The sequence below is a fragment of the Vibrio sp. 1874 genome (assembly GCF_033344395.1).
GTDB classification, from domain to species: domain Bacteria; phylum Pseudomonadota; class Gammaproteobacteria; order Enterobacterales; family Vibrionaceae; genus Vibrio; species Vibrio alginolyticus.
The window spans coordinates 57,672-150,652 of sequence record NZ_JAWPOR010000011.1; the positions used below are offsets into that span (position 1 = coordinate 57,672).

Genomic DNA, 92,981 nt, shown 5'->3' on the forward strand with positions numbered 1-92,981 from the left:
TTGGGTAAAATTAAAGAAAAATCGGCAACGGTAGTGGTGTTAAACCAATTGCAAGACTCCGCTGTTGTTAAGGCATTTGCCAAATCACAGTCTGATGTTGTCTACCTAAACAAAGCTGAAGAAATATCCACCCTATTTGGTGAATACCGAATCAAAATCATGGAGCTATTGGCAGCCGCCAGTGCTGTGATCTTTCTGGTATTAATCAAGCGGTACGGTCTGCAACACAGTTGCCGAGTTTTACTGCCATCATTGATTGCTTGCGCCTGCGGTCTTGCAACTGCTGTCGCGATGGGAACAACATTAAACCTGTTCAACTTGCTTGGCTTGGTGCTCATTCTTGGTATAGGGATCGATTACACTCTGTTCTTTGCCGAGAAAGCCCGCAGTGTGAGCACACTATTGGCGATCACCCTTTCGGCAATGACCACTGTGTTGTCATTTGGATTGCTGTCACTCAGCCAAACTCACGCGATTCACAGTTTTGGCATTACGGTGTTAAGTGGTATTTTTGTCGCTTGGCTGCTCTCTCCGATTGCAATTAAAACAGAGGAAACGACGTCATGATTTTCAATCACGCCTTTCGCTGCGCGACGTTATTCGCACTGAGCCTGTTTTTAAGTGCATGCAGCTTGGTCCCTCACCAATCGACGCCTCAGGTCGACATTGACGAGCACACCCAAGTTAGCTTACCCACTCCCGCAAGCTTGGGCTATCAGTTGTCTGCCAGTCAGTTAATTACGGCTTCTTGGGCAATAGATGGTAAAACCACATCTGAGCAACTTCCGGTACAACTGCAAGTGACCAACAACGAAGTGGTGCTGGCAGGCTTCTCACCCTGGGGGACAAGAGTACTCTCACTGTCTTACGATGGAGAACAAATTCAAACCGAAGTGCTCAACGGTTTACAAGGTTCGCTACCGCAGCCAGAACAGGTATTATTTAACCTGATGATCACGCTCTGGCCGAGTTCCGCTTGGGAAGGATCGTTAAATGAGGTAAGGTGGCGAATTATTGATAAAAATAATTCTCGCGCCATCTTTGATAGCGACGGTGAAAAGATCATTGAGATTCAATACAGCTCTTCTAACAAGTTAGAGGGTAAGATTGATTTTCATCACCTCAAACATCAGTTTTCAATTTCTATTCAAACACTGCAACATCAGATTAATTAAGAACAATTTAGAATAACAATATGCCTATTCGCTCTTCTCAACCTTTGTATATTCAGGCCTGTGGCTTTCACTCTGCCATGGGACAAGATGATGCGCTCATCCACCAGTGTTTATCGGGAGCGAAGCCATCCAACATGGTGGTTGACCGAGATATTTTAAATTCAGGCCGCCAAACAGTAATCGGTAGAATCGCACAGACGTTACCGCAATTACCACCCGCACTCAGCCAGTTTGATACGAGAAACAACCGCCTCGCACTTTCGGCTTTGCAGCAAATCGAAGGCGACGTGCGTGACGCCATTGCTAAATATGGTCGTGACCGTATCGCGGTCGTGATCGGCACCAGCACATCTGGCATTTCAGATGGCGAAATCGCATTTGGTGAAAAGCTGGCAAACGGTAATTTTCCTGTCGACTACCATTACACCAAACAAGAGCTTGGCAACTGCAGCGATTTTATTGCCGCCTACTTTGATTTGAGCGGCCCACATTACTCAGTTTCAACCGCCTGTTCTTCTAGTGGTCGTGTCTTTTTAACCGCGCAACGCCTGATTCGCTCTGGCATTGTTGATGCGGTCATTGTGGGTGGTGTGGATAGCATTTGTCGCCTCACACTAAACGGCTTTAACGGTTTAGAAGCTCTATCCGATACTCTTTGCAAACCGTTTGACCAACATCGTAACGGCATCAATATCGGCGAAGCCGCAGCATTAATGTTGCTAAGCAAAACACCTGCGCCCGTTGCTCTTCTCGGTGCTGGCGACAGCTCAGACGCACACCATATTTCCGCACCACATCCAGAAGGGTTGGGCGCAGAAGAAGCGATGAAAAAAGCGTTGGCCAATGCAGGACTTACAGCGCAAGACATTGGTTACATCAACGCGCATGGCACAGCAACGCCGTTAAACGATGCGATGGAAAGCAAAGCCATTCATCGCTGCTTTGGTGACTCCGTTCCCGTCAGCTCGACAAAGCCACTTACCGGACACACATTAGGCGCAGCAAGTGCAACGGAAGCCGCGATCGCTTGGCATATTCTCAAGTACAACCTTGATTTGCCAATACAGCACTGCGAAACCAAAGCAGACGATATCCATATATCGTTAGTTGAGACGCCAACCAAACTCGGTAACAAAGCGATTCTCAGCAACTCTTTTGCTTTTGGTGGCAATAATATTAGTCTTATTTTTGGTTACGCTCATGACTAAACTTCCTCCCATCGAACAACTTTTGCCACACGACAAACCAATGATCTTGGTCGATCGTGCTTTGGATGTTCAACAAGATACGATTCACTGCCAGGTTGATATCGCAGAACACAACCCGTTCTTCGACTCGGCCTCTCAAACTGTGCCAGCTTACGTTGGCATTGAGTTTATGGCGCAATCTGTCGCGGCGTGGTCTGGTTACCACGCATTAATGAAAGAACAAGCGCCACCGATTGGCTTTTTACTTGGTAGCCGTCGATACACGTCTGAATGCGATACGTTTTCTCGCGGACAGGTGCTCGATGTGTATGCTGAAAAAGTTATGGAAGATAACGGTATGGCGGTTTTTTCAGCCCGTATTGAGCTACAAGGAACTGTTGTAGCGACTTGCCAATTGAACGTTTACGTTCCATCAGAAGAAAAATTACAAGAAATGAAAATCAGGAGTCAACAATGACCCGACAAGTCCTCGTTACAGGTGCCAGCAAAGGCATCGGTAAAGCCATTGCCGTTCAATTAGCCAAAGATGGTTTCCAAGTCATTGTCCATTACATGGGCGATCAGCAAGGCGCGCAAGACACCCTAAACACCATCGAACAGCATGGTGGTAGCGGTCGTCTTATCCAATTCGACATCAGTGACCGTGCAGATTGTCGTGAGAAGCTCGAAGCCGATATCGCCGAACACGGCGCTTACTATGGCGTCGTAAACAACGCTGGCATCACAAAAGATACCGCTTTCCCTGCGATGACCGAAGAAGAATGGGATGGTGTGATTCATACCAACTTAGATAGCTTCTACAACGTTCTTCACCCTTGTGTTATGCCAATGGTGCAAAAGCGCAAAGGCGGCCGAATTGTTACGCTTGCATCAGTCTCTGGCCTAATGGGGAATCGTGGTCAAACTAACTACAGCGCAGCGAAAGCGGGCGTAATTGGTGCAACAAAATCACTCGCGCTTGAACTGGCAAAACGCAAAATCACCGTCAACTGCGTTGCTCCAGGGCTTATCGACACAGGCATGGTAGACGAACACGTGAAAGAACACGCGATGCCGCAAATTCCTTTGCGCCGCATGGGAGAGCCAGAAGAAGTTGCTGGTTTAGTCAGTTACCTTATGTCTGACATCGCAGGCTATGTAACTCGCCAAGTCATTTCGGTAAACGGAGGCCTAGTATGAGCCGTCGAGTTGTTGTAACCGGAATGTCAGGCGTGACTGCGTTTGGTAACGATTGGCAATCTGTCGAACCAAAACTGCGTGATTGCCAGAACGCGACGCAATACATGCCTTCTTACGAACAGTATGATGGTTTGAACACCAAGCTCGCGGCACCAATTTTAGATTTTGAACTGCCAAAGCACTACAAGCGCAAGCAAGTACGCGGCATGGGGCGTGTTTCCAAATTGGCGACCGTCGCAACAGAAAACGCACTAAGCCAAGCAGGTTTGATTGGTAACGACGTACTCACCAATGGTCAAACGGGTATCGCATACGGCTCATCAACAGGCAGTACTGACGCAATCGGCGCATTTGGTGTCATGCTGAATGAGAAAACCACTAAAGCGATCACCGCAACGACTTACGTGCAAATGATGCCGCATACTACGGCAGTGAACGTTGGTCTATTTTTCGGTTTGAAAGGCCGAGTGATCCCAACCAGCAGTGCATGTACTTCTGGCAGCCAAGCAATCGGCTATGCCTACGAAGCGATCAAACACGGCTACCAAACGGTGATGGTTGCTGGTGGCGCTGAAGAATTGTGCCCAACGGAATCTGCTGTCTTCGATACCCTTTTTGCCACCAGTCTGAAGAATGAAGACCCGAAAAGCACACCAAGACCTTATGACTCCGATCGCGATGGTTTGGTGATTGGTGAAGGTGCGGGAACGCTAGTTCTGGAAGAGTACGAACACGCCGTCGCTCGTGGCGCGAAAATCTATGCAGAAATCATCGGTTTTGCCAGCAACTGTGATGCCGCACACGTCACTCAACCACAGATGGAAACCATGCAAATCTGTATGGAAATGGCTTTGCAAAACGCGGGGATTCCTGCTGAGAAGATCGACTATGTATCTGCTCACGGCACTGCCACCGACCGCGGCGATATTGCGGAAAGCAACGCAACAGCGAATGCTCTGGGCAAAGTGCCAATCAGTTCACTCAAGAGCTACTTTGGCCACACACTAGGCGCCTGTGGCGCGATTGAAGCGTGGCTAGGTTTAGAAATGATGCACACAGGTTGGTTTAACCCAACGCTCAACCTAGAAAACCTCGACGAGCAATGTGGCGATTTAGACTACATCGCCGGACAAGGCCGAGAGCTGGACGTGAAATATTTGATGAGTAACAACTTCGCCTTTGGCGGCATCAACACCTCCATCATCTTTAAAAAGATGTAATGCCCTTAATAAATGCAAAAGCGCTGGTTAACCAGCGCTTTTTTGTTGGTGGCTATCCAGATTGCTAGAAATTGCAATGGCTAGAATGCCATTCAAAAGTTGTAGATAGAGTGGCAATTACAGCCAAAAACCTAAAAACGACAAAGCCCCGACAACTCAAAGAGTTATCGAGGCTTTTGAATAAATGGCACGCCCTATTGGATTCGAACCAATGACCACATCCTTAGAAGGGACGTGCTCTATCCAGCTGAGCTAAGGGCGCGCTACAGGGACAGGATTATACGAGTTCAAACGGGTAAATCAACGGGTTTTCATAACATTCTGATCTGAATGCCTAAAAAAAGTCCATTAAAACGCTTAATGTTCAAAAACACCACAAAGCAAACGTTTGCGTATGGATGTTAATAAGAAATTCTGCGACAATGCGCCGCAGATAATCTGCCTTCTTAATTTATAAGGAAAGTCATGACTGCTCAAAATATAGACGGAACTCTCATTTCCCAAACTGTTCGATCCGAAGTGGCTGCACGTGTTAAAGCACGTGTTGAAGCTGGGCTACGTGCTCCTGGTTTAGCAGTGGTTCTAGTTGGTGAAGATCCTGCTTCTCAGGTTTATGTCGGTAGCAAACGCCGCGCATGTGAAGAAGTTGGGTTTGTTTCTAAGTCTTTTGACCTTCCTGCGTCTAGCTCAGAAGAAGAGTTACTAGCTCTGATTGATGAATTAAACAACGATGATGAAATTGACGGCATTCTAGTGCAATTACCCCTTCCTGCGGGCATAGACACAACACATGTTTTAGAGCGCATTCACCCAGAGAAGGACGTGGATGGCTTCCATCCTTACAACGTTGGTCGTCTTGCGCAGCGTATTCCAAAGCTTCGCTCTTGCACGCCAAAGGGCATAATTACCCTACTCGACCGTTACAACATTGAGCTACGTGGTAAACATGCGGTTGTGGTTGGTGCATCAAACATTGTTGGTCGTCCAATGACACTTGAGCTGCTGCTTGCGGGCTGCACAACAACAACATGTCACCGTTTTACCAAAGACCTAGAGAGTCATGTGCGTCAAGCTGACGTTGTCGTGGTTGCGGTTGGTAAGCCTAACTTTATCCCTGGTGAGTGGATTAAAAAAGGCGCAGTGGTGGTCGATGTCGGTATTAACCGTCTTGATTCAGGCAAACTAGTTGGCGACGTGGAGTACGACAAAGCACGTGAAAGTGCGAGCTTTATTACTCCTGTTCCTGGTGGCGTTGGCCCAATGACCGTCGCAAGTTTAATTGAGAACACGATGCTCGCTTGCGAACAGTTCCACACAGACAAATAACGTAAAACTTCAGATACGAAAAAGGCTCCGCAAGGAGCCTTTTTGCTAATTGTTGATATCTATTTCAATTACAGACTTAAAATCACGCCCGCAATCGAAGCGCTCATTAAGTTCGCCATGACACCAGCGATAATCGCACGGAAACCATGCTTAGAAACAAATGCACGCTTTTCTGGTACCAATGAGCCCAACCCACCAATCAGCATCGCCATGCTTGAGATGTTTGCAAAGCCACACAAAGCAAACGTCACGATTGCTTGTGAGTGTTCACTAAGTTGAGACTTCACTTCTGCAAGCTGGATGAAAGCGACGAACTCATTCACCACAATCTTGTTACCAATTAGCGAGCCTGCTGTGGTTGCTTCTTGCCATGGTATACCCAACAACCAAGCGACTGGCGCAAACACAAAACCTAGGATGAGCTCAAAACTTAAGGGGGTCCCAATAAGATCACCTATCCAGCCTAACATGCCGTTTAGCATTGCAATGACACTAATAAACGCCAGTAACGTACCACCGACCGATACAGCAATGCGTACACCCGCCATGGCACCATCGGCTAATGCTTCTACTACGTTGGTTGCACGTGGAATTTCAACTTGGCTAATGTCGATATCTGCTGCTTTATCCGTATCTTCTGGCATTAAAATTTTTGCCATCAACAAGCCGGCAGGTGCTGACATAAATGCAGCAGCAATAAGATAGTTGAGGTCGACACCCAGTGATGCGTAACCAACCAACGTTCCGCCAGCAACTGACGCTAAACCACCTGTCATAACTGCAAAGAACTGCGAGTCAGTCATGTGTTTTAGGTAAGGCTTTACCATTAATGGTGCTTCAATGGTGCCAACAAAGATATTCGCCGTAGCAGACAAAGACTCAGCACGACCGATACCCAGCAGCTTTTGAATACCACCACCGATAAAGTTAATGATTTTTGGCATCACACCAATGTGATAAAGACCTGAGATAAGAGAGGAGAAGAAAACGATGATACCCAGAACATTGATCGCAAAGGTGAAGCCCCCTGTCGCCAAATTACCGAATAAAAACGCAATGCCCTCTTGACCATAGTTGATCAAATTCGACACAACACTGCTCACTGAATTCAGCGCATCTCGTCCTGCTGGTACATATAAAACCAACAACGCAAACAGTACCTGCAAAGCAAACGCAAACGACACCGTTCTCAGCTTTATATTTTTTCTATTTGTAGAAAGTAGCCATGCTAGGAATAGTATGGCTACGATACCAATAATTGAGTTCATAAAATGAATCCGACAGAAGGGGGATATGGAAGGCACCGGATTGTATAGCGGACTCAAAATGCTGCAAGTTGAGGATGTTAACAGTGTGAAAAGTTTAAGCGACCAATAACTGACCAACAAAATAACCAATTGAATTTATTAAAGATAAACGTTTGCTTATTTTAATTATTTCCATATGGAAAATATGTTTCTGGTTCAGGAAAAATTTTTGTGAAGTGAATCACCTTATGTGTCGTTCTACAACGTCATTGATCCTGTTATTTAGGAATAGAGATGTAAGGCGCCAAACGTTGGTCCCAATGACAAGGGTTGCCGATCTTCTGTTTGATAAAGTTAATCACTGCGGATATTTTTTTTGGCATATGCTGGCGGCTTGGGTATACCGCATAAAACGGCATCGACTGGCTGGCTTTCCAGTCAGGTAACAGCTGTATTAACTTACCCGTTCTAAACTCATCCCCCAGCAAGTAAGTGGCAAGGTAGGCAATACCCCAACCTGCAATAGCCGCATCCCGAACGGCTTCTGCCAGATCCACTGAATAGTTACCCGAGACTTTTACATTCAATTCTTGCTGATCTTTGGTAAACGCCCACCCCGTATAGTCACGCTCCCAGCTTCTGTATATGAGGCAGTTGTGAGCAGATAGGTCATCCGGTTCTGCTGGCGTGTCATGTTTCAATAAGTAATCTGGCGATGCCGCAACAACAAACTGGCAATCCGTCAAACGCTGCGCAATGTAACCTTCAGGCAAATGCTCGTTGTTGGTTACCCATAAATCGAGCCCTTCGGCTAACATATCGACCTTATAGTCAAACAGATGTACTTCCACTTGAAGTTGAGGATACAGTTCGCGTAACTCTTGAATCGCTGGAATAATGTGTAAGGTACCAAATGATTGCGACAACCCAAGACGTACCAAACCTGCTACTTCATCCCGCTGGGTTTCCATCTCTAATGTGGCGCTGCTCACCGCTTGTACCACTTGCTCACAGTGATGAAAAAAGGTTTTCCCTGCCTCAGTCGGCGTAAAGCTTCGCGTAGTGCGTTGAACAAGCTTGATACCAAGAGACGCTTCTAACTGACTCAACTGTTTGCTCACATGAGACACCGACACGCCTAAGCTCTTTGCAGCAGCTGTGAAGCTTTTGTGTTTAAGAAGAGCGGAGAAAATCACCATTTGTGCGGCACGTTCAGATAACACGCTTTACCTCGATTTGGTTATAGAAAAAACAAAGGGCTCCGAAGAGCCCTTGTATTGAAGACTGAATGCCAAATTGTTTGATGGCAGATCAGTATTTAATGCGGTCAGCCAAGTGACTCACAGCAAGTGCGAAGTAGTAAGAGCGGTTCCACTTCATCAATACGTTGTAGTTATTGTAAACCAGATACGTACGACCATTCTCGTCGTCCGGCATGATCAACCATGCTTTGATGTCTTCATCCAGTTTTGGCAAAGGGCTACCGTCATATTTTGTGATACCTAATTGGCTCCACTCTTGAAGGTATTTGCCTTTTTCAGCCGTGCGCCCTTCTAGGCTGCGATCAATATTTTTAGGAACCTTAACTTGGCGACCCCAAGTATATTTATCATCCCAACCAGACTTGCTCAAATAGTTAGCGGTTGATGCAAACACGTCCGCTTCAGATTGCCATATGTCTTTTTTACCATCACCGTTGCCGTCAGCAGCAAAACGAAGGAAAGAGCTTGGCATAAACTGGCATTGACCCATCGCACCAGCCCATGAGCCTTTAAAGTTCTCTAGCTCAATATGGCCTTGATCGAGGATCTGAAGTGCCGACATGGTCTCTTTACGGAAAAACTCTTCACGACGGCCTTCAAATGCCATTGTGGATAGTGCATCAATCACTTTAAAGTTGCCGGTAAACTTACCAAAGTTACTTTCAACTCCCCAAAGTGCCACAATAAAGCGCGGGTGGACACCGTACTCATCGCCTATACGCTTTAGCTCAGTGTAATGCTCTTTGTAGAGTTGTCTGGCTTGCTTCACCTTCCATTCAGGCACCGCGCGAGGAATGTACTCATCCAATGTCAGTTTCTTTTCTGGTTGGTTTCGGTCCGCTTTTACTGCTCGGGGCTTGTACTCAACATTAGCAAAAGCAGCACTAATGACCTGCTCTGAGATACCTTTATCACGAGCTTCAGCACGCAGCTTATTCAAGTATTCATCAAAACCCTCGCTACTTGCAAAAGCCGAGGTACACATACCAACGCTAAGCATGGTAGCCAGTATTTTTTTCATATTGCCCTCCTTGAGCAAGGCAGAAATCCCAGATGAAAAACGATGACGTTATTCGCCTTTCTGCTGGGCTTTTTGTTCTTTGTACTTTTCTAATAGGTTCTCCGGCGGCGGTGGAACCTGAAGAAAGAAGCCATCATTTTGTAATGAAGCCTTCACTTTTTCGATATCAACTTGTGCCAATTTACGGCCATCAAGTTTAATCGTCATGACAGCGATAGGCTTACCGAACATCTGCATTAAGGTGTCAGGAACCTGTGAAAAATCATCCTTTTTCGGAATATAGAGATAAGTACCTTCTTTTTTCGAGCTTTTATAAATAGAACAAAGCATGACACGCCTTTTATGCTGATTTAGCCGCGTTGAGTGCGGATTAGGTTGTAAACGTCAAATTCTCGCAAACTTAATAGCAAATTTGAGATTAATTCACCTATTTGCCCCCGAGAGAACTTGCTGCGTCAAAGGATGAAATATAACATGACATACCTAGTTTAAGGCAACGCTCTTTCAATAAAGGCAAGAAGTCCACGATGACCCATTCACCAGACCTTAAAGGTAGCAGTTTTACATTGTCAGTTTTACACCTTTCTGACAATGAGATCGCAAAAACTGTCGAATTTTTGCAAGAAAAAGTTTCTCAAGCACCTTCTTTTTTTGCATCCGCGCCTTTGGTAATCAATATAGCAAAAGTACAAGGCGACATTGATTTCCCTAAGCTTAAACAAGGCATCTCAGATGCTGGTTTTATTCCGGTCGGTGTAACGGGCTGTAAAGACAAGCGTGTACAAAACCTTGCTTCCGAAGCTGGCTTCGCCATTATGTCGGCGAGCAAATCGCCAAGCCAAGCACCTGCCAAAATGGCACCAACGAAAGTAGTTCGTACGCCTGTCCGCTCAGGACAACAGATCTACGCAAAAGATGGTGATTTGGTGGTGCTAGCGCACGTAAGTGCAGGTGCTGAAGTCATTGCTGACGGCTCTATTCATATCCATGGCACACTTCGAGGTCGTGCGATTGCAGGAGCAAGTGGTCAGCAGGAAGCGCGTATTATTTGCCACGATTTACAAGCAGAACTGGTATCCATTGCGGGTGACTACTGGTTAAGCGATCAAATTGAAAGCGAGTACTGGCAAAAGAAAGTAATGATCAGTAAAGCCGATGAATCATTACATTTAGAAGTTCTCGCGATTTAATCTAAAAAGGAAAAAAAATGGCACGCATTATTGTAGTAACGTCTGGTAAAGGTGGCGTTGGTAAAACCACTTCAAGCGCAGCCATCGCCTCTGGTCTAGCTCTTAAGGGAAAAAAGACCGCGGTGATCGATTTTGACATCGGTTTGCGTAACCTCGATCTAATCATGGGCTGTGAGCGCCGCGTCGTGTATGACTTTGTGAACGTCATTAACGGCGAAGCGACATTAAACCAAGCTCTGATCAAAGATAAGCGCACGGACAACCTATTTATTCTTCCTGCTTCTCAAACTCGTGATAAAGACGCACTGACAAAAGATGGTGTTCAGCGCGTATTCGGCGAACTTGATGAAATGGGCTTTGATTTCATTATTTGTGATTCACCAGCAGGTATCGAGCAAGGCGCGTTAATGGCCTTGTACTATGCCGATGAAGCCATTGTCACAACGAACCCAGAAGTCTCTTCTGTGCGTGACTCTGACCGCATTCTCGGTATTTTAGATTCCAAGTCACTGCGTGCAGAACAAGGGCTAGAGCCAGTAAAACAGCACCTTCTACTGACTCGCTACAACCCATCTCGCGTCACTCAAGGCGAAATGCTAAGCGTTGAAGACGTAGAGGAGATCTTACATATTCCACTACTGGGCGTGATTCCAGAAAGCCAAGCCGTGCTTAACGCGTCAAACAAAGGTGTGCCAGTCACTTTTGACGATAACACCGATGCGGGTATGGCTTATTCTGACACCGTTGATCGCTTATTAGGCAATCAGGTTGAATTTCGTTTCCTTACTGAGGAGAAGAAAGGACTCTTTAAACGACTCTTTGGAGGCTAGACATGTCATTATTAGAATTTTTCCGTCCACAGAAGAAAACTTCTGCGAATCTAGCTAAAGAGCGTTTGCAAATCATTGTCGCAGAGCGCCGCAGCCAAAATGATCCTGCGCCGTCTTACTTGCCTCAATTAAAAGAAGACATCTTGAAGGTGATCAGCAAGTACGTGGCAATTGATCCAAATATGGTTGACTTAACATTTGAGCACAAAGACGACGATATCTCAGTTCTTGAGCTGAATGTGAAGCTACCAGACGAAGAAAAGTAATCAGTTTCTCTCGCAAGACGAATGCTCTAATTAGAACGAAAAAGGTTGGCATCGAGGCCAACCTTTTTCATCTTTCATTACTTTAATGCTTTGTTCATCTTGTCGCCGAGTAAATCCAAACGCCACCCTTGCATCAAATCAGGCAATACTTCTGGGTCACGATCTTTTTTCCAAACCCAACTGATCAACTGATTGATCTGCTTTTTAGAGGCAAGGAACTCCGTGGCTAAACCTGACTTCTGCGAAGCCGATTTCACCAAGTCTTTCATATTTTTGAAGACCTGCTTGTAACCCGGATAGTCCATTAAACGCTCAATTTTCGCAGGATACTCTTCAGAAGGTGTTTGCTTCGCTTGTTTAACAATCGCGGCAATCTTCGCGCCATGGCGGTTAATCGCTCGGATATCAATATCTTCTGCTTCCATCTTCTTAAAGTTCGTTAAACCAAGACGAGCGACCGTTAATAGATCACCTTCTTTGAAGATAAAGTTCAGCGCTAAATCTCGTTTGATTGCTTCACGATAACGCCACGTCGCCAATGGCTTTAAAATCGCCAGCTCAGAAGGTTTTAATTGCCAAGCGCCCTTAATATCAAGGTAGGCATTCTCTTCATTGGTTACGCGAATACGTTTCGAAACGAGTAAATCACTTTCTTGCTGTACAGCTTCCCACCAACCTGCTTGCGTCACCTTATCGAACAGCTTTTCGTATAACGGTAACAAGTAATGAACATCTGCGGCAGCATAATCTAATTGCTTTTGTGTCAGTGGACGAGCCATCCAGTCGGTACGTGATTCACTTTTGTCGAGCTCTACGCCTAAATATTCTTCCACCAGCGATGCGAAGCCTGTCGATAGACCGTGACCGAGGAAAGCCGCCATCAGCTGCGTATCTACCATAGGGAATGGTGTACAACCAAAAGCGTTTTGGAAAACTTCTAAATCTTCACCACATGCGTGCAGCACTTTTAGCACAGAAGTATCTTTTAATAGCGCTACAAACGGCGTCATATCCGTTAATTCAGTCGGATCAATCAGCGAGAGGCGATTACCATCGAAAAGCTGAATCAGACCTAACTGCGGGTAGAAAGTGCGAATACGAACGAATTCAGTATCCAGCATCACTACGTCTGCCTCTCGGGCATGAGTGCAAACCTCTTCTAGGTCTTTGTTTTTAGTAATAATTTGATAGTTCACATACTTCTCGCTATAAAAAATGCCAGCAAAACGCTGGCATTCTATCATTTTTTAAATCTCTCGACTCGACGAAATCGGCTTATGCGCTTTTCTTCGCAAGTTCAGCGTCATTCTCTTCGCGTAAAACACGACGCAAGATCTTACCGACATTGGTTTTAGGTAAGTCTTCGCGGAATTCAACCAACTTCGGAACTTTGTAGCCAGTTAGGTGTTCTCGACAATGCGCGATCACTTCGTCTTTGGTCAAGCTCGGATCGCGTTTCACGACATAAATCTTCACTAATTCACCAGACACTTCATGTGGCTGACCAATAGCAGCAACTTCAAGTACTTTGCCGTGTAGTGCTACAACGTCTTCAATTTCGTTCGGGTAAACATTAAAGCCTGATACTAAGATCATGTCTTTCTTACGGTCAACGATATGCAGGAAGCCTTCGTCATCGAACTTAACGATGTCGCCAGTTGATAGCCAGCCGTCTTCGTTAATCGTATCTTTCGTTGCTTCAGGTCGTTGCCAGTAACCTTGCATAACCTGAGGACCACGAACTTGAAGTTCACCAGTTTCAGTATTCGCAAGAGCGTTGCCTTCTTCGTCCACGATACGAACTTCTGTTGATGGTACCGGCAGACCAATAGAGCCATTGTATTCAACAAGATCATGCGGATATGCCGCAACCAACGGAGAACACTCTGTTAGACCGTAACCTTCGAGCAAATAGCAACCCGTGGTCTTTTGCCATCTTTCTGCCACTGAGCGCTGCACTGCCATGCCGCCGCCAACGGCTAAACGTAGATTACTGAAATCCAACTCGTGGAAATCTTCATTATTGACCAATGCATTAAATAAGGTATTCACGCCCGTAATCGCAGTAAACGGATGCTTTTGTAGCTCTTTCACGAACCCTGGAATATCTCTAGGGTTGGTAATAAGTAAGTTACGACCACCCATTTCGACAAACAGCAGACAGTTTACGGTAAGAGCAAATACGTGATACAGCGGTAACGCTGTTACGACTAATTCACGCCCCGGAGATAAAACCGGTCCGTACGCGCCTTTTGCCTGTAGAACGTTCGCAATCATGTTGCGGTGAGTCAGAATCGCACCTTTCGCGACACCTGTCGTCCCCCCCGTATATTGCAGGAATGCAATGTCATCCCCAGACATAAACGGTTTAACGTATTGTAGACGACGACCTTTACGTAGAGCCTGACGCATTGAGATAGCACCAGGTAAATCGTACTTAGGCACCATGCCCTTAACGTACTTCACGACAAAATCGACAATCGTACCTTTCGCTCGTGGCAGCATTTGACCAAGACTGGTTAACACTACGTGTTTGACTGGTGTTTTATCGACGATTTGTTCTAGCGTATTCGCAAAGTTAGACACAATCACAATCGTCGTCGCACCTGAGTCATTCAATTGGTGTTCAAGTTCACGAGGAGTGTAAAGTGGGTTAACGTTTACGGCGATACAACCTGCACGCAAAATACCAAATAATGCTACTGGGTATTGCAGTAAGTTTGGCATCATCAGAGCAACGCGGTCACCCTTTTGCAGTTTTAACTCGTTTTGCAGATACGCTGCGAATGCGCGACTACGCTCTTCCAATTTACGGAAGGTCATAACCGAGCCCATGTTCATGAATGCTGGTTGGTCTGCATATTTTTGTACAGACTGTTCAAACATTTCTACCAAAGACTCATATTGCTCTGGATTAATGGTTTCAGGTACGTCACTTGGATAACGTGAAAGCCATGGTTTATCCACGATGTTACTCCTCGTTTATAACTGGCTAAAAAATAGCGTCCTTTTTATTTTGAAAGCTATTACAGCACAGCGAACGTGCTTGAGCACGCAACTCTCAAACACTTGTTTAAATTTTGTTAACTACACCAAGAATTCGCGTTGCGACCTCGAGTATTTGCTCTAAATGACAGTGATGACCACCCTTGACAGAAACCACTTGCGGTGGGTTCTCTCCCCAATCAGCTTGGTTAGATGGTAAATTCTGAAATCCTTGATCGCCTAATACAATCAAATGAGGACAACGTATTTGGCTGGTAATCGAGTTAGCATGCGCTTGCGCCATTCGGTAAAGCGACGCACATTTTAACTTGGCGTCATGCCGCCAATACCATTTATCTCCTCGCTGCTCTGTTCCACGCTCGACTATCGGTAGAAGCTGCTCAGCGGTTAATTGATTGGCTTGCATGCGTAATTTTAACGCCAGATCGAAGGAGGCAATGGCTCGCTCTGGCTTGTTTTGCTGTCTTATTCGACTTAAAACGCCATCGCGAAGACGAGGCAAACTGTTAATAGGCTCTTCAGTAAGAGGTCCTGCTCCCTCAATTTGCACAAGAGCTTCGACCTGCTCTGGAAACGCAGCACTATAGCAACTTGCGATTAAAGCACCAAGTGAATGCCCTACTAATATCAGTCTGTTTGGTGATAATTCGTCCAAAAACTGATACAAATCGGCAATATAGTCGTGAAAGGGGTAATAATTATCGTGAGATTTATGACTCGATAAACCGTGACCAAAATGATCGATGGCTAGGAGGTGTAAGTGAGGATTAAGTTGGTTCAACTGCTCCATGAGCGCTTTAAAGCTGCCCGCATTATCTAACCACCCATGAAGAAAAACGACTGACAAGTCAGCCGTTTTCTCGTTCCCTATCTCAAGGGCTGCCATTTTGCCGGCAGGAAGCTCGAATTGACGCTCATGCATCGCAGATTATTTGACCTGTTTTATCACTTTACCGTCTTGTGGGAAATCATTACGCCACATGCGGCAGTTAATCGAGTAACATGGGTAAAAGTAGGTTGGCGAGTCATACATGCGTACACGTTCTTCAATTTTCCATAAACGGTACCCTTCCCCCTTAATTACCGGGAAGATGTAACCGCGCTCACCGATCTTTCCTTCTTCTTCCCCTGCTCCTTTGCCTACAACCGTCACCAAACGGCCTTCACTAAAGGCGACAGGCTCTAAATAGCCATCAAAATAGGCGACAAAACGCCCCGTAGGCTCTTCATCAATATCAGGTTTACCAGACTTACTGATAGGAAGGTTTACAATCTCTAGACGCGTTTTATCTTTAAAGTTATCCACTTTAGCGATGATTCCACCAAGGCGAACATCTTCACTCACTTGCCCCTGAGACTCAGCAAAAGCTTTATAGTCTGTAACGACCAATTCTGTGCTTGCATTTAGCTCCTCTGGCAACGAGCTACACGCAGACAAACCAACCGTAGCAAATAATGCGAGAAAAAACCGTCCAAAAACCTTCATAAACCACCTTTCAATATTAGTAACCCCAAGCTGGGGAGATCTCACACGTAAATATCGACACCAAGTAATTGAGCCAGTTCCTCTTTTTTAGCTCGATTCATGACATCCATGTACTGCTCCATTGCTTTACGTGCGCCCCCTTCAGGAAGGTCATATTGCACTTGAGCTCGGTGAATTTGGGACTCATCCACGTGTTTTATGGAGTGCGCCACGGCGTTAGCAACCTTTGAAGGCTGACCTACAGGCTGCTTTGTTTGTGATTTATTTACCTGCTTCTTTTGACTGGCTTTATTAGTGCGATTTGCACCGGGAATCAAAGAAGGAGGCAAGCCATTAATCGACGCCATAGCACTCCATAAAAATACAGGGCAAACGCCCTGCTTTTTGTCAGGTTAATGAAAAACGGACTATTCGCGACCAGGAAGTTTTTTCCATGTCACATTATCACGTAAATAAACAGGGCTCGAATCTTCGACCGGCACGGTATTACCCTTTTTAAATTCTTGTTCAGCAAGAATCACAATGTCTTGTGAATCAGGGTACAGAACGTCACCATGCGTCAAATTAAACGGTAGGTCTGCTAATACTTCTTGGTAAGCATCCCAACCAGTACCTGCTGTCGTCCACGTTTTGTCGTCTGCTTGTGCTTCTTCAACTAGACGTGCTGGTGGAATTACGCACTCTGCATCCATCTCTGCCCACTCACCGTTTGCTTGGCGAGTGTAACGTGCCCAGTAAACTTCACCCATACGTGCATCAATGGCCACAGCGACATCGGTCACACTATGTAAGCGATAGCTACCTTGAGCCATTGCAGCCAGCGTTGAAACGCCGATCATAGGTAAGTCAGCACCGAACGCCAAACCTTGTGCGATACCAATACCGATACGAACGCCAGTAAAGCTACCTGGACCACGTCCAAACGCTAACGCATCCAGCTCTTGTAGAGTCAGGCCAGCTTCTTTGAGTACTTCATCAACCATTGGCAGTACTTTTTTGGTGTGATCGCGTGGTGCAACCGCGCTACGTGAAATCACTTGATCATTAGCCAACAACGCAACTGAACAGTTTTCAGTCGCTGTATCGATAGCAAGAATTTTTGCGCTCATTTAACTCTCTACAACTCTCATTTATTGGGTTATGCCTCAGCACTTGCGTCTGTGACAGATTGTTCTGCTTTCAGGAATGCTTTGATTCCATCTAAGTCTCGCGTCCTTGGGATAGGTGGTAGACTTCCGAGGAAAATACCACCATAGTCTCGCGTGACGAGGCGATTATCACAAATGATCAACGCACCGTGATCCTTCTGATCTCGAATTAATCGCCCGACTCCCTGCTTTAACGTAATCACTGCATCCGGGATTTGTACTTCAGCAAATGGTTCACCGCCACGTAATCGACAATCCTCGATACGGGCTTTGAGTAACGGATCGTCAGGGGCGGTAAACGGTAATTTGTCGATAATAACACAGCTCAGCGCATCACCTCTAACATCAATCCCTTCCCAGAAAGCGCCCGTCGCCACGAGTAAAGCGTTACCCAGTTCCATAAACTCCGCCAAGGTTTTCTGCTTACTCATCTCCCCTTGCATTAACACAGGCAGCTCAAGTACTTCTCGGAACTTCTCACCTAGTTCACGCATCATGCTGTGCGAGGTACATAAAAAGAAGCAGCGACCATCATTTTCTTCAATCACCGGAGCAAGCATTCGGACTAACTTATCCGCTAAGCCGTTACTGTTTGGCTCTGGCAAATACCTTGGCACACAAAGGCGCGCTTGCTTTTGATAATCAAAGGGGGACGGCAGAGAAAATTGCTTTGTAGGCTTGAGGCCAAGGCGCTCAGTAAAGTGCTTGAAATCGCCCGATACGGCTAGGGTTGCTGACGTGAAAATCCAAGCGCCTTGTTTAATCTCTATTTGCTCATGGAACTTGTCCGCGACAGAAAGAGGCGTAATGTGCAGAGCGAAATGACGAGGCGAGGTATCGTACCAGTATGAGTAACCGGTAATATCGACATCACATACCCGGTCGATACGGCCTTTGATCAAATTTGCTCGTTCAAAGGCGGTATCCAGTAATTGACTGCGCCCTAAGGCTATTTTGAGTACATCAATCGCCAATTCGAGGCTGTCAGTTAAGCGCAATAATTCTCGCTTAATAGAACCTGATTGCAACGCCTCACGCCAGTTGCCACGAAAGCCTGGCTCACCCAATACAATCCGCATGTCCATTGCGCTTTGCATGAGTTTGTCGCCCACTTTTTGCAATTGACGCATATCTTTGGCTTCGGTGCGATAGGCTATTTCAATGTCTTTGGCAAGATCGTGAATTTGGCGGCTTGAAACTGACTGGCCGAAATATTCGCTCGCAATATCTGGCAACTGATGAGCTTCATCAAAAATAAACACATCGGCTTCTGGAATCAGTTCACCGAATCCTGTTTCTTTGATCGCTAAATCAGCAAGAAACAAGTGATGGTTCACTACAACAATGTCGGAATCCATGGCTCGCTTACGCGCTTTCAATACAAAGCAATCAGTGTAGCTCGGACATTCTTTACCTAAACAGTTATCATTGGTTGAGGTGATAGTCGGAATGATCATGCTGTCTTCTGGCAGATCATCACAATCACCAAGGTCACCTGTTTTGGTTTCTGATGACCAAGCACGCACTTTAACCAGTTGAGTTAATAACGTCGGGTCAGATTCATTAGTGTGGCTTTCGACCATTTGGCGGCTCAAACGATCCAAACACAGATAATTAGAACGCCCTTTTAATAACGCCACTTGGCCATAAAAACCAAGCGCATTGACCATGAGCGGTAAGTCACGATGGTACAACTGCTCTTGCAAGTTTTTCGAGCCTGTACTGATGATCACTTTTTTACCGCTTAACAGCGCAGGGACTAAGTAGGCGAAGGTCTTACCGGTTCCGGTTCCTGCCTCCACCACCAACTGGGTTTGATCTTTGATCGCACTGCTGACGGCTTCCGCCATATCGATTTGTGGCTGACGAGCTTGAAAGCCAGGAATGGCCTTACCTAACGCGCCATCAGAGGAAAAAGTTTTTGCGATCATGCTTGGTATTGAGTTTGAAAAATTATCGAGAGTATATCAGAGGAATAGGAGTGACATCAGCCCACAATCTGACCAGCTTGCGGCGACACGCGGATATTTTGTTGAAACCAACGTAAGAATAGATTATTTATGGTGAAACATGGCAGTACAGTTACACCCGCCAGGGAATAATAACAAATTCGTACGCTAAAATATTAATGCATGGAAGTACCTGATTTATGGAAAAGAAAACACTGTTGACCCACTGTTCTGACGCCCCGGGTCTCATCTCGAAAATTACTAATATCTGTTACAAGCACCAACTCAACATCGTTCACAATAACGAATTTGTTGATAATACCAGTGGCCACTTTTTCATGAGAACGGAGTTGGAGGGGTACTTCAACGATCAAACGTTTCTTGCCGACTTGGACCAAGCTCTCCCGCAAGGTGCTAAGCGTAAATTGGTTGGCTCTCGCCGTAAGCGCATCGTCATTCTCGTCACAAAAGAAGCGCATTGTTTAGGCGATATTCTGATGAAAACCTACGATGGAAGCCTAGATGTTGAGATCGCCGCTGTGGTGGGGAATTACGACAAACTGCAAACTCTCACTGAGCGCTTCGACATTCCTTACCACCATGTGACCCATGAAAACCTTAGCCGTGAAGAACACGAGCAGAAGATGCTAGAAGTGATCGATCAATACGATGCTGACTTTTTGGTGCTAGCTAAATACATGCGCGTATTAACGCCGACGTTTGTTGAGAAATATCACCACAAAATCATTAATATTCATCACAGCTTCTTACCTGCTTTTATTGGCGCGAAGCCATATCAACAAGCTTACGATCGCGGTGTGAAAATCATCGGTGCAACAGCACACTTCGTGACTAATGATTTAGATGAAGGGCCGATCATCAAGCAAGACGTAATTCCTGTCGACCATACATTCAATGCCCAAGATATGGCGCAAGCGGGACGCGATGTAGAGAAGAACGTATTGAGTAAGGCTTTGAATAAAGTGATCAATGACCACGTCTTTGTTTACGGCAATAAGACGGTTATTCTTTAAATTCGCAGCTGATTGCTAGCTGCTAAAAACGCGTAATTTGAGAAGGCATTGTCTTTTCGTTACGCGTTTTTTATCTGTCGGTGGATGTTTTATTGAAGTGCTTGTAAGAGATTCCCGACTACGCTCCTTCGTCGCTTTCGGGAATGACGTAAATGAGGCATGAGCATGAAAGCTAATTAGTACGCATCACTTAACCAAACGCAAACAACTCAAGCGCGTCATTCCGACGAGCTTAAGCGAGATCAGGAATCTCATATCCGCACACTGTGAGTTTAAGTGACCCCTCTGACTAACAGCGCACGACGTAAAGCAAGTTACGCCTGCTCAGACTCCACAATACGCTTAAGTGAATGCGGGTGCAGCTTGATACAAATGCCTTGGTACTTAAACGCCACCGTTGGGTTATTCAAGCGTTCGCCATCCCCTTTCGGGCTCGACAGTTTGATCTTCACACCCAGCTCTTCCAACTCATTAAAACGCGCCCCAAACGCTGGGTAAGTGTGTTTCAAATCAGCAAGAAACTCATCTGCGGTTTCGGCATGAGACGGAATCACAAACTCCACATGTTCCCAGCTTTCAATTGGGTAGATTTTGCCTTCCGCAGGGTATGGCAGTTCCAGACACTCAATCTTCCAGCCACGACTTTCCAACGCTTTATCGAATTCGATAACGATGATTGGGCGACCGTTGATTTTCGCTTGTGAAATCACCTTACCGTATTGATTCCATGCTTCATGCGCGGCTTTTGCTGTTTCAGTATCATTAATTCGCAGCGCAATATGGTCAGCTTGAGCAAAGCTCAGATCCAGTTTTAACAGGGATGCAAGCTCTTCAATCTTCGCCATAAATGCATCCAGATCTTGGATCATCAATTTAGGCGCTAGGCGTTTTTCAACTAGTTGAGTCGTCATTGTGGCTCTCTTTTGGGGCGATTTATCTCATTACTCTGAGCGCAATAGTAAACTCAAACCAAACCACATTTCCATTCAATCGAAAAAGTATAAATTTCCCCAATTCCTCTCTGTATGAAAAGCAATAAAGTTGTTATCATTAGCCCCATTTTTGTGAACTCCAACAGAACTCGGCACTTACTTCGCCGAGTTCTTCGTCCTTGAATTGAAGGAAACGCGTGTGAATATCCAAGCACTTATTAATGACAAAGTATCTCAGGCTCTAGAAGCCGCTGGCGCACCTGCAGGCAGTCCTGCGGCAGTACGCCAATCAGCAAAGCCACAATTTGGTGACTACCAAGCAAACGGCGTAATGGGCGTTGCTAAAAAACTGGGTACTAACCCACGAGAATTTGCACAGAAAGTACTGGATGTTCTAGACCTAGATGGTATTGCAAGCAAGACAGAAATCGCTGGTCCTGGTTTCATCAACATTTTCCTAAGCGAAGAGTTCCTAGCAAAACAAGCGGAAGCAGCACTGGCTGACTCACGTCTTGGCGTTGCAGCAGACGAAGCTCAAACTATCGTTGCCGACTACTCTGCACCAAACGTTGCTAAAGAAATGCACGTTGGTCACCTACGTTCAACCATCATCGGTGATGCGGTAGTACGTACTCTTGAGTTCCTAGGTCACAAAGTGATCCGTGCGAACCACATCGGCGACTGGGGTACTCAGTTCGGTATGCTTATCGCAAACCTTGAGCGTGTACAACAAGAGTCTGGCGAAGTTTCTATGGAACTTGCGGACCTTGAAGGCTTCTACCGCGAATCGAAAAAGCTGTACGATGAAGATGAAGAGTTCGCAGTAAAGGCGCGAAACTACGTGGTAAAACTGCAAAGCGGTGACGAGTACTGTGCAGAAATGTGGAAAAAACTCGTTGATGTAACCATGATCCAAAACCAGCGCAACTACGACCGTCTAAACGTGTCACTGACTCGTGACGACGTGATGGGCGAGAGCATGTACAACGACATGCTTCCTAAGATCGTTGCAGACCTAAAAGAACAAGGTCTTGCCGTTGAAGATGATGGCGCGCAAGTTGTATTCCTAGATGAATACAAGAACAAAGATGGCGAACCAATGGGCGTTATCGTTCAAAAACGCGATGGCGGTTTCCTATACACAACAACAGACATCGCATGTGCAAAATATCGTTATGAAGAGCTAAGCGCAGACCGTGTGCTTTACTTCATCGACTCACGTCAACACCAGCACCTAATGCAAGCTTGGACAATTGTTCGTAAAGCAGGCTACGTACCTGAGTCAGTATCTCTTGAGCACCACGCGTTCGGCATGATGCTTGGTAAAGATGGTAAGCCATTCAAGACTCGTGCGGGTGGTACCGTTCGCCTTGCCGACCTTCTAGATGAAGCAGAAGTTCGTGCAGCACAACTGATCGAATCTAAAAACCCTGAACTAGATGCGGAAGAAAAAGAGAAGATATCTAAAACAGTTGCAATGGCAGCGGTTAAATACTCTGACTTATCTAAACACCGTACGACTGACTACGTGTTCGATTGGGACAACATGTTAGCGTTTGAAGGTAACACAGCACCATACATGCAATATGCATACACTCGCGTAGCTTCTATTTTCGCTAAAGCTGGTGTTGCTATGGACGCTCTCCAAGGTGACATCAAAATCACTGATGAGAAAGAGAAAGCACTTATTGCTAAACTTATGCAGTTCGAAGAAGCGGTTCAATCTGTCGCTCGCGAAGGCCAACCGCACATCATGTGTAGCTACCTATTCGAACTAGCAGGTCAGTTCTCTAGCTTCTACGAAGCATGCCCTATCCTAGTTGCTGAAGACGAAGCTGTGAAACAAAGCCGTCTGAAACTAGCAGCGCTAACAGCGAAGACCATCAAGCAAGGTCTGTCTCTACTAGGTATTGATACTCTAGAGCGTATGTAATCCGCTTTTACGTAGGTAGCTTAAGTAGCACAAGCTAAATGATGACAAAGGTTGACGTGAAAGCGTCAACCTTTTGTTTTATCTGGCGTATACTGATGTCATTCAATTCAAATCGGACAACATAATGAGTTTTGAACTGCACCCTCAACTGGCAAAAGACACTACCGTTATCGGTCACTTCCCTCTGTGTGTGGCGCTTCTGCATAAAGACAATGCTGTGCCATGGGTTATCTTGGTACCAAAACGTGCAAACCTAAAAGAGCTTCACCACTTGCCAATGAAAGAACAGCAACAGTTTTTGCTAGAGTCTCAAGCGGTAAGCCAAGCACTGGAAGCAACATTCCGTCCAGACAAGTTAAACCTCGGTGCACTAGGTAACATGGTGCCGCAACTGCACATTCACCATATCGCTCGCTTCAAAGATGACATAGCATGGCCGGGACCGGTTTGGGGTAACACCAAAGGTGAATTCCGTACAGAAGAAGAGCAAAACGAATTGCTTGGTCGCATTAAAAATGTGCTGTCACTGAGTTCTATTTTCCAAAAAGCATAAGCACTGCTAGCGAAAATAATTCGCCTTTGAATACGGCTGAAATAGACAGAGAAAGATTAATACGTATTTGTAACAATCTTTCTCATTTTTCTGGGATTATCACTAAAATAAAACTTGTTTAGACTACCAGCTCAGTTAGAGAGGGTCATCATGAAACAAGTCTTCAACACATTCCGATACGTCAGCTGGATCGCCATTATCTGTTCTATGGCTGCTTCATTCTTGCTTTTTCTTATGGGTGCAGCAAAAACCTATTCGGCATTTGCGGTCTTCATTCTCAATCAAACACCTCCAGAAGCACTCGCACATTTAGATAAAGCAGACATCGCGATCGCTTATTTGATCAAGTCACTGGATACGTTTCTTGTCGCACTAGTTTTGTTCATCTTTGCTCACGGCATCTACACACTATTTATTTCCAACAAAGCTAAAGCGAAAACACAAGAGCAGTCGGTTTTGCATTGGATCAGAACCCCAAACATCGGCCATCTAAAAAACATTTTGGCTGAAGTCATCATCGTGATCTTGTTTGTGAAGTTCTTAGAGCTCGTGCTGATTAACTTCGACAGCTTAGATTGGACGATCTTAACATTACCTATTTCGATTTTAGTTTTAAGTCTTGGTTTAAAGTTCCTAGAGTTAGGCGCGACTAAACACTCTGAAGAACATTAATTTCGCTGTATTCACAAACAATAACCAGCAAAATAAAAGCCGCATCATTGCTGATGCGGCTTTGTCGTTTTTACGTGATAATTTTTAGGTGACTAATTTTGATAGTCGCTACATGGTGACTGTCAGAGACAAACCATCTTGTTTAGTCACTGAGTAGCGAACACGAGTCACGTCATGAGCTTTATTAGTGTCGACTAGGCGGCTAATTTTGCCCTTCTTAATCCACACGTTTAACATCGCGTCGGCGCCATCTTCACTCATCCCAAACTGTTTAGCCAGATCTGACTGGGAGACGGTTCCTTTGTCTGCAATGTATTGATAAAGCTCTTTTAAAATCATGCTACTTGCGCCTCTAATGCACCGTTTTGTTTTTTACCAACTTGTTTGAACACACGGTATGTGCCAAAGAAGATAGCTACGATCACAGCCATCCAAATACCACTTGTCACTGGGCTATCTGCGAAATGCGTCAATTGGTTGTAGAACGTCGCACATAGGTAAGCCAAGCCCATTGTCCAAACCGCGATAAAGCGTGCGAACTTATGACCAAACTCACGTACGTAAGCCCCCATCGCCGCCACACAAGGTGTGTACAGTAGGATAAAGATTAGGTAAGCAAATGCGGCATTGCCAGAAGCAAACTGCGATTTAATGTTACCGAAGATAGAAGCATCGACTTCTTGTTCTTCGGCAACGGCATTTGAGTCAGTTAAGTCACCCACTTCAATGCCTAGTGGATCTGAGTAGCTCAAACCGGCTAGGTTTTCAGGGATACTCATTACTGCCTCTTCTAGGCTGCCCATTAGATCAAATTCTGCGTCTTCACCGTCGCTTGGCGTGGTGTATAGGCTGTTAAGCGTACCAACTACCGCCTCTTTTGCGAAGATACCGGTAATGATACCAACCGTCGCTGGCCAGTTATCTTCTTGAACACCGATTGGCGCGAATACTGGAGTAACAACTTGCGCAGCTTTAGAAAGCACCGAGTTTTCGCTGTCTTCGTTACCAAAACTGCCATCAGTACCCAATGAGTTGAAGAAACTCAGAATAGCAACAACGATAACGATGGTTTTACCTGCACCAAGTACAAAGCGCTTTAGCTTTTGCCAAGTTTTGATCACCACGTTTTGTAGCGTCGGAAGCTCATAGTCTGGCATTTCCATTACTAGGCTATCACTGCTACCTGGGTAAAGCGTATGCTTAAGGAAGAGACCCGTAAAGATCGCTGCCACAATACCAAGTAGGTAAAGTGCGAATACAATGTTTTGACCTGAGCCTGGGAAAAATGCCGCAGCGAATAGTGCGTATACTGGTAGACGAGCACCACATGACATAAACGGCGCCATAGATGCAGCCAGCTTACGCTCACGCTCTTGGTCTAGAGTACGAGTCGCCATGATTGATGGTACGTTACAGCCAAAACCAAGAACCAACGGTACAAATGCTTTGCCCGGTAGGCCGATTTTCTGCATGACTTTATCGAGCACGAACGCAGCACGTGCCATGTAGCCCGAGCTCTCAAGTACCGCTAGGAAGAGGTACAAACACGCGATAACCGGAATGAAGGTTGCAACCGTCTGGATACCACCACCGATACCATCAGCAAGAACCGTCACTAACCACACAGGCAAATGACCGTCTAACAAGTGATGCCCACCATCAACCAATAATGCGCCCACACCAATGTCAAAAAAGTCGATAAATGCACTACCGATGTTAATCGAGAACATAAACATCAGGTACATAACAACAAAGAAGAAAGGAATTCCAATCCACTTGTTCAAAATAAACTGGTCGAGTCTTTCAGTCACACTACGACTTAACTTGCCTTCGCTTCGGCGAACTTTTTTACACTGTTCATGCAGATGCGTGTACTTAGTATCCGCGACATGCAAATCGATATCCAAATCTAACGTCGTAATGACTTCCAAGACTTTGCTTCTATCAATATCAGAAAGACTATTGAGCACCATTGTGTCTTTTTCAAGCGCACGAATCGCTAGTGCACGATGAGCGACGTTTTGGTCGTTAAAAAGTGCGGAAACCGTTTGAATTGCCGACTCCATCTTCTCACCGTAATGCAAAGACAATTCTTTAAGTGGCACTCCTTGAACGATGGATTTATGGAGCTTTTCTTTAAACTCTGCCACTTGAGTTTTATTGGTTGCAGATAAACTGACAACCGGACAACCTAACGTTTTCTCAAGCTCTGCAACGTTAATCATCTGACGTTCACGCTTTAGCGCATCCATCTTGTTGAGGACAACAATCATAGGGCGACCAAGTTCGCGAAGTTGCAGCGTCATGTATAAGCTGCGCTCTAAACTTGTAGCATCCACCACGTTAATAATGAGATCAGCAGGATGAGTTAGAACCGCACGCGATGCGATGGATTCATCAATACTATTACTATCATTACCACTGTCTAATGAGTAAATACCCGGAAGGTCAGTGAGCAAAAACTCATCCCCAGCATGCTTGAATTGTCCCGTTTTCTTTTCAACCGTGACGCCTGCCCAGTTACCAACTTGCTGTTTTGCGCCAGTTAAACCATTAAATAGCGTCGTTTTACCACTATTAGGGTTACCTACGGTTAGCACTTGATATTGCATTACACTCGCTCCACTTCAATTTTCTGAGCAATTGTTTCTCGCAATGCGACAGACACACCACGGACTTCGACTTGTAAAGGATCGCCCATTGGCGCACGTCGAATCACTTTGACTTCTGTATTGGGAAGCAGCCCCATTACCATGAGTTTCTTTCTGATATCTGATGAAAGACCATCTAACAACCGAATCGTCACCGTATCGCCAGGATTAATCTCTGATAACTTCATAGTGGCCCTTAAGAGTATTGCTAATGAGAAATATTATTATTTAATAAGTTTAGGTTGCCAATATTACTCCCCTATACCCCTTCAATCCTTGTGTGAAATCAAAGATTCCGTAAATGTTTTCACGCTTTCAAACGTTAACTTCGTAAATTTCCTCTCGTTATTTACGTCAAAATTAACAATTACAAATGACACCTAACGAAACAAAAATGTCACAAACCAAGACAGAAAACAAAAAATTAAAATTAAAACAATGGCTTAAGTAAAAAACCAAACGTTGTCGCTTTTCTCATATAAACATGGCGTTATTTTTATAAGAAAAATAAGTAACCTCTCGTATAGTTACTCCATCGAGAGGGCAACCTCTCTAATAAATTCCAGAGGTGGCATGGCAACATGTCACTCCGGCAGCAAGCGAAGGTGTCCTTGACACCCGTGGTATAGTCCCCCCGGCTATACCACGATATTTTTTTTCACCTCTTTCAAAACTTCTTTACCTTATTCATCTTTTCAACACAGTTTTCGTTTTCACGAATGTCGCATGCCATCACTCCCCCAAATGAACCACGCTCTTTTGATACAGCAATACAACTGTCATTTATTTGTTGCAACTATCAGTAAATCATTCTCTTGAAGCCATTTATGCTTATTGCTATGAACATCGCGACTAACAGATAGAACGTGATCGTGCTTACGTGTTGAGAATGGATTTGTAGGCTAGATGTGATGAAGAAACAATGAAACTTACTTCGTTAGCAACTGCAGCAATAATAGAGCACTGTATGCAGCTCCCCAGCATCTTAACTATTAACTAGGGAGCGTATAATGAAGGTTTTCTAGTAAATTTCTTGGCTTTCTTGAGTCAAAGCAAACTTGGAAGGGGGCAAACCAAAATGCAGCTTAAACTTTTGGCTAAAGTAAGATGGATCATTAAAGCCACAGTTAAAGGCGACTTCACTGATTTTCTCACCCGCCAATAACTGTTCACACGCCGTTTCTAAACGAACCTCTGTGACATAGTCTTTTAACGTTCTTGACGAGGCAGATTTAAAACGTCTCTGCAAAGAGCGTTCAGACATATACAGCATTTTAGCGGCTGACGCAGTGCCAAATTCAGGATCATGGTAATGCTCTGCCACTAATTGATAGACTTTTTGCAACCACTCTTTCTCTGGTGTGACTTGATCTTCTGCAATAGTTACAGGATTGAGTTCTTGCTGCGGTTCATCCAGATAACTACTTTCCTTCGCAGATGGCCATGTAATCTCGACTTTGTTTTGAGCATCAGAAGAGAAGACAGCCAAATAACCACCACTCGTTGTCACTAGTTGGGCAAGGTGGTCAATACTCAACTCAGAGTGATTTAAGTTAGATGGAAGCCCAGTCGCGACTTTATTAGGTAATTGCGTCCCGTAATCAAGAAAGCTCAATGACACAATATCATGCCCCTTTTCTAGCATAATTCTAACCGTTTGACCCCGGAAAGAGCGCTTGATGATATTGGCAAAAATGCTATTGAAAATAACATCAAGATTAAAGCTTTCCAGAGCAACCCGGCTCTGCTTACTCTCATCTTCTAGCTCTACCAAAATACCCGCTTTTGCAAAGTCATCTTGCCATACATCAACCACTGACTGAGTTATCTGACTCAAGTTGTAGTTCTGACTCCCACCACTTACATCACTTGGAACGCTTTTGAGTTCATTTAACTGCCAATTCGTTTTAGCCAAATGATCCTCCGTCGCAGTATCGAGAGGCATAGGTAGTTTCGCCACAATAAAGTCGACGCTTGATTTTATGGATAGAGCTACATGGTCTACGAGTAGGTTTCTAACTTGAATCTGTTTACGTAATTGCTGGTTGCTCGTAAGCAACACTCTACTTTGATGTCTTAACTGATTCGTTTTGAGAGTCACTTGAGCTGCTAGATCACGGTTAGCCTGTACAACGTAGCGAGAGCGCCAGAAAACAAGTAATGCGACGACCGCAATACTAGCTACGACAAAGCCTAAAATAGCAAATCGCGATAGATACCAAGGATGAAGGACGATAAAGTGAGATTCTAAACCAACGACTCCAGTGGCAACTTGAGACTCATTACTGACCTGCAAGTGATATTCACCGGAACTAAGGTGCTCGAGTGTCAGTTGGCCCCCCTCTAACGTTTGCCATGGGTCATCGTTGTTCAATCGATAGTACAAATTTTGACTGTCTGGTTTTGGCATCACACCGAATAAAAAACTCAGCGAAGATCCATATGGCAGTGTGATCCCATTCAGATCGGCACTACCAACTTGCAGAACTTCATTTTCAAGCACAACTTGGCTAACAATAAACTTAGACTCTGGGGGATTAGATACAAGCAGCTTGGATGCTTCTGCTTTTACGAGTCCGTACTTCGACCCCAGAACAAGCTCTCGCTCACCAATTTCTGTCTGCTGTATAACGCTACAAATACCAGGGAGGAACTCATTGTTCATTAAGCCTGATGACGATGAGTAATGTTTCACTAACTCACCCGAAAGGTGGTAATAGCTTAAACCAACAGAGGAAGCTAACCATACACCTTGCCTGTCTCTGATCAAGCAAGCAGGTCTGGCGTTGGGCTCACTCATTTCAACAACACGTTTTTCATCGCTTCGTGTATCTGTTTTAAACACACCATAAGATGAAGCAAACCACTGGCTGCCATCAACCGCCGTGGTCATGTCTAATGATTCACCAAACTTTTCTGAAAAACGGATAAACTGGATGTTGTCATTACTGTATTGGTATACGCCATGATCGGTGCCTATTAATAGGGCATCTTCAGTATCATATAGGCGCGTAACCTTAGCAGGCAAATACTGACTTACTAGCCACTCACTTCCAAAGTTTCGTACGCTTTGTGCAGCAGTATCAACATTGTAAAGATGGTATCCGCTTGATACCCAAAGACGGTCATCACCATCAACGGTCACATGCTCTACTGCATGTCCAGCCATAACCTGTAAATAAGGAAATGTAATCTTGTTGAGACCATTTAGCTCAAATATTTCCAGCCCTTTTGAGGTTGCAAGCCACAGCATGCCGTTTTGAAACGCAAATTCATTGATCTGCGACTCCAACTCTAAGACTTGGTTAATCCCACTCTTTCCTGAACGATAAATCTTTCGGTCATCAGCAAACCAAAGCGCACCATCAGGACCTTCAATAGTTTGCCGAATTCGTCCTGACAGGGTGTGTGAGTCATAACTACTAAAGGTCACTCGTTCAAATTTTTTACTAAATAGCGAGTAATAACGAATACCTTGGTTAGTCGCAATCCACATCCCTCCCATATTGTCGCTCAACAACGAATAAATCTTCGTGTTATCTAACTCTAACTCAAGAAAACTTGCAGGCGCGACTTCGGTGACCTCACCTGAAAAAAATGAGTACAAATAAAGGCCATGCTCTGTCCCCACCCAATACTCTTGATTTGTCTCTGCGAATGTCAAAACATGTGAGCCGCCAATTCTAATCACTTCTTTATCAGGCTGGTAAATGTTGAAAATTAAAGCGCCACGCAATGTACCTATCAAAATTTCTCTTCGCGTGTGTGAATAATAGACTTTCTCAATGTAGTTTTGACCTGAGGCAGCGACATGGTCAAACTTATCACCTTCAGAAAGATAGAAGCCGGAAGTCGTTGCTAGTGCCCACTTCGTTTCAACTAGCACCGCATCATTAATGTAAACGTAGCTATTATTACTATGTTGATAGAGCTGCAATAGAGAGAAAGAGTTTAACTCGCTAGTGTCGATATTGTAGGTATAGAAATGCGCGCCATCACTCACCCAAATATAGTTCTTTGAAGACCCTATTTTTCTTATTTGTGAGCCTGGATTTAAACTAAAGACTAAACGTCGCTCCTGATTTGGATAAGTTCGATAGACCTCATTTTCAATAAAGGTCCAAAAAGCACCTTTATGATAGGCCAACTGCTTGGCCGACGTTTGTAGGAAGCTACCTGATTTAGGCAATATAGTTTGACCATCGTAAAACAGGACTCTCCCGTGTACGTCATGAATCCACAAACCGCCCTTTTCACCCAAGAACAACTTTTTAGCCGCGATAAAAGTACCCTTTGCCTGAGTTGGCAAAGGGTAAAAGATTGCATTTGCATTATGAAGCGCAAATGCTTGGTAGGATAAGACAAAGCCCAACAGAGCAAGGGCTAATTGGCGTAGCAAGACGAAAACCTTTTGTATCAATTTGTGCTCTGAAAGTGACCGTTCATCGTTTGTAAAACATGGATTGATACGGTTATTTTGAGCTGATAATTATTGGTAATGATATCTCAATTACTTTCTGAGAAAAGGCTCGCCTTACCAAAGGTTGTAATTCTTACTACTGGATCACGTTAAAAAGACTACTCCTACATTACGACAGCACTTAATCTGACTTTTTGTTCAAGCATTGCTCAAAACTATTCGCCATATTGTTGAGAAAAGTAAAGTAACTGCCAGGTTTTGCTTCAATTGTACTCCCTAACGGGTCAAGCTCGCCTTTAGCGACATCACTGCCTCTCATTACGCTCTGAACGACAGCCGGGGTAAACTGAGGTTCAGAAAATACACAAGCCACATCTCCACCACTTAGCTTTTGACGAATTTGAATTAAGGTCTTCGCTCCTGGCTTGCGTTCTGGGCTCACAGTAAAATGCCCCATTTGATTTAGTTCATAACGATCTTCGAAATAACCGTAAGCATCATGGAATACAAAGTAACCTTTGTTTTTTACTGGTGCCAGCTTCTGCTTTATCTGTTGGTCAGTGTCTTTTAGCTCGAGTTCAAACTTTTTGAGGTTCGCTTGATATTGAGCTGCATTTTCCGGATCAAGTGATACAAGTTGATTCACAACAGCCTTGGCCACTTGTTGTGCTTGGCTTACACCTAGCCAAAAGTGCGGATCATGTGAGCCATGATCGTGCCCATCATGGTCATGGTTGTGCTCACTATCAAATTCACGCAATTCTAGATTTGGAATTTGACTAATAGTCAAAGTATTCGATCTATCCGAAACAACTTTCTCTAGAAACGGTTCAAGATCATGTCCGTACCAGATAACCAAATCAGCCGAAGCGACCTTTTTAACATCCGATGGACGCAAAGCATAGTCATGGGGTGATGTGTTAGACTGCAATAGCACGTCTGGTGAAGTTACTCCTTGAGTAAGCTCTGTTACTAACAGCTGAATAGGTTTGATACTCGTCAGTACCGTTACCGCCTGTGCTGGCAGTGTTAACATTGCTGAGGCAGCAAGAATTAATGCTCTTTTCATAGTTTTACTTGGGATATGGCGTGGAAAGTGAGATAATGTTACATTATAACATTATTGATTTGCAAATGAGTTTCATTCATGTCTTCCTTAGTCCATCTTGAGCAGTTATGCGTCGAGTTCGATGGCCGCAGAGTTCTCGATAACATTAGTATGGAATTAGAAAAGGGCAAAATAACTACCCTAATTGGTCCCAATGGAGCGGGAAAATCAACGTTAGTCAAAGTTATCTTAGGTCTTCAAAAGCCGACTAGCGGCAAGTTGAACCGACAAAGAAAACTGAAAATTGGTTACGTTCCTCAAAAGTTGAAGCTCAATGACTCCCTTCCATTGAATGTAACCCGCTTCCTAAATTTAGCAGGAAAATACAGTAAGCAGGAGTGCATTGATGCATTAAGGCTTGTTGGCGCTGAACATTTACTTAATAGTAATATGCATCGCTTATCCGGTGGTGAAAACCAACGAGTGTTACTGGCGCGCGCTCTGCTTCAGCGTCCTCAGCTATTAGTATTAGACGAACCAGCTCAGGGGGTGGATATCCAAGGTCAAATCGATCTCTATGACTTAATTGAGAGCATTCGTCACCGCTTTGATTGTGGCGTATTTATGGTATCGCATGACTTACATTTAGTGATGGCGAAAACGGACGATGTTATTTGTCTGCATCACCATGTTTGCTGCTCAGGTTCACCTGCCACTATTACTCAGCACCCTTCTTACATCGCGCTATTTGGCAATGCAGCGAGAGAATCTCTCGCGTTTTATCATCACGACCATGAGCACCATCATCACGATTTATCCGGAACGCCAGTAAGCGGTGATGCGACATCATGCTCCCACCATAAACACGGACATCACCATCATGATTGAGTTTCTCCTACCTTCTATTCTTGCTGGTATTGGTATCGCGATCATTGCCGGTCCACTTGGGTCATTTGTCGTTTGGCGTAAAATGGCTTACTTCGGAGATACCCTAGCTCATGCATCGTTAATGGGCCTAGCGCTGGGCTTCTTGCTCAACGTAAATCTCTACCTTGCGCTACTCGTCTGCTGTTTAGCTCTGGCCGTTTTGCTTGTCACTCTGCAAAAGCAACAACTTGTGGCTACAGACACGTTGTTAGGTATCTTGGCACACAGTGCACTCTCTATCGGTTTAGTATCGGTTAGCTTTTTGGAAAACGTGCGCGTCGATTTAATGAGCTACCTATTTGGGGACTTACTTGCCGTCTCTCCACAAGATCTGATGTTTATTTACGCAGGTGTTGTTGCGGTAAGTGCGTGTTTGTACGTCTTCTGGCGCCCACTGCTTTCTAGCACTGTTAGTGAAGAACTTGCCGCTGTTGAGGGCGTGAATACAGACTTAGTTAGATTGGTGTTAATGCTAATGGTGGGTGTAGTAATCGCAGTAGGTATGAAGTTCGTTGGCGCGTTGATCATGACTTCGCTCCTAATTATCCCAGCAGCAACAGCACGTAAAGTCTCTTCATCACCAGAGCAAATGGCATTGTTCGCATCCATTATTGGCTCAGTGGCAGTACTGATGGGGCTTAGCCTATCATGGCACTTCGATACACCGGCCGGCCCTTCCGTAGTGATCAGCGCAACATCCTTATTTATGCTGAGCCAGCTGATTAAAAGCAAAGCATAATCGCATTGAGTATTAAACGCGAAAGACCTTGCTAACAACAAACATAAACCCACGGAAACGGAAAAAGAAAAGCCTGCGAAATCGCAGGCTTTTTAATACTTATTAAGTAGTGTGGTCGATTACCAACCCGTCACTTCACGTAGACCTTGGCCAATCTCTGCTAGAGATTTCACAGTTTTAACGCCAGCCGCTTCTAGTGCAGCAAATTTGTCTTCAGCAGTACCTTTACCACCAGAGATAATCGCACCAGCATGGCCCATACGCTTACCAGGAGGTGCAGTTACACCAGCAATGTAAGAAACCACTGGCTTCGTTACATTTTCTTTAATGTATGCTGCTGCTTCTTCTTCTGCAGTACCACCGATCTCACCGATCATAACAATCGCTTCTGTCTCAGGGTCTTCTTGGAACAGTTTTAGGATATCAATGAAGTTTGAACCCGGGATTGGGTCACCACCGATACCAACACAAGTAGACTGGCCGAAACCTTCGTCAGTGGTTTGTTTAACTGCTTCGTAAGTTAGAGTACCGCTACGAGATACGATACCTACTTTGCCTTTCTTGTGAATGTGACCAGGCATGATACCGATCTTACACTCATCAGGAGTGATAACACCCGGACAGTTAGGACCGATCATGCGAACGCCAGTTTCTTCTAGCTTCACTTTCACGTCGATCATATCTGTTGTAGGGATACCTTCAGTAATCGTTACGATTAGCTCGATACCCGCGTCAATCGCTTCTAGGATTGCATCTTTACAGAAAGGTGCTGGTACGTAGATGACTGTCGCTGTTGCACCAGTCGCTTCTACTGCTTCACGAACTGTGTTGAATACAGGAAGACCTAGGTGAGTTTGGCCACCTTTACCTGGAGACACACCGCCAACCATTTGCGTACCGTATGCGATAGCTTGCTCTGAGTGGAAAGTACCTTGACCACCAGTGAACCCCTGACAGATTACTTTAGTGTCTTTGTTAATTAATACAGACATTATTTAGCCTCCGCAGCAGCAACAACTTTCTGAGCAGCATCAGTTAGCGACTCAGCAGCAATGATATCAACATCAGAATTAGCAAGAACTTCGCGACCTAGGTCAGCGTTAGTACCTTCAAGACGAACAACAACAGGTACGCTTACGCCTACCTCTTTAACCGCACCGATAATACCTTCTGCGATCATGTCACAACGTACAATACCACCGAAGATGTTAACAAGTACCGCTTTCACATTGTCATCAGATAGGATGATCTTGAATGCTTCAGCAACACGCTCTTTCGTCGCGCCGCCACCTACATCTAAGAAGTTAGCTGGTTTGCCGCCGTGTAGGTTTACGATATCCATCGTACCCATTGCTAGGCCTGCACCGTTAACCATACAGCCAACGTTACCGTCTAGTGCTACGTAGTTCAGCTCCCACTGAGCTGCGTGTGCTTCACGCTCATCTTCTTGTGAAGGATCGTGCATTTCACGAAGCTTAGGCTGACGGTACAGTGCGTTTGAGTCGATGTTGATCTTACCGTCAAGACATAGCAAGTTGCCTTCACCAGTAATCACAAGTGGGTTGATCTCTAGCAGAGCAAGATCGTACTGAGAAAACATAGTGCCAAGACCCATAAAGATCTTAACGAATTGTTTGATTTGGTCGCCTTCAAGACCAAGTTTGAACGCTAGCTCACGACCTTGGTAAGCTTGTGGACCTACTAGTGGGTCAATTGCTGCTTTGTGGATGAGTTCCGGCGTTTCTTCCGCAACTTTTTCAATTTCCACACCACCTTCGGTAGAAGCCATGAAAACGATCTTACGGCTAGCACGGTCAACTACCGCACCTAGGTATAGTTCGTTCGCAATATTTGAAGCTTCTTCAACAAGGATTTTTGTTACTGGCTGACCATTTGCGTCTGTTTGGTAAGTTACTAGGTTTTTACCTAACCACTTCTGTGCAAACTCTTTAACGCCTTCTTTTGTATCGTGTAGCTCTACGCCACCCGCTTTACCACGGCCACCAGCGTGAACCTGACATTTAACTACTTTCTTGGCTGTACTAATACGGCCTGCGGCTTCAAAAGCTTCTTGTGGTGTATCACACGCGTAGCCTTCTGGCACAGGCAAACCGAATTCTGCAAACAGCTGTTTGGCTTGGTATTCATGCAAATTCATTTCGATATTCCGTTTGTTTTTCCCTTAAGGGATTTATTATTTCCATAACGCTGCAGTCTTGGCTGCTTGTACGTCTGTAGGGTCTTCTCAAATCAATCCTTCATCATGAGTTCTCATACTGAAGGATTCAAATGAAGGCCAAACGTTGAGCTAGTCTAGCCATTGAAATTTTTAACGTCTAGCTACCTACGATAACTAGACGTTTTAGCGATATTAAACGTCTAATAGGAGACGTGCTGGGTCCTCTAGTAACTCTTTAATCGTTACTAGGAAGCCAACTGATTCACGACCATCAATTAGGCGGTGATCGTAAGATAACGCTAGGTACATCATCGGCAAGATTTCAACTTTGCCATCCACTGCCATCGGACGCTCTTGGATCTTATGCATACCAAGAATCGCTGATTGAGGTGGGTTGATGATTGGTGTAGACATTAGTGAACCGAACACACCACCGTTTGTGATAGTGAAGTTACCGCCCATTAGCTCGTCTACCGTTAGCTTGCCATCACGACCTTTAATAGCCAGCTCTTTGATGCCTTTTTCAACATCAGCGAAACCAAGCTTGTCACAGTCTTTTAGGACAGGTGTAACTAGACCACGTGGAGTTGATACCGCCATGCTAATGTCGAAGTAGTTGTGGTAAACAATGTCATCGCCATCAATCGAAGCATTTACTTCTGGGTAACGCTTAAGCGCTTCTGTTACTGCTTTCACGTAGAAAGACATGAAGCCCAAACGAATACCGTGACGCTCTTCGAACTGATCTTTGTACTGCTTACGAAGGTCCATGATTGGTTTCATGTTCACTTCGTTAAACGTCGTTAGCATTGCCGTGTTGTTCTTCGCTTCTAGCAGACGGTTAGCGACTGTCTTACGAAGGCGAGTCATTGGAACACGCTTCTGACTGCGAGCCGCTGCCGGCACGTCAACCACTGCTGGCGAGTCTTCTTTTGACGCAGATTTAGCGTTCGCAAGATGCGCTTCAATATCTTCACGCGTAATACGACCACCAACACCAGTGCCTTTCACTTGGCTTGCTTCTAAGCCATGTTCAGCCAACAAACGGCGCACTGCTGGGCTTAATGCGTCATTACTTTCTTCGCTAAGCGCAGCTTTGTGACGCTTATCAGGAGATGCTTCAGTACCTTCTGTTTTGTCTGCAGTTGGTTCACCTGCAACTGCGCCTGGCTTCAATTTAGCAATGATTTGTTTAGAAAGTACTGTCGCACCTTCTGCTTCAACAATAGCTTCTAAAACGCCAGCTTCCGGAGCTGGAACTTCTAGCACAACTTTGTCTGTTTCGATGTCAACCAAAACCTCGTCACGCTCTACTGCGTCGCCTGGTTGTTTGTGCCATGTCGCTACGGTTGCATCAGCAACTGATTCAGGTAAATCTGGAACCAGAATTTCAATTGTCATATCTGTTTCTTCCTTTAACTTCTAATTCTTAATTCGAAGTTTTTGAGTTCACGTTCAGAGCGTCTTCAACCAACGCTTTTTGTTGTTTCAAGTGCACCGACATGTAGCCAACTGCTGGCGAAGCAGAAGCTGGGCGACCTGCGTATTTAAGATTTGCACCTGCAGGAATAGCGGCACGGAAGTTATGTTGGCTACAGTACCAAGCACCTTGGTTCTGAGGTTCTTCCTGACACCACACGAAGTCTTCAACGTTAGTGTATTGAGCAATTGCTGCTTGTACTTCTTCCATTGGGAATGGGTAAAGCTGTTCAATACGCACGATAGCAACATCGTCTTGCTCGTTGTTACGGCGCTGCTCTAGTAGGTCAAAGTAAACCTTACCAGCACAGAACACGACACGTTTCACTTTGCTTGGTTCTAAATCATCTACTTCTGGAATTGCAGATTGGAATGTACCATCCGCCAAGTCTTCAATCGTTGAAGTACATAGAGGGTGGCGCAGCAAAGATTTCGGCGACATAACAATGAGAGGTCGACGCATTGGGCGTACAACCTGACGACGAATCATGTGGTACACCTGAGCCGGTGTTGAAGGAACCACAACCTGCATATTTTGCTCAGCACAAAGCTGAAGGTAACGCTCTAAACGTGCAGATGAGTGCTCAGGGCCTTGACCTTCATAACCATGAGGTAGAAGCATAGTAAGACCGCACAAACGCGCCCACTTTTGCTCGCCTGACGAGATAAACTGGTCGATAACAACTTGTGCACCGTTGGCAAAATCACCAAACTGTGCTTCCCAGATAGTTAAACCACCTGGTTCGGCTGTTGCGTAACCGTATTCAAACGCCAACACAGCTTCTTCTGACAATACTGAGTCAAAGACTTGGAATGGCCCTTGGTTGTCATGAATATTCGCTAATGGAATGTAAGTGCTTGCATCGGTTTGGTTATGAAGAACCGAGTGACGGTGGAAGAAAGTACCACGACCCGAGTCCTGACCAGAAAGACGAATACGCTTGCCATCGTCAACCAATGTAGCATACGCCAATGTTTCAGCCATACCCCAGTCAATGGCTTTTTCACCGGTCATCATTGCTAGACGATCGTTGTATAGCTTATTAACACGGCTTTGCAGTTTATGGCTTTCTGGGTACTGACACAGACGATTGCCTAGCTCAATAAGGCGTGTCTTGTCGTATTTTGAATCCCACTCCATATCCCATTCGTGCCCTAAGTAAGGGGACCAGTCTACAGAGTGCAACGCCATTGGACGCCATTCTTTAACAACCACTTCACCGCGATCTAATGCATCGCGATACTCATTGACTAACTGAGTCGCTGTCTCGATATCTGATTCATTTTTATCGATCAGAACATCTGCATACAATTTGCGTGGTGTAGGATGCTTTTTGATTTTCTGGTACATCAAAGGCTGAGTCGCATTTGGCTCATCCGCCTCATTGTGGCCGTGGCGACGGTAACATACAAGATCGATCACGACATCGCGCTTGAACTCGTTACGGTAATCCAATGCAATGCGAGTAACAAAAGCAACTGCTTCTGGGTCATCTGCATTTACATGGAAAATTGGCGCCTGCACCATCTTCGCGATATCGGTACAGTACATCGTAGAACGCGTGTCACGAGGATTAGACGTCGTAAAGCCTACTTGGTTGTTGATGACGATACGTACCGTACCACCAACTTGGAACCCACGAGCAAGAGACATGTTGAACGTTTCGGCAACCACACCCTGACCAGCGATTGCAGAATCACCGTGGATGGTGATAGGAAGCACTTTGCTACCTTGATTATCACCCAAGCGATCTTGACGTGCTCGAACTGAGCCCATGACTACTGGGTTTACGATTTCTAGGTGCGACGGGTTAAATGCAAGTGCTAAGTGAACATCACCGCCAGGAGTCGCAAAATCAGCAGAGAAACCTTGGTGATATTTCACATCACCCGTACCCCAAGTTTCGTCGTGTTTACCGGCGAACTCATCAAACAGGTCTTGAGGTTTCTTACCAAGTACGTTCACCAGCATGTTCAAACGACCGCGGTGAGCCATACCGATAACCACTTCACGCATTCCACTTGTACCCGCATGACGGATCAACTCTTTCGTCATCGGAATCAGCGCATCACCACCTTCTAAAGAGAAACGTTTTGCACCTGGGAATTTCGCCCCGAGGTAACGCTCCAAACCTTCAGCGGCTGTTAGCTCTTCTAGGAATGTGCGCTTCTCATCTTTGTTGAATGATGGCTGGCCTACGACAGACTCAAGGCGTTGCTGAATCCAACGCTTTTGCTCTGTGTCAGTCATGTGCATGTATTCAGCACCGATGGAACCGCAATAAGTTTTGTTGAGGGCTTCATAGATATCTTTCAACTTCATGGTTTCTTGCCCAACAGCAAAAGAACCTACGTTGAAAGTTTCTTCGAAGTCATCTTCGGTAAGATTATGAAAAGCAGGGTCTAACTCCGCCACTGTTGGGCGTTGCCATAGACCTAGTGGGTCTAATTCTGCAGCTTCATGCCCGCGGAAACGGTATGCGTTGATTAGCTGTAGAACTTTTACTTGTTTTGCATCGACATCTGGGTCACTAACTTGGACATTGTAATGCTTTGTTTCTCTAGCGAGTCGTCGGAAGTAGTCACGGACACGTGAATGTGGTTGTTCTGCCACTTCTTCTGATGGCTTAGGCAAGCCTTCAAAAACACGTTTCCACTCCTCACTTACCAGATCGGGATCACTTAGATACAGTTCGTAGAGGTCCTCTACATACGTTGCATTGGCGCCAGCCAAGTGTGAAGACTCGAGCCATGCCTTCATCACGCCGTTGTGCATATTTTCCCTTAACCAGTAGTTTTCACGTTTGCTTCGGTCTTTGCCGAGCTATAAGAGCCGACTAAAAATACGGTCGGCAATTTTTGTATTCTTTACTCGAATATTACTGAAGCAGTGAAGCGGTCATATCGGGTGATCCGCAACACTGCGACATTCCTAAGAGCGAGTAAATTAAACCGAACGATTAACCAACATCGACTTAATGTGACCGATGGCTTTCGTCGGATTTAATCCCTTAGGACAAACACTTACACAATTCATGATGCCATGGCAACGAAAAACACTAAATGCATCATCAAGATCAGACAAACGTTCATCTGTTGCCGTATCGCGGCTATCAATTAGCCAACGGTACGCTGCGAGAAGACCAGCTGGGCCGATGAATTTATCAGGGTTCCACCAGAATGATGGGCAAGACGTTGTACAACATGCACACATGATACATTCGTACAATCCATCTAAATGCGCACGATCATCAGGCGATTGTAGGTTCTCACGTGATGGTGGTAATGCACCATCATCAATCAAGAATGGTTTAACTTTCGCATAGTTATCATAGAACTGCGTCATGTCAACGATAAGATCGCGCACGACAGGTAACCCTGGTAGTGGACGAATAACTATCTTATCGCCTTGTAGAGCAGATAACGGTGTGATACACGCTAGGCCGTTTTTACCATTCATATTCAAACCATCAGAACCACATACCCCTTCACGGCATGAGCGACGGAACGCGATGCTTGGATCTTGCTCTTTTAGCAGAATCAATGCATCAAGCACCATCATGTCTGAGCCTTCGTCTACCTCAAGGGTATACTCTTTCATGTAAGGCTTGGTATCCACATCCGGATTGTAACGGTATAAAGAGAAGTTTAATTTCATAGTCGTATCCTCCCTTTAGTATGTACGTACTTTCGGCGGGAAAGCTTCACGATGCGTTGGCGTCATGTTCACATCACGCTTAGTCATCGCTTCTGTTTCCGGATTGTAGATAGAGTGGCATAGCCAGTTCTCATCATCACGCTCAGGGAAATCGAAACGAGCATGTGCGCCACGACTCTCTGTACGGTAGTTTGCTGCAACGGCAGTTGAAAACGCGGTTTCCATCAGGTTATCAAGTTCTAGACACTCAATACGCTGCGTGTTGAACTCTGAAGACTTGTCCGCTAGATGCGCATCTTTCAAACGTTCGCGAATCACTTTCAACTCTTCTAGACCGGTTGCCATCGCATCGCCTTCACGGAATACCGAGAAGCTGTTTTGCATGCATGCTTGTAGGTCTTTACGAATCTGAACTGGATCTTCACCACCAGTGCTGTTTTCCCAACGCATAGTACGCGCTAGAGACGCTTCAATATCAGATTCTGTTGCAGGACGAGCTTCTGCTTGCGCTGCTAGCGTTTCGCCAAGGTGCAAGCCAGTAGCACGACCAAATACGACCAAGTCTAGTAATGAGTTGCCGCCCAGACGGTTAGCACCGTGTACCGATACAGAAGCAATCTCACCACATGCGTAAAGGCCTTGTACTTCCATCTCGCTACCGTCGGCCTTCTGCTTAATTGCTTGGCCAGAGACTTGAGTAGGTACACCACCCATCATGTAGTGACAAGTTGGAATTACTGGAATTGGCTCTTTCACTGGGTCAACGTGTGCAAATGTACGAGACAGTTCACAGATACCTGGTAGACGTGATTCAAGTACTTCTTTACCAAGGTGATCAAGTTTCAACTTGATATGTGGACCCCAAGGACCATCACAGCCGCGGCCTTCACGAATTTCAATCATCATTGAACGAGCAACCACGTCACGACCAGCAAGGTCTTTCGCGTTTGGTGCGTAGCGCTCCATGAAGCGTTCACCATCTTTATTTAGAAGGTAACCACCTTCACCACGACAACCTTCCGTCACTAGAACACCCGCGCCAGCAATACCTGTTGGGTGGAACTGCCACATTTCCATGTCTTGCATTGGAACGCCTGCGCGAAGTGCCATACCAACGCCATCACCCGTGTTGATGTGCGCGTTAGTGGTCGATGCGTAAATACGACCTGCACCACCTGTAGCTAGAATGGTTGCTTTCGATTTGAAGTAACAGATTTCACCCGTTTCCATACAAATCGCAGTACAACCCATGATTGCGCCGTCTTGGTTTTTCACAAGATCCAAAGCGTACCACTCCGAGAAGATGGTTGTTTTGTGTTTTACGTTTTGCTGGTAAAGCGTGTGAAGAAGTGCGTGACCAGTACGGTCTGCAGCAGCGGCTGTACGAGCAGCCTGCTCACCACCAAACTCTTTAGATTGGCCACCGAATGGACGTTGGTATATGGTACCGTTATCAAAACGAGAGAATGGAAGACCCATTTTTTCAAGCTCGATAACTGACTCAGGACCATTTTTACACATGTATTCAATCGCGTTCTGGTCACCGATGTAGTCGGAACCTTTAACGGTATCGTACATGTGCCATTGCCAATCGTCTTTGTGCGAGTTACCCAGAGCAACGGTAATGCCGCCCTGTGCAGACACAGTATGAGAACGTGTTGGAAATACTTTTGACAACAAAGCACATGATAGGCCTTGCTCTGAAATTTGTAGTGCAGCGCGCATACCTGCACCACCAGCGCCGATTACTACGGCATCAAACTCACGAACTGGAATAGACACTTACGCACCCCACAGAATAAATAGACCAGAGAAGACATAGCCGAATAGCACGGCAATAACACCAAGTTGTAGTGCGCCACGTAGTTTCGCGCACTTAATGTAATCAGTTAATACTTGCCACAAACCAACCCAAGCGTGAATCAGGATCGAGACAAGTGCCAACATGGTGAATACTTTAGTGAAGGTACCACCAAAGAATTGGGTCCAAGATGCGTAAGAGATATCTGAAAATGCACAGAAGCTAATCAGATAAATCGTGTATAGCGTCATAATGATTGCAGTTGCACGAATTAGTAGGAAATCGTGTACACCATTACGACCAAATGAAGATACGTGTTTTACCATACCAAGATCCCCGCCAATAATGATAATACTGCTGTTGCACCAAACGCGACTTTAGCGCTCATCGTGCCTGAATCTAGTTCTTCAAAGTGACCTAGATCCATCAATAAGTGACGGATACCACCTGCGATGTGGTAGGCAAGTGCAGTAAGAATTCCCCACAGGATGAATTTTACGAAGAAGCTATCGACGATGTCAGCGGCTTCCATAAAACCCATTGGGGATGACAGAGAAATGGATAGTAACCACAGTAATATACCCACCGCAACAAACGTAATTACCCCAGACACACGGTGTAGGATGGATGCGATTGCTGTGATAGGAAAGTGGATGGTCTGTAAATCTAAATTAACAGGTCTTGACTTTCTTTCTTTCACGGGCTTGCTCACTCAGCTCCATTGAGCATTTATTGTTATAACCAATTTCAGCTTCCAAACGTACAAAAGTTAACATCTATTTAACAAATATCGCGAGTAACCACTCAGATAATTGTAAACAAGTTGTTAACAAACGGAATCCAGCAACAAACCTCACTCTTTGTTTCTAGCCCCGAATTTATAAGGATTTAACTAAAATTTTCTTTGCCAATATACGGCGAGCAACATTCTAATACAATTGGTGTAACAAATTATGCTACATAGAACAGATTTTTAACGATTTTCATGAGAAAAATCATAACAAGTGCACACAAAGATGGAGAAAAATTGACTTTAAGCTTTAACAACAGTACAAAAATGGCACATAAACATCCTGGACGGATTAAATAATAAACAAAGGAGATTGTTATGGCGGATAAGAAAGCGACCCTTCATGTTGAAGGTCAAGCGCCAATCGAACTGCCAATTATGGACGGTACGCTAGGTACACCTGTAATTGACGTTCGTAAGCTGGGAGCCAATGGTTACTTTACTTTTGACCCAGGTTTTCTTGCCACTGCATCTTGTGAATCATCAATCACGTACATCGATGGCGGCAAAGGTATTCTTTTGCACCGCGGTTTCCCGATTGATCAATTAGCCAATAACGCAGATTACTTAGAAGTATGTTACATCCTTCTTTATGGTGAAGCCCCTACCCGAGAACAATACGAGCAATTCAAAACGACCGTTACTCGTCACACAATGGTACACGAGCAAATCGCAAGCTTTTTCCATGGCTTCCGACGCGATGCTCATCCAATGGCGGTAATGTGTGGTGTAGTTGGAGCACTTGCAGCCTTCTATCACGACTCTCTTGACATTAACAACGACGAACACCGCGAAATTGCAGCGTACCGTCTGCTGTCAAAAATGCCAACACTGGCGGCGATGTGTTACAAATACTCTATCGGTCAGCCATTTATTTACCCTCGTAACGACCTTAGCTACGCAGAGAACTTCTTGCATATGATGTTCGCAAACCCTTGCGAAGAGTATGAAGTAAATCCTGTGGTTGCCCGTGCGATGGATAAGATTTTCACTCTACACGCGGATCACGAACAGAATGCGTCGACATCAACTGTTCGCCTAGCTGGCTCTTCTGGTGCGAACCCATTTGCATGTATTGCCGCTGGTATTGCATCCCTTTGGGGGCCTGCTCACGGTGGCGCAAACGAAGCCTGCTTGAGAATGCTAGAAGAGATTGGCAGCGTCGATAACATCCCTGAATATGTAGACCGCGCGAAAGACAAAGATGACCCATTCCGCTTAATGGGCTTTGGTCACCGCGTTTACAAGAACTACGACCCACGTGCGACAGTAATGCGCGAAACGTGTCATGAAGTTCTCAAAGAGCTAAACATTCAAGACCCTCTGCTAGACGTTGCAATGGAACTTGAGCGCATTGCACTTTCTGATGAGTACTTCGTGTCTAAGAAGCTGTACCCGAACGTAGACTTCTACTCAGGTATCATTCTTAAAGCGATTGGTATTCCAGTTTCTATGTTTACGGTTATCTTCGCGATTTCTCGTACCATCGGCTGGATTGCTCACTGGAACGAAATGCACAGCGATCCACTGAACCGCATCGGTCGTCCTCGTCAGCTATACACTGGCGAAACACAACGTGAGTTTTCTCCACTTCACGAACGTGAATGATCTTTTAGTACGAAGATAGACAAACAAAAGGGTTGAGATTTTCGTCTCAACCCTTTTTTCTTTTTTGCGTTTAACGTTATTAATGGAGAACGCTAAACCGGATTATCAATATCGATAAACTCCACATGTAGGCCATATTCATCCGCTAGCCATTTGCCTAAGGCCTGAACACCATAACGCTCAGTAGCATGATGACCTGCAGCAAAGTAATGAATGTCCATTTCACGAGCAGTATAAGTGGTGCGCTCTGAAATTTCTCCAGAGATAAATGCATCCAGCCCGTGCTGTACAGCAAGTTCAATGAAATCCTGCCCTCCACCAGTACACCAGCCGACTGTCTCAATCATCTTATCAGTATTCTCTGGAGCGATATGCAGAGGCTCTCTTTCAAGAACTTGGTTGATCTTACTCGCAAATTCAACACCAGACATCGGCTTTTTCAAGCGCCCAAACATAGCAACTGACTGAGGGTGCCCTTCAAGCCCACCTTCTACTTCGATTTCAAGTAAGCGAGCTAATTCAGCGTTGTTGCCTAGCTCTGGATGAATATCTAGAGGAAGGTGATAACCATATAAGTTGATATCATTTTTGATCAGGCTACGAATTCGTTTACCTTTCATGCCACGAATTGGCTCAGGCTCACCTTTCCAAAAATAGCCATGATGAACAAGCAATGCGTCTGCATTAAGCTCAATCGCTTTATCGATTAAGGCTTGAGAGGCGGTTACGCCAGTGATAATACGCTTTACGGCTGGCGTCCCTTCTACCTGTAACCCGTTTGGTGCGTAATCTTTAATTAACTGCGGTGACAGTTTGTCATTAAGAATCTGTTCTAGCTTTAAGTTATTCATTATTACTTCCAATTTCTAGCGCATGTAAACCTAAATAACCTCTCGATGAAATCAGACCGAGAGTGTGCAACCTAGTTGATACAACAACGTTTTGACATCTGGCACCTTGATATCATTTAGGTATTTAAAGTGTATCTCGAACCCTAATATCGATGCTAGCCACCCTACCCTCAAAAGCAAATTTAGTTACAATAACAAAGCTTGTCGCCTCACCATACATTTAGGGATACGGATGAACCAACTGCAACGCTTTTACCAATGGATCGCCACTTCACCTCCTCTTTTCAAGTTACGCCCTCCGTTTGCAACCTTAGAGGATCTTACGGTAACGCCTTTAAAGAACACTGAGCAATACAATGGTAATCCAAGATTGGGCTTTTTATATCAGCACTTATGCACTGCAGTTCTCTCTAGTTCAGAACGATATCAGGTTATCGCGGAAGAGGTTCAGTTAAACGACATCGAAGGTAAGACCATTGGTGCTATAGATTTGGTGTTGCGGAATACAGAATCAAATCAAATAGAACACTGGGAAGTGGCGATTAAGTTTTATCTTCTTTATAACGGCGTTTGGTATGGTCCGAATGCTCACGACCAGCTGCATACAAAACTGAATAGAATGCTTACTCATCAATTGAAAATGAGCGATCGCCCGGAATTTCAAAAAATAATTCCGTTAAACGACGCCCCACAAGAGCATCTATTGATGCAAGGACGACTCTATATTAATCCGTTTACTCCAGAGCCAACTCCTAGCGAGTGCTTGGGTTATGAACTAAATCCAAGTCAGATTAGTGGTTACTGGTGCTACCAGAGCCAATGGGAGTTAATCGGTAAGCCACTTTATCATTTACACAAACCATGCTGGGCGATTGGTATGGACGATTTATCTCGACCCATTGAAAAGCCTTCAGACCGATTTGTACATGCACAAACGGAGGACGGTCAATTCTGGTTTGTGGTACCAGATTCATGGCCCGGAGATAAAGCGGTTCGGGGCACTTAAACATGAAAGGGTTGATGTTTTCACATCAACCCTTTGCTAGATACATTGACCATTGGATGTTTTACAAACCAGCGGCTGCAAACACTTGATTAACGATCTCTTGTGCTTCAGCTTCGATTTGTTTCAGATGTTCTTCACCTTTGAAGCTTTCACAGTAAATCTTGTAGATGTCCTCTGTGCCTGATGGACGAGCAGCGAACCAACCGTTAGCTGTCGTTACTTTAAGGCCGCCAATCGCAGCACCATTGCCTGGTGCATGCGTTAGACGAGCAGTGATAGCATCACCTGCTAGAGTTTCAGCCGCAACCATTTCTGGTGACAACTTCTTCAATACGTCTTTTTGTGGGCCATTTGCTACAGCTTGAATACGGTTGTACTTCGACTCACCGTGCTTCGCCGCTAGCTCTTCATAGTAATCTTGAGGGTTCTTACCCGTTACCGCAGTGATCTCTGCTGCTAGAAGGCATAGCAAGATGCCATCTTTGTCTGTTGACCAAGGCGTGCCATCTTTACGAAGGAAAGACGCACCAGCACTTTCTTCGCCGCCGAAACCAAACTTACCAGTGTACAGACCGTCTACAAACCATTTGAAACCAACAGGCACTTCACATAGCTCACGACCTAGATCCGCAACAACACGGTCAATCAGCGCACTTGAAACTAGTGTTTTACCAACAGCGACGTCTTTACCCCACGCGTCACGATGACGGTACAAGTAGTCAATACAAACGGCTAAGAAGTGGTTCGGGTTCATCAAACCTTTTGGCGTAACGATACCGTGACGGTCGTAGTCAGGATCGTTACCAAATGCTAAATCGTATTCGTCTTTCAGTGCCAATAGACCCGCCATTGCGTAAGGAGAAGAACAGTCCATACGCACAACGCCGTCTTTATCTAGCGACATGAATTGGAAAGAAGGATCGATCGATTCACTTACTAGCGTTAGGTCTAGGTTGTATGCCTGACCAATTTGACGCCAGTAATCGATACCGCTGCCACCCAATGGATCTACACCAATCTTCAGGTTCGCTTTTTGGATTGCTTCCATATCGATAACGTTCACCAGGTCATCAATGTATGGCTTCACCAAGTCCATCTCTACAAACAGATCCGATGCTTTTGCTTCTGCTAGTGGTAGGCGTTTAACACCTTGTAAACCTTCAGCAATCAATTCGTTCGCACGATCTTCGATAGCTTGAGTCAACTCAGCTTCTGCAGGACCACCATGTGTCGGATTGTATTTGATACCGCCGTCTTGTGGTGGGTTATGTGATGGAGTAATAACGATACCGTCTGCTTTTTCATCGTGTTTGATGTTGTAAGTCAGAATCGCGTGTGAAATACCCGGTGTTGGCGTGTAACCGTTGTCTTGCTGGACAATCACTTTCACACCATTTGCAATCAATACTTCAATCACACTTGAAAAAGCAGGCTCAGATAGCGCATGCGTGTCTTTACCCACAAACAACGGGCCAGTTGTGCCTTGCTCAGCACGAACTTCTGCTACCGCTTGAGCGATCGCTAAAATGTGGTTTTCGTTAAAAGTGTGCTTGTCTGCAGTACCGCGGTGGCCAGAAGTACCAAATTGAACTTTGTGTTCTGCGTTTGCCGCGTCTGGTTGAAGTAAGAAGTAGTTAGCAACGAGTGCTGGGATATTGTGAAGATCTTCCTGCTGCGCTTTTTGCCCAGCACGAGGGTGCATAGCCATGTTTGACATCCTTTCTTTCAATACAAATAAAATTAAAAAAGCCTCATAATATCCGCTCACTGCGACGCATTATGAGGCTTCTATCAGGTTTCTTAGATTGAACCTGTTACTTTTTCTATTAAGTCAGGTTGGAACCCCATGTGTGCCATCACTTGTTCAACCATCTGTCTTTTACGACTTGTATTGTTATTCGTGATAACCCAAAACGGTGTGCCAGGAATGGCTTTTGGCTTGGTCGTATTACCGTTTGCTAGCAAGGTTTCTTCATTATCTGCAAAGTACACGCGTTTGCGTCCTTTTACATTCGTAGCCTGGGCGAAACCTTCTGGATTCAATTTATGTAAGGTCGATAATACCAACATAAAGCGATCAATCGCTTTTTTTAGACCGGCAAACTCATCAGAAATAAGCAGCGAACGCATTTCTTTCACTACATCAACAGATTCCGTTTTACCCGCATCTTTACTTACTACAATCCCTTGTGGCTTCTCTACTACAGGCGCGGCTTTAGCTTCCTGCAACTGACCATCAAGGTTTAAAAGGCGTCGCAAAATATCCGAGGCGCTTTCACCGATATGCTTAGTTTGACTAGCTATATAACGGTATAGATCCTCATCAACCTCAATTGTTTTCATTCGCTTTTCACATTCTCAATGTTTAAACTCTGGGGGATTATAACGAGATCCACGCGGATACTCCACGTTAAACCCATCACGAATAAGATAAAATGTCAGCATTACTCAACTATAAGCAGGAAGGCCAAGGCCAAACAGTTGTTTTGATTCACGGATTGTTTGGTAGTTTAAGTAATCTGGGTCTACTCGCCCGCGATCTTATTAAAGATCACACGGTGATCAGTATTGATCTGAGAAATCACGGCCTCTCTTTCCACTCCGAAGTCCATAACTATACCGATATGGCAAAAGATGTGGCTCAGCTCCTTCAGCACTTAAACGTTGAGCCATCTATTGTTATTGGTCACTCCATGGGCGGAAAAGTCGCGATGGCTCTTGTGGACATTGCTCCAAATGTAGTCAAGCAGTTAGTCGTTCTCGACATGGCGCCTGTAGCCTACACTACGAACCGTCACGATAATGTTTTTAACGGCTTACATGCTGTTATTAATGAAAAACCAGCAAATCGACAGCAAGCCATGGATATCCTAGCTCAACATATTGAACTCGATGGTGTAAGACAATTTCTCTCTAAATCACTGTACAAAAATGGCGATAAGATGGATTGGCGGTTTAACGTACCGAGCCTTTTTGAGAATTATGACCAAATTATTGGCTGGCAAGAAATCACACCAACAGATATCCCAACTTTATTTATCAAAGGCGGCGACTCTGACTACTTAATGCCAGAACATCAGCCGGCAGTGAAGCGACAATTTAACCATGCTAAAGCACACATTATCGCTGGCACTGGTCACTGGTTACACGCCGAGAAACCGACAGAAGTAATGAGAGTCATTCGAAAATACATTTCGAGTTAACAAATTCGAAAAGCAACACTAGATTATTGAAATAACCCTTCTTGTAGTGCATTAACTTTACCGTTTAACAGTGGTATAGTGCGCCCAAGATTTTTCGGCATGAAGGGCTAAAATGCTTTACGACTATATGGATATGCTCGAGTCTATTGGGCTCGATCTTCTTTTTGCTGCTATCTTTTTTTTCATCGGGATGGCGATAAAAGATGTGCTAAAGCAAGGCAATGTACCTGTTTTTGGTCGTCGTATTGTGTGGTTAGTCCTTTTCCTAGGCTGTGCTGGCTTTATTGCAAAAGGTGTAATTCAGCTAACTTGGGAAGGCTCAGGGTTAGGTTAAACCCTTAGTAGCATCGCCAATAACAAACAATGTAAAGGTATAGACTCTATGGCAAGTGTAGGTATCTTCTTCGGTAGCGACACAGGTAATACTGAAGCCGTTGCAAAGATGATTCAAAAGCAACTAGGTAAACATCTAGTTCACGTTCAAGACATCGCGAAAAGCAGCAAAGAAGACATTGATAACTTCGATCTTCTTCTTCTAGGTATCCCAACTTGGTACTACGGCGAAGCACAATGTGATTGGGATGACTTCTTCCCTGAACTTGAGCAAATCGACTTCTCTACTAAGCTAGTGGCTATCTTTGGCTGTGGCGACCAAGAAGACTACGCAGAATACTTCTGTGACGCGATGGGCACAGTCCGTGATATCGTTGAATCTAAAGGCGGCACAATTCTTGGCCATACCTCGACAGAAGGCTACGAATTTGAAGCGTCTAAAGCACTTGTTGAAGGTGACGAAAGCCAATTCGTAGGTCTATGTATTGATGAAGACCGCCAACCAGAATTGACTGACGAGCGTGTTGAAAGCTGGGTTAAACAGATCTATGAAGAGATGTGTTTAGCTGAGCTAGAAGGCTAATCAAATTGAATGATGCAAAGACCTCCACTTGGAGGTCTTTTTGTATGTATTGTCACACAGCATCGGTAAGTACTTCCTCTTCGCGATACTGAGGTTTCTTTCTTACATAAAGCTTGCGTTGAACCTCTGAAACCACATTCCCCTGTTTATCTTTTACATGAGTAATAAACTCAGGAAAGCACTTTTCTCCATTCCGTGTCATTTGATAAATGTTTTCCAGCATCCCTTCAGTGACCTCAAATTCTGCAAACAAATCACTTTGCCCCGGCTTAATAAAGTTAATGCTTGCCTCTTTATCCCACACATAATATTCCTCTCGTAGAATCCCCATCAGCATCAACGAGTAAATAGGATCAGTTAAAGAGAAAATACTGCCGCCATATTGGGTGCGATTGGCATTTTTATTCCACCAGCGAAGCTTTAAACGTACCTTTACAGTACGGAAGTCTTGAGAAATATGTAAGATTTTAATACCCGCCCCCCAAAAAGGAGGCCAAATATTGAGTGCGAACTTTACAATTCCTGGTTTGTATATCTTCGCTAGTCGCCTATTCATCGCTATCCCTGCCCTCTCCAAGCTTAATGTTACACAATTGTAACTGGTCAGAGCTGTAATATAATGGACCTGTTTCTAATTTACAAAAAGATTCTATTAACCCTTTGAAGTTCGTGGTTTAATGTTCCGAACGCTTATCCTATAATGGTAGGAAGATTGAATTCTGTTAAATCGCTGCAGATGATCCAACGGGAAAGTATATGTCAGATAATAATCAGGCGCTGAAGGATGCGGGTTTAAAAGTAACCCTTCCGAGGCTAAAAATTCTAGAAGTACTTCAGCAGCCAGACTGCCAGCACATCAGTGCTGAAGATTTGTACAAAAAGTTGATTGATCTAGGTGAAGAAATTGGCCTAGCAACTGTTTACCGAGTTCTAAACCAGTTCGACGATGCTGGTATTGTAACTCGTCACCACTTTGAAGGTGGAAAGTCAGTCTTCGAATTATCGACTCAACATCACCACGACCACCTAGTGTGCCTAGACTGTGGTGAGGTAATTGAATTTTCTGACGATCTTATTGAAGAACGTCAAAAAGAGATTGCAGCTAAGTACAATGTCACACTAACAAACCACAGCTTATACTTGTACGGCAAGTGTAGCGATGGTGGTTGTAAAGACAATCCAGATGCACACAAACCGAAAAAATAAGGGTTTGTTAATTTAAAAAGTAAACGTCAGCACATGCTGGCGTTTTTTGTTTCTAGAAGTCAGTACCTTAGACGTCAGTACTTTGGTTACAGAACAAAAGCTACTAAACACCCATCTTTTTTCTCCACAGTTTTGCACATCTATATAGCACTCTGTGGGATTAGGTATAAAAAATGCCAGCGTTTGCTGGCATTTTTTCATCGTTCTCAGCATTAATTGAGATTATTGATTCTCAATTTTTGCCCAGGTATCACGTAGACCAACCGTGCGATTGAATACTAGATTATCTGCTGAAGAGTCTTTCGAGTCTGCACAGAAGTAACCCATACGTTCAAACTGGTAACCTTTTTCTGCTTCTGCAGAAGCTAGGCTAGGCTCGACGAAGCCATTGATCACAACTAATGATTCAGGGTTGATAGTAGAAGCAAAATCTTCCGCTGCGCCTGGGTTTGGCACCGTAAATAAACGATCGTACAGACGAATTTCCGCTGGAAGAGCTTTATCAGCTGACACCCAATGAATAACGCCTTTCACTTTACGACCATCTGCTGGGTTTTTACCTAGCGTATCTGCATCGTAAGAACAGAAGATCGTTGTGATGTTGCCTTCGGCATCTTTTTCAACGCGCTCAGCTTTGATCACGTAAGCACCACGTAAACGAACTTCTTTACCTAGCACTAAACGCTTGTACTTTTTGTTCGCTTCTTCACGGAAGTCTTCACGCTCAATCCACAATTCACGCGTGAATGGCACTTCACGCACGCCCATTTCAGGTTTATTTGGGTGGTTGGCAACTGTCAAGTTTTCTACTGCGCCTGCTTCAAAGTTTTCGATAACAACTTTAACAGGATCCAGTACAGCCATTGCACGCGGAGCGTTCTCGTTTAGGTCATCACGAATACAAGATTCTAATGAACTAAACTCGATCATATTTTCTTGCTTCGTTACACCAATACGCTTACAAAACTCACGAATAGATGCAGGTGTGAAGCCACGACGACGCAGACCTGAGACAGTCGGCATACGTGGATCATCCCAACCATTAACCAGTTTTTCAGTAACTAGCTGGTTAAGCTTACGCTTAGACATCACTGTGTATTCAAGGTTTAAACGACTGAACTCGTATTGATGTGGACGGCTTTCGATCGTGATGTTGTCTAGAACCCAATCGTACAGACGACGGTTATCCATGAATTCAAGCGTACAAATAGAGTGCGTAATGCCTTCTAATGCATCAGAAATACAGTGCGTAAAGTCGTACATTGGGTAAATGCACCACTTATCACCAGTTTGGTGGTGCGTAGCAAAACGCACACGGTATAAAACTGGATCGCGCATGACCATGAATGAAGAACCCATGTCGATTTTAGCACGAAGACACGCTTTACCTTCTTCAAATTCACCAGCGCGCATTTTTTCAAACAACGCCAAGTTCTCTTCAACAGAACGGTCACGGTATGGACTTGGTTTACCTGGCGCCTTTAGTGTGCCGCGGTATTCACGAATTTGCTCTGGACTTAGCTCATCTACGTACGCTAAGCCTTTGTTAATCAATTCAATTGCATATTCGTAAAGCTTATCGAAGTAGTTTGATGAGTAACATACTTCACCACTCCACTCAAAGCCCAACCAGTTTACATCTTTCTTGATAGACTCAACGTATTCGATGTCTTCTTTTTCAGGGTTTGTATCGTCGAAACGCAGATTACATTGACCCTGGTAGTCCTGAGCAATACCGAAGTTCAAACAGATAGACTTAGCATGACCGATATGCAGGTAGCCATTTGGCTCCGGCGGGAATCGAGTATGCACGCTAGTGTGTTTACCATCCGCTAGATCTTTATCAATGATCTGGCGAATAAAGTTTGATGGACGAGCATCAGCTTCACTCATCTATAGCACCTCAAAAATATTAGTATTGTCAGAGAAAACGGAACCCTGTATCCAAGTATGGTTTCACAGAGTACATTGTTCCTAATGATCCACAATTCTAAGCAATTAGACAACAAGAACTCGCTCTAAAACGACAATATTTATTGAGTTGGCGTGAAAGCAAAGCAGATTCAAAGGGCCTAAACGAAAAAAGGCCTCCTGCGGAGGCCTTTTGCGATGTTGTAGTATCAATTGTTTGCAATACCAATAACAAACAATCGCACCACTATTAAACAGTTAAGCTGGTAACTGAACACCACTTAAGTCTTCATCTTTAGATACATTCTTCATCTCACCAGCAACAATCTCTGCTAGTGGACCAAGGATAACTTGTAGGTTGTTTGTACCTAGCTTCACAACTCCCATAGCTCCAAGATCTTTCAGAGTTTTCTCATTGATAACGCTCATATCTTTCACAGAAAGGCGCAAACGAGTAATACAGGCATCGATAGAACTTAGGTTGTCATGACCGCCAAGTGCTTTCAAGTACTGACGAGCAAGCTCTGAAGAATTGCTTGATCCAGCCACGTTAGATGAAGCTTCTTCATCATCTTCACGTCCCGGTGTTTTAAGGCCAAACTTAACAATCACGGTACGGAACACGAAGTAGTAAACCGCAAAGAAACCAAGACCTTGTACAATGAGCATGTACCAGTTTACCGCTAGCGGGTTACGAGTCGACAATACTAAGTCGACTAAACCAGCAGAGAAACCGAAACCTGCAATCCACTGCATTGATGCCGCGATATAAACTGATAGACCAGTCAGCGCTGCGTGAAGAACGTACAGTCCTGGAGCAAGGAACATGAATGCAAATTCAAGTGGTTCTGTTACACCTGTAAAGAATGAAGCAAACGCAGCCGCAATCATGATAGATGCCACTTTCTCTTTATTCTTTGATTTCGCAGTATGGTACATCGCTAGAGCAGCGCCTGGTAAACCAAACATCATGATTGGGAAGAAGCCCGCTTGGTACATCCCTGTAACACCTACCGTTGCCGTGCCTTCAGCTAATGATTTCGCACCGCCAAGGAAGTTTGGAATGTCATTAATACCAGCAACATCAAACCAGAACACTGAGTTTAGTGCATGGTGCAGACCAACAGGAATTAGAAGACGGTTGAAGAATGCATAAACACCTGCACCTGCTTCACCCATACCTTGAATGCTTTCTCCAAAACTGACCAGACCGCCGTAAACTGATGGCCAAACGTACATCAGGATGAACGCAATAACGATACCAGCAAAAGACGTTAGGATAGGTACAAGACGCTTACCAGAGAAAAACGCCAGTGCTTTGTGCAGCTCTACGTGAGAAAAACGGTTGTACAACTCAGCAGAAACAATACCAACCAAGATACCTACGAACTGGTTATTGATTTTACCAAATGCAGCAGGTACTTCACTTGGGTCAATGCCTTGAATTTGTGATACTGCACCAGGGGCCAAAAGCGTTGTGACAACTAAGAAGCCCACGAAGCCTGAAAGTGCAGCGGCGCCATCTTTGTCTTTAGACATTCCGTAAGCAACACCAACAGCGAACAATACTGACATGTTGTCAATGATCGCTGCACCAGCTTTAATAAGAAATGCAGCAAGTGCACTGTTTGCGCCCCAGCCATTTGGGTCGATCCAGTAGCCAATACCCATGAGTATTGCTGCTGCAGGAAGTGTGGCAACCGGCACCATAAGCGCCTTACCCACCTTCTGGAAGTATCCGAGAATGTTCACCTTAAGTTCCCCCTATAGGATTAGATGTTATGTTGAATGACTTATTTCAGCCGTCCAATTTAGTCATCCTAAGTTTATGATATTAATTTTGCTCCGCAAATTAAAAGCTCACCGTTTGTGATCATAATCACCACAATTTGCCCTTTCGGAAGGTTTTTGCTAGCGAGATCATAAAACTTATTTTATTATACGAAAAAATGGCGTTTTAAAGATAATATTCTCGCACTTTATGCAAGGCAGAATCAGTGTTATTTTGGTATCTAGGCGGGTAAATCACTGTAACTTTGCTCTGAAAAAGAATCATAAAAAACCATACAATTATTACTTTTCAGTTAGTTACTATGACAATAACATCGATAAAACGCGACTTGCTGTATGTGACTCGTTATCTAATTCAGTGATACAAACTAAGTACCCATATGACTGAAGCAGTCTCTACTTAGATAACGATATAGAAATTGAATTCTCATCTATAAGGACTAGCTGACTATGTACGCGCTAAGTAACTGTAAAATTTATACCGGTAGTGATGTTCTTACCGATCATGCGGTCATCATCGAAAACGATCTTATTCAATCTATTGTGCCGGTTTCTGAGCTACCTCAAAGCATCGAACTAAAAGACCTTGCAGGCGCTAATCTAAGTCCAGGCTTTATCGATCTGCAGTTGAACGGTTGTGGCGGTGTAATGCTAAACGATGCAATTACCCCTGAAACCATGCAAATCATGCACCAGGCAAACCTCAAATCTGGCTGTACTAGCTTCCTGCCAACACTCATTACGTCATCTGATGAAGATATGCGAACTGCAATTGCCGCAGCTCGTGAGTACCACAACAAGTATCAAAATCAATCGCTTGGTTTACACCTCGAAGGTCCTTACCTTAACGTCGCGAAAAAAGGCATCCATAACGTAGATTTTATTCGCCCATCAGACGAAAGCATGATCGACCTTATCTGCACAAACGCCGATATCGTAGCGAAAGTAACACTAGCACCTGAGCATAACGACCCAGAGCATATTGCGCGATTAAAGGCTGCTGGCATCGTAGTTTCAATTGGCCACACAAATGCAACCTACGCCGAAGCACGTAAAAGCTTTGAAGCAGGCATTACTTTTGCTACACACCTCTTTAATGCAATGACACCAATGGTTGGTCGTGAACCAGGAGTTGTTGGTGCAATTTACGATACTCCTGACGTATATGCTGGCATTATTGCTGATGGTTTTCACGTCGACTACGCAAACATCCGAATTGCTCATAAAATCAAAGGTGAAAAGCTTGTTTTGGTGACGGATGCCACAGCTCCAGCAGGTGCTAACATTGATCACTTTATTTTTGTCGGTAAGAAAGTATATTACCGAGATGGTAAGTGTGTTGATGAAAATGGCACGCTAGGCGGCTCAGCTTTGACAATGATTGAAGCAGTTCAGAATTCAGTTGAGCACGCGGGGATCGCTTTAGACGAAGCTCTACGAATGGCCACGTTATACCCAGCAACAGCAATTGGTGTTGAGGATCGCCTTGGCCGAGTTCGAAAAGGGATGGTTGCAAACCTGACTATTTTCGATCGTGACTTTAAAGTAAAAGCGACGGTTGTTAACGGACAATACGAGCAAAATTAAGCATGAATGGCGGACAGATTGGTAATGTAGATTTAGTAAAACAGCTTAACAGCGCTGCGGTATATAGGCTGATTGATCAGCAAGGTCCTATCTCCCGTATTCAAGTCGCGGACGTGAGTCAGCTCGCGCCTGCTAGTGTTACCAAAATAACCCGCCAACTTTTAGAGCGCGGCCTTATTAAGGAGGTCGCCCAACAAGCTTCAACTGGTGGTCGTCGTGCGATCTCTTTGACTACTGAAGTCAAACCTTTTCATTCGATTGCCGTTCGCTTAGGTCGAGATTACGTACAGTTCAGTTTATACGATTTAGGTGGTACCGCGCTGGCAGAAGATCAGCATGAACTGCACTACACTAACCAAGCAGACTTAATCGCAGGACTTATCGATTTATTAAAAGATTTCGTAAACCGTTGCGAAGACAAAATTGATCAACTCATCGCTATCGGCATCACTTTACCGGGCCTTGTTAACCCAACAACTGGCGTGGTCGAATACATGCCTAATACCGATATCGATAATCTTGCTCTCGGTGAAATTGTTGGAGAGAAGTTTAATACAGCATGCTTTGTTGGCAACGACGTACGTGGCATGGCGTTGGCTGAGCACTACTTTGGAGCAAGCCAAGACTGCCAGGATTCTATTTTGGTTAGCGTCCACCGCGGTACTGGCGCAGGTATTATCGTTAACGGCCAGGTTTTTCTTGGTTTTAACCGCAACGTCGGTGAAATTGGTCATATCCAAATTGACCCGCTTGGTGAGCAATGCCAATGTGGAAACTTTGGCTGTTTAGAAACCGTAGCTGCAAACCCAGCGATTATTCAACGAGTGAAGCAACTGATTACTCAAGGATACGAATCAAGCTTAACCGACCTTGAAAACATCACAATTGAAGCGGTATGTCAGCACGCAATGAATGGTGATGAACTTGCGAAACAGAGTTTAGTGCGAGTGGGCAACCAGCTAGGTAAAGCGATTGCGATTACGGTTAACTTATTTAATCCACAGAAAATTGTAATTGCTGGCGATATTACTGCAGCACAAGATATTGTTTTCCCTGCAATTCAACGCAACGTAGAGAATCAATCTCTTAAAACTTTCCATAACGACCTCCCTATCGTGGCTTCTCACATTGATAAGCAGCCAACGATGGGCGCATTTGCGATGATTAAACGCGCTATGCTAAACGGAGTTTTGTTACAAAAGTTACTGGAAGACTAAGTTTATACAACCAATTGAGTTACAATCTCGGGCTGTGTTTTCACAGCCCGTTTTTGTATATCAGGAATACAGCTCAACAGTATGGAAATTATTCTAATTACAGCCGCTTTTTTAGCTGGTTTTATTGCGCTTAAATGCAGCCTCCCTCCCCTCGTTGGTTTTCTACTAGCTGGATTTGGCTTGCATGCATTTGGTTACCAAAGCAATGACGTTATTGTCACTCTCGCAGATCTTGGTGTTACTCTTCTTCTGTTTACTATTGGACTCAAACTCGATGTAAAAACCCTGCTGTCCAAAGAAATATGGGGAGGGGCAACCGCCCACAACATACTCTCTACCGCTTTTTTTGCCCTAGCGTTATCCGGCTTAAAACTACTGGGCTTGACTTCGCTAGCCAGTATGGACGGCAGCCAAATCCTGCTTTTAGCTTTTGCACTATCGTTCTCTAGTACCGTTTTTGCCGTAAAAGCATTGCAAGAAAAAGGCGAAATGAACGCGACCTACGGCACACTCGCGATCGGTATCTTGGTTATGCAAGATATTTTTGCCGTAGTATTCCTGACTGCTTCAACCGGAAAAGTCCCAGAATGGTATGCCATCGGTTTGTTCGCACTGCCTTTCCTTCGTCCCCTATTCTATAAGCTGCTCGATAAAGTTGGCCACGGCGAAATGCTGGTGCTATTCGGTATTTTCTTCGCGCTTGTTGTCGGTGCTGGGCTATTCGAGTTGGTCGGGATGAAACCAGACTTGGGCGCGCTAATTTTAGGCATGCTACTCGCAGGTCACCCAAAAGCCTCAGAACTATCCAAGTCATTATTCAATATGAAGGAGCTCTTTTTAGTCTGCTTCTTTTTAAACATTGGTTTATCCGCCTCATTGAGCGTGAATGGCGTCGTTCTCGCCCTGCTATTTATCTTACTGCTACCAATCAAAGGACTCTTGTACTTCGTCACTATTAATCATTTTAAGTTTCGAGTACGTACCTCTTTGCTCGCCTCTTTATCACTATTTAACTACAGTGAGTTTGGTCTTATTGTTGCAGGGTTGGCCTATAAAATGGGCTGGATGCCAAGTGATATGCTTGCTGCGATTGCGGTTGCGGTGTCGGTATCCTTTGTAATTTCCGCGCCACTTAACCGCCTTAGCCATAAAATTTATCAACATTCAGGTAAGTGGCTGCAAGAGACAGCGGTAGAAAAGCTCAATCAACGCGACCAACTCATCAACCCAGGTCATGCCCAAGTATTGATCTTAGGTATGGGGCGTATTGGAACGGGCGCTTATGATGAGCTACGCTCACGCTATGGCAAAATTTCATTGGGTATAGAAATTCGTGAAGACGCTGCACATCATCATCGTTCAGAAGGAAGAAATGTGATTTCTGGTGATGCCACCGACCCGGATTTCTGGGAGCGAATTTTAGATACAGGTCATGTAAAACTGGTTCTGCTTGCAATGCCACATCATCAAGGTAACCAAACAGCACTTGAGCAGCTTAAACGCAGAAAATATAAGGGGCAAATTGCCGCTATCGCCGAATACCCAGATCAATTGCAAGGCTTACTTGAAAATGGCGTTGACGCAGCATTCAATATATATAGTGAAGCTGGTAGCGGTTTTGCTCGACACGTCTGTAAACAACTTCAGCCTAAATTCACACCAATTAAATAAGCAACAGCACTGATATTTTTTGAAAGGCTTTCTATTGATAGAAAGCCTTTTTTGTATAGTTTTTATACCAAACCTTGATCTCATTCACCAAAACAACGGTTGAGTTAAATATTTTCCATACAACAAGGCCTTTTATCATTTTTTTAATCACAAAACGTTGCTTTTTTTATTAGTAATGGCAAATTTAAACCATACCGATTAGAAATTGTTTAGTTTAGTAAGGATGTAGTATGTGTTCAGTATTTGGCATTTTAGACATTAAAAGCGATGCAGCCGCATTGCGCCCTATCGCATTAGAGATGTCGAAAAAACTTCGTCACCGTGGCCCAGACTGGTCTGGGATTTACTCTTCAGAGCGTGCTATTTTAGCGCACGAGCGCTTGGCGATTGTTGGTCTAAATAGTGGTGCACAGCCGCTATACAGCCCTGATAAGAAGCTCATCCTTGCCGTCAATGGTGAAATCTACAACCATAAAGAAATTCGTGCTCGTTACGAAGGAAAGTACGAATTTCAAACCGATTCAGACTGTGAAGTCATTCTTGCACTTTACCAAGATATGGGTGCAGATCTCCTTGAAGAACTAAACGGTATTTTCGCTTTTGTGCTCTACGACGAAGAAAAAGATGAGTATTTAGTCGGCCGTGACCATATTGGTATTATCCCTCTTTATCAAGGTCACGATGAACATGGTAACTACTATGTGGCATCAGAGATGAAGGCTCTTGTTCCAGTATGTAAAACAGTAAGTGAATTCCCTCCTGGTAGCTACTACAGCTCTAAAGATACTCAGCCAACACGTTACTATGTTCGTGACTGGAACGAGTACGCAGCAGTACAAGGTAACAGCACTAGCAAAGAAGAATTGACGGAAGCGCTAGAAGCGGCTGTTAAACGCCAACTAATGACTGACGTGCCTTACGGTGTGCTTCTTTCAGGTGGTCTAGATTCTTCTATTACATCTGCGGTAGCAAAACGCTTTGCAGCGATGCGTATTGAAGATGATGAAAAGTCTGAAGCTTGGTGGCCTCAACTGCACTCTTTTGCTGTTGGCCTAGAAGGCGCGCCTGACCTGAAAGCAGCTCGCGAAGTTGCCGACCAAATTGGTACCGTTCACCACGAAATGACGTACACGATTCAAGAAGGTTTGGACGCGATTCGTGACGTGATTTACCACATTGAAACGTATGACGTGACGACTATCCGCGCATCAACACCTATGTTCTTAATGGGTCGTAAGATCAAAGCGATGGGTATCAAGATGGTATTGTCTGGTGAGGGCGCTGACGAAATCTTTGGTGGCTACCTTTACTTCCACAAAGCGCCAAACGCGAAAGAGTTCCACGAGGAGACTGTGCGTAAACTGCTTGCTCTGAACATGTTCGACTGTGCTCGTGCTAACAAGTCGCTGGCAGCATGGGGAGTTGAAGGACGCGTACCTTTCCTAGATAAAGAGTTCATTGATGTAGCAATGCGCTTGAACCCAGCAGACAAGATGTGTGGCAACGGTAAAATGGAGAAACACATCCTTCGTGAGTGCTTCGAGCACTACCTGCCAGAATCGATCGCATGGCGTCAAAAAGAGCAGTTCTCTGATGGCGTTGGCTACAGCTGGATCGATACGCTGAAAGAAGTAGCAGAACAGAAAGTGACAGACCAGCAGATGGAAACAGCTCAATATCGATTCCCATACAACACGCCAACGACAAAAGAAGGCTACGTGTACCGTGAAATCTTTGAAGAGTTATTCCCACTTCCATCAGCAGCAGAGTGTGTACCAGGAGGCCCTTCAGTAGCGTGTTCTTCAGCGAAGGCGATTGAATGGGATGAATCGTTCCAAAACTGTGTTGACCCATCAGGTCGTGCAGTACAGACCGTTCACAACGACTCATACTAATTCTCTACGATAAAGATAAGGGTTGGTTCGTCCAACCCTTTTAAAACAGACAAAAAATTAGATACGATCAAAAAGAGGTGCTTTTGCACCTCTTTTTATGTTTGATGGAATTAGGCTATTTTAAATCTAAATCACTATTGTCTATGCTGACAGGCACACGCTTGGTGATCATCTGAACTAGCATAATTGAGCGTTTCTCACCATCTTGTTCTTGGAAGATGGCATCTATGCCCGCAAATTGACCGCTTTTAACTCTAATTTGATCGCCTGGTTTTGGCATGCATTCAGAAACGGTATTGTCATTACAACACTTTTCTAGCTGCATCAATTCGAAGACCAAGTCACCTTGAACTTCTTTCGGTTGAGCACCAAAACGCACAAAGTCAACAACACCTCGAGTAGAGCGGACTGAGGTGAAGTTTGGCCCTTGCTCATAATCAAAGTAAGCGAATACGTAACAAGGAAACAGCGGTTCCTCGACTTTTTGTCTTTTACCGCGCAAAATCTTCTCAACTTCTACAGTTGGATAAAAGCATTCTACACCTTGGTTTTCAAGGTGTTGTTTCGCCCTAACCTGCTCCCCACGTTTACAATAAAGTAGATACCAACGTTTCATCTTTTTACTAGCCAATTCTATTTTGTTTTTATCCTAGCATTAAGCCAAAGTTGAGTCATTGATATTCAGTTTATCTATAAAAGTATGATTATACATCGCTCGCATTAACGACATTTTTCAGCAACTTACGATAAAGAAGTCCATAGGCAAAAATGGAAATTAAGTTTGTGACACAACCAATACACCATCATATAATCTGCAAATCTAATCAAAAACAGCCACTTAACAAACAAAAATAGTTGAATGGCAAAATTTTATTATTTGTCACTCGTTGAATTGCATTGTATACGTAGAAGTCGTTAAAAAATGTAATAACTATTATTAGAAGAGCTTATGTCAAACCAACATCAATATTTTGGTCATCCACGTGGCCTGTTCTTATTGTTCGGTACAGAACTGTGGGAACGCTTTTCTTACTACGCAATGCGTGCCATTCTCGTGCTTTACCTTACTGATACAACAATGAATGGCGGCCTTGGCTGGTCAACCAAAGACGCATTAGACCTATACGGCATATACACAGGGCTTGTGTATATCACGCCTCTTATCGGTGGTTACCTAGCAGATAACTATTTAGGTCAACGTCGCTCAATTTTGCTTGGTGGCGCGTTAATGGCCATCGGCCAGTTTACTCTTGCACTTCCTGCTGATGCTTTAGGTATTGGTTCGCTACACAGTTTCTATTTAGGTCTTGGCCTACTTATCACTGGTAACGGTCTCTTTAAGCCAAATATCTCAACCATGGTTGGCGACCTTTATCAAGAAGGTGACAACCGTCGTGACGGCGCATTCACTATCTTTTATATGGGTATCAACTTAGGTGCATTACTTGCCGGCGTCGTTTCTGGCTCTGTGACAACCTCTTACGGTTGGAAAGCTGGCTTTGTTGCCGCTGGTGTGGGTATGCTGGTTAGCCTAGTGATGCAAATGGTACTGGCTCAATCATGGCTTGGTGATATTGGCCGCGAACCAGCGGCGAAACGAGATCTAAATAACAAAAACGCCACCACGAAGCAGCCACTCACCAAAGAAGAAGTGAATCGACTAAAAGTAATTCTGGTCATGAGCTTATTCACTATTGTCTTCTGGGCAGGCTTTGAACAAGCAGGTGGCCTGATGAACATCTACACTCAACAATATACTGATCGCATGATTGGTGGTTTTGAAGTTCCTGCTGCGTGGTTCCAATCACTAAACCCATTTTTCATTATTACTCTAGCGCCAGTTCTGGCTGTCCTTTGGGTAAAATTGGGTAAACGTGAACCCACTTCGCCAGTGAAATTTGCAATGGCACTATTTTTCTTAGCGATTGGTTTCCTTTGTATGGTTGGCGCAGTGCTAGAACAAGGTGGAGATACAACAGTAAAAACATCGATGTTATGGTTGGTCGGCGCTTTCTTCTTCCACACATTAGGCGAGCTGTGTTTATCTCCAATTGGTCTTTCATTGGTGACTAAATTAGCACCGCTTCGCTTAGCTTCACTTATGATGGGTGCATGGTTTGGCTGTAATGCGATTGCTAACTATGTTGCGGGCTATGTGGGTTCTCACGTAGGCGAGTTAGGCGCTATGGCTATCTTTAGTGGTATTGCGGTCAGCGCAACCGTAAGTGGCGTAATTTTGCTCCTATTCTCTAATACACTCGTTCGCTGGATGCATGGCGCTGAAAATACGCACAGCACGGCAGAGCAAGTAGAAGAGCAGCAAGTACAAGTTGCTTGATCGCTCAACTAAACGTAGAAAGGGTCGCTATTGCGACCCTTTTTTGTATCTAAAGTTTAGATTGAACTAACTCAACCATCATCTCGATATGAAGTTCACTATCGTTCAAACAAGGGATGTAGGTAAAGTTTTCACCACCTGCTTCAAGGAAAATCTCTTTACACTCTTCCGAGATCTCTTCCAACGTCTCTAAACAATCTGAAGAAAATGCAGGGGTCACAACATTAATATTTTTCACACCCTTTGCAGGAAGTGCCTCTAGGGTCTTATCGGTATAAGGTTGAAGCCACTCTTCTCTCCCAAATCGGGACTGATACGTCATGCCAATTTGTTGTTCGCTTAAACCTAACGCTTTCCCAAGCAAGCGAGTCGTCTCTTCACAATGCTGTGGGTAAACATCACCATTGTCAGCATAACGTTTTGGAATACCATGATAAGAACACAGCAGGTAATCTCCCTGACCATTCTTTTGCCAATGTTCACGAACTGAATGCGCTAACGCTTCAATATATTTCGGGTGATTGTAATAATCACGAATAAAGCTAAAGCCTGGCATCACAGGCAGGTTCTTAAATGCTTTAGTGATTCCGTCAGAAACCGCTGCCGTTGTTGTGCCCGAGTATTGCGGATACAACGGTAAAACAATGACTTCATCAACGCCTTGCGCCAATAGGGCTTCAAAGCCTGATTGCAAACTTGGGTTACCATACGTCATACCAAGCTCTACAGGTATATCAAGCTTTTGTGCCAACTTTTCCGTTTGGCGTTTAGAGTACACCATCAACGGCGAGCCCTCTTCCATCCATACTGATTGATAGAGTTTGGCAACTTTAGGAGCTCGGATAGGAAGGATAACGCCGTGCAATAGTGGACACCAAAGCCATCGAGTCATGTCTACCACTCGGTGATCATGAAGAAACTGACTTAAAAAGCGCTTTACGGCAGGAGCGGTTGGTGCGTCAGGAGTTCCCAGGTTAACTAGGAGTACACCCTGTTTATTATTCTCTTTCATAACATCCTATTCATGGTAAACGGCTTGGTTCATATATTTAAGTAACCTCGAAGTAACGAATAGCCGAGCTGAAGTTAATTAGATATATGTTTACGAGTAAACTAAAAAAAGCGACCACTTGGGCCGCTTTCAATATATCAAAATATTAAATTTTTGACTTCAGCAAATTAAGATAGTGCTTTCTCGATATCCGCACTAACTTCAGCTACTTGCTTAGTACCATCAAACTTAAGGTACTTAGTCTTGCCTGCTTCAGCTTCTTTGCCGTAGTAGTTGATTAGCGGCGCAGTTTGCTCGTGGTAAACACCTAGACGAGCACGTACTGTTTCTTCTTTGTCGTCATCACGAACAACAAGATCTTCACCAGTTACATCATCTTTACCTTCCACTTTAGGCGGGTTGTAAACCACGTGGTAAGTACGACCAGAAGGAAGGTGAGCACGACGACCAGCCATACGCTCAACAATTACATCGTCTGCAATGTCAAATTCGATAACGTAGTCTACGTCTACGCCCATTTCTTTTAGGCCGTCAGCTTGAGGGATAGTACGTGGGAAACCATCTAGTAGGAAACCGTTTGCACAGTCTTCTTGAGCGATGCGCTCTTTGATAAGACCAAGGATGATTTCATCAGAAACTAGCTGACCAGCGTCAATAACAGCTTTAGCTTGTTTACCAAGCTCTGTACCTGCTTTGATAGCAGCACGAAGCATATCACCAGTAGAGATTTGTGGAATACCGTATTTTTCCATGATGAAGTTTGCTTGTGTGCCTTTACCTGCACCTGGAGCACCTAGAAGAATGATGCGCATGATTTATCCTCTTTAATATTTAAGATTTATACCGAAGCTCACAATAGCTGACCTCTTAGACATCAAACCTGAGAAGCACCTGCAACGATAAGTTTCGGTATAACGTATATAGGCGAGCAAAAATACACGCCTTATTACTCACATTCAAGTCGCAGATTCTATCACAGGTTCTCTGAGCAAAGAGTGTATTAAGACTAAAGAATGTTAACAGTACCCTCTTTCACGCCCTATTGATTATTAACTCAGCACTTGAGATGCAAAATTTTGCGACAACAAACAAAAAGCTCGCGAAATGCGAGCTTTTTGATTTGCAGAGGTTATTACACCTTAGTCAAAAGTTGATTAACGGCTCCTAAGAACTCTGTTGGATCCTCAATAGAGCCTCGCTCCGCTAGCATTGCCTGACCAAGCAGAACTTCAACCCAGCGACCAAACGCTTCTTCATCGGCTTCGTCAGCCATACGCTTAACCAATTTGTGCTCAGGGTTTAGCTCAAAGATGTATTTCACTTCCGGCACAGCTTGACCAGCTGCCGCAAGAAGCTTCGCCATTTGAGTACCCATTTCGTAATCGTCCGTTACCACAACAGCAGGCGTAGATGCGAGTTTGAAGGTGGTACGAACTTCTTTCACACGATCGCCTAGGTAAGACTTCGTGCGCTCTACAACCGACTTAAACTCTTCTTCGGTTTCTTTTTGCTTCTCTTTTTCTGCTTCATCTTCAAACTGACTTAGATCAAGCCCAGCTTTAGTGATTGACTGGAACTGTTTACCATCAAACTCAGTTAAGTAGTTCATCAGCCACTCATCAATGCGGTCGTACATCAAGATAACTTCAATGCCTTTCGCTTTGAACTGTTCTAAGTGAGGGCTGTTTTTCGCAGCTGCATAGCTGTCTGCCGTCAAGTAGTAGATCTTATCTTGACCTTCTTTCATGCGCTCAACGTAAGACGCCAAGCCCACAGTTTGCTCAGAAGAGTCCACTTCAGTTGAGGCAAAGCGCAATAAACCTGCAACTTTCTCTTTGTTTGCAAAGTCCTCCGCAGGGCCCTCTTTCATCACAAGACCAAACTCTTTCCAGAATGATTGGTATTTCTCTTCGTCATTCTTGGCCATACGTTCAAGCATCGTTAGCACGCGCTTAGTACAAGCATTACGTAGAGACTGAGTCACTTTATTGTCTTGTAAGATCTCACGCGATACGTTTAGCGGTAAATCGTTTGAGTCTATTAAACCACGTACGAAGCGTAAGTATGACGGCATAAATTGCTCTGCATCGTCCATAATGAATACGCGCTGTACGTACAGTTTCAAGCCTGATTTGTGGTCGCGGTTCATCATATCCCAAGGTGCTTTCGATGGGATGTATAGTAAGCTCGTGTAGTCGTTTTTACCTTCTACACGGTTATGACTCCAGACCAAGGGATCGGCAAAGTCATGTGATACGTGCTTGTAGAACTCTTGATACTCTTCTTCTGAAATATCAGATTTGTTACGCGTCCACAGTGCCTGGGCTTTGTTGATTTGCTCCCACTTTTTCTCATCTGTTTCCTTGCCTTCGTCATCACGAACGACAGTTTGGATTGAAACAGGAATGCCGATGTGATCAGAGTACTTACTGATAACGTCACGTAGACGCCACTCATTCAAAAACTCTTTACCCTCTTCACGCATATGAAGAATGATGTCGGTACCACGTGACTCTTTGGTAATGTTTTCGATGGTGTACTCACCTTCACCCGCTGAGTGCCATTGTACCGCTTCATCAGCGGCTAGACCCGCAGCGCGAGTGCGCACGGTAACGGCGTCAGCAACGATAAATGCCGAGTAGAAACCAACACCAAACTGACCAATAAGCTGAGAGTCTTTGCTCTGCTCTTCAGATAGCTTTGAGAAAAACTCGGCTGTTCCAGATTTTGCGATTGTTCCTAAGTGCTCAATCACATCATCACGGCTCATACCGATACCGTTATCAGAAATGGTTAAGGTATTTGCGCTTTCATCAAACGACAGTTTCACGCAAAGGTCTGCATTACCTTCGTATAGATCTGGGTTAGATAACGCCTGAAAGCGCAGTTTGTCTGATGCATCTGATGCGTTAGAGATCAGCTCGCGCAAAAAGATCTCTTTATTTGAATAAAGAGAATGGATCATTAAATGCAGTAGTTGTTTTACTTCTGATTGAAAACCACGAGTTTCTTTATTTTGAGATACGGTTTCGCTCATGTGTGCTCCATAACATCTAAACTAATTGGCTTTTTCATAGGGACAAGTTTGTGACTTTCCCCTTGAAATCACCTTACCGAGATGTCATTTAACATGTGGCTGACAAATGTAAATTCAAGGTCAATATTGCTAAAAACGGTGTTTTTTTAGAAAATTTTAATTATCCTACCCGTCTAAAAGCATCTAAAATGTCGTGCGCACTCCAAGCGCCCCGGTAATTTTGTGACATAAATCACCATAATTACAACATCATCCATCTAAGAAGAACTAAATGACTAACATTGGCACCAAATTTCTACTTGCTCAAAGGTTCACCTTTGATCCAAATAGTAATTCGCTCGCTGACCAACAAAACGGCAACGACGTTGTACGATTAGGAAGCAACGAAAGCCGTATACTTCTGATGTTGGCAGAGAGACCAAACGAAGTTTTAACCCGTAACGAGCTTCACGAGTTTGTTTGGCGTGAGCAAGGTTTTGAGGTGGATGACTCAAGCCTGACTCAAGCGATTTCTACTCTGCGTAAGATGTTGAAGGATTCAACAAAATCTCCAGAGTTTGTTAAAACGGTACCTAAACGTGGCTACCAACTCATTTGTTCAGTGGAACGCTTGAGCCCATTTTCTACTGACTCTAACACTGACGTTGAAGAAACCGCTTCTGAACACGAAGCGCCAGCAGTGGAGTTAGAAGCGAGCGATACACCACCAACAGAGATAGTGACCGATACTACTGCTGATCTTGAGCCTCAAGTAGAGCCGACTAAAACTCAGCCGAAGCCAGCATCTAACACGATTAACTGGCTACCGCGTGTCATTATCTTTTTGTCTCTGCTGCTTCCTGTTTGCGTATTGTTATTCACGAACCCTGCGGAATCCCAATTCCGTCAGATTGGTGAGTATCAAAATGTACCAGTGATGACACCTGTAAATCACCCTCAAATCAACAACTGGTTGCCTTCAATAGAGCAATGCATTGAGCGCTACGTGAAGCACCATGCAGAAGACTCGTTGCCAGTTGAAGTGATTGCCACTGGTGGACAAAATAACCAGCTGATTCTGAACTATATTCATGACAGTAACCACTCTTACGAGAACGTAACACTGCGTATTTTCGCAGGTCAAAACGATCCAACAGACATCTGCAAATAAAGGAGGCCAATATGAAGATTAAATTAGCATCTGCGGTTTTGGCCGTATCCGTTCTTTTCAGCAGTTGGTTGTATTGGGGAAGTGACCTAAAAGTGGAGCAGCTCCTCACAGCAAACGAATGGCAGTCGACCATGGTGACAGTCATTACAGACAGCTTGCCTGACGATACTGTCGGCCCACTACGCCGAGTTAATGTTGAATCAAACGTGAAATATCTCCCTAATGGTGACTATATTCGCGTAGCAAATATCAAACTATTCGCTCAAGGTTCAACCGCAGAATCAACGATAAATATCTCGGAAAAAGGCCGCTGGGAAGTAAGTGACAACTATTTGTTGGTCTCGCCTTCGGAGTTTAAAGATATTTCATCTTCTCAATCAAAAGACTTTTCCGAAGCACAGCTACGTTTAATTACTCAAATTTTTAAGCTAGATGCGGAGCAAAGTCGTCGTATTGACGTCGTGAACGAAAAAACACTATTGCTCACTAGCTTGAACCACGGTTCTTCGGTACTGTTTAAAAACTAATTTTGATTGGATGATAAGGGGGCAAGACGCCCCCTTTGTTTTGCTTATGGATTGGCTAGATACCACTACTCTCTTTTTCGGTTCACTAATCGCCAACACGCTGGCTTCACTTTCTGGTGGCGGAGCAGGCTTGCTTCAATTCCCTTTACTCATCTTTCTCGGCTTACCGTTCTCCGTTGCGCTAGGCACACATAAGGTGGCTTCGGTTGCTTTAGGCTTAGGCGCAGCAAGCACGCATTTAAGATCAGGCACTATTAAATGGAAAATCGCGCTCTACCTTATCTTGTCCGGTAGTATTGGCGTGATTTTAGGGGCTAACTTAATTGTACAGATCCCTGATGGTATCGCGGAAAAGATGCTCGGCACGATGATCCTAGCGCTAGGTATCTACTCGCGATTTAAGACATCGCTAGGCCAAGCTGAAGTAATACGTAACCGTCATCCTATCGGTTGGGTTATTGGTGGAATTGGCTTACTGTTTATCGGCATCATTAACGGATCTCTTACCGCAGGTTCTGGTTTGCTCGTGACACTATTTTTGGTGCGCTGGTTTGGTTACGACTACAAACAAGCCGTTGCTTACACCATGATTTGTGTCGGCCTGTTTTGGAATGGCATTGGAGGCATTGCCGTCGTACAGGCAGGGGCCCCTATTCACTGGGCTTGGATGCCTGTTTTATTGTTAAGCTCATTTCTAGGCGGCAGTTTAGGCGCATGGGCCGCGACTCGATACAGTAACAGAGTGATTAAAGTTGCATTCGAAATTCTCACGTTTGCCGTGGGCATCAAGTTGCTGGTTTAAAAAGATTAAAAGGAAAGTTTCATGGATAAAGCAATCATTGATATTTATTACTGCCGCCAGTGCAACTGGATGTTGCGTTCAACTTGGCTATCGCAAGAATTACTGCATACTTTTAGCGAAGAAATAGAAACAATCAGCTTACACCCGGACACAGGTGGTCGCTTCGAAATTTTCTGTAATGGCCAGCAAATTTGGGAACGGAAAAAAGACAGCGGCTTTCCTGAAGCCAAGGTGCTAAAACAGCGCGTAAGAGACATTATCGACCCAGAACGCGATTTAGGACATTCAGACACAAAATAGGGAGCAATTCGCTCCCTATTTTTTACTTAGTAAAACCGTTAAATCATGGTTTGTGCTAATACTTCGCCTTCTGGCGTTTTTACCGTTAGCTTATTGCCTTCTAGAGTACCAAAGCTTCTCGGTAAGCCATTACGTGGGAATGTCATCGAGCCTGGGTTGAATATAATGGCTCCATCTTGCATCTCTGCGACGGGAACATGTGTATGACCGTGGGCGATGATATCACCTTCACGCAGTGGCGGCCGTTTTTCAGAGTTGTACAAGTGACCATGAGTCAAAAAGATTCTCTTGCCAGATTCAAGTAGCACCCATGAGTAATCCATCATCATTGGAAACTTCAATAGCATTTGGTCTACTTCACTATCACAGTTGCCACGTACAGAAATAATTTGATCACTGTATTGGTTCAATAAGTCTGCTACCTGTGGAGGGTTGTAGCCTTCCGGAATAGGGTTTCGCGGCCCATGGTTTAGCGTATCTCCTAGCAAAATCAGGTGGTGCGCACCAGAAGCCAAAAATAGATCAATGGTTTCTTTAGTTGCTGGCAAAGAGCCATGCAGGTCTGAGGCAAAAAATAGTTTCACGACATCGTCTCCTCAAAAAGTATGAGGTCATTCTACGGCATTTTTTTAGCAGCTCAACCTACGACGGTTTGAATACTACTGATAGCGCAATGATTCAATGACCATAGGCAAAACATAGAACCATGCTGCATACGCTGTTCCAACCAACACCAGTATCCAAAACACCATCGACATAAATTTTGATTTGGCTAGATGGTGCAGCGGATCGGGCTCTCCGCATCCTGGACATGCATGAGCGCGTTTTGAGATTTGTTTCTCACACACGGGGCAAGAGACTAAAGGCATGATACAGATTCCTCGACATTAGGCTTAGGGCGCAAAGAATAATGGTGAATTAACACATATGCAACCTAACATATATTAAATATTTTAGTTCTTTGTAACAGTCGCTGACTTGAGAAAAAATTCGTTGATTTTTCATTTATATCAACCTATTACACTTCTTCTCGCACCATACCATTGATGACAATATTGTTATAACTCACCATCCCAATGACCTCGCCACTTTCAATGACCGGCGCTCTGCTTATGCCAAATCGCTCAAACAAACGGGCACAATATTTTACGTTCATATCTGGTTCGACACACAAAGCGGGCTTGGTCATGATTTCATAAATATTTGTGCGCTGAGGAGAACGATTATTCGCCAGCACCTTTTTGGCGATATCATTCATCAACACGATGCCATATTCATCATTATCATCTCGCTTTTTCACCACCAGCGCTTTGACTTGGTATTTTTTCGCTAGCGTTATGCCTTCGTATACGGTCATCAGTCCATCAACCATTACATACGTTGCCGCCATAACATCTCGAACTCTAATTATCGTTTGATCACTCATAATTCATCCTCGACTACTTTGGTCAATGTCTCGACTTGATGCGCGACACCGACTGCATCTTCAATATCGATCTGAACAGCAATCCCCTGTCCCGACTCTCTGTCAAATTCACCAACCTCATTAATGGTCTCTAATATGTGTCGAGATAGATGTTCCTCGACCACAAACAGCAGCACATCTTTTTGCACTTCTAGCGTTAAACCAAAAAACGTTCGCTTTTGATTTAAACCTTGCCCGCGAGCATTGTTAATCACTGTTGCACCGGTCGCACCAGCATCGCGTGCAGCGTCCAACACCTTGTCTGTTTTGCTGTCTTCAACAAACGCAAGTATCAATTTAAAGCGCATTTTCTTCTTCCTCCGAGACGTTTTTATTCAGCCACTGGGTTATTTGCGCATAGCCCATCACAGAGATCATAGGAAATAGACTGGCAAACGCGATCAAGCCAAAGCCATCAATCATTGGGTTTCTTCCAGGGACGGTCGAAGCAAGCCCTAACCCTAATGCAGTTACAAGTGGGACAGTGACGGTAGAAGTTGTTACGCCTCCAGAATCGTAGGCGAGTGGAACAATAAGCTTAGGAGCGTAAAACGTTTGAATCACAACGACGATGTAACCCGCGATGATGTAATAATGAATGGGATCGCCCACGACAATCCGGTAACTCCCTAATGCAATACCAATTGCCACCCCAAACGCAACGGCTACGCGCAAGCCGTTAATACTGATACTGCCTCCAGAGACTTGGTTTGCTTTTATCGCTACAGCGATTAAAGAAGGCTCTGCAATCGTGGTACTAAAGCCTATAAAAAAGGCGAAGGTGTAAACCCAATAATAGTCGACCCACATTAAGGCTTTCCCTACCGATACTTTGAACTCTTGTAAAAACTCCGGCGCCGTTAATTGCACAGCCATCGTCTCCCCAAGTGGAAACAACGCCATTTCTAATCCAAGTAAAAAAAGAGCTAACCCGAAAATCACATAAACGAACCCAAGCAAAACTTTCTTAAGGTTGCTAACAGGACGCCTTAACACCGCTAACTGAAAACCAAAAATAATGCTGGCGATGGGAACGACGTCTCGAACGGTCGATAACAAAGTGTCTAGGAAATGATCAATTGAAATCATGTTACGACCATTCCGTAAACCATCACAAACATCATCGGTAACAGCGAGGCAAAAGCGATTAAACCAAAGCCATCCACCATAGGGTTACGCCCTTTAATAGAAGACGCTAAACCGACACCCAGTGCAGTGACCAAAGGTACTGTTATGGTGGACGTGGTTACACCTCCGGAATCGTAAGCGACGCCAATAATGGCTTCAGGTGCAAACCACGTCAGTATTACAACGCCTACATAGCCACCAATGATCATGTAATGAATCGGCCACCCTTTTAAGATACGCAAAACGCCGATAACGATGGCTATCCCCACAGAGAGAGCTACTGTTACTCGAAGTCCTTCTCCGTAATCCTGCATGGACTGCTCTGAGTTAGCGATCATTCCGCCCTCAGCCGCAACTTCTGAGGCTTCTTCCGCTACCGCGGTTAATGCAGGTTCAGCTATCGTGGTGCCAAACCCCAAACAAAACGCAAAGACTAATAACCAAAACACGCTGCCTTTTTTTGCAAAGGCTTGAGCCATACTCTCTCCGATAGGAAAAAGACCAAGTTCTAGGCCAAAGATAAAAAAGGTTAATCCTAAAACGACAAGCAACAAGCCAAAAAGAATGGAGACCAGGTTGGGCAGCGGCTCTTGCAAAACGACTAATTGGAAAAAAGTGATAACAATGATGATGGGTAATAAGTCACGAGCACTATTGAGGAGCGCTCGAAAAAGCGCAACAAATGCTTCCATGCCTATCCTCCTTGATTGTGCAAACTGATTACGCTCGTTCCAATGAGCGATAACTTCTAGTCTGGCATAGATTTCACTCTTCTACCGTGAATGCACTAGCGCCATCTATAACATTTAGTTACATATTTTCTAATATGTGAAGTTAATAGCCTCTCTGTCAGCTTGTCACTATCCTAGAAATAATGGTGTTGAGATGATCAAGCTAAGCACAAAACGACTATAATGTTCTAATACGTGTACATTCAAAGAGATAACATGAAGATATTACTCACAGGTGGCACTGGGTTTATTGGCTCGGAGTTGCTCAAGCTGCTATCAACTCACCAAGTTATGCTACTTACACGCTCTCCAGAGCGAGCAAAACAACGCCTACAGCATGCTGATCTGGGTAATATCGAATACCTTGACTCGCTCGAATCGTTCGCCGATCTCAATCACGTTGATGCCGTCATTAATCTTGCAGGTGAGCCTATTGCGGATAAAAGGTGGACCAGCGAGCAAAAAGAAAAAATCTGCAAAAGTCGTTGGAAAATTACCGAGCAAATTGTTGAGCTGATCCACGCAAGTACCGAACCTCCCTCTGTTTTTATTAGTGGCTCGGCAGTTGGCTACTATGGTGATCAACAAGATCATCCGTTTGATGAGTGCTTACATGTTAATAGCGACGACTTTCCTCACGAGGTTTGTGCAAAGTGGGAGCAAATAGCCAAGCGCGCAGAGTCGGAGCAAACTCGGGTTTGTCTAATGAGAACTGGCGTGGTACTCGGCCTCAATGGTGGTGCGTTGGCAAAGATGCTATTACCTTACAAGCTTGGCGTAGGCGGCCCACTTGGGAACGGTAATCAGTACATGCCTTGGATTCACATCCTAGATATGGTCCGCGCCATCATGTACTTGCTTGAAACACCACATGCCCACGGTGCATTCAATATGTGCGCCCCCCATCCTGTGACTAATCGTATATTCAGCGGTACACTAGCTAAAACGCTCAAACGTCCGCATATCTTGTTCACGCCTAAATGGGCGATTGAACTCCTAATGGGAGAATCTTCCTGCTTATTGTTCGATAGCATGAGAGCCAAACCCAAAAAACTCACCGAACTGGGCTTTAAATTTAGCTACTCCAGAATAGAGCCAGCACTCAAGCACTTGCTTCATGACCGGAGCTGATGAATGATGGCTCTAATCAATGTTTCTGAGTCTTAAATTAAATTATGAAAAAGTCGATTCTTATTACGGGTTGTTCAACCGGCATCGGTTACGTGTGCGCTCACGCCCTACAAAACAAGGGATTTAATGTCATTGCATCTTGTAGGAAAGAACAAGATGTCCAGCGCCTAATTAATGAAGGGCTAACCTGCATCAATCTAGACCTAAATAGCCCAGAAAGCATTTCTTCGGGCGTGAAGCAAGCGCTAGAGTTAGCAGAAGGTAAGCTTTACGCAGTGTTCAATAATGGTGCCTATGGTCAGCCCGGAGCACTGGAAGACTTACCCACCGAGGCTCTTCAAGATCAATTTCAGACCAACTTTTTTGGTTGGCACCAGTTGGTCAGAGAGGTGCTTCCTCATATGCGCCAGCAAGGCGAAGGACGCATCATACAAAACAGCTCTGTTCTTGGTTTTGCCGCAATGAAATACCGTGGTGCCTATAATGCATCAAAATTTGCCTTAGAAGGCTGGACAGATACGCTCAGGCTAGAGCTTGCGGATACGAATATCAAAGTGGCATTGATAGAACCAGGACCGATCGAAACTCAATTTAGAAACAATGCATTACGAGCCTTTGAGAAGTGGGTTGATATTGAATCTAGCCCCCATCGTCATGCTTATGAAGGACAAAGAGAGCGACTCAACAACGACAAGTCTAATAATCGATTTGTTTTGCCTGCAGAGTCTTGCATCGCACCAGTTCTTCATGCATTAACTAGCGTTTCACCGAAAATTCGTTATCGAATTACTACACCGACTAAATTATTCGCAGTCTTGAAAAGACTATTACCAACCCGTGTACTTGATAAAATTTTGCGACAGGCTGCATAAAAAAGTTTTGTCGAAATGTAATTTCACCGTAACAATGTGATGTCATTATGAACATGTAGGTTAAAAAAACCTCAACTAAACGAATCAATTTCTACGCAATTCAGCGGGGATTCTTTCGCCCAAAGTGATTGAGTTGCTTAGATTTGGTATCGCCACCCATTACGTTTTGTAGCAATGTTTATACTACTGCGAGGCAACAATGACATTAAATCAGCTTAACTGGCTTAGTGTGGGTGTAGTGTTGACCATGTTCATCCTATTTTGATACCGCACTAACAAATAGCATTAGAATTGCGCTGCTTCGGCAGCGTTTTCTTTTTATCTAACACCTGAGCAGCAATAACCTCACTCTATTACCTCACGTTTTCTCAAAATAGAATGATTCATTATTGATGGTGAATGTCGCTTGAATTTCACCTAAATCAACTCCATATCTAATATCAACGACAAGACACAAGGCAAGGATACTCTGATGCAATCCCCATTTATCGTTGAGATAACAGAACAGAACTTTCGCGAAACGCTTGAAGGATCAATGAACACGCCCGTTTTGATCCACTTTTGGGCCAACGCTCAGCCAGAAAGCGCACAGATACTCCCTGAGTTGCAATCTCTTGCTCAACAGTACAACGGTGCATTTACGCTTGCTCTACTAAATTGTGAAGATCAGCCCGCTTTAGCGTCTCAATTTGGCGTGCAAGTATTGCCAACTATCGCGCTGTTTATAAATGGTCAAGCCGTCGATGGTCTGGGAGGCCCCCAGCCAATTGATGCCATTGCTACCATGCTACAAAAGCATTTGCCAAGCCCAGATGAACAACTATTAAAACAAGTCAGTGAACTTCTTCAGCAAGGTGAGCATGCTCAGGCTTTGAGCATCATCCACACTTTGCCGCCAGAGCTGCAAGAGCGTGGTGATGTGAAACTCGCGATGGCTGATTGTTTGCTAGAAACCAAACAATTTGATATTGCCCAAGAACTACTGAACGCTATCCCTCTCGAGTATCAAGATAACTACTACAAGAGCCTAATAGCCAAGCTCGAGCTGCATTTGCAGGCTGCAGATAGCCCTGAGTTACAGCGACTAGAACAAGCATACGCAGCAGACATGGCAAACTTCGAACTCGCTTGTGAATTGGCGGTACAATACAACCAAGTTGGTCGGGATGAAGAAGCGTTGGAACTGCTGTGGAATATTCTTAAAAAAGACTTGGGCGCCCAAGACGGTGACGTGAAGAAGACTTTTATGGATATTCTCAGTGCGCTAGGTCAAGGTAACGCATTAGCAAGCAAATATCGTCGCCAGCTTTACTCAATTTTGTACTAAGCGCAGCATTCTTCTAGGAATAAGACAACAAAGGCCGGGATTTCCGGCCTTTGTCATATAAAAAACCAATAACCTCTCAAAGGTCTCAGAACTTCAATTGTCTATTGTCTATAAATAGGTAAAAATGGATCGAATATTATGCACTTAAGGGAATAACTCATGCCAATTGATTCACTGATCACCATCGGTATTTTCGTCGTTCTTGCTGTCGTTATCTTATCTTCAGCCATTAAAACGGTTCCGCAAGGAAACAACTGGACAGTTGAACGCTTCGGACGCTACACCCACACATTAAAGCCGGGTTTAAACTTGATCATTCCATTCGTTGATAAAGTTGGTCAAAAAGTAAACATGATGGAGCGCGTTCTCGATATTCCTGCGCAAGAGGTCATTTCAAAAGATAACGCTAACGTGGTTATTGACGCTGTCGGATTTGTTCAAGTGATCGATGCTGCAAAAGCGGCTTATGAAGTCAACGACTTAGAACACGCTATTAGAAACTTGACCCTTACGAACATTCGTACCGTTTTAGGTTCAATGGAACTGGACGAAATGCTGAGCCAACGCGACATGATCAACTCTAAGCTGTTGGCGATTGTTGACCAAGCAACAAACCCTTGGGGCGTAAAAGTCACACGAATTGAGATTAAAGATGTCCAGCCACCAGCCGATCTGACCGCTGCAATGAATGCGCAAATGAAAGCCGAGCGTAATAAGCGTGCGGAAATTCTTGAAGCAGAAGGGGTTCGCCAAGCTGAGATATTAAAGGCCGAAGGTCATAAACAATCAGAGATATTAAAAGCTGAAGGCGAAAAGCAGTCTGCTATTCTCCATGCAGAAGCACGTGAGCGTGCCGCGCAAGCAGAAGCAAAAGCGACTTACATGGTTTCCGAAGCCATTGCAAAAGGTGACATGCAAGCCGTCAATTACTTCATTGCACAGGGTTATACCGAAGCGATCAAGAGCATTGGTCAAGCCGAAAATGGTAAAATCATTATGCTTCCATTAGAAGCAACCGGACTAATGGGCTCGGTTGCAGGGATAGCAGAAATGTTTAAACAGCAAGATAAAGAATAATTTATGGACTTTTTTAGTTTGTTGGAAGGTATCTCTTTCTGGCATTGGCTAGCGTTTGGCTTTGCTCTTTTAGCAGTTGAGCTACTTGGTACCGCAGGGTATTTTCTCTGGCTCGGGATGTCTGCACTTATCGTTGGAGCCATCATGACCGTTTTGCCAATGAGCTGGCAATTGCAATGGCTTTGCTTTGCAAGCTTCAGCTTAATCACCACCTGGCTTTGGTGGCGACGACAATGGTCTAAAGACAAGCAAGAAGACCAAGAAAGAGATCTGAACCAAAAGTACAAGCAGTTAATTGGGCGTACTCTTATCCTTGAAGAAGACTTTTCCGTCGGGCTCAATCGCATCAAGGTAGCCGATACCACATGGTCCGCACAATCGGATCAAGCACTTCCAGCCGGTACCCGCGTAAGAATCACCGATGTGGAAGGTATTATTTTAATCATTGAGCCTGATTCTAATTAATTTATGCCAAAGTAATGGGGCAAATCATGCGCCATTACTTTAATCTAAACAACTGCTTTCTTTTCATTACCTTAATTAAAATCGAGAAAAAAATAAGTAGTAGTAATATTATTAATACCCTACCTCCCATTCCCTATCATTTAATTATTCAACACACGACAATCAATAAGATAGAAATATATCTAGGTAAGTTATTGCTCTAAATTTATTTTAAAAAATAAAACTTTATTGAATTATTTTTTGATCTTTTTATCCTCGGATACATACTTAACGCATAAGCATTTAAGTTGAGTGCTTTTTATTTGGTAAGTAAGAGGATGTACTATGAATAAACTTCTCTTTTTAATGTTGTGCGGTATTTTTTCTTTTTCTTCCTTTGCCTACAACAACGGAAACGGCGGTACAACTAATTTGGGACCTATAGTCGAATGTAAGATGCCAAGTGGCGACGTTACGAATATTCCAAGTGAAATGTGTCGATTTAGAGGTGGGGAATGGGAATAGTAAAGAAGTAAGAGCTTAGTTTGATATAAGAGCCCTATTCAACCTTGCCTTTCTGCGTAGTCACGGTTTATACAAGTACGTAGATATTTAAAGTTTATATTAAGGTGATGATTATGAGATTTTTATCTGGTCTATTAGTAATATCTTTTGCCATAATTCCGTTAACCACTCATGCTAATGGTGCATCCGGTGGTCGTACGTTAGGCCCAGAGATAAAGTGTGAGTTGCCAAACGGTAATGTACATATGTTGCCACCGTTATATTGCAAAATATACGACGGCCGAGAAGTGAAATAGAAAAGGAGCCTAGCGGCTCCTTTTATTATTTCACTAAGTATTAGTGGAAGCTGTAAGGGATAAGAACTTGTAGACGTAAGTCTGTCTCATCCGCATCGCCTGCACCTGCGTACTCATCACGTTCTAGGATTGTACCGTGTAAACGAATGGTAGAACCTTTAAGCGCGCCACTTTGTAGTGAGTAAGATACTGTTGCGTTAACTGCGTATTCGCTTTCGTAATCCCAGTCACCTGATGCTCCGCTTGCTGCAGAGTCAGCGCCAGTACCGTAACCAAAGCCTAGGTAGTAGTTCCAGCCGTTACCTTGGTTGTAAGATAGACGGTTGTACCATGCTAGCTCACCCGCTTTGTTCCAGTCAGATAGCGCATCCCACCACTGAGACCAAGTACCATTGTTCATACCATATGTATGAATAGTACGAGGAACGAAGTCCGCACGGTTATCTGTGTCTGTGTAGCGCAACTCAGACATCCAAGCTAGCTTGCCGAAAGATTGGTTCAAAGACAGACCAGTGTGGAAACCTAGACCATCGTATTTCACATCGTCATCAACACCGTAGAAATCAAATGCTAGAGTTGTACGATCGCTCACTGTGTACTTCAAATACGCTTTGTAAGATGTGTTATCAGTCTCGTTGTGGTAGCTAGTCACTTGACCTGCACCCCAGTCAACACCATTTGCATATTGAACGCCAGTTGCTTGGCCTAGGCCAAGTTGCATAAACAGGCTGTCAGTTAGGTTACCATTTAGACCTAGAGAGTGTAGGTAGCTCCATGACGTGTCAGACCAAAGCGCTGGTGCGTAATCATCTTCGTGAAGCAGCCAAGGTGCTGTAAATTGGTCTGCGCCAAAGTAGCTTAGGTTGAAATCACCAAGTTTAGCGTTCAGTTCGAAACCACGGTAAGTACCAGGTACAAAGCTCCAAACGTTACCGATTGTACCGTTACCACCAGCCTGTAACATACCGAAACGAGCATTAAAGTTTTCGTTTGCTTTGAATTTCAGCGCTGCTTTGTAAACTTTAAGCTGCTGACCATCACCTGCACCCCAGTCTAGGTTGTTACAAGTTGAGATTTCGTTACATAGGTAGCCTTCGTTTGAATTGTAAAGACTATCGTTGTAAAGATCGCCAGAGTAGTAAGCCGCAACATCTGCGCCCACCCAACCATCGTGGTAGCCAGAAGTGAAGTCTAAAATTGCGTTGTAAGAAGAGTAGTTTAGACGACTCCAACGGTCACCATTTTCACCGCCGGGCTTACCTGTTGTACGAGTTCGTGAACGAGTATCAACTATGAATAATGCATTTAGACTTGAGTCTTGCATAAATTCGTTCACTTTCTCTACGTACTCGCCACCTGCTGCACTTTCAGTAGACGCTGTAGCTGGAGCGACAGCAACAACACCAAACATTGCTGCGGTTAACGCTGAAACCTTAAAAAATTTGTCCATGGAAAAACTCCTAAAAATGGATATAGCTGTATTTTTCTATCTCACCTTTAGTTGGCCGCCGAAGGAGAGAAGTAAATTCCTGATCAAACCTCATTATTTCTAATTTGGCTTTTTTTAGTTCCTGCATACACACCGTGTATCCACGTGATTAAGACTAACTTCGCAGCTAAAAACATCCAAATGGAACTTATTTTTTTTCTAAAAAAATATGAGCCACTCCAAAGTTCCATATAACTTATTGATCCAGATCTTATTTTTAACAACATCAAAACAACACAATAAATTATTATTTAAAATCAAACACTTAAATTGAACTTAAAAGTATCAACTTGAAGTCACTCGCAGACTAAAAAAGCCAAAAAAACCAATAACCCAAGGTTCGATCTTGATCACTGAAAAGAACAAAGGCACCAATTACTCAATAAAAAAACACTTAATTATGAACAATAAAAAGCCCCGCATGCTTACCATACGGGGCTTTTAGTTATTTTTTAGCTTTTTTGAGAAGACTTAATTCATCAGTTCGAGTAAGTCTTGTTCTGTTTTAATTTCGATACCCAGTTCTTGTGCCTTTGCGAGCTTCGAACCTGCATTTTCACCAGCAAACAAAATATCGGTTTTCTTAGAAACACTACCCGTCACTTTAGCCCCCAGTGCTTGGAGGGCTTCTTTGGCTTCTGTACGCCCCAGTTGAGAAAGTGTTCCCGTTAATACTACTGTTTTACCTTCTAATGGTAATTCCCCCACCTGCTCAGTAGTATTAATCTCTGGCCAATGAATTCCTTGTTCAAGCAAATCTTTAACCACCGCTTGGTTCTGTTCTTCACTAAAGAAAGTCGTAATATGTTGAGCAACCACAGCACCGATGTCTTGCACTTCAATCAACTGCTCTTCGGTAGCATTTTGGATCGCTCCCAACGTTTTAAAGTGCATTGCTAAGTTTGCTGCGGTTGCCTCGCCAACTTCACGGATCCCCAGTGAATACAAAAACCGAGGTAAAGTTGTTTCTTTGGATTTTTCTAACGCATTCACAATATTTTGCGCAGACTTTGGCCCCATGCGATCTAGTACGGTTAAAATCCCCGCAGATAACTTAAATAAGTCAGCAGGAGTTTTCACCATCTCACGATCAACAAGCTGCTCGATCACTTTATCGCCTAAACCGTCAACGTCTAACGCTTTACGAGAAACAAAGTGTTTTAGCGCTTGTTTGCGTTGGGCTTGGCAAACTAAGCCCCCCATACAACGTGTTACCGCTTCTCCTTCGATCCGCTCAACATGCGAACCACAAACAGGACACTGAGTTGGGAAAACAATATCTCGAGCTGTTTCTGGTCGACGCTCTTTGATGACAGATACGACTTGGGGAATAACATCGCCAGCACGGCGGATCACAACGTGATCACCAATCTTGACTTGCAGACGTTCTATCTCATCTGCGTTATGAAGCGTCGCATTACTTACCGTTACCCCGCCAACAAATACAGGCTCTAGTTTAGCAACAGGTGTAATCGCACCAGTGCGACCGACTTGGAACTCCACTTCATTCAGTGTCGTCATTTCTTCCTGTGCTGGGAATTTGTAGGCAATCGCCCAACGTGGAGCGCGAGCAACAAACCCCAGACGCTCTTGCACGGCAATATCGTCAATTTTAATAACGACACCATCGATCTCATAAGGGAGGGCATCACGACGCTGCAATATATCTTGGTAGTAAGCTTTTACATCCGCCAAGCTTTCAACTCGCTTAGTTTCCGGACACATTGGCAGTCCCCAAGATTTGATTTGCAAAAAGCGTTCGTAATGACTTGCTGCCAATTCTGCACCTTGCACCACGCCTACACTGTATGCATAGAAGCTAAGCGGACGAGAAGCCGTAATACGTGAATCCAATTGTCGTAAGCTACCTGCCGCAGCGTTACGTGGATTAACAAAGATTTTCTCGCCTTTCTTCCTTGCTAATTCATTGAGCTTTTCAAACCCAGCTTTCGGCATAAAGACTTCACCACGAACTTCAAGACGATTTGGCCAGTCATTACCTCTGAGTTTTAAAGGAATAGCTTTAATCGTACGCACATTCTCTGTGATGTTTTCACCCGTAGTACCATCGCCTCGAGTGGCCGCCTGAACTAAAACGCCATTCTCATATAACAAACTTACGGCGAGTCCATCCAATTTAGGCTCACAACAGTATTCTTTCACACTCTGGCTGCCCACGCGCTCTTGTGCGCGCTTGTGGAAACTATCGAGTTCACTATCATCAAACGCGTTATCAAGCGAAAGCATCGGTACTTCATGTGTCACTTGGCTAAACGCAGAGAGAGGTTGCCCACCGACACGTTGGCTTGGCGAGTCTACGGTTATTAAGTCAGGGTTCTCAGCTTCAATATCCAGTAACTCTCGCATTAAACGGTCGTACTCGGCATCAGGGATCTCTGGGTTATCTTCCACGTAGTAACGCACAGCGTGGTAATGCAACGACTCTTTTAGTTCTTCTAGTCGCTGAAGTACTGATTCAGACATAGTAAAGCCCCGTGTATTTTCAATCGGTGAGGTTGGGAAATCCAAGAAAAAGGGCTCCATCCGGAGCCCTATTATTATTTGCAGTTAAGATTATGCGTTAGCGGCATTAAACTCAACTATTTGACGTCGATAAGATGCTAAACGATCTGGCGTCATTAAGTTGCGCTGGTCATCAAGTACGTTACCACCTAAATCATCAGCAATTTGCTGCGCAGTTCGGAGCATTAAGTTGAAGTTCTGTTCAGCCTCGCCATAACAAGGCAATGTCATGAAGAATGAAATACCCTTCGTTGTAAACTCAGCAGGATCAGCATGTTCAAACGTACCAGGGTGCATCATATTAGCGACGCTAAACAGCACTTTGCCGTTACCGGACAAGTCGACATGACGGTGGAAAATATCCATCTCGCCATAAATTAGACCGTTTTGTTGCATACTTTCAAATAAAGCAGTACCAACAAATGGCTCTTCACCCGCACAGTGCACATTCAATACAATCACTTGCATTTCAGGTTCTAGCTTTGGCTCTTCCTTAGGCTCTGCAACGACAGGCTCACTAACCGTTTCGACTTGCTGTTCTTTCTCCGTAATATCAAACGCGGCGGGAATAGCGTCTTCTTCCACAGCGGGCTGGAATGGCTCTTCAGCTACTGTTGCTTGAACAACAGGCTCAACGTCCTCTTTTTTATCTTTTTCTGCACCAAATGAAGGGATGTCATCCGGCTCCTGCTGCGTCTGTTTGACTTCAGATGGGCCACCGAATAACGGGTCAGATTCAAACTTGTTGTCGAAAGAATTCGCCATCCCAAAATCTGGTTCTTTGCGATCTTTGCGAATGATCTCAAAGTCATCTTCAGGAGCGGGAGCGAAGTCTCGTTCTTTCTCAACAAGATCATTTTTGTCTTCTTGGTTAACATCCAGCTTACCAAGTGGCTTGTTACCAAACTTTGCTTTGCCTTCTTTTTTACTGCTCCATAAACCATGAAACAGTAATGCCGCGATGGCTAATGCGCCAACAACAATGAGTACGAATCGCAATTCCTGCATTATTTACTCTCAATATACTTGTTTTTACTACTCGCAGTTCCTTGAGCAGCAACCCAAGTGCAATAAATCTGAATGATACGTTTACTTTACCAAAACTATATGTAGATTTAGAACAACTTAATGCAAGAAGTTCCGTTTTTTGTTGTGATTCTTGCCACGATTCCACTTAACAAGACGTCATTTGTCAGGGCATTGAAAGAAAAGTCCTCACAGGTACAATGAGTTTTCATTTACACGAAGCCAAAATAGACATGAAGCAAAACAATCAGCAGAGAACCGGGTTCGGTTATTTTCTATACGGGATACAATTGGCACTTGCCCCTAAAATCAGGCGCTTTGTCATCTTACCTCTACTTGCAAATATCTTGCTTGTAGGTGGTGCCATCTTCTATCTATTTTCAAACCTTAATATATGGATAGAAGGCTGGATTGGGCAGCTGCCTGAGTTTTTATCCTGGTTAACTTACATTCTTTGGCCTTTACTCGCTCTGACGATACTCGCTACCTTCTCCTATTTTTTCAGCACGCTCGCGAACTTTATCGCCGCGCCATTCAATGGCCTCTTGGCTGAAAAAGTGGAAGAGTACTTAACGGGACAAAAAGTAAATGATGATGGTTTCACTGCCGTCCTGAAAGATGTTCCTCGCGTTTTAGCTCGTGAGTGGAGAAAGCTCCTTTACATTTTACCTAAAGCAATAGGCCTATTCCTGTTATTGCTCATCCCTGCCCTTGGACAAACAGTAGGCCCATTTTTATGGTTTATCTTTACCGCCTGGATGCTCGCGATTCAATATTGTGACTACCCGTTTGATAACCACAAAATCCCATTTAACGACATGCGTTACAAATTGAAACAAAAGCAAGGTAAGGCCTATGGCTTTGGGGTATTGGTGTCTGTATTTACGACGATCCCAATTTTGAACCTCATTGTCATGCCTGTAGCAATATGTGGTGCAACCGCTATGTGGGTCGCGGAGTTTAAGCACCAACGATAGTCGATTAGAGATTAAGGAAAGGGATCAGCGTCAGCTTTTCCCTTTTCTTTTATCAAGTTCTGGGCCAACCTAATAAGATATAACTTTTTAATCCTTTTCCCTTTTTTTCATACCGCATATTCTTCTATCCATATTCACACAACGTGTAATGAAGGAACATCACTATGAGCAAAATCTACGAAGATAACTCTCTTACTATTGGTAATACACCTCTCGTTCGTCTAAACAAAGTAAGTAAAGGCAAAGTTCTCGCGAAAATTGAAGCGCGTAACCCTAGCTTCAGTGTTAAGTGCCGTATCGGTGCAAACATGATTTGGGAAGCAGAGAAAGCGGGCCTTCTTAAGCCAGGTGTAGAGCTTGTAGAACCTACCAGTGGCAACACAGGTGTTGCTCTAGCATTCGTAGCGGCTGCTCGCGGTTACAAGCTAACATTGACCATGCCTGAATCAATGAGCCTAGAACGCCGTAAGCTACTAAAAGCACTAGGCGCGAACCTTGAGCTGACTGAAGCGGCGAAAGGCATGAAAGGGGCGATTGCTAAAGCAGAAGAAATCGTAGCAAGCAACCCTGAGAAGTACCTACTTCTTCAACAATTTGACAACCCAGCGAACCCAGAAATCCACGAAAAGACTACGGGCCCTGAGATTTGGGAAGCGACAGACGGTGAAATCGACGTATTCGTTGCTGGTGTTGGTACGGGCGGTACTATCACAGGTACAAGCCGTTACATCAAAGGTGAAAAAGGCAAAGCCATCACTTCTGTTGCAGTTGAGCCAGCAGAGTCTCCGGTTATTGCACAAGCACTTGCTGGCGAAGAAATCCAACCTGCCCCACACAAAATTCAAGGTATCGGTGCTGGTTTCATCCCTGGTAACCTCGATTTAGACATTATTGACCGTGTTGAGCAAGTTACCTCAGAAGAAGCGATTGAGATGGCTCGTCGCCTAATGGAAGAGGAAGGTATCCTAGCTGGTATCTCATCTGGCGCAGCGGTTGTTGCAGCGAACCGACTTGCGGAACTACCTGAATTTGAAGGAAAAACAATTGTAACTGTCTTGCCAAGTTCCGGTGAGCGTTACCTAAGTACAGCACTCTTTGCAGGTATCTTTACCGAAAAAGAGAACCAACAATAATATGTGTTCAAATCAATTTTTAGTTTAAAAAAGCCCCGTTTAGGGGCTTTTTTGTTGATCCCTGCCCTACCTTTGGTAATATCAGGGTGTTTTATTTCTAGCTTCAAAATAAAGAAGCAGAACACAAAAAGGTTTCAAAGTGATTACGCACGCAAACAGTTGCGTAGTTACCAAACTTTTGACTAGTATCAGAACTGACGCGCTTTGAACTCTTCCCGTGCTAGCGCACAAGATGTAAAGCAGTTAAGCTAAAATCTGGTCACAAACTAACAAAAAAATACATTTATTGGGGTATATCACATGTACGAGAAGCAAGTAGAAATCACAGCAGAAAACGGCCTTCACACTCGTCCAGCTGCACAGTTTGTTAAAGAAGCAAAAGCATTCGACGCAGACATCACTGTGACTTCTAACGGTAAAAGCGCTAGCGCTAAGAGCCTGTTCAAACTACAAACACTAGGCCTAGTAAAAGGTACTCAAGTTACTATTTCTGCTGAAGGCCCACAAGCTCAGCAAGCAGTTGACCACCTAGTTGCTCTAATGGACCAACTACACTAATCCGGTCTCCTACTCCAGAAGCCATTTTGTGAAAGCAAAATGGCTTTGTTGGAAATAGGCTCAAAACTAAGCTAAAACTATTCGTTAGCGCACCCATTATTCTCCCGTTTTATAAAGTTGACCAAACTTAAGGTAAGGCTATGATTTCAGGCATCCTAGCATCTCCTGGTATTGCAATCGGTAAAGCACTACTACTTCAAGAAGATGAAATTGTCCTAAACACAAACACTATTTCTGACGATCAAGTAGAAGCTGAAGTTCAGCGTTTCTTTGACGCTCGTAACAAATCTGCAGCTCAGCTAGAAACTATCAAGCAAAAAGCGCTTGAAACGTTTGGCGAAGAAAAAGAAGCGATCTTTGAAGGTCACATCATGCTTCTTGAAGACGAAGAGCTAGAAGAGGAAATCCTAGCACTTATCAAAAACGACAAGATGACTGCTGATCACGCTATCCACTCAGTGATCGAAGAGCAAGCATGTGCTCTTGAGTCTCTAGACGACGAATACTTAAAAGAGCGTGCAACTGACATCCGCGATATCGGTTCTCGTTTTGTTAAGAACGCACTAGGCATCAACATTGTTTCGCTTAGCGATATCAACGAAGAAGTAATTCTTGTTGCTTACGACCTAACGCCATCTGAAACTGCACAAATTAACCTAGACTACGTGCTTGGTTTTGCTTGTGACATCGGTGGTCGTACATCTCACACTTCAATCATGGCTCGCTCACTTGAGCTTCCAGCTATCGTTGGTACTAACGACATCACGAAGAAAGTTAAGAATGGCGACATGCTGATTCTTGACGCAATGAACAACAAGATTGTTGTTAACCCATCAGAAGCTGAGCTAGAAGAAGCGAAAGCGGTTAAAGCAGCATTCCTAGCTGAAAAAGAAGAGCTAGCGAAACTGAAAGACCTACACGCAGAAACGACTGACGGTCACCGTGTAGAAGTTTGCGGTAACATCGGTACAGTGAAAGACTGTGACGGTATCCTTCGTAACGGCGGTGAAGGTGTTGGTCTGTACCGTACTGAATTCCTATTTATGGACCGTACTGCGCTACCAACTGAAGAAGAACAGTACCAAGCGTACAAAGAAGTTGCGGAAGCAATGAACGGTCAAGCTGTGATCATCCGTACTATGGATATCGGCGGCGATAAAGATCTCCCATACATGGATCTTCCAAAAGAGATGAACCCATTCCTAGGCTGGCGCGCTGTACGTATCAGTCTAGATCGTCGTGAGATCCTTCGTGATCAGCTACGTGGCATTCTACGTGCTTCTGCACACGGCAAACTGCGTATCATGTTCCCAATGATCATCTCTGTCGAAGAAATCCGTGAGCTTAAGAAAGCGATCGAAGAGTACAAAGAAGAGCTACGCGCTGAAGGCCACGCGTTCGACGAAAACATCGAAATCGGTGTTATGGTTGAAACTCCTGCTGCTGCTGCGATCGCACACCACTTAGCGAAGGAAGTGTCTTTCTTCTCTATCGGCACAAACGACCTAACTCAGTACACGCTAGCGGTTGACCGTGGTAACGAGATGATTTCTCACCTATACAACCCACTATCACCAGCTGTACTTACAGTGATCAAGCAAGTTATCGACGCTTCTCACGCAGAAGGTAAATGGACTGGTATGTGTGGTGAACTTGCAGGTGACGAGCGTGCAACACTTCTACTTCTAGGTATGGGTCTGGACGAGTTCTCAATGAGCGGCATTTCAATCCCTAAAGTGAAGAAAGTAGTTCGTAACTCTAACTTCGCAGAAGTGAAAGCAATGGCTGAAGAAGCCCTTTCTCTACCAACAGCAGAAGAAATCGAAGCCGTGGTAGAAAAGTTTATTGCTGAGAAAGCTCAGTAATCGGTAGTACCAAGTAATTCAATACTTAATGGCCATTAGACGGCGAAAAAAGTCGTCTAATGAGCTATATTGGTATACTATAATTCGACAGAATAAAACCAAACCTTAGGAGCATGACACAATGGGTCTGTTTGACAAACTTAAGAAGCTTGTATCTGATGACAGCGCTGACGCTGGTGCTATCGAAATCATCGCGCCACTTTCTGGTGAGATTGTAAACATCGAAGACGTGCCAGATGTTGTTTTCGCTGAGAAAATCGTTGGTGACGGTATTGCTATCAAGCCAGCAGGCAACAAAATGGTAGCTCCTGTAAACGGTACTATCGGTAAGATCTTCGAAACTAACCACGCATTCTCTATCGAGTCTGACGACGGTGTTGAGCTTTTCGTTCACTTCGGTATCGACACAGTTGAACTAAAAGGCGAAGGCTTCACGCGTATCGCTGAAGAAGGTCAAACTGTTAAAGCTGGCGACACTGTTATTGAATTCGATCTAGCTCTTCTAGAAGAGAAAGCGAAGTCAACGCTAACTCCAGTTGTTATCTCTAACATGGACGAAATCAAAGAGCTGAACAAGCTTTCTGGTTCTGTGACTGTTGGTGAAACTCCAGTTCTACGTGTAACTAAGTAATTTTTACTTAGCCGAACACGAAAAAACGCTGCCATTGGCAGCGTTTTTTATTACCTGAAGTTTATACTTTCTTACCGGATTCAACTGAGTAGACCAAGTGCCGAACTCGGCCTTTGCTTTGCCTGAGCCAATAACGCAGTTGTCGCATCTTGGAGCACTTGAGAACGCACCATTTCCGTAGATTCTCTTGCGAAGTCTGTATCTCTTATTCGACTCTTGGATTCTGTAACACTCCGATTCACAGTATTTAAGTTATCCATCGAGCCGTTTACACGGTTCTGAAAGCTGCCAATTTCACTCCGGTGCGAATCAACATACTTAATTGCTGCATCAATCACCCCAATTGAAAGCTGCGCCTTACCTGCCGTCGACATATCGATGTCATCCATTGTGACTAATTGACCAGCGCTCACATCAAGCTCATCCGCTAAACTCCCATCGAGAACCACACCCTCTGGCGCCTTCATCGTAGAAGCGAAGAATTGCAGTTCGTTGTTTTCCGTTACTGAAGCATTCACTATCGATTGTTGAGCATTGATGTAAGTGGCGACCTGTTCTATACGGTCACCCAATTTGAGTCCAATGGATTCCGTTTGGGTTTGCCCTTTACTGTCTTGGTATTCGACTTTTAGGGTTTGGTTATCTTTAGTGACTCGCCAATCTTTATCGACCGCATCACCAACATAATGCTGCCCTCCCATCTCTGGGATATGGCTACGCATGTTACGTAACGTCAAAGAGATTGAATTAGCGTTCGCGCCAATATGGAAACTTTGTGAACCGTAAGATCCATCAAACAGGTTTTTATCCGCAAATGTTGTCGTGATCGCGACACGATCAAGCTCATCTTGCAGCGCTACGACCTCATATTGAATACTTTGCCGATCACTTGAGTCATAACTGCCGTTTGCTGCTTGAAGCCCCAGAGAGCGTAAGCGTTGCAATATGTCACTGCTTTCGTGCAATGCTCCCTCCGCTGTTTGAGCAACAGAAAAAGCGTCGTGCGCATTTCTTAAGGCGACATCAAGCCCTCTCGTTTGTACATGGAGAGTATTCGATATCTGTAAACCTGCCGCATCATCGCTCGCCGAGTTGATTCGAAACCCCGAAGTTAGGTTGCGTTGTGACTCAACATTTTGCGCAGCTGCTTGACTCAGGTGTCTCTGCGCCACCATCGCAGAAACATTGGAATTTAAAGAGATCATCTAATCGATATGAATGCCTTATCGAACATACTGTCAGGACACATCTGAATCGTTATAGCCAATAAGCAAAAAGCCAGGGATGAGCCTGGCTTTGGTTTCTTGCTTTGTTAAATTGATTAACCTAGCAGACTTAGCGCTGAGTTAGGCGCTTGTTTCGCTTGCGCAAGGATTGAGCTTGACGCTTGCGATAGAATTTGTGATTTGGTCATTGCCGTCGTTTC

Annotated in this window: 88 protein-coding genes and 1 tRNA gene (1 of these 89 only partly in view); 42 read left to right on the forward strand and 47 right to left on the reverse strand. The window is 44.4% G+C overall.

Annotated elements, in window-relative coordinates; genetic code table 11:
• The 6 genes in view from R8N46_RS17825 to R8N46_RS17850 are tightly spaced (at most 20 nt apart) and all read left to right on the forward strand, a layout consistent with a single transcriptional unit that may run on beyond the window.
• Positions 1-567 carry the 3' portion of an MMPL family transporter gene (locus R8N46_RS17825; RefSeq protein WP_213972521.1) on the forward strand. 1,776 nt of this gene lie to the left of the window's left edge, so 567 of the gene's 2,343 nt are visible here — the last part of the coding sequence; its start codon lies beyond the left edge, outside the window; the stop codon is at positions 565-567.
• Positions 564-1,175, forward strand: a complete 612-nt coding sequence (locus tag R8N46_RS17830; RefSeq protein WP_318098489.1) for a DUF3261 domain-containing protein — start codon at positions 564-566, stop codon at positions 1,173-1,175. Before R8N46_RS17825 ends, R8N46_RS17830 begins: the two co-directional genes overlap by 4 nt.
• A 20-nt stretch (positions 1,176-1,195) precedes the next feature.
• Complete coding sequence (locus tag R8N46_RS17835; protein ID WP_005382292.1) at positions 1,196-2,383, forward strand: beta-ketoacyl-[acyl-carrier-protein] synthase family protein; 1,188 nt, start codon at positions 1,196-1,198, stop codon at positions 2,381-2,383.
• A complete protein-coding gene (locus R8N46_RS17840) occupies positions 2,376-2,840 on the forward strand; it encodes a hotdog family protein (RefSeq protein ID WP_017634799.1) in 465 nt (154 codons plus the stop codon). Before R8N46_RS17835 ends, R8N46_RS17840 begins: the two co-directional genes overlap by 8 nt.
• The gene (gene fabG, locus R8N46_RS17845) at positions 2,837-3,562 is read left to right on the forward strand and encodes a 3-oxoacyl-ACP reductase FabG (RefSeq protein WP_005388326.1); all 726 of its coding nucleotides are present in this window, start codon (positions 2,837-2,839) and stop codon (positions 3,560-3,562) included. Before R8N46_RS17840 ends, fabG begins: the two co-directional genes overlap by 4 nt.
• The gene (locus tag R8N46_RS17850; RefSeq protein ID WP_025508283.1) at positions 3,559-4,782 is read left to right on the forward strand and encodes a beta-ketoacyl-ACP synthase; all 1,224 of its coding nucleotides are present in this window, start codon (positions 3,559-3,561) and stop codon (positions 4,780-4,782) included. Before fabG ends, R8N46_RS17850 begins: the two co-directional genes overlap by 4 nt.
• A gap of 185 nt (positions 4,783-4,967) precedes the next feature.
• Here the strand turns inward: R8N46_RS17850 and R8N46_RS17855 are convergent.
• Positions 4,968-5,044 (reverse strand) — tRNA-Arg (locus R8N46_RS17855).
• 203 nt (positions 5,045-5,247) lie between these two features.
• On the opposite strand from R8N46_RS17855, the gene folD reads away from it, so the two are divergent.
• Positions 5,248-6,108, forward strand: a complete 861-nt coding sequence (gene folD, locus R8N46_RS17860) for a bifunctional methylenetetrahydrofolate dehydrogenase/methenyltetrahydrofolate cyclohydrolase FolD (RefSeq protein WP_005382297.1) — start codon at positions 5,248-5,250, stop codon at positions 6,106-6,108.
• 68 nt (positions 6,109-6,176) lie between these two features.
• Here the strand turns inward: folD and R8N46_RS17865 are convergent, their stop codons facing one another.
• The 4 genes from R8N46_RS17865 to R8N46_RS17880 all read right to left on the reverse strand — a co-directional run bounded on the left by R8N46_RS17865 (position 6,177) and on the right by R8N46_RS17880 (position 9,968).
• Positions 6,177-7,376, reverse strand: coding sequence for a NupC/NupG family nucleoside CNT transporter (locus tag R8N46_RS17865; RefSeq protein ID WP_005382298.1), 1,200 nt, complete (start codon positions 7,374-7,376; stop codon positions 6,177-6,179).
• Between the two features lie 257 nt (positions 7,377-7,633).
• On the reverse strand, positions 7,634-8,578 hold the full coding sequence (locus tag R8N46_RS17870; RefSeq protein ID WP_005382299.1) for a LysR family transcriptional regulator: 945 nt from the start codon (positions 8,576-8,578) through the stop codon (positions 7,634-7,636).
• Between the two features lie 88 nt (positions 8,579-8,666).
• On the reverse strand, positions 8,667-9,638 hold the full coding sequence (locus R8N46_RS17875; RefSeq protein ID WP_005388330.1) for a lytic transglycosylase domain-containing protein: 972 nt from the start codon (positions 9,636-9,638) through the stop codon (positions 8,667-8,669).
• Between the two features lie 48 nt (positions 9,639-9,686).
• Positions 9,687-9,968, reverse strand: coding sequence for a YcgL domain-containing protein (locus R8N46_RS17880; protein ID WP_005382303.1), 282 nt, complete (start codon positions 9,966-9,968; stop codon positions 9,687-9,689).
• A 197-nt stretch (positions 9,969-10,165) separates the two neighbouring features.
• On the opposite strand from R8N46_RS17880, the gene minC reads away from it, so the two are divergent.
• Genes minC through minE form a run of 3 tightly spaced genes read left to right on the forward strand, consistent with a single transcriptional unit; the run spans position 10,166 to position 11,924 of the window.
• Positions 10,166-10,828 carry a septum site-determining protein MinC gene (gene minC, locus R8N46_RS17885; protein WP_005382304.1) on the forward strand — a complete coding sequence of 221 codons (663 nt, stop codon included), beginning with the start codon at positions 10,166-10,168 and terminating at the stop codon, positions 10,826-10,828.
• Between the two features lie 17 nt (positions 10,829-10,845).
• Complete coding sequence (minD, locus tag R8N46_RS17890; protein WP_005388331.1) at positions 10,846-11,658, forward strand: septum site-determining protein MinD; 813 nt, start codon at positions 10,846-10,848, stop codon at positions 11,656-11,658.
• A gap of 2 nt (positions 11,659-11,660) precedes the next feature.
• Entirely contained in the window at positions 11,661-11,924 is a 264-nt protein-coding gene (gene minE, locus R8N46_RS17895; RefSeq protein WP_005388332.1) for a cell division topological specificity factor MinE, read from the forward strand.
• 77 nt (positions 11,925-12,001) lie between these two features.
• Here minE and rnd read toward each other — a convergent pair whose 3' ends face one another.
• The 7 genes from rnd to R8N46_RS17930 form a co-directional block, all read right to left on the reverse strand.
• Positions 12,002-13,120 (reverse strand): ribonuclease D, encoded by a 1,119-nt coding sequence (rnd, locus tag R8N46_RS17900; protein WP_031777213.1) that lies wholly within the window; start codon positions 13,118-13,120, stop codon positions 12,002-12,004.
• Between the two features lie 79 nt (positions 13,121-13,199).
• Positions 13,200-14,891 carry a long-chain-fatty-acid--CoA ligase FadD gene (gene fadD, locus R8N46_RS17905; RefSeq protein ID WP_005382216.1) on the reverse strand — a complete coding sequence of 564 codons (1,692 nt, stop codon included), beginning with the start codon at positions 14,889-14,891 and terminating at the stop codon, positions 13,200-13,202.
• A gap of 106 nt (positions 14,892-14,997) precedes the next feature.
• Complete coding sequence (locus R8N46_RS17910) at positions 14,998-15,852, reverse strand: alpha/beta fold hydrolase (RefSeq protein WP_115385815.1); 855 nt, start codon at positions 15,850-15,852, stop codon at positions 14,998-15,000.
• Between the two features lie 6 nt (positions 15,853-15,858).
• Entirely contained in the window at positions 15,859-16,416 is a 558-nt protein-coding gene (locus tag R8N46_RS17915; protein ID WP_115385814.1) for a Slp family lipoprotein, read from the reverse strand.
• A 41-nt stretch (positions 16,417-16,457) separates the two neighbouring features.
• The gene (locus R8N46_RS17920) at positions 16,458-16,763 is read right to left on the reverse strand and encodes a hypothetical protein (RefSeq protein ID WP_047102883.1); all 306 of its coding nucleotides are present in this window, start codon (positions 16,761-16,763) and stop codon (positions 16,458-16,460) included.
• 60 nt (positions 16,764-16,823) lie between these two features.
• On the reverse strand, positions 16,824-17,525 hold the full coding sequence (tsaB, locus tag R8N46_RS17925; protein WP_115385813.1) for a tRNA (adenosine(37)-N6)-threonylcarbamoyltransferase complex dimerization subunit type 1 TsaB: 702 nt from the start codon (positions 17,523-17,525) through the stop codon (positions 16,824-16,826).
• A 29-nt stretch (positions 17,526-17,554) separates the two neighbouring features.
• Entirely contained in the window at positions 17,555-19,495 is a 1,941-nt protein-coding gene (locus R8N46_RS17930) for an ATP-dependent DNA helicase (protein WP_005382210.1), read from the reverse strand.
• A gap of 218 nt (positions 19,496-19,713) precedes the next feature.
• Here R8N46_RS17930 and purU point away from each other — a divergent pair, with 218 nt between their 5' ends.
• A complete protein-coding gene (purU, locus tag R8N46_RS17935; protein ID WP_005382206.1) occupies positions 19,714-20,547 on the forward strand; it encodes a formyltetrahydrofolate deformylase in 834 nt (277 codons plus the stop codon).
• Between the two features lie 314 nt (positions 20,548-20,861).
• Here purU and R8N46_RS17940 read toward each other — a convergent pair whose 3' ends face one another.
• Complete coding sequence (locus R8N46_RS17940) at positions 20,862-21,458, reverse strand: VOC family protein (RefSeq protein WP_213880690.1); 597 nt, start codon at positions 21,456-21,458, stop codon at positions 20,862-20,864.
• 220 nt (positions 21,459-21,678) lie between these two features.
• Here R8N46_RS17940 and argS point away from each other — a divergent pair, with 220 nt between their 5' ends.
• The 3 genes from argS to R8N46_RS17955 all read left to right on the forward strand — a co-directional run bounded on the left by argS (position 21,679) and on the right by R8N46_RS17955 (position 24,637).
• On the forward strand, positions 21,679-23,412 hold the full coding sequence (argS, locus tag R8N46_RS17945; protein WP_025517318.1) for an arginine--tRNA ligase: 1,734 nt from the start codon (positions 21,679-21,681) through the stop codon (positions 23,410-23,412).
• Between the two features lie 124 nt (positions 23,413-23,536).
• Positions 23,537-23,965: an HIT family protein gene (locus tag R8N46_RS17950; RefSeq protein ID WP_039841466.1), complete on the forward strand. Its 429-nt coding sequence runs from the start codon at positions 23,537-23,539 to the stop codon at positions 23,963-23,965.
• Positions 23,966-24,115: 150 nt separating this feature from the next.
• A complete protein-coding gene (locus R8N46_RS17955; RefSeq protein WP_005382193.1) occupies positions 24,116-24,637 on the forward strand; it encodes a YqhA family protein in 522 nt (173 codons plus the stop codon).
• A gap of 108 nt (positions 24,638-24,745) precedes the next feature.
• Here R8N46_RS17955 and R8N46_RS17960 read toward each other — a convergent pair whose 3' ends face one another.
• From R8N46_RS17960 to znuA, 5 genes are all read right to left on the reverse strand, one after another.
• The gene (locus R8N46_RS17960; protein ID WP_005382192.1) at positions 24,746-24,976 is read right to left on the reverse strand and encodes a FeoC-like transcriptional regulator; all 231 of its coding nucleotides are present in this window, start codon (positions 24,974-24,976) and stop codon (positions 24,746-24,748) included.
• Positions 24,973-27,249 (reverse strand): Fe(2+) transporter permease subunit FeoB, encoded by a 2,277-nt coding sequence (feoB, locus tag R8N46_RS17965; RefSeq protein ID WP_054578018.1) that lies wholly within the window; start codon positions 27,247-27,249, stop codon positions 24,973-24,975. Before feoB ends, R8N46_RS17960 begins: the two co-directional genes overlap by 4 nt.
• Positions 27,249-27,476, reverse strand: coding sequence for a FeoA family protein (locus tag R8N46_RS17970; RefSeq protein WP_005382190.1), 228 nt, complete (start codon positions 27,474-27,476; stop codon positions 27,249-27,251). The genes feoB and R8N46_RS17970 overlap by 1 nt, the downstream gene beginning before the upstream one ends.
• An 833-nt stretch (positions 27,477-28,309) precedes the next feature.
• Positions 28,310-31,687 (reverse strand): AraC family transcriptional regulator, encoded by a 3,378-nt coding sequence (locus tag R8N46_RS17975; protein ID WP_213972520.1) that lies wholly within the window; start codon positions 31,685-31,687, stop codon positions 28,310-28,312.
• 202 nt (positions 31,688-31,889) lie between these two features.
• Positions 31,890-32,777, reverse strand: coding sequence for a zinc ABC transporter substrate-binding protein ZnuA (gene znuA, locus R8N46_RS17980; protein WP_033906913.1), 888 nt, complete (start codon positions 32,775-32,777; stop codon positions 31,890-31,892).
• A 78-nt stretch (positions 32,778-32,855) separates the two neighbouring features.
• Between znuA and znuC the strand changes: the two genes are divergently transcribed.
• Both znuC and znuB read left to right on the forward strand, forming a co-directional pair.
• Positions 32,856-33,644: a zinc ABC transporter ATP-binding protein ZnuC gene (znuC, locus tag R8N46_RS17985; protein WP_005382185.1), complete on the forward strand. Its 789-nt coding sequence runs from the start codon at positions 32,856-32,858 to the stop codon at positions 33,642-33,644.
• Positions 33,637-34,422, forward strand: coding sequence for a zinc ABC transporter permease subunit ZnuB (znuB, locus tag R8N46_RS17990; RefSeq protein WP_005382183.1), 786 nt, complete (start codon positions 33,637-33,639; stop codon positions 34,420-34,422). Before znuC ends, znuB begins: the two co-directional genes overlap by 8 nt.
• Before the next feature lie 119 nt (positions 34,423-34,541).
• Here the strand turns inward: znuB and sucD are convergent, their stop codons facing one another.
• The 8 genes from sucD to sdhC form a co-directional block, all read right to left on the reverse strand.
• Positions 34,542-35,414 carry a succinate--CoA ligase subunit alpha gene (gene sucD, locus R8N46_RS17995; protein WP_005382181.1) on the reverse strand — a complete coding sequence of 291 codons (873 nt, stop codon included), beginning with the start codon at positions 35,412-35,414 and terminating at the stop codon, positions 34,542-34,544.
• Positions 35,414-36,580 carry an ADP-forming succinate--CoA ligase subunit beta gene (gene sucC / locus R8N46_RS18000; protein ID WP_005382179.1) on the reverse strand — a complete coding sequence of 389 codons (1,167 nt, stop codon included), beginning with the start codon at positions 36,578-36,580 and terminating at the stop codon, positions 35,414-35,416. The genes sucD and sucC overlap by 1 nt, the downstream gene beginning before the upstream one ends.
• A gap of 213 nt (positions 36,581-36,793) precedes the next feature.
• Positions 36,794-38,002, reverse strand: coding sequence for a 2-oxoglutarate dehydrogenase complex dihydrolipoyllysine-residue succinyltransferase (odhB, locus tag R8N46_RS18005; protein ID WP_005382177.1), 1,209 nt, complete (start codon positions 38,000-38,002; stop codon positions 36,794-36,796).
• A 28-nt stretch (positions 38,003-38,030) separates the two neighbouring features.
• Positions 38,031-40,856, reverse strand: a complete 2,826-nt coding sequence (sucA, locus tag R8N46_RS18010; RefSeq protein WP_005382176.1) for a 2-oxoglutarate dehydrogenase E1 component — start codon at positions 40,854-40,856, stop codon at positions 38,031-38,033.
• A gap of 171 nt (positions 40,857-41,027) precedes the next feature.
• Complete coding sequence (locus tag R8N46_RS18015; RefSeq protein ID WP_005382174.1) at positions 41,028-41,738, reverse strand: succinate dehydrogenase iron-sulfur subunit; 711 nt, start codon at positions 41,736-41,738, stop codon at positions 41,028-41,030.
• A gap of 15 nt (positions 41,739-41,753) precedes the next feature.
• The gene (gene sdhA, locus R8N46_RS18020) at positions 41,754-43,520 is read right to left on the reverse strand and encodes a succinate dehydrogenase flavoprotein subunit (protein ID WP_005382172.1); all 1,767 of its coding nucleotides are present in this window, start codon (positions 43,518-43,520) and stop codon (positions 41,754-41,756) included.
• Positions 43,521-43,865, reverse strand: coding sequence for a succinate dehydrogenase, hydrophobic membrane anchor protein (sdhD, locus tag R8N46_RS18025; RefSeq protein ID WP_005382169.1), 345 nt, complete (start codon positions 43,863-43,865; stop codon positions 43,521-43,523).
• Positions 43,859-44,251 carry a succinate dehydrogenase cytochrome b556 subunit gene (sdhC, locus tag R8N46_RS18030; RefSeq protein WP_017634811.1) on the reverse strand — a complete coding sequence of 131 codons (393 nt, stop codon included), beginning with the start codon at positions 44,249-44,251 and terminating at the stop codon, positions 43,859-43,861. Before sdhC ends, sdhD begins: the two co-directional genes overlap by 7 nt.
• A gap of 396 nt (positions 44,252-44,647) precedes the next feature.
• Between sdhC and R8N46_RS18035 the strand changes: the two genes are divergently transcribed.
• Positions 44,648-45,937, forward strand: a complete 1,290-nt coding sequence (locus R8N46_RS18035) for a citrate synthase (protein ID WP_005382163.1) — start codon at positions 44,648-44,650, stop codon at positions 45,935-45,937.
• Between the two features lie 92 nt (positions 45,938-46,029).
• On the opposite strand, the gene R8N46_RS18040 is transcribed toward R8N46_RS18035, so the two are convergent.
• The gene (locus R8N46_RS18040) at positions 46,030-46,788 is read right to left on the reverse strand and encodes a Nif3-like dinuclear metal center hexameric protein (RefSeq protein WP_025766984.1); all 759 of its coding nucleotides are present in this window, start codon (positions 46,786-46,788) and stop codon (positions 46,030-46,032) included.
• A 232-nt stretch (positions 46,789-47,020) separates the two neighbouring features.
• On the opposite strand from R8N46_RS18040, the gene R8N46_RS18045 reads away from it, so the two are divergent.
• Positions 47,021-47,794 carry a DUF1853 family protein gene (locus tag R8N46_RS18045; RefSeq protein WP_025766985.1) on the forward strand — a complete coding sequence of 258 codons (774 nt, stop codon included), beginning with the start codon at positions 47,021-47,023 and terminating at the stop codon, positions 47,792-47,794.
• Positions 47,795-47,855: 61 nt separating this feature from the next.
• On the opposite strand, the gene pgm is transcribed toward R8N46_RS18045, so the two are convergent.
• Both pgm and seqA read right to left on the reverse strand, forming a co-directional pair.
• Positions 47,856-49,502, reverse strand: coding sequence for a phosphoglucomutase (alpha-D-glucose-1,6-bisphosphate-dependent) (gene pgm, locus R8N46_RS18050; protein WP_025766986.1), 1,647 nt, complete (start codon positions 49,500-49,502; stop codon positions 47,856-47,858).
• A gap of 92 nt (positions 49,503-49,594) precedes the next feature.
• A complete protein-coding gene (seqA, locus tag R8N46_RS18055; protein ID WP_005382149.1) occupies positions 49,595-50,137 on the reverse strand; it encodes a replication initiation negative regulator SeqA in 543 nt (180 codons plus the stop codon).
• A gap of 92 nt (positions 50,138-50,229) precedes the next feature.
• On the opposite strand from seqA, the gene R8N46_RS18060 reads away from it, so the two are divergent.
• From R8N46_RS18060 to fldA, 3 genes are all read left to right on the forward strand, one after another.
• On the forward strand, positions 50,230-50,997 hold the full coding sequence (locus tag R8N46_RS18060) for an alpha/beta fold hydrolase (RefSeq protein WP_017819953.1): 768 nt from the start codon (positions 50,230-50,232) through the stop codon (positions 50,995-50,997).
• 112 nt (positions 50,998-51,109) lie between these two features.
• Positions 51,110-51,331 (forward strand): DUF2788 domain-containing protein, encoded by a 222-nt coding sequence (locus R8N46_RS18065; protein ID WP_005393038.1) that lies wholly within the window; start codon positions 51,110-51,112, stop codon positions 51,329-51,331.
• 48 nt (positions 51,332-51,379) lie between these two features.
• Positions 51,380-51,913: a flavodoxin FldA gene (fldA, locus tag R8N46_RS18070; RefSeq protein WP_005382146.1), complete on the forward strand. Its 534-nt coding sequence runs from the start codon at positions 51,380-51,382 to the stop codon at positions 51,911-51,913.
• Between the two features lie 52 nt (positions 51,914-51,965).
• Here fldA and R8N46_RS18075 read toward each other — a convergent pair whose 3' ends face one another.
• Positions 51,966-52,469, reverse strand: coding sequence for a DUF4442 domain-containing protein (locus tag R8N46_RS18075; RefSeq protein ID WP_005382144.1), 504 nt, complete (start codon positions 52,467-52,469; stop codon positions 51,966-51,968).
• Positions 52,470-52,669: 200 nt separating this feature from the next.
• On the opposite strand from R8N46_RS18075, the gene fcrX reads away from it, so the two are divergent.
• Positions 52,670-53,119 carry a ferric iron uptake transcriptional regulator FcrX gene (gene fcrX / locus R8N46_RS18080; protein WP_005382141.1) on the forward strand — a complete coding sequence of 150 codons (450 nt, stop codon included), beginning with the start codon at positions 52,670-52,672 and terminating at the stop codon, positions 53,117-53,119.
• A 222-nt stretch (positions 53,120-53,341) separates the two neighbouring features.
• Here fcrX and glnS read toward each other — a convergent pair whose 3' ends face one another.
• Together glnS and nagE are read right to left on the reverse strand one after the other, a co-directional pair.
• Positions 53,342-55,012: a glutamine--tRNA ligase gene (glnS, locus tag R8N46_RS18085; protein WP_005382124.1), complete on the reverse strand. Its 1,671-nt coding sequence runs from the start codon at positions 55,010-55,012 to the stop codon at positions 53,342-53,344.
• 276 nt (positions 55,013-55,288) lie between these two features.
• A complete protein-coding gene (gene nagE, locus R8N46_RS18090) occupies positions 55,289-56,782 on the reverse strand; it encodes an N-acetylglucosamine-specific PTS transporter subunit IIBC (protein WP_005384985.1) in 1,494 nt (497 codons plus the stop codon).
• A 489-nt stretch (positions 56,783-57,271) separates the two neighbouring features.
• On the opposite strand from nagE, the gene nagA reads away from it, so the two are divergent.
• From nagA to asnB, 4 genes are all read left to right on the forward strand, one after another.
• A complete protein-coding gene (gene nagA, locus R8N46_RS18095; protein ID WP_025766987.1) occupies positions 57,272-58,408 on the forward strand; it encodes an N-acetylglucosamine-6-phosphate deacetylase in 1,137 nt (378 codons plus the stop codon).
• 2 nt (positions 58,409-58,410) lie between these two features.
• On the forward strand, positions 58,411-59,625 hold the full coding sequence (gene nagC, locus R8N46_RS18100; RefSeq protein ID WP_025766988.1) for a DNA-binding transcriptional regulator NagC: 1,215 nt from the start codon (positions 58,411-58,413) through the stop codon (positions 59,623-59,625).
• 81 nt (positions 59,626-59,706) lie between these two features.
• The gene (locus tag R8N46_RS18105; protein WP_025766989.1) at positions 59,707-61,296 is read left to right on the forward strand and encodes a cation:proton antiporter family protein; all 1,590 of its coding nucleotides are present in this window, start codon (positions 59,707-59,709) and stop codon (positions 61,294-61,296) included.
• Positions 61,297-61,526: 230 nt separating this feature from the next.
• Positions 61,527-63,191 carry an asparagine synthase B gene (asnB, locus tag R8N46_RS18110; protein WP_005382100.1) on the forward strand — a complete coding sequence of 555 codons (1,665 nt, stop codon included), beginning with the start codon at positions 61,527-61,529 and terminating at the stop codon, positions 63,189-63,191.
• Between the two features lie 115 nt (positions 63,192-63,306).
• Here the strand turns inward: asnB and rfaH are convergent, their stop codons facing one another.
• A complete protein-coding gene (rfaH, locus tag R8N46_RS18115) occupies positions 63,307-63,807 on the reverse strand; it encodes a transcription/translation regulatory transformer protein RfaH (RefSeq protein ID WP_005382098.1) in 501 nt (166 codons plus the stop codon).
• A 333-nt stretch (positions 63,808-64,140) separates the two neighbouring features.
• Between rfaH and R8N46_RS18120 the strand changes: the two genes are divergently transcribed.
• Positions 64,141-65,529, forward strand: a complete 1,389-nt coding sequence (locus tag R8N46_RS18120) for a peptide MFS transporter (RefSeq protein WP_005382097.1) — start codon at positions 64,141-64,143, stop codon at positions 65,527-65,529.
• Between the two features lie 49 nt (positions 65,530-65,578).
• Here the strand turns inward: R8N46_RS18120 and hemH are convergent, their stop codons facing one another.
• The 3 genes from hemH to htpG all read right to left on the reverse strand — a co-directional run bounded on the left by hemH (position 65,579) and on the right by htpG (position 69,578).
• Complete coding sequence (gene hemH / locus R8N46_RS18125) at positions 65,579-66,541, reverse strand: ferrochelatase (protein ID WP_064353706.1); 963 nt, start codon at positions 66,539-66,541, stop codon at positions 65,579-65,581.
• A 167-nt stretch (positions 66,542-66,708) separates the two neighbouring features.
• Positions 66,709-67,353: an adenylate kinase gene (adk, locus tag R8N46_RS18130; protein WP_213972519.1), complete on the reverse strand. Its 645-nt coding sequence runs from the start codon at positions 67,351-67,353 to the stop codon at positions 66,709-66,711.
• A 320-nt stretch (positions 67,354-67,673) separates the two neighbouring features.
• Complete coding sequence (gene htpG, locus R8N46_RS18135) at positions 67,674-69,578, reverse strand: molecular chaperone HtpG (RefSeq protein ID WP_053303298.1); 1,905 nt, start codon at positions 69,576-69,578, stop codon at positions 67,674-67,676.
• 271 nt (positions 69,579-69,849) lie between these two features.
• Between htpG and R8N46_RS18140 the strand changes: the two genes are divergently transcribed.
• The 4 genes from R8N46_RS18140 to R8N46_RS18155 are packed head-to-tail and all read left to right on the forward strand — an operon-like array spanning position 69,850 to position 72,357.
• A complete protein-coding gene (locus tag R8N46_RS18140; protein ID WP_017819958.1) occupies positions 69,850-70,728 on the forward strand; it encodes a transcriptional regulator in 879 nt (292 codons plus the stop codon).
• Between the two features lie 11 nt (positions 70,729-70,739).
• Positions 70,740-71,255: a transmembrane regulator ToxS gene (gene toxS / locus R8N46_RS18145; protein ID WP_005382091.1), complete on the forward strand. Its 516-nt coding sequence runs from the start codon at positions 70,740-70,742 to the stop codon at positions 71,253-71,255.
• Between the two features lie 46 nt (positions 71,256-71,301).
• Positions 71,302-72,057: a sulfite exporter TauE/SafE family protein gene (locus R8N46_RS18150; protein ID WP_042523148.1), complete on the forward strand. Its 756-nt coding sequence runs from the start codon at positions 71,302-71,304 to the stop codon at positions 72,055-72,057.
• A 21-nt stretch (positions 72,058-72,078) separates the two neighbouring features.
• Positions 72,079-72,357 (forward strand): SelT/SelW/SelH family protein, encoded by a 279-nt coding sequence (locus R8N46_RS18155; RefSeq protein WP_005382088.1) that lies wholly within the window; start codon positions 72,079-72,081, stop codon positions 72,355-72,357.
• 38 nt (positions 72,358-72,395) lie between these two features.
• On the opposite strand, the gene yfcE is transcribed toward R8N46_RS18155, so the two are convergent.
• From yfcE to R8N46_RS18185, 6 genes are all read right to left on the reverse strand, one after another.
• Entirely contained in the window at positions 72,396-72,941 is a 546-nt protein-coding gene (gene yfcE / locus R8N46_RS18160; protein ID WP_047102892.1) for a phosphodiesterase, read from the reverse strand.
• A 75-nt stretch (positions 72,942-73,016) separates the two neighbouring features.
• The gene (locus R8N46_RS18165; protein ID WP_005382086.1) at positions 73,017-73,226 is read right to left on the reverse strand and encodes a hypothetical protein; all 210 of its coding nucleotides are present in this window, start codon (positions 73,224-73,226) and stop codon (positions 73,017-73,019) included.
• Between the two features lie 149 nt (positions 73,227-73,375).
• Positions 73,376-73,783: a CBS domain-containing protein gene (locus R8N46_RS18170; RefSeq protein ID WP_005382085.1), complete on the reverse strand. Its 408-nt coding sequence runs from the start codon at positions 73,781-73,783 to the stop codon at positions 73,376-73,378.
• Positions 73,780-74,130, reverse strand: coding sequence for a P-II family nitrogen regulator (locus R8N46_RS18175; RefSeq protein ID WP_054578025.1), 351 nt, complete (start codon positions 74,128-74,130; stop codon positions 73,780-73,782). Before R8N46_RS18175 ends, R8N46_RS18170 begins: the two co-directional genes overlap by 4 nt.
• The gene (locus R8N46_RS18180; protein ID WP_005382078.1) at positions 74,120-74,911 is read right to left on the reverse strand and encodes a DUF1538 domain-containing protein; all 792 of its coding nucleotides are present in this window, start codon (positions 74,909-74,911) and stop codon (positions 74,120-74,122) included. The genes R8N46_RS18175 and R8N46_RS18180 overlap by 11 nt, the downstream gene beginning before the upstream one ends.
• Entirely contained in the window at positions 74,908-75,642 is a 735-nt protein-coding gene (locus R8N46_RS18185; protein WP_005382077.1) for a DUF1538 domain-containing protein, read from the reverse strand. The genes R8N46_RS18180 and R8N46_RS18185 overlap by 4 nt, the downstream gene beginning before the upstream one ends.
• Before the next feature lie 255 nt (positions 75,643-75,897).
• Between R8N46_RS18185 and R8N46_RS18190 the strand changes: the two genes are divergently transcribed.
• The 6 genes from R8N46_RS18190 (at position 75,898) to R8N46_RS18215 (ending at position 81,353) form a co-directional block, all read left to right on the forward strand.
• The gene (locus R8N46_RS18190; protein WP_065274254.1) at positions 75,898-76,812 is read left to right on the forward strand and encodes a TIGR01777 family oxidoreductase; all 915 of its coding nucleotides are present in this window, start codon (positions 75,898-75,900) and stop codon (positions 76,810-76,812) included.
• 44 nt (positions 76,813-76,856) lie between these two features.
• Positions 76,857-77,684, forward strand: a complete 828-nt coding sequence (locus tag R8N46_RS18195) for an SDR family oxidoreductase (protein ID WP_025766996.1) — start codon at positions 76,857-76,859, stop codon at positions 77,682-77,684.
• Between the two features lie 472 nt (positions 77,685-78,156).
• Positions 78,157-79,011 (forward strand): co-chaperone YbbN, encoded by an 855-nt coding sequence (locus R8N46_RS18200; RefSeq protein WP_005388628.1) that lies wholly within the window; start codon positions 78,157-78,159, stop codon positions 79,009-79,011.
• Positions 79,012-79,170: 159 nt separating this feature from the next.
• Positions 79,171-80,088 (forward strand): SPFH domain-containing protein, encoded by a 918-nt coding sequence (locus tag R8N46_RS18205; protein ID WP_005382060.1) that lies wholly within the window; start codon positions 79,171-79,173, stop codon positions 80,086-80,088.
• 3 nt (positions 80,089-80,091) lie between these two features.
• Complete coding sequence (locus R8N46_RS18210; RefSeq protein ID WP_005382058.1) at positions 80,092-80,553, forward strand: NfeD family protein; 462 nt, start codon at positions 80,092-80,094, stop codon at positions 80,551-80,553.
• A 617-nt stretch (positions 80,554-81,170) separates the two neighbouring features.
• Positions 81,171-81,353 (forward strand): hypothetical protein, encoded by a 183-nt coding sequence (locus R8N46_RS18215; RefSeq protein ID WP_021707681.1) that lies wholly within the window; start codon positions 81,171-81,173, stop codon positions 81,351-81,353.
• Between the two features lie 40 nt (positions 81,354-81,393).
• On the opposite strand, the gene R8N46_RS18220 is transcribed toward R8N46_RS18215, so the two are convergent.
• From R8N46_RS18220 to zipA, 3 genes are all read right to left on the reverse strand, one after another.
• On the reverse strand, positions 81,394-82,803 hold the full coding sequence (locus R8N46_RS18220) for a hypothetical protein (RefSeq protein ID WP_005382055.1): 1,410 nt from the start codon (positions 82,801-82,803) through the stop codon (positions 81,394-81,396).
• Between the two features lie 510 nt (positions 82,804-83,313).
• A complete protein-coding gene (ligA, locus tag R8N46_RS18225) occupies positions 83,314-85,326 on the reverse strand; it encodes an NAD-dependent DNA ligase LigA (RefSeq protein WP_017819968.1) in 2,013 nt (670 codons plus the stop codon).
• A 90-nt stretch (positions 85,327-85,416) separates the two neighbouring features.
• Positions 85,417-86,373, reverse strand: coding sequence for a cell division protein ZipA (gene zipA, locus R8N46_RS18230; RefSeq protein WP_318098488.1), 957 nt, complete (start codon positions 86,371-86,373; stop codon positions 85,417-85,419).
• A 251-nt stretch (positions 86,374-86,624) separates the two neighbouring features.
• Here zipA and cysZ point away from each other — a divergent pair, with 251 nt between their 5' ends.
• From cysZ to crr, 5 genes are all read left to right on the forward strand, one after another.
• On the forward strand, positions 86,625-87,368 hold the full coding sequence (gene cysZ / locus R8N46_RS18235) for a sulfate transporter CysZ (RefSeq protein WP_025998633.1): 744 nt from the start codon (positions 86,625-86,627) through the stop codon (positions 87,366-87,368).
• A 164-nt stretch (positions 87,369-87,532) separates the two neighbouring features.
• Positions 87,533-88,501 carry a cysteine synthase A gene (gene cysK / locus R8N46_RS18240; protein WP_005382045.1) on the forward strand — a complete coding sequence of 323 codons (969 nt, stop codon included), beginning with the start codon at positions 87,533-87,535 and terminating at the stop codon, positions 88,499-88,501.
• 300 nt (positions 88,502-88,801) lie between these two features.
• On the forward strand, positions 88,802-89,059 hold the full coding sequence (locus R8N46_RS18245) for an HPr family phosphocarrier protein (RefSeq protein ID WP_005382043.1): 258 nt from the start codon (positions 88,802-88,804) through the stop codon (positions 89,057-89,059).
• A 140-nt stretch (positions 89,060-89,199) separates the two neighbouring features.
• Positions 89,200-90,924 carry a phosphoenolpyruvate-protein phosphotransferase PtsI gene (ptsI, locus tag R8N46_RS18250; RefSeq protein ID WP_005389298.1) on the forward strand — a complete coding sequence of 575 codons (1,725 nt, stop codon included), beginning with the start codon at positions 89,200-89,202 and terminating at the stop codon, positions 90,922-90,924.
• A 121-nt stretch (positions 90,925-91,045) separates the two neighbouring features.
• Complete coding sequence (gene crr, locus R8N46_RS18255) at positions 91,046-91,555, forward strand: PTS glucose transporter subunit IIA (RefSeq protein ID WP_005382041.1); 510 nt, start codon at positions 91,046-91,048, stop codon at positions 91,553-91,555.
• Positions 91,556-91,635: 80 nt separating this feature from the next.
• Here the strand turns inward: crr and R8N46_RS18260 are convergent, their stop codons facing one another.
• Both R8N46_RS18260 and R8N46_RS18265 read right to left on the reverse strand, forming a co-directional pair.
• Positions 91,636-92,760 (reverse strand): flagellin, encoded by a 1,125-nt coding sequence (locus R8N46_RS18260; RefSeq protein WP_005382040.1) that lies wholly within the window; start codon positions 92,758-92,760, stop codon positions 91,636-91,638.
• A gap of 116 nt (positions 92,761-92,876) precedes the next feature.
• The coding region (locus tag R8N46_RS18265; RefSeq protein WP_254661342.1) for a flagellin at positions 92,877-92,981 on the reverse strand (105 nt) is incomplete at its 5' end.

What these genes read in the sequence shown, in the direction of transcription:
- R8N46_RS17830 (WP_318098489.1), top strand. Translation starts at nt 564, where the DNA reads ATGATTTTCAATCACGCCTTTCGCTGCGCGACGTTATTCGCACTGAGC.
- R8N46_RS17835 (WP_005382292.1), top strand. Translation starts at nt 1,196, where the DNA reads ATGCCTATTCGCTCTTCTCAACCTTTGTATATTCAGGCCTGTGGCTTT.
- R8N46_RS17840 (WP_017634799.1), top strand. Translation starts at nt 2,376, where the DNA reads ATGACTAAACTTCCTCCCATCGAACAACTTTTGCCACACGACAAACCA.
- fabG (WP_005388326.1), top strand. Translation starts at nt 2,837, where the DNA reads ATGACCCGACAAGTCCTCGTTACAGGTGCCAGCAAAGGCATCGGTAAA.
- R8N46_RS17850 (WP_025508283.1), top strand. Translation starts at nt 3,559, where the DNA reads ATGAGCCGTCGAGTTGTTGTAACCGGAATGTCAGGCGTGACTGCGTTT.
- folD (WP_005382297.1), top strand. Translation starts at nt 5,248, where the DNA reads ATGACTGCTCAAAATATAGACGGAACTCTCATTTCCCAAACTGTTCGA.
- R8N46_RS17865 (WP_005382298.1), bottom strand. Translation starts at nt 7,376, where the DNA reads ATGAACTCAATTATTGGTATCGTAGCCATACTATTCCTAGCATGGCTA.
- R8N46_RS17875 (WP_005388330.1), bottom strand. Translation starts at nt 9,638, where the DNA reads ATGAAAAAAATACTGGCTACCATGCTTAGCGTTGGTATGTGTACCTCG.
- R8N46_RS17880 (WP_005382303.1), bottom strand. Translation starts at nt 9,968, where the DNA reads ATGCTTTGTTCTATTTATAAAAGCTCGAAAAAAGAAGGTACTTATCTC.
- minC (WP_005382304.1), top strand. Translation starts at nt 10,166, where the DNA reads ATGACCCATTCACCAGACCTTAAAGGTAGCAGTTTTACATTGTCAGTT.
- minD (WP_005388331.1), top strand. Translation starts at nt 10,846, where the DNA reads ATGGCACGCATTATTGTAGTAACGTCTGGTAAAGGTGGCGTTGGTAAA.
- minE (WP_005388332.1), top strand. Translation starts at nt 11,661, where the DNA reads ATGTCATTATTAGAATTTTTCCGTCCACAGAAGAAAACTTCTGCGAAT.
- R8N46_RS17910 (WP_115385815.1), bottom strand. Translation starts at nt 15,852, where the DNA reads ATGCATGAGCGTCAATTCGAGCTTCCTGCCGGCAAAATGGCAGCCCTT.
- R8N46_RS17915 (WP_115385814.1), bottom strand. Translation starts at nt 16,416, where the DNA reads ATGAAGGTTTTTGGACGGTTTTTTCTCGCATTATTTGCTACGGTTGGT.
- R8N46_RS17920 (WP_047102883.1), bottom strand. Translation starts at nt 16,763, where the DNA reads ATGGCGTCGATTAATGGCTTGCCTCCTTCTTTGATTCCCGGTGCAAAT.
- tsaB (WP_115385813.1), bottom strand. Translation starts at nt 17,525, where the DNA reads ATGAGCGCAAAAATTCTTGCTATCGATACAGCGACTGAAAACTGTTCA.
- R8N46_RS17930 (WP_005382210.1), bottom strand. Translation starts at nt 19,495, where the DNA reads ATGATCGCAAAAACTTTTTCCTCTGATGGCGCGTTAGGTAAGGCCATT.
- purU (WP_005382206.1), top strand. Translation starts at nt 19,714, where the DNA reads ATGGAAAAGAAAACACTGTTGACCCACTGTTCTGACGCCCCGGGTCTC.
- R8N46_RS17940 (WP_213880690.1), bottom strand. Translation starts at nt 21,458, where the DNA reads ATGACGACTCAACTAGTTGAAAAACGCCTAGCGCCTAAATTGATGATC.
- R8N46_RS17950 (WP_039841466.1), top strand. Translation starts at nt 23,537, where the DNA reads ATGAGTTTTGAACTGCACCCTCAACTGGCAAAAGACACTACCGTTATC.
- R8N46_RS17955 (WP_005382193.1), top strand. Translation starts at nt 24,116, where the DNA reads ATGAAACAAGTCTTCAACACATTCCGATACGTCAGCTGGATCGCCATT.
- R8N46_RS17960 (WP_005382192.1), bottom strand. Translation starts at nt 24,976, where the DNA reads ATGATTTTAAAAGAGCTTTATCAATACATTGCAGACAAAGGAACCGTC.
- feoB (WP_054578018.1), bottom strand. Translation starts at nt 27,249, where the DNA reads ATGCAATATCAAGTGCTAACCGTAGGTAACCCTAATAGTGGTAAAACG.
- R8N46_RS17970 (WP_005382190.1), bottom strand. Translation starts at nt 27,476, where the DNA reads ATGAAGTTATCAGAGATTAATCCTGGCGATACGGTGACGATTCGGTTG.
- znuA (WP_033906913.1), bottom strand. Translation starts at nt 32,777, where the DNA reads ATGAAAAGAGCATTAATTCTTGCTGCCTCAGCAATGTTAACACTGCCA.
- znuC (WP_005382185.1), top strand. Translation starts at nt 32,856, where the DNA reads ATGTCTTCCTTAGTCCATCTTGAGCAGTTATGCGTCGAGTTCGATGGC.
- znuB (WP_005382183.1), top strand. Translation starts at nt 33,637, where the DNA reads ATGATTGAGTTTCTCCTACCTTCTATTCTTGCTGGTATTGGTATCGCG.
- sucD (WP_005382181.1), bottom strand. Translation starts at nt 35,414, where the DNA reads ATGTCTGTATTAATTAACAAAGACACTAAAGTAATCTGTCAGGGGTTC.
- sucC (WP_005382179.1), bottom strand. Translation starts at nt 36,580, where the DNA reads ATGAATTTGCATGAATACCAAGCCAAACAGCTGTTTGCAGAATTCGGT.
- odhB (WP_005382177.1), bottom strand. Translation starts at nt 38,002, where the DNA reads ATGACAATTGAAATTCTGGTTCCAGATTTACCTGAATCAGTTGCTGAT.
- sucA (WP_005382176.1), bottom strand. Translation starts at nt 40,856, where the DNA reads ATGCACAACGGCGTGATGAAGGCATGGCTCGAGTCTTCACACTTGGCT.
- R8N46_RS18015 (WP_005382174.1), bottom strand. Translation starts at nt 41,738, where the DNA reads ATGAAATTAAACTTCTCTTTATACCGTTACAATCCGGATGTGGATACC.
- sdhD (WP_005382169.1), bottom strand. Translation starts at nt 43,865, where the DNA reads ATGGTAAAACACGTATCTTCATTTGGTCGTAATGGTGTACACGATTTC.
- R8N46_RS18035 (WP_005382163.1), top strand. Translation starts at nt 44,648, where the DNA reads ATGGCGGATAAGAAAGCGACCCTTCATGTTGAAGGTCAAGCGCCAATC.
- R8N46_RS18040 (WP_025766984.1), bottom strand. Translation starts at nt 46,788, where the DNA reads ATGAATAACTTAAAGCTAGAACAGATTCTTAATGACAAACTGTCACCG.
- R8N46_RS18045 (WP_025766985.1), top strand. Translation starts at nt 47,021, where the DNA reads ATGAACCAACTGCAACGCTTTTACCAATGGATCGCCACTTCACCTCCT.
- pgm (WP_025766986.1), bottom strand. Translation starts at nt 49,502, where the DNA reads ATGGCTATGCACCCTCGTGCTGGGCAAAAAGCGCAGCAGGAAGATCTT.
- seqA (WP_005382149.1), bottom strand. Translation starts at nt 50,137, where the DNA reads ATGAAAACAATTGAGGTTGATGAGGATCTATACCGTTATATAGCTAGT.
- R8N46_RS18060 (WP_017819953.1), top strand. Translation starts at nt 50,230, where the DNA reads ATGTCAGCATTACTCAACTATAAGCAGGAAGGCCAAGGCCAAACAGTT.
- R8N46_RS18065 (WP_005393038.1), top strand. Translation starts at nt 51,110, where the DNA reads ATGCTTTACGACTATATGGATATGCTCGAGTCTATTGGGCTCGATCTT.
- fldA (WP_005382146.1), top strand. Translation starts at nt 51,380, where the DNA reads ATGGCAAGTGTAGGTATCTTCTTCGGTAGCGACACAGGTAATACTGAA.
- R8N46_RS18075 (WP_005382144.1), bottom strand. Translation starts at nt 52,469, where the DNA reads ATGAATAGGCGACTAGCGAAGATATACAAACCAGGAATTGTAAAGTTC.
- fcrX (WP_005382141.1), top strand. Translation starts at nt 52,670, where the DNA reads ATGTCAGATAATAATCAGGCGCTGAAGGATGCGGGTTTAAAAGTAACC.
- glnS (WP_005382124.1), bottom strand. Translation starts at nt 55,012, where the DNA reads ATGAGTGAAGCTGATGCTCGTCCATCAAACTTTATTCGCCAGATCATT.
- nagA (WP_025766987.1), top strand. Translation starts at nt 57,272, where the DNA reads ATGTACGCGCTAAGTAACTGTAAAATTTATACCGGTAGTGATGTTCTT.
- nagC (WP_025766988.1), top strand. Translation starts at nt 58,411, where the DNA reads ATGAATGGCGGACAGATTGGTAATGTAGATTTAGTAAAACAGCTTAAC.
- R8N46_RS18105 (WP_025766989.1), top strand. Translation starts at nt 59,707, where the DNA reads ATGGAAATTATTCTAATTACAGCCGCTTTTTTAGCTGGTTTTATTGCG.
- asnB (WP_005382100.1), top strand. Translation starts at nt 61,527, where the DNA reads ATGTGTTCAGTATTTGGCATTTTAGACATTAAAAGCGATGCAGCCGCA.
- rfaH (WP_005382098.1), bottom strand. Translation starts at nt 63,807, where the DNA reads ATGAAACGTTGGTATCTACTTTATTGTAAACGTGGGGAGCAGGTTAGG.
- R8N46_RS18120 (WP_005382097.1), top strand. Translation starts at nt 64,141, where the DNA reads ATGTCAAACCAACATCAATATTTTGGTCATCCACGTGGCCTGTTCTTA.
- hemH (WP_064353706.1), bottom strand. Translation starts at nt 66,541, where the DNA reads ATGAAAGAGAATAATAAACAGGGTGTACTCCTAGTTAACCTGGGAACT.
- adk (WP_213972519.1), bottom strand. Translation starts at nt 67,353, where the DNA reads ATGCGCATCATTCTTCTAGGTGCTCCAGGTGCAGGTAAAGGCACACAA.
- htpG (WP_053303298.1), bottom strand. Translation starts at nt 69,578, where the DNA reads ATGAGCGAAACCGTATCTCAAAATAAAGAAACTCGTGGTTTTCAATCA.
- R8N46_RS18140 (WP_017819958.1), top strand. Translation starts at nt 69,850, where the DNA reads ATGACTAACATTGGCACCAAATTTCTACTTGCTCAAAGGTTCACCTTT.
- toxS (WP_005382091.1), top strand. Translation starts at nt 70,740, where the DNA reads ATGAAGATTAAATTAGCATCTGCGGTTTTGGCCGTATCCGTTCTTTTC.
- R8N46_RS18150 (WP_042523148.1), top strand. Translation starts at nt 71,302, where the DNA reads ATGGATTGGCTAGATACCACTACTCTCTTTTTCGGTTCACTAATCGCC.
- R8N46_RS18155 (WP_005382088.1), top strand. Translation starts at nt 72,079, where the DNA reads ATGGATAAAGCAATCATTGATATTTATTACTGCCGCCAGTGCAACTGG.
- R8N46_RS18165 (WP_005382086.1), bottom strand. Translation starts at nt 73,226, where the DNA reads ATGCCTTTAGTCTCTTGCCCCGTGTGTGAGAAACAAATCTCAAAACGC.
- R8N46_RS18170 (WP_005382085.1), bottom strand. Translation starts at nt 73,783, where the DNA reads ATGAGTGATCAAACGATAATTAGAGTTCGAGATGTTATGGCGGCAACG.
- R8N46_RS18175 (WP_054578025.1), bottom strand. Translation starts at nt 74,130, where the DNA reads ATGCGCTTTAAATTGATACTTGCGTTTGTTGAAGACAGCAAAACAGAC.
- R8N46_RS18180 (WP_005382078.1), bottom strand. Translation starts at nt 74,911, where the DNA reads ATGATTTCAATTGATCATTTCCTAGACACTTTGTTATCGACCGTTCGA.
- R8N46_RS18185 (WP_005382077.1), bottom strand. Translation starts at nt 75,642, where the DNA reads ATGGAAGCATTTGTTGCGCTTTTTCGAGCGCTCCTCAATAGTGCTCGT.
- R8N46_RS18190 (WP_065274254.1), top strand. Translation starts at nt 75,898, where the DNA reads ATGAAGATATTACTCACAGGTGGCACTGGGTTTATTGGCTCGGAGTTG.
- R8N46_RS18195 (WP_025766996.1), top strand. Translation starts at nt 76,857, where the DNA reads ATGAAAAAGTCGATTCTTATTACGGGTTGTTCAACCGGCATCGGTTAC.
- R8N46_RS18200 (WP_005388628.1), top strand. Translation starts at nt 78,157, where the DNA reads ATGCAATCCCCATTTATCGTTGAGATAACAGAACAGAACTTTCGCGAA.
- R8N46_RS18205 (WP_005382060.1), top strand. Translation starts at nt 79,171, where the DNA reads ATGCCAATTGATTCACTGATCACCATCGGTATTTTCGTCGTTCTTGCT.
- R8N46_RS18210 (WP_005382058.1), top strand. Translation starts at nt 80,092, where the DNA reads ATGGACTTTTTTAGTTTGTTGGAAGGTATCTCTTTCTGGCATTGGCTA.
- R8N46_RS18215 (WP_021707681.1), top strand. Translation starts at nt 81,171, where the DNA reads ATGAGATTTTTATCTGGTCTATTAGTAATATCTTTTGCCATAATTCCG.
- R8N46_RS18220 (WP_005382055.1), bottom strand. Translation starts at nt 82,803, where the DNA reads ATGGACAAATTTTTTAAGGTTTCAGCGTTAACCGCAGCAATGTTTGGT.
- ligA (WP_017819968.1), bottom strand. Translation starts at nt 85,326, where the DNA reads ATGTCTGAATCAGTACTTCAGCGACTAGAAGAACTAAAAGAGTCGTTG.
- zipA (WP_318098488.1), bottom strand. Translation starts at nt 86,373, where the DNA reads ATGCAGGAATTGCGATTCGTACTCATTGTTGTTGGCGCATTAGCCATC.
- cysZ (WP_025998633.1), top strand. Translation starts at nt 86,625, where the DNA reads ATGAAGCAAAACAATCAGCAGAGAACCGGGTTCGGTTATTTTCTATAC.
- cysK (WP_005382045.1), top strand. Translation starts at nt 87,533, where the DNA reads ATGAGCAAAATCTACGAAGATAACTCTCTTACTATTGGTAATACACCT.
- R8N46_RS18245 (WP_005382043.1), top strand. Translation starts at nt 88,802, where the DNA reads ATGTACGAGAAGCAAGTAGAAATCACAGCAGAAAACGGCCTTCACACT.
- ptsI (WP_005389298.1), top strand. Translation starts at nt 89,200, where the DNA reads ATGATTTCAGGCATCCTAGCATCTCCTGGTATTGCAATCGGTAAAGCA.
- crr (WP_005382041.1), top strand. Translation starts at nt 91,046, where the DNA reads ATGGGTCTGTTTGACAAACTTAAGAAGCTTGTATCTGATGACAGCGCT.
- R8N46_RS18260 (WP_005382040.1), bottom strand. Translation starts at nt 92,760, where the DNA reads ATGATCTCTTTAAATTCCAATGTTTCTGCGATGGTGGCGCAGAGACAC.